Source organism: Flavobacterium terrigena, assembly GCF_900108955.1.
GTDB lineage: Bacteria > Bacteroidota > Bacteroidia > Flavobacteriales > Flavobacteriaceae > Flavobacterium > Flavobacterium terrigena.
Map to the genome: position 1 here is coordinate 288,358 of NZ_FNYA01000002.1, position 115,343 is coordinate 403,700.

The following is a 115,343-nucleotide window of genomic DNA, read 5'->3' on the forward strand; positions in this document are numbered from 1 at the left end:
GCTTCAATAATGTTCTTACTTCTTTCTTCAGCTGCTAAACGTTCAACTGGATCTGCAATAGTATCAGGATGATCTTCCTTCATACTATTTCTATATATTGTTTTTAATTCTTTTAATGTTGCTTCTCTGGTAACATTAAGTAACTTTCTGTACCCAATAATTTTCTGTGTAGTCATATGATTTTCAAAATAAAAGTGCAAAAGTAGTGATTTATTCTTTAATTAAGCAAGAAAAAAAGAAACAAAAATAAAACTTAATCATTTGTTAATGAATTAATTGCGGAAAAATCAATCTTTTTTCGATGCTTGTTATGGCATAATATATATCTTATTTCTTCAGCATACTTATTTTTTTAAACAAAAAACCAGCCTGATTAGGCTGGTTTTTGTTTTATGGATTGTTACTCAAAAGGATTTTTATGGGAGTAGAGGAATGATTGTAAATTTATCCTATCAGACGTAGGCTAGTGTCTTTTAAAATTACTGTCTTTTAAGAAATTTTTTGCAAAAGAACCAATTTCATTTAAGTCATCTTCACTAAATTCATTACAAATCTTATTAAATCCTCCAATATCTTTAACGTCCATATAAAATCCATATAAAGCACTAAACGCCCTCTCTCTATTTTTCGAACTTTTGCTTTTTTTTAAAATATTATACAATTCATTAATTAATGTGTTTCTATTTTTTGAATTCTCTACAATTACTTCACAACAGATACTACATCCATGCCATACTAACGAATCATTAGAATGCGTCAATAATTTTAAAATATCATTTGAATCTCTACCTGACCTAAACTCATCATATAAATTATTTAACTTTCTTCCTAAAATATTTTCAGTTCTTGAATTTTCAATTATTTCAATTATTTCATCTATAATCATAATCAATTATTTACTTGGTTTAAGCTGTTTTTGCAATGATCTTAAATAGTTTTCTTCTAAAGTAATTCTTTTTGCGTGACCAGATAACTCTCTCTTAGTTCCTTTACCTCTGCTACTAAAATAATTATATTCAGCTTTTCTATTTTTAATACTTTCCTTAAACATATCAATTGTATCTTCTAAAGTATCTTGAGACATTCTTTTTATTTTTGAAAAATCTAATGTAGGATTTGCAATTTTTGCTCCAAAATCAGAAGATTTTAATTTGAAGTCACAATTATTATGCACTAACACTCCAAGTTCTGAAACGTAGTAATTATGATTTTCAGCAACTTCAAAATTATAAACTATTACCGTTTTATAAAGTTTTTGTACATTAGAAATTATGACAAAATTACCATTTTTTAAAGTAAGTTTGTCGTTTACCTTTAAATATCTTGCCTCAATCCAAACATTACCTACATAAAACGGATGTTCTGGGGTGCAAACAATTTTTTCATTTCCAATAGAAAACTCAATTAATTCTTCAGAAGTATTTTGTAATAGTGAAACAACTTCTTTAATTTCTATTTTGCCAGTTAGCTCATTAAATGACCAAACTTTATCTCCAACTTCTATTTCTTCTATTTTCTTTAAACCATTAGATGTAACTACTAAAGTACCAGCAACAAAACACATCTTTTTCATTTGAGTAACTGCTTGTTTAGCCGTATTTTTAACACCTTGACTTTTTAAAGTTTTAAACAATTTTACCAAACCACCTCCTGTTAGTAGTCCGCCCAATGTATTTCCAATATCATTTCCTACATCATACCTCTCTTGTTCAGTCCCTCCACCATTTAACACCTTAGTCCAAGCGTCAACTTTTTTATCAAACATTTTTTGAACCGAACCACTTGGATCATCAACAAACTTCATGATCCCTTCTTTTAAAGCACTTAACACCTCAGGTTTAGTTATGATATCCTTAACAAAAGCGATCACACCAATTGGAGAAGCATCAACAAGACCATCTGCAATTCCATTAGCAAAAGAATTGCCAAATCCATAATCACCCAACCAAGTATCATCTAAATATTTAGACTTAACTTGTTTCCCGTTGGGGTCAAGTAAAATAATTGGATTTTGATAACAATAACTATATGTAGCATGATTGAATGAATTTGAAACACCACCATTGTGTTCGAAATCAAAGTAATGTTCTTCTTCAAAAATTGGGTTAAAACCACTAAGAGGGTCAGTAGATGACCATATAGAAATTCTTGGATCGTAATACCTAGCGCCATAATAATATAGTCCACTTTCTTCATCTAACTCTTTTCCATTGAACTTATACGGTGCGTTATGTGAATTTTTATGCTCTTCAATGAACGTTTCTCCAAATGCAAAGTATTCCATGTGTTGAGACACTTCACCACTAAAATTAGTAACATAATTAGAACTTCCCAAATGATCTGGATGAAACCAGTAGGCTTCAGTTTCAGTCCCAGTCTCAGTAAAGCTCGAAACAGGTAAAAATGCAGTATTACTACTGAACGTTGGCATTGGTGTTATCGCAAATTTTGTATACACTTTTGTCACTCCTGTTTCAGCAGTTGTCAATTGATCATGACTTGTGCTTACCAAGTTGATTGGCGCTCCACCAGAACTATTTTCAATAAGTGTCCAATCCTGTAAAAATTTACCTAAATTAGTTGTTGTACCAATTTTTGATGATACTCTTTGTGTACCCGCAAAATAATGTTTGGTATAACTTAATGCACCTGTACCATCGGCTGCCGGTCTTGCAACCAACATTCCACTAGGATACAGCATAAAATCGTTTTTAATAGCTGTTCCAACTTGTAAGGCATTTTCATAAACCGCAACACTAGTTGCGCTTTGTTTGACAATACGATCACCTCCATCGTCATACGTATATATGGCTATTGGGTGTACTGTATTTGCCTCTGGATTTAAGTCAATGGCACGTAAATGATTTTCTTCGTCCCAAAGATTTTCTCTTAAAATATCTGCTTCAGGAGCCGTACATATTTTTTGAGTTATCTTAGTTTGGTTTCCGTTCGCATCATAATCAAACGTTTTTGTTTTCACTCTCACGTCTGTAGCCGCATCACAACAACCTGGTAAATTAGGCTGGTCCACTATTTTACGTGGTGCATGAGGTTGCGAGTAATTATAACCGGCCACATTATAATCTGCCGTATTATAATCCTGATAGTTTAAGTTATATGAAGTTTGTTCTACTTGTGTCCAAGTACCTGCCACTGAAGAAGCACTTGTACTAACTGCAGTTTCATGATTTTGTAACTTGCTAGTAATGTTGTGCTGGCTATCATAACTCATAGCCAATGTGTATTTACTATGATTAAAACCTACACCATTATCATTACGTCCTACAAAATTACCTGACGCTGTAGTTACTCTATTTAAATCATCATACGTATATTCTTGCCAACTTCTTCCTCCGATTTGCGTTGTAGTTGGCATAGCAACTGTATTATTTTGAATAGACAATATATTGCTCAATACGTCATAATTGTATTTATTGTTTACAAATTGTCTATTAGGTGGTATTGAACCTGGTGTCGATACAACATAGGCACTGTTAAAACCTACTTTCATTCTATCTAAACGCCTGCGTTCTGCTTGGTACTCATAAGTAGTTTCTGTTCCATTACCATAACGTAAATAGGCACGTTGCCCAAACTTATTATACCCCAATTGACTAATGATGTCTTTATTTGGCGTTCCATTTTTCTCACTAGTCATGGCATGTAACTCACCACCTTTGTTATACTTGTACGTAACCAATTCCTCATCAGGGTATTTAATAGTTTTTACCCTGTTCCAAGTATCGAATGTCCATTCCGTTTGAAACCAATATACTCTATCACCTGGCACTGCAACAGAACGACGATTAAGGGTCAATTCTCCGAGTTTTCCGTATTTCATATATTGAGTACCTGTAGCATCTACATGGTACCACAATCTTCCCACCGCATTATCATTAGCTGCATCAGAATTACCCGCCGTTCCATAATAATAATGTACATTATTCTCTGGGTTTTGTGGATATTTAATTTCGTCTAAACGATTATAAGTGTATTTGTATTCTATCTTTTGACCTGCCAATAATAAATTAGCCGTTTTGCGTTCAATCACATTACTTGCTTGATCATATTTTAATTGAGTAATACCATTATCAGGATGACGAAATTCAATTCTTCTACCTGCTAAATCATAACTACTAGAGGTTTCATTATTGGCGACATCGGTGACTTTTAATAATTCTCCAATGTTATTGTATTCAAATGCAACTGTAATATTGCCAGAAACCGACTCTTGTAGGGTTAATAAGGTTTTATCACGAACATCTGTAAATGTCTTTTGTATTTGACCTAATTCATTAGTTACTGTAGTTACAAATTGATTATTTTCAATTGCAAAAGACATACTCTTTTGTTCAGTCTCTCCAGCTAACTTAGTTGTTAAACTTCTATCTAACACATCATATGTTGCGATTGTTGGCTCAATAGCATCAGCCGTATTGTCGTATACATACGCATTGGTTGGCACAAAGCTAACATTAGATGATAATCCTGAAAAATTATCAGTTTGTGTAGTTGGATAATAACTTTCAATCGCTCTACCAAAAGCATCTTGTTTTGCTTTTCCTGCTAATAACCATTCTAATTTGTTATTCGTATCATTTGGAGTGTTTCCGCCTGGTGCCGTATCGGCAGCTAAATGACGCGCAAACATTTTTTTAACCTGAACAGGTTTACCATAACCATCTATTAGCGTACTCGTTAAAATTTGGTTAGTTGTTAAAACGCTATCATCTGCATTACGATACTCTGGATCAAAATGACGGGTTAACGCATGATGTAACTTATTAGTTGGATCATTAGTATCTATATTATCAGGCACAATGGCTTGAAAATTACCAGCCGCATTATAGATTTTCGTGTAATTGTCATCATCGATACTTGTTCCACTAACTTTTGTAGCAACTGGTGTTTCGTCTTGGTATTCAAAACGAATAGTCCAACCTATTTCACTACCACCTGTTATACCTTCAACAAATAATTCATGAGGACCCGTAATTTCTATAGGTCTTCCACGATCGTCTATACGTGTACGCATAGGTTGCATGTTCATATCTGTAGTATAAACTGGAATTCCAAATAAATAATTGTACATACTACTTGACGTATACCCAAAAGCATCCTTTACATTAATAGGAAAGGCATGTAAAACATCATCATAAGTATATTCTGTGAAGAATTGGCTACCAGAAGAATCCACACTGTTTTCATGTGTTACTTTAGAAAGATTTCCATATATAGGATCATATTCCATTTTAACCGATGCTTCTTCTGTAGCATTTAGTTTAGTAAATACTCTTTCTAAATCACCATTTGCATTATATTGAGCTCTACGCTCTCTTTTAAGAGTAGTCCCATCTTCATCAAAAACTTGAATTTTTGTAGCAAAACCAAAATACGGCTCACCATCTATAGTAACTTGATTGTATTCCATTTTTGATACGTATACATCCGCACCTTGTTCTCCATAATCGCGAAATTGTGTTACATTTCCATGCGCATCAATACCTTCCATTATAGTAACCTCATATTTGTTATTACTTCCTAAAGTTTGCCCTTCCGTGAACGTTTTAACAGACACTAAAGGCGTTACAAATAATCGAGAGTTATCTAAATGAGTACAAACAAAGCCAACATTATCAACAGACACATGTATAACACCAGAGCCATAAATAATAGCATCAACATCAACAGCTGTTGAATAGCTATCATTATCAAATCCTGAAGGACGAGTTTCAGTTTCTGACAATGCAGTTTCAGGCTTATAAATACCATAAGTGGTTTTGCTTTCTGTCCAGGCAACATGGTTAGCATCAAAAAGAGTTTCTTTTTTCACAGCCCCTTTAAGATAGTAATTTTTATTATGGAATTCTTGTACACTATATCTATATACAGCTGGTAAAGTAACACTAGCTGCCTGAATGTCAACATCTGTATTAAAGCCTCCATGTTGGTTCACTTTAACTTTATCAAATCCAAAAAACTCACGGTCTCTACGGTCATAATATGGATTTCCGTATTCAATAGATGTAATATTTCTATCGCTTGACCAGTTGTTGTCCGCAGTAAAAGCATCAAATACTTTCACTTTACTAAGCACATATTTACTTTGAGCAAACTCGAAAGTATTTCCTACTCTTTCATAAGCTACTTCCCATGAACCACCTGTTGGTGTATTTACTTTTCTTAGTAAGTTAGTTTTTCCAATTTTTGATAAACGTGCTTTTAGAAAGCCATCGTTTGTACTTCCATTACCTCCATTTAGAATATCCATAAATCCATCACCGTTAATGTCATCTAATGAATTTTCAGTTCTATTTATGGTTTGTTCTCCCCCAAAACTTGGATTGATAATTATTTGAAAACAAAAAGCTGGAGGTATTCCGATAGTAATTGGTATTGAAAAAGCAAGATTTAAACCTTCTGCTGTACTTCTATTAAAACTAATATATCCACTATTAAAATAAGTATTCCCATCAAAACCATTACCTGTGTTTATTCTATAGCTTAAATTAGCACTATCATTATTTAATATCAAATCAGGTAATCCATCACCATTAATATCTGCGAGATTACTTTGTGTATAAGCTCTTGAAGCAGAAAGAGAAACACCGCCTCCCCAAGCATAATCACCATAAGTATAACCTGCACCACCTGAAAAATTAGTTTGTGTTCCACTTAATTCATTAGTACCATTAACCCAAATTTTTTCTGCATCTAATCCATAACCTAAATTTAATGATACTTTAATACCACCATCCATATTAATTCTGTCTGACAATCCATCCCCATTCATATCAGCCCATAGTAATTCTTCTGTATTACCACCTGTTCCAACATTAGCGTTAATACCTACTGATGCTTTAACTTTAGGCGCAGTAATTGGGATAATAATAGGTCCAATTCCTCCAAAAATTGGTAAATTGAATGCCAAGTAAGTTCCTGGAGTTGTGGCTACAGTGAATGAACCTGAAGCTCCAGCCCCACTTGATGTCGTTTCCCCAGTAGAAACACGACCAAAACCAAGGTTTCTAGTTTCAGATAAAGCCCCTATTGAATTAGTAAATTGAACATTGTCTTTAGTTAAAATATCTGGATATCTATCACCATTCAAGTCCATATAATTTAGCTCCGCCCAATTAAAACTTGTACTCGTATTCAAACTACCACCAACACCACCTACTGATCCACCAATAGAAACAGAATCACCCTCTCCCTTATTGATTAAAGATATTCCATTAATAGCAGGAAAATCACAATTAGAGGCTGATATTGAGCCACCTGTAGGTAACTCAACATAAATAGTATTAATATTTTTCACACCCATTCTTGAAGTAGAAAAATGATTTTCATCTACGCTCACTTCTTTAGAAGAACCTAACCAAATATTGAATTCTTCGTTAGGAGTAAGGCTAATAAACCTCGTACTTGTCGCAGTTTGATTATTGTTTGTTTGTAAACAATCAATTAATGCTTGACCAGAAAGACCATTACATGAACCCATTGGATTAGATGTATTTGTTATAAGAACATTTTCATCTATTGGAATTATTGCGTTAGTTACTAGATCTATTCCATAATTATAAATGATGATAGGTTGTCCACCAGGAGTTAACACTACTGCTCTTTTTTCTTGTTCTGTAGTAACAAGACCATCACCATTTAAATCTTTTCCTCTTTGAATTACAATACCTCCATGATAAGCAAAATGCCCCCAATTTCTATAATTTGGACCGAATTCATTATTACCAACTTTACAATAAATATCTTTTAAAGTACTATGTAAAGAAGCTACGTTGATTTTAAAATCTCTAACTGACCCATTAGAATTACTTTCAAAGTTACCAAAGTTATATGCTACAGCTCCTCCCCCTCGAACTCTTACATTAATTTCTCCTTCTACTGCAGTTGCAGGGACAACCACATTAATAGTATGTGATGCTAAACCGCTTGAACCATAAACTTCACCTGCTTCAGCAACTCCGTTTTTATTCCAATCAAACCATGCTCCCGCATTCGAAATTAAATTTAAATTAATTTGTAAAGGATATGTTGTATTTCTTACTACACTTCTTATAGGTGTAGCTATTTGTTGATAATAAGGAGTACAAGTATTACCTGTAGATGTAAGTCCATTAAATAAAATTCCTGCAATCCATCTTGTAGAACATGTACCAGTCGGAACTGATAATGCTGTAACCGGAGTGGTATTTGTAGATTGATAGATTTGTACTGTAATTGGGTTTGAAGCTAGTGCTCCAATATTTGCTGCCTCTATACTAGAAGTGAAATATTCTGCATAAATAGTACTTGTAATATCATTTTCTACAACGATATCATTTAAACCAGTAAAAGTTACAATTGGAATATTTCCAGAATCTACAGTAACAATAATATTTTGCGAGGCTAATACCTTTTTATTATTATTTTTTACAACCAATTGAAATTTATAATCATTATCAGGTAAAGAGGTAAAAGCACCAGCTATAAAAACTGGTCTGACTACAATTGACGAAGAATTTAAACCATTTACTTTAGAAAGTACTTCATTTATTTTCTTATTATAAATCCCATATTCTACTACAGGGTAACTGATTATATTATTTCCTCCAGCTGAAGGTGTTAAAATTACTCTAGGTTCCCATTTTATATCTTTCCAGTTTACATTTGATTTTGAAGATACAGAAAATCTAAACCCATTATTAGTTACTACATTTAGCGGAATAGGATTTCCAGAAACATCTTCAAAACTAGATAATGCTAAATTATTGTTTATTGATTGTTTGACATCTGCGTAATATGTATTTGTCGTACTAAAAATTCCTGTTGTAGCATCAATATTTCCTTTTTCAATGGCAAAAATTAAATCGTCACTAAAAGTGTAAGCTGGAATATTACTTAATGAGGTATTCCAATCCATTGATATTGTCCCATTTTGAGAAATTGTAACAACATCCTTAGCTGATAATATAAAACCTTCACTAGCCGCAGAAGAATAATAAGATATTCCATCAACGTTAGTTTCGTTAGTATCTGAATAGGTAATTATTGGATTCCATTTTACTCTATCAAAAGTACCTTCTTCTTTTGCTTGTACTCTAAAATATAAACGATCACCTTTAGCAACTGTTAAAGAAGAATAATCCATATCTACTGGAGTAACGTTTACTGTTGCACTTCCACTAAATGTTGGAGAGATAGCTCCTTCTTTAATTATTATACCTGAATTATTAAAAGTTGGAGTAATATTTTGTTGAATAGACAATCTTACACCATCATAATCATTAAAATACTGATCTGTACTACTGCTAGGAAAAACACCACTTGGTGATGGAACTATTGGATCTAAAACAACATCATCTCCAGTTATAGAAATAGTTCCCGCTTTTGGTGCAGTCCATATTTTTACAATATCATGCTGCGGATTTTCATCTCTTAATTGATCTTTTGTTTCAACCGTTACATTATTAGTAATAATTGTGCTAATTGCACCCGAACCAACTGGATTATGTGTTTGACTATTATCAGGAGAAAAACTAGCCAAATTCAAATAACTTGAGTTTAAAGTATGATTAAATTTAACACTTCCGTTGTCTACTAAATCAACTAAACCATCCCCATTTACATCAGAGAAATAAGTTTTAGTTACACTTTTTGAAGTATTGTAAGTATAGCCAGCAAAAACTCCAAAACTTGCCTGAAAACCAACACTTTTTGAGTCAGAAGTTGTTTCAGACAACTGATTTATTCCTGTAATATCCTGTGGCGACCCAAATCCAACAGTAGAACCCGGTAAACCTAAATTAGGTCTAAACTTTATTTGTCCATCTTTTCTGTATATTTTATCAGGTAAACCATCACCATTAACGTCCATAAAAGAAATTAAACCTTTACTTTCTGAATAGCTATATCCACCATTAACACCTGCAGTAAATAAATTACTTCCAGAACAAGGTATACCGAAACCAACATATAAACCTCCATTTAATCCCCAACCTTTGGTTGAACCTAAAGCACTTCCTTTATTAGTAAACTCATTTGATATACCTGCGGCTAAGCTTCCTAATAATAAATCTCCTTTAATATCATCATCATTATGATTCCACATTGTAGATTCATTTGAATCCATAAAATTGGTTTCATTAATTGCATTACCACTTTCATCTTTGTTATGATATTCCATCGTGTTAGAATAAAACAACTCTCCATTGGCATCATACTCGGCAATTTTAACTAATTGCGATTTAACAAAAGTATGTTGTTCATAGTCAAAACGGTAAGTTCTAATAGTTTGAGAATTACCCGATTGTTCAAAACTTACTTTAATTTCTTTTAATAAATCTTTTGTAACTTGAACAACACCGTTTCTAGCGTTAACTTGTATATCTGCTCTTTGAGAAGAAATATTAGGCGTTCCAACATTGTAATTATTAGATTTATTAAAGGAAACTTTATAATAATTATTTTGAGCACTATTGTGAAGTGTGTATTTAATTTCTTTGATAAAAAACTCATTACCGTTATCACCAGGTTGACCAGGAAGTGATACTGATTGATTTTCATAAATATACTCTACATAGTTACCATTAGTGTCTTCCGTTCTATAAAGACCCCAGTAAGCAATATTTCCAGCGTTAGTTTTAACAACTGAATTATTCACTACAGCACCAGCATAACCTCCATAAAAACTTTTGTTACCTGTTTTATCTGTTACTTCCCACCAATAATTGCTAGGACTATCTCCATGACGAATGACTTTAGCATAACTGCCTTCTATACGAGGATAGAATTGTCTTTCTTTAAAAACCCCATCATTATCTAGATCTTGATATTGTCTAGAAATATCACTTTTTCTATGTGGGTTGGTATAATCAGCTCCGTCTTTTAAAGTTAACATTCCGCCTCCCATTGAGTAGATTTCTGTTTCTTTTGAAGCATCATATCGTGGTGCTCCCCAACGAGTATCTAAAGAAACACCTGGAATAGATAAATCCCATCCTAATCCCATCCAGCCGTTACCAGCTTCTGAACTATAGCTTACAGAAAGTTCTGGCTCCATACCACTACGACCTGCTGGAAGTTTAATAGGGAAACTTGTATTCATTGTTCCCATATTATTTGGACTTGGAGGAGCAATACTTACTACACCCACAGTTGGATCAGCCGCTTTGATATCTTTAATAGAAGTTGGCGTATAACTTCCTGTTTCAGGAGATTCAGGAACTTTGATAATTCCATTAATGAAATCAGTAAAATGAGATGTTTTTGAAACAATTTCTTGAGTCGTTGATAATAAAGTATCTTTATCTAAAGCCAACCATTTTCTCTGTTCGTTATCAAAATAAAAGGTTTTAATGTCTTTAGCTGTATAACCTGTAGGTAACTTTTTCTCGTCGTATTTTAAATGAATTTTTGCCGGTTTCGCTGTAAAATGTTCGCCATGTGGTAACATTCTATACCCATGAAAATCAGCCGTAACATTCACCATTTCTGGAGAAAGTGTTGGCACATCTGTGTAACGTAGTCCGGCAATAGAAAAAGTTGTATTATTTGCTAAACTTAAATCTTCTACTTCTAATTTTGCTCCAGCTAGAGTTAACGTGTTTTTTACATTTTTCTCAAATGATTTATTTGTTTGAGTGAAATTTGTTTTATTACTATTAACTACATCTGGTTGCTCAATTAATTGCTTAATTTTAATATTGTTTTCTTTTCTATTCCCTTTATTATCTAGATAAGAAACGGTTAAAAAAGCATTAGGTTCTTTTTCTTGAACCAAAACTTCAAAGACACCATTGATAACTGGATATTCTGTACCTAAAACTGAAACTTTAGTAACCGTTTTATCTGGAACAAATCCGCTAAAGGCAATTTTTCCATTATAAGAATTAGTACTTGACTGATTGAAAACAATAGGTTCATTTATAGTTTTATCTTCATAAACCATTTTTAAATTACGAACCATATATTGGTAGTTCGCATTTTCTAATGTGGTAAATTTGACAAAGTTTTTTCCTTTTTGAATACTTTCTGGATTAAGCTTTTCTCTAACTTTTGACCAAGCTTTATTTATCTTAATTATACTTCCACCCGTTGCTAATTGATCATTAACACTTTTCGTTGTTTGACTCGCATCTTCTAATCCGAAAATTTCATATTCTAAATAGGCATCTTTATTTTGTTTGAAATCTTCTTTCAATTCAAAACTAAAAATATTGTCTGTAAGCTCATCAATTGGTAAGTTTTCACTCTTTCCAATAATACCTTGTTTTTCAAATGCCAGTATTGTATTGACATCTTTCAATACCTCAACGCTTTTATTCTCAATAACTTGAATCTTACTATTATTTTGAGATTGATGTTCTACCAAACCATTACTTTCATTATTTTGAGTAGTCTGATTTGAATAACCAACAATAGTTCTGAAATTATTTGGAATAACTTGTTTAGAAACTCGATTATTTAAAGCATAGCTTAAAGGCTGAGAGAAAACCATCATGTTTGCCATTATTGCAATAAATAATTGCAATGAAAATTGACGTTTTCTTATCCAAGAAAATATGTTAGTGTGCATTATATGTTTTGGGTTTTAGTTTATTATGATTTTGTGAGTAGTTGAGAATTCTGAAGATTCTACTTTTATAAAGTACATTCCTACTGTGTTTAAAACGAAGGTTTGATCGTAATTTTTATCACCTTCAAAAGTCGTTACTGATAGTTTTTTTCCAGATACATCACTTATTGAAATTGTAACTGGTGTAACTTCTTGTAAATTAACCACTACATGAAATTCACTAGATATTTTCGCAGGATTAGGGTAAACACTACTATAACTTCCTTTACCTTTATCTAAAGGTTGTACAACTGTAATATTAACTGAATCTTCTACAGTACATCCCGAATTTGTATCCGTAATTACACATTGGTAATTTCCTGATTCAGTTACTGAAATACTAGGTGTAGTATCAATTGCGCTTCCGTCTTTATACCATTGGTATGTAGCATTAGATGATGTTACTTGTGAAGAAGCATCTAAGACAACAGTATCTCCAGTAAGTAAAAGTTGATCAGGACCTAATTCTAAATTTATTCCAGGAGTTGCTGAAACTTCAAAAAGTGCTGTTTGAGTATAGCCCGTTGCATCTGTAACTGTTACTTGATAATTACCTGTATTTAATGATAGTGCTAAATCAAATGTTGGTTGATTTAATTGTAAATTGTAGCTATTATCAGTTCCGTGAACATTAATTGTAAAAACTGGTTGGCCTCCTTTTATTGCAATATTCACTGTACCTTGTGATGCACTACAAGCTAATGGATCTACAGTAGGAAAAATCAGCATTCGTGGCCCAACTCCAAAAGTAAATTGATTGTAAGTTGTGGTGTCACTTGCCCATTTTAAATTATTATAAACAGCGTATCCATCTGAATCAAAATTAGTAACTGGATAGATACTAATATTTGAACCATTAAAATTTGAAGTAGTTGTATTATTTGTATTCTTATCTGTTAATAGCCAAAACGCTTCATTTGGTTGTAAAACAATACTTGGATCTGGTTTGTATTTAAGATTTGTATTTACAGTATGAGCTGACAAACCAAACTTTTCAACAAGCCATGTTCTGTCAATTTTCTTTATACCATTATCTAATACAGTATTTGGAATTTCAGTATTACTATTATCACCAATTGTTAAAAAATTTTGGTCTTCAATATGTCCAATATTTAAATTATTATCTGTTTGAAGAGTACCTGTCCAAAATATCATTCTTTTCAAAATTGAAGGGTCATGAATAGAAGTAGATTGTTTTTGATTTAAAGCTGAATTCGAATCTTTTCCTAAACCAAATATTCTATTTTTAAAGATTGCATTGTTTTCTTTATGCCAAAAAATTTCGTTTTTAGATGTGTAATAATTTACCTCAGGTTGAAGCGTAATCCCATACTTTAATGCCAAATAACTTTCGACTCTTAATTTTTCCTTATCATTTAAGGCTTTTCTGTAAACAATAAATTCTGGAATCTGACCAATAAAATTGACAGTTCCAGTAAATGCTTTTCCAACCAAAATATTACTTTCTCCAGTTGAACCAAATGAATTAACTATTTTTTTAGTATTGAAATTATGCCAAAGCAACGTGTTAATTCTTCCATTTGGTCTAACAGATGATCCAGAAGGATAAGTTAATGAAACAGCATCTCTTTCAAAAGTTGATGTACTAAATTGAAAAGATTGCCCATTTATATCTCCCGAAGAAACAGCAACATTCCAATCTGTATTCATTAATCCATACTTTATCGTAGGATCTGATTGTGCTGTTGGCAAGTTGACAATAAATATTGTCGCTTCTTTTAAACTTTCCAGCTTACTCAAATAAGATACATAATCCGTATTGTCGTAAGAAAAAGAATAGTTATAATTAAAAAAACTAGGAACCAATACCGTACCAGCTCCGCTTGTGATAGCTTTATTTCTAGAGCTAAAATCCTTATATACAAAAGTAGTACCAGTTGGAGTTACTTTGTTGACTTTACTCCAAATTTCGCTACCTGACACTCCGCCTGGACTTTGTCCAAAAAGAATTGCAACATTGAAAATAAAGATTAATGAAATAATGTTTTTCATATTTATTGTTTAATAAACTTTAATTGATGATTTTCATTTCCAGTCTTAACTAACAAAATATAAGTACCCGATGATAATTTTTGCAAATCAATACTTTTTTTGTTTGTTCCTTTATCATAACTTTTTCCGCTATTATCTTGGAAAACTAATTTACCTGTTAAATCATAAACTGAAATTTCAATTGTTGAACTTTCAATTAGTGAAAATTGAATATGCAGGATGTCGTTAATTAATGGATTTGGATAAATAACTATTTCTCCTTTTTCAACTTGAATAGTTTCGTCAATAGTTTCGTCATTTAAAACATTTGCAATTTCTGTTTCATTGAAAGAAATTCTTTGATTATAATCTTCATCAGAACAACCAATATGTGCTAAAAAGTCCGAACCAAATTCTGCAGTAAAACCTTCATCTCCTGCTCCTCCATTTACCGATTGTGGTAAAAGCTCTATAAAATCAGCCGCTTTGTATTCAACAAAATCAGCATTTACTGGTAAAAAAGTAGGGATAAATTTAATTATATTACTTGCTTTAATCGTATTCGCTAAAACTTTAGTTCCAGTAAAATCAGTAAGTTCATTATCTTGATGTTGTAAAAAGACCAAATTATCTTGACAAAAACTAACTCCAGAAACTATTAAACTAAAAGGTTGACCTACTTGACAAGAGTCAACTAAAATTCTCTTATGAGTTATTTGCAATTGAAACATTCCACCAGTTGTAGGAATTAAATTTTTATACACCTCAATTTTTTCAACATTGTCTCGGTCGTTAATTCCTCTTTGTGCTTTCTGTGATAAAGTAGAAGTAGTATTTCCTTGTATTTTTTGTTTTAATAACCAAGGGTATAAGACATTATTAGAATTTGCGTTTAAAGATAAAGGTGTATCCAAACTTGGAGTTGGTAAATTAGGATCAACTAACGTCAAATCATCATTCCCGTTACTGTCCTTTCTAATTAATTTAATATCTAAATCATTGATTAATTTTGCAGCAGTTTCATTTATAGATGCATTTGGATTGTTGATATCTATTGGCACAACATTTCCAGCAGGATCTGTCCAAGCAAGTGTCACTTTTAAATCTTCTTGTCCAGTGGCTGCCAAATTTATTTTAATGATTTCACCATTCTGTAAAACATCTTCTCTGATGATTACATTTTTACCTCTTTGTTTAATTGTATTTGCAGATTTTTCTAAATTAACAACTCCCCATCCATTTCTATAATCTGGACCTCTTTGATCAATTTCCTCAACATTGTGAATCAATAAAGCTCTAACAGTTGAAGACCACATCGTATTCGTAAATTTCGAATTCCAATAATTATGAAGTAAGGCAATACCTCCTGTAACTCCAGCTGCTGCTTGTGAAGTACCACTATATATTCCATAAGTATTATTTTGTGTTTCAATACTTGAGAAAATAGCATTTCCGTGAGTTACAAAATCAGGCTTTATTCTTCCGTCATCTGTAGCTCCCCAACTGCTGTAAAGTTCACCAATAGAATTCCCATTATAGCTGCCATTTGTTTGTGATGCATTGGATAAATTTACTGAACCAACAACTAGTACGTTTTTTGCCACACCAGCTCCTTCTAATAAATCATAACCTCCTAAGGTATTTACCTGAGGATATTGAGGGAATCCAGTTGTATTTAAATCGTCTCTGGCATTACCAACTGATTTTACAATTTGAAATTCTGGACTACTACACATTACACCATCCCATTGCTGAGCAATTTCACTATACCTTCCAAATTCAGAAGCGTGCATATAAATCGGATTCAAACCAAAACTAGTATTAGCTATTTTGATGTTATCTGTTGTACTTGCTGTCAACATTTCTGTTGGAACATTAAGCCAATCCCATGCTTTAATCGTCCCTTTATAGGCTACTCCTCTTACTAAATTATTTGATGGAGAGCTCGTACTTGGCGCATATTGATTTCCAATTATTGTACCTGCAATATGAGTTGCATGTCTTTGTAAAGTTGCATTTTGTCCTGCAACATATTCTATTCTACTTAGAAGTGTTGCTGGAGGAATTGATGTTCGGAACATTTCATGAGCTCGTCTTGGTTGCCCATTTTCCCATAATCCAATTTTGATTCCTTCTCCTTCTAAATTTAAACCATCAAATCCAGAATGCAAAACATTAGCATGTAATCCATTAACTAAATTAGAGTTATGCGTAATAAAATATTGCGGTTTTCCAAAGTTATTTTCACCAACAAGCTCACTATATTCACCTTCTTTGGTTTCAACAATCTTTTTGTAACCTTGTTTTAATAATTTCTCAATAGCAATTTCTTGCTTTTTATTATAATCATTAACTCTTTTTTCTAAAACAATTTTAGAATCTCGATTTTTCAGGTTACTTAACGTGTCCGTCTGACTATAAGAATTGAATGTCGCAAAACATAAAAAACCTGTTAAGTAAAGTGAATACTTATTATTATAAAAATTACATTTCATTTTCATCTTCTGTAATTTTTACAATTATTGTTTATTGTTTTTTTCTAATTTTTCTAATCTAGAAATTAAATCATCAATAACTTTTTGTTGTGATTCATTCTTTTTGTTAAGATCAATAGTATATAAAGTAAGTTCTTCCACTTTTTCTAAAAGTTTAGAATTCATCTCACCTAAATCAACACCATGTTTTACTACTTCTTCTGAAGTAGGAATATTTGGCAAATGACCATTTGTTTTGATGTATTGATCAAGTTCTTTTAAAGACATTAACTTGTAATCATCTTCGAAAACATAATCTGCCCAGTTTTTCACACTAGCAATATCAACACGAACTTTCTCTGTTCTTATACCTTTTTTTACAATTAATTGATAATCTGCATTGGTAATAAATGATTGAGGTAAATCGTTAAAACTTCCAATTGCAATTTGTCCACTTTTACCAAAAATCCAGTTTCCGATGTTTAACTCATTAGAAGCGACTGTATTCATTGTATTAGTATTTGCTCCAATAAGAACATTGTTTGTTCCGTCTGTTAAACTAAATCCTGCAAATGATCCTATTGCTGTATTAAACGAACCTAATTGTTTATTTTCGAAAACTTGATTACCAAGTGCAGTATTATTACCTCCTGAAATATTTGAATACATGGTATTATGACCAACACTTACATTTGAAGAACCATCAACATTTTTAAACATACTATTTATTCCCACAGAACAGTTAAGACTTCCTACAGTATTTTCAACTAGTGAATTAAATCCTAATGCCGTATTTGAACTACCTGTTGTATTAAGTGACAAACTTCCTAATCCAACTGCTAAATTTGCATTTATCCCAGCTACTTGAAAATTTTCATTACCACCACCAATATAAAGGTTTGCAGTATAATTAGATCCATCAATATTGCGTACTTTAAATCTTCCAGTTTGTGTTATTCTTAGCATTTCATTTGAGTTCACTCCAAAAACTAAATCTTTAGCATCAATAGTTCCTACAAAATTCTGACCTGCTCCAGTACCTGGATTTGTTGCTAAATTTCCGTTTAACAACCAAGCATCTGAACTAGCTCCAGTTCCAAACATACTTGGATCATAGTTAAAAACATTACCATCAACATCAGTCCCAAGTATCGCATTTGGTGCTTTTTCATTTAATGGAAGATTTTCAAAACGAACAGATTCTATAGTATGTAATTGTGCAGTAGCACTTTGAACCCCAATACCAACATATCCTCCTAATGGATTTAAGTGTAATTTACTGATTGCATTACCACAATTATTATCTCTGTAGTTAGTAAAATGTGATGAAGATTGCATCCAAGAATTGTCAGATGCGATTCCGAAATTTAATTGGGTTCCAGATGCACCATTTCTACCACTTTGATTGGCTCTTAATTTGAAATAACCTTTATTATAGTTTGGCGCTATCAGAGATTCACCGTAAGAACTTTCCGCATGTATAGTACTAAAACTTTCACCAGAACCTTTTGGGCAAAATCCTGAATCCAAGTTAGGATTAAAAATTTGACTAAACATATCTCCATAAAAATTCAAAATTTTTCGATCTAGTCCCAAATATCTGTTATCTGTTAAACTACCATTTGAGTTATAGATATTGTTTGAATTCAGATTAAAGCTATTTATATCTCTCTTTAATACATTACCATCACTATCAACAGTTAATAGTTCATTATTTTCAGTAGTATCTCCTAAGCCTTCAAATCTTAATGTTCCTTTCGTGTGAAGAACTGCTGTTGGACTTGTTGATGTTCCAAGCGGACTTGAAACATCTAAACCTAAACCAACATTACCTCCTAATGGATTAATAATTAAAGGGTAAGTACTTGAAACATTATTTGGATTACGACTTGATTGAAGCCATGAAGCAGTATCATTAATACCTTGAGTTAAATATCTTTCTGCTTTTTCTTGATGTAATTTAAAAAAACCATTCCCAAGTAAGTTTGGTTTCATAGGAACGTTTCCAGTATAAACTTCCACTACACTTTTATTATTTGTATCGTATGGTCTTGGATTAAATCTAGTTCCACATCCTGCACCATCAAAAATTAATCTTTTATCATTAAGACTTAATTGTCTATTACCGGTTAAAACCCCATCAATATTATAGATATTATTACCTGAACCAATAAGACTAGGATTAAAATTATACACATTTCCAACACCATCCGTTCCTAAAATATTAGTTGGAATAGTTGAAGAATACGGCATGTTTTGTAACCTAACTGTACCATTTGTATGGAAATTCGCTTGAGGGTCTGAAATAATACCTAAACCAATTTTAGTATTACCTGCAGTTCCCGTACCATGTATTTTATTACCAATATTTAAGTAGTCATCAACATTATTTGTCAAAGGTTGAATATTGTTACCTATAAATATATTATTGTTTCCGTTATTTAAATTATAACCACTATTATTTCCTAAGGCAACGTTATTATTACCATTTGAAAGAGTTCCTAATGAAGAAAACCCGTAAGCAGCATTACCATTACCAGTTGACAAACCTGCCAAAGAATGGTCTCCAGATGCATTATTATTATTCCCTGAAATATTATTTGCTAATGAATTAAATCCAGAAGCATTATTATTGTTTCCAGAAACGTTACTATATAGAGCATTTGTTCCTAAGGCTACGTTTCGATCACCAATAGTATTTGAGGCTAAAGCCGTATGTCCAACCCCACTATTTAATGTTCCTGTAGTATTTTTTGACAAAACCTGATCTCCGAATGCCACATTAGAGCTACCTGTTGTATTAGCCTGTAAAGCAAAATTACCAACAGCAGTATTCGTATTTCCATTAATATTTTTATTCAAAGCGCTATACCCAATTCCAATATTTTGGTAACCAATTGTATTACTTGATAATGAATTAGTACCTACGGCAATATTAGAATGTCCTGAAGTATTACTTTGTAAATTGTTACTTCCAATAGCTACGTTATTGTTTCCAGATAATGGAGCTGTTAAATTATTAACTCCGAAAGCTGTATTAAAATCATAGTTTGGAGCTAAATTTGTTAATGAATTAAAACCCATTGAAGTATTATTTTGACCTAATCTTCCTGAAAAAGTATTTGCTCTTTTAAATATTACATCATGATTTGATGTGGTCCCAATGAATTCATTTCCTGTTGTAAGAGAATTTCCATTAAGAGACCAAAAACCATCGAAAAGATTAGGGCTAAATTTAAATACATTTCCATTACTATCTGTTCCCAAAATTGAATTCGGATTACTACTAGTAGCTAAATTTTCAAATCTCAAAGTTCCATTAGTATGTAATCTAGCTTGCGGATTTGGAACACCTATCCCAATAAAAGCACTTCCAGACACACCACTACCATAAATCTTATTCGCTATATTTAATTGATCACTTCCCGTTGTACTAATATTTGGATTTGCATAATCACCTATAAATACATTATTATTACCAGCCGTCAAAGTATGACCAGCCCAAAAACCAAGAAATATATTTCTATTTCCTGTTGAAGAAAAACCAGATCCAGAACCTAAAAAAACATTTTCATTTCCAATTACGTTTCCACTTCCAGCAGAATATCCAAGAGCAGTATTATTATTACCAGTAGTATTATTCACAAGCGTTCTATACCCAATTCCATGATTACCAGTTCCTGTAGTGTTCACTGTTAACGCCTGATCCCCAATTGCTGTATTAGCACCTCCTGTTGTGATATTTGTTAATACTTGTGGACCAAATCCTATATTCCATTGACCGCTCGAAGTTTCATTTCCAGCATTTTGACCAAAATACAAACATGTATTTCCTCCAAATGCAGATGTATTACTAACATGAAACCTACCAGTATTTGTAATTTGTAATCTTTCAAAATTATTTACTCTGAATTTTAAAGGCAAAGAATTAATTGTACCAATAAATTCATTTCCTGTTGCAAGGGTATTTCCTGTAAGCGACCAAAATTCACTTGAATCAAGAAACGATGAGTTTACTGTTCCAATTCCACCAGTTTGAACAAAACCTTTAGGTTTTAATTCTGTAGGAGTAATACTATCTACAACTACGACACCTTTTGCATCAATTGGACTACTATTTTCTGAAGAAGTTCTAGTTTGACTATAACCATTGAATCCACAAAGAATCAATAAAAGAAGATAATTTATTTTTTTGAACAACATAATAAGTATTTTTTTACAAAAATAATTATTTAACAAAAATTAACAAGATTTTAGCCAATAATAATTTTATTTTTACAAAATACATAATTTTTTATGGTATTTATCTTACATATTAATGACGAAAATTATAAAAAAAACAATATTATGCAATAATGTTATATAAATATTAATAATATGATATTCCTAAAATAACTAACATATAAACTGTAATATTTTAGGAATAAGTCTTAAAATTCAATTAAAAATCTAATTTTATTAAACTCAAGTATTAAAAATCAAAATTAGCTCTGCACGAGTTTGTGCTGACAAATTTGACAGCACTCCTTTTAATTTAAAAATAAAATTTGATGGATTATATTAAGACAAAAAATATCCCAATAAGATATATGGGATAATTATATTTAACAGACTTATTTTATAATCTTAACTATTTATAGATATCGACACTTTTAGTATAAACAATCAAGCAGAGGTTTTTTTTTAATATGAATCGTTAATAACTTCTAAAGCACCGAGAATTTTACGCACAAAAAAACCCTCTCATTTCTGAAAGGGTTCTTAGTAGCGGGAACAGGACTCGAACCTGTGACACTTCTTAGCTTATAATCAGAGAGTTATAAAAACTTCTTTTTTATGTGTGCCTAAAAGTATGCCTTGACCAAAATTTCAATACCTCTAAACTTTTGCTTTAATTATGGTGCAGAACTAAAAAACATTTTTTAATAAATCTAATTTTTCCATAAATTATTGTAATATTTTTAGTTTTAGAGTCATAATTAATCTCAATTAAATTATTAGATATTAAAAAAGATAAGTAATTATTATGGTAATTTATTTTTTTCTTTTTGTATTTCTCTACAACTTTAATTAGTTCATAATAAAATTTAATATTTCTATTAGTAAAACTTAACACTACTACTTCTAAAATATCTAGACTGAAAATTAATTTGGTTTTATCTGTAGAATAATTCAGAAACTTATTAAACTTTTCCCCAATATAAATATCACAACCTACTACTCTATCATTTACAATCTCTAAATCAAACTCCCAATTATCATATAGCATACCTAATTTGAAAGGTATATTTAATTGTTTCATAACTTTTTGGGTTAAAAAACCACCTTATTATTGTGGCTAAGTTTTAATTATTTGTATTCAGAATGTTCAATTTTAAAATCTAATATTGAGACACCATTTTTATCTCCTAGCTTGTATACAAAACTTACTTTTGCTTTTACAAATGAAACATTATTAGGATTATTATTGATTGTTTTCAAAACATTACCTTTCCATTCTGTTTTATAACTTGAAATTTCTTCCTCAGTCAAATCATCAATTGATTTATCTAATGTTTGATAATTATAAATAACTTCTTTTTTATTTTTTAAAAATTCAACTTTATTTAATTGCATCCCTCCACCTGTATCAATTGGAGTTTTTTCATTCATAGTTTTGATTGTACTTTCAACATCAGAAATTGAATTTTCTTTTTCAAAAATTTCTTTACTATCTTCTTTTATTTTGCTATCTAAACTTTTAGTAAGTAACTTATTAAATGAATAAATAGCTAAATAAATTAAAATAATTATTCCTACTATTTTTAATATTTGTTTCATTTGATTTCTTATTAAATGATTAATTTTTATTAGAGTTTTTATTTAACTCATCTCTTAATTGATATTCTTTTGAGCAATATATTTCAAATACTACATCATCAAATTTCAATGCAGTTTCAAATTCTTTTGTATCTAGCTGAAAAGTTATTTCTTCACCAGATTCATTTTTAATTTTTGTATTTATTTCTAGACCTATAAAATCATTAATTCCAAAATATTTTTCTACCCAATTATAAACTGCATCGTGATTATTTTTGATTTGTTCATATTCAGCTAGTACCTCTGTAACATAATCTTGTTTTTTATAAGCTTCAATTAGTCTAAACATATTATAATAAACTTCAATTAGCCTACAGTCTTCTGTTCTATCTGAACACAAAAAAGGTGGTAGTATCTTTGATTTATTCTTCAACCATTTTCTCCAAATATTACAACTAGTTTCATTAATTAAAAAGTTGAAATGAGTTTCATTTTTAACTAACCAAGTTTTAATAGATTTAACTTTTAGAGGTTTGTAATTTTGAAGTTCTTGCATTAATTCATAATCCATAGATTCTCTTATGCTTGTGTTACTTTTTATCATTTGACTTTCCTGTTAAAAAGATAATTATCAATGCTAGTAAAATTGTGATGTACCAATATTCTTTTAGTACTCCAACTACAGCCCTTATTATCTCTAAACCAAGTTTTCCTAACAGAGCAAGAACACCAAAAAAGATAATAAAAATTAGAATTAATGGTATGTATCCTAAAATTGAAGTAACGAACTTTTTAATCACTCTTAGCATTTTTAAAAATATTAAAACTTGCCATATATGGCATTTACTTACAAACATAATAATCTTTCCTTGACTTGCCAAATATGTCAACAAATGGATAAGCAAGAATTATTAAAAAGTGTAGGTAAAAAAATCCAAAATTTAAGAGTTAGTAAAGGCTTAACTCAAGTAGATTTGGTTGGTAAAATTGATGGAAACATTGACACAACAAATATTTCAAGAATAGAATCAGGCAGAACTAATCCAACTATTTATATGCTTTTCAGAATAAGTAAAGCTTTAGATGTAACTTTGCATGAATTATTAAATTTTGAAACCAATGAAAAGTAACAAATGGTTTAAAACTTTAGATTATTTTTTAAATAAGGGTTATGTCAATAATGGATTAACTATTCCTTTTTTAGTAGGTCTTTATACTAAAAATGAGATTTGTATCAGAGAATTAATAACTAGTATGTCTGAAACAAACAATATTTCTATCCAGAAGTGTGATAGAATTGATGAATTTGTTTTTGGAATATTTATTAATGAATCAAATAATGAAATCAAATTATATAAAAACATTAGCGGATTGATTATATTAGACAACTCGCTTGGTAAAATCAACTCACTTGATGAATTAATAGCTTTATTCGAAAACTTATATTTTGAAAATATTCAACAAGAATTGTTTTCTAAAAACAAAGGCATTTGGGGCTCCTACAATGAAGAAGAAATAAAAAAATTAACTGAGTTAATTTAATAAAAAAGCTATATTATTATATCTTATTATTTTTAAACTAATCAACAATACCCCAAAAAACACCCTTCTTGACACACCTATTCGCATGCATCATCACTAGAGCTCCAAAAGATTTGTATTAAAAACTTTATCCTTATCAAAACTATAAAAACCATCTCTAGATATTATCAAATGATCCAGCAATTCTATATCTAGAATACTACAAGCCTCTTTCAATCTTTTAGTAATAGCTTTATCAGGTTCACTTGGAACTAACCTACCACTTGGATGATTATGCACTAAGATAATACTAGAAGAATTACATTTTAAAGCTACACTAAGAATAATCCTAATATCTACAACTGTGCCTGAAATACCACCTTTAGACATTTCATATATACCTAACAATATGTTTGCTCTATTAAACAACATTACTTTGACTTCTTCTTGAAACTCAAGAATGTTTAAATCCCAATGTTTCAAAATCACATCATAAGCAATTTGGCTATTAGTGACTTTCACTTTCTCAGAATTAGTATTTGAATAAGAAACTTTAATTTCAGCTACTTCCATAAATTAAAAAAATAAAAAACCCGTCCAAAAATGACTATACCCTATATAGAGTTATATCAAAAGTGGACGAGTTAAGATTTTACATTACAAACTCTTCTTTGTGATGTCCATTAGTTGAAAATGTATTTTCCTCTGCAAGAAGTTTTTGAATAGATTTATCTTCATTAGAGATAACTTCTTCTTGAGCATAAACATATCTGAAGTTCAATAACATAATTTCTCCAGAGTCTTTATTCACATACTCATAAGATTCACAATCTTGCTTCACAACATTACCTTGCATTTCAGTACCAATAAGAGCTTTACAAGTTTGCTCATCAAAAGTTGATGAAATAAATGCTTTTTTAGCTGTAGCATAAAACTGATTTGAGGTTTGACTTTTAATCATTTCAATACCTCCAGAAATTTCTAGCACAAAGAATTCTCTACCATCCTCTGCTTGTCTTTTTAAGTAATTTACAATTCTTACCATTTTTTTTGAGTTTTTGAGTTGAACTTTGCTTAATCTAAATACACAAGTACACTTAATAAATTAACAGCTATCAACTTGAATTTATTAAAATGCAGAATTATGAAATAGAAATAAACACAGACTTTACAGACTGCACCAATAAGTGAGGGTATTTAGTGAGGTGGGATTTTAAAAATAAAGAAGTGTTTGCTATTTAGATTTATAATTTCTCTAGCTAAAGTTATCTTTAAACAAAATTAAAAACTACAAAACTATCAGAACTACAACTAAAAAAGTTAAACAAAGTAGCCATACCAAAATTAAGAACAACATTCCTGAAAGCTCTCAAAGCATAACAAAGCAATTGTTTTAAACCAAGATGATTTATCTAGGCACAAAAAAACAAAACACTATATAATTGGCAGGGGGAGTTTCCTTTTTCAAAGAGAGGCACGGGCTGTTTGTGAGGAGGATTACATGTGTGTAAAATTGTTCCTATTATTTTTTTTTTAAAAAATCTACGCAAAATAATTGCGTAATAAGTATTCTATTTTGCATTTATAATTTATAAATTTGATAAAATAACATTTTATGATAGATATAAACTTTTTTACTTTTAAAGATTTAGATAAAAAGAAAAAATCAATACTTGAAAGATTCCCGGATTTAATAAAATGTGACCATGACAATTTCTATTCTTTAAGTGAGTATATTTATGATTCTCCAAGCAAATTCTACAACAGAGATATCCATCAAGTTATGGATAGTTTTCTTGAAGATATATTTACTTCAAAAAAGGATATTACTGACTTTTTTAAAATATTAAATGAGAGTTCTTATGAATTTAATCATGCTATAAAAACTTTAAATACAATTAATAAAAAAGATATTCATACAGAATTATTGCCAAATAATGATGCAGAATTAATGTATTTTTTTAGTGATAAAATCATTTATGAATACTTAAAATTAAATGATGTTGTATTGCTTGGAATTTTGAAACCTATTGCATTTTATTTAAGAGTAAAGAACAATAAAGGGACTGAAAAACTTGACATATACAATTGTATTGAAACTCTTAAAACAGTTAAAGATTTTAATAATCTAACAAAAAACTACAATAATACTTTAAGAAATTCTATAGCACATGGCGGTGTTACATTTGAATCATCTAGAATTAAATTTAAAGATAAAAAAGAGACTCAAGAGTATTACTCTTGGGATTTTATAAATAAATTTGATGATTTGGTTGATATTTCAAATGCTATTGTTCTAGCATATAAAAAGATATTATTTCAATATTTAGATGTTTTAAATGGTTATAACATTTCCATTCCATCCTCAATAATGGAAATTGAATTAAGATTTAAAACAAGTCATTATGGATGGGAAATTATCCATAGTTATGATAATACTATTTCAAAAGGAAATCAATATAATATTTTAATAAAGACAACTTTAAATAGTAGAAAATTCATGAACTTTTCTGCTGCTTATACAGCTATAACTCTGGAAAAATTACTTCCAAAAAAGTATAACAATGTGTTTTTTCAAATAAAAACTAAATACAAAATGCCTTGTTGGCAAAGTGTTGATTTAGAAAAATTAAGAGAATTCTATAAAGGTGAAAAAGTAAATATTACTGAGGGAACTATGTTTTTTGATGAAAAGATTTTGGGAGAAAAGAGGGACTATTTAAGAATTAACAAAAGTTTTATTTTTGGGAATTTAAAAAATGAAAATAAAACAATAAACTTACGTTATATAAAACATCATAGTAAATCTAATTACAATGTTATTGAAAAAGCTGGAATATATTTAGATTATGAAAGTACCAACAAAGAAAAAATAGAAGAATTTATTAGAAACAACACAAAGAAGATAATTTCTTATGTGAAAAAGGAAAAGAGAAAAAAGCATTCATCTAATTTAAAACAAATAATTTTAAGTGATAAATATCTTCAAATTTACATCTACAATAAAGATTATAGAAAAAGAACATTTTATAATAAACAAAAAGATGAAAATTTCATAGGAATGTTACATGTAAATCTTACTAATAAAATAAGTAACATAGTTCCAATGTTTGGGACAAAAGAAAACAATAAAAATTGCTTAATAATTTGGAATAAAAAAAGTGATATTTATGAATAAATTAATATTTCCTTTTGCAATTGAAAAAGACATAAATATTTAAAAACTCTCAACTTTAATTTTTGCTTCATTAAATTCTAGAGGTTTTGATTTAAAATTCACAAAACTGTCAACAGAATTCTCAATTAACATATTTATATAGAATAATTCTGCATTTTTCTTCTTTGTCTTTTTTTGTATTTTTTTAAGTATACTTTGAATTCTCTTAAAAATATCATCATTTTTACTAGACATATTATTCAGATAATGCCTAAAAAATTCCCTAGCATCATGATGTTTAAAAACATCTTTGTTATCATTTTGTCCATATAAAAGATAATAAAATCTTTCTATTAATTCTAAACCAGCATCATTATTATAACCTAAATAATATTCTAATTTTATTGACTCCCCAATTTCTCCTTTTATAAAATTAAAAAACATTCCTATTGATTCTGGAAGATTATATTTAAATAAAATTCCAAGTGCTTCCATTCTATAATTTTTCTCATTAAGATTTAAATATTCTTTTGATTTTTCAATTACAAACTCTTTTTCTAAATCATTTTTTACAAGTATTTTTATTGCTTCCCAACACAAAATAGAAGTGATATCAACACAACATTTCTTTAGAAATTCAGAACCTTTAGTCTTTTCAAAAAATCTTTCGAGAATATTGTCTTGATAATATAGGTACTCATCATTTAATAAAGTCTCTTTTATTTTTTCAAAAGAATCAATTAAATTATTCTCAATTGCATAAAAAACATGATTTCTACGTGAATTAAAATGTAAACTTTCTATATTATTTATATTATCAATAATTATAGCATCTGAAACAGGTTTACAATTAATTTTTTCAATTAAATAATTAAACTGATATTCTTCATTACCCAAAGTTTCAAAATCAGAATATTTTAATAGCGATCTATAAAATTTTTGGGGTAATGTATAGCCAAATTTCTTTTGAAAGAAATAAATATTTTTAGAAATATAATAGTTTGAGGTAAGTGAGTATCTATTATTTTTTATTAATATTATTTCATTATAATTAATTTTTTCAACTGATTTTAAGCACCAATCATATATAGCTTTTTCATGAGATGAATCTATATTAAATCTAATCTTTTTGTTAAAATATCTTCTTATTTCTGTCATTAAAACATCTTCATTTTGAATTAAATTAACAACTTCATTGAATGATAAAATTCCATTTTCTCTAATTAAATTTATTAATAATGTTAATGAAGAATCAATTTCTGAAGAGTGATTATTTTTAGTGTACCATTGGCTTTGATACTTACAGATTAATTTCCACGTAATTTTTTCTATATTAATTTCATTAAAAATTTTTTTAATTTCTAATTCAATCTTTTTAACATCAAAAAGAATATCAAAATTATCTTGTTTTTTTATTTCTCTTTTTTTATTAATTTCTTCAATCTCTTCATCACTAATATATTCTTTATCAAAAACATAACCATTATCATTCATTACTTTTTCAAAAGATTTTGCTAATTTTATTGAATTAGTATTTCCGATAATATTTCTAAAAACTTCTACTTCATTAGTAGGAAAATCCTCTTTTATAAATTTATCAATCATTAAATGAATATTATCATCTGAAAGTAATCTTGCAACTAAATGTCTACTTTCTTTTAAAGAAATTTCATTACTTAAAACCTTATCTATTAATTTAGTACTTGAGTTAGTTGATACAAAAAAGGCAGCAAGTTCATTTTCTCTCTCAAACCAATGTTTTCTTTCTTTTAATAATTCAATTTTTTTATCAATAAAAAAGACATCAAAAGATGCTATAATTCTAGATTTTTCAAAAATTTGTAAAATAAAACTATCATCGAAGTTTATACTAAAATTACTTTCATTACTAATGATATATTTTAATATTTTTATAAAGTTATCAGAGTCATTTATTCTCAAAATTAAATCTTGAATTACTAACTTACTATGTAAATATTCGTCTTCTTCAGTTCTATTAATAATTTTGAATATTCTTAAAAATTCAGCAAGAATAAACTCAAAATACTTATCAATATCATTATCTAAACTATTAATTAAATGAAGTAAACTACTATTGATTTCTTTATTGTCTTCATCCTTAAAAAAGTCCAGAATATCAGTTAGATACACAGTGCTTTCTTTGTGAAATTTAAATTTTTTAATATAAGTTATTACATATGATTTAATTTTTAAATCATTCTCTTTTGAATTTGTTGAGTCAATATTTCTGCTTCTTAATTTTAAAAGTAAAAAGTCTTGAACTTTCTGATTTTGAGAAGTAGGCAGAGTCATATATGATAATAATTCTATTGCAGATATTATAACTCTAAAATGATTATTTGTGTTCTCAACAATAGAAACTAGATAATTAAAATTATCTTCACAATCACCAAATTTAGCAATTGTTTCAGGGTTAAAACTTTTATTATGAGATATCCAAAAAGTATTTTCAATACATACTTTTTTAAAATAATTTTGAAAGACAATTTTCTTAACATCCAAATTTATTCTATCAGAATCAGCTGTAAATAATATTTCTGGTTCATTTTTTTCTAACCATTTAATAACTTGTTGACTTTTATTGTCATCAAGTATATTTATAAGGAAAGTAATAGTGTTAAAAAGTGAAGGGTGTGTTTTATTAATTGAGTTTTTTTCAGAACAAGAAATCCAATTTATAAATCTTTCAAGTGCATTCTTTCTTTTTTTCTTTTCAGAAATACTAATAAAATCAATAATATTTTCATATGATAATTCTGAAAGATACTTTGATGCAAAAAATTCTTGAATATTTCTATGTTCAAAATTCCAACTATCATTATTTAAATCTTTTTCAATTAATGGGTTCTTTAAATATTCATTTGTTTGTTCAGAAATTAATTCAAATATTTCAGTTTCTTTTATTGAATTAGTTTTCATTAATTCTGATATTAATGAGATTTTCCTAGAAAAGTTTACTATTAAAGGGATATTTATTTTTAATTTTAAGAGTTTATTTTTATTGTCAAATTCTAATCTTTTATTGATATAATTTCCCCAAAGTTGAATTGAGTTATTTGGTAAATTATTATTTCTATTAATATATTCTGATAAAATTTCTATTAGAAAGGGGTTTTTAAGAAAGTCAAAGTGAATTCTTTGAAAAGGTAGTTTTTCTATCAAGCTACTGTCAATTAATTGCTTCTTTAATAGTTTAAAAGCCTCATCATTTGATAAGTTGTTCAAATAAAAAACTTTAAAATCACTTATATTCTTAACAATACTTTCATAGATATTAGTTCTACAACTAAGTAGAAATTTAATTGATTTAAGTTTATTATTATCACAAGCTTCAATGAATACTTCAAGTTTTGAAATAAAATCTTGGGAATCTTTTATTTCATCTAATCCATCAAAAATTATATAGCAATTTGTGATTTCATCGAAGTTATTTGGTAAAAAGTCCTCAATCTTATTATTGGCTGTAAAATTTTTGAGATTTCTAAAAATTGGGATAAAAGTAATTTGTTCACCTAATTTCCATTTTGAAAGAGCAAACTCTTTTAATTCTGTAGACTTGCCTAGACCAGGATTGCCAAGAAGTAATACTTTATTCTCAACTTGTAAAATATCATCTAAAGATTGTAAATTATTGCTTAATCTATTGAATAAATAAAGATCTTCACTATTTAAACTAGTGCTCAAAAATCTAGGAAGATAATTAGTATTAGAATTTATTACCCCAATAAAATCAGTTTTATTTTTTTCAGTTAAAAATATTTTTTTGAATGGTTTTCTAGAAAATATAATAGCTTTAAATCTTTCTATTTCCTTTGCTCTATCTAAAGGGAAATTAACATCCTTATTATATATATCTCTATAAAATTCATCATTTAAAGCAAACAATTCATTTATATAATTTGACTTATCAAGTAGATAAGTCTTAAATGAAAATTTATCATTTATGACTGGACTAGTTTTTTCAGAGTTGTCTGCATTTTTGAAATTTGCCCTAGGTGATATTGCGATAAATAAATCATTCTCAGTTAGGTCATAATTTTTTTCTAAATCTATTAGTTTTTTAAATATATTCCCTACATCTAAATCATTTTTGTAGTCCTTGCACTCAATATGAATTTGTCTCTCAAAATTATTAAAAGTTGCTATTATGTGAATATCAAAGCCATCTTGAGTTCCTGAAAACTGCAACCTATCTTTTGCTACAGTAAACCCTATTTCTTCAAATAACCAAACAAAAAAATCATTTGCATTTTTCTCAAATTTTGCTCCTTTTTCTTGGCTAGTCATATCTTATAAGTTTTAACGAATATACAATACAATATAGAAAATAAATTCGAATCAAATAATTATCTATAATTTAAAGTAATAACTTACATTTTTTTACTTTTTCGTAGATTAATTGTAAATATTTTCATAATATTATTATAATTTTAAAACACTTATAAGTAGTAATGAAGAATCCTTTCAATCCCAAAAAACAAACTCTTGAGTGTGGAAACATTCTTTATACTATTGATATAGATACTTTAGATAGTAGTTTAATAAAATATTTTGATGAAAAACTATCAAAAATTTGTGAAGGCTCTAGAAATATAGATCTAAAAGATGTCAAAACGAAACTATCTAGTTTTTTTCATTCTAAAAAAGACTCTGACCTAGAAATGGGAGCAATTGCTGAACTTATAATTCATCTTTTCATAAGTACTAAAAAATTCAAGGCTGAATTTTTATTTACTAATCTTGAAGAGAATTCATTAAAAAAGGGATTTGATGGTTATTATTCTAAAAAAAATGAAGAATGGATTTTAGAGAGTAAATCTGGAAATATAACTACAATTGATATTTCTCATAAAAGTAAAATTGCTGAAGCTTATTCAGGTTTGAAAAATAAAGTTGAAGGAAAAGACAAAGACAACAATCCATGGGAAAATGCTTATAAACACGCGAATCTAAGTGATACAAAAACTAAAAAAACTATTAAAGATAAGTTGAATGACTTATCAATAAATTATATAAGAGGCAATTACTTTGATATTAAAGATTTTAATATTATACCATGTTCTACTATATTTATGGATGCTGCTTGGGAAAATATTAATAAAAAAGAATTAAAGCTAGCAATTGAAAAATATCTTAAAAAGAAGAACTATAAAAAGATTATGGTCATTTGTATAAATAAAAGAGCTATCAAGAATGTCCTTGATTATTTAAATTCATAATATTCTATATATGCTAACAGAAGAAAAAAGAGTACTGACTGAAATAATTAAAAAAAATTCTGCATTTAAGGATGTAATTACTAAACTCACAATAGATGAAGATTTAAATGAGAATGAAAAGACCTATGTGCTTAGCTGTGCATTAATGTTTTTAAAAGAATATGCTAATGATAAGAAATATAAGAGTTATGCTGAAATATCATATTTTTTGATACTAAAATATTCTATAAAATATTCAGACTATAAGCCTTTATATGACTTCTCAACAATCTTTGGGTTTTATCCAATTTCTAACACAATATTAGAGAATAATTTACTTTCAAATAATAGCCTTGATAATTTTTTCACAACAATTCAATTACAAAAATTTCAAAAAGAAATTGATATAAATAAATTCTACATTGAAACCTATGAGCAACATAAGGAAAGAAATAGTTTTCTAAATGATGATTCTAATGAGAAAGGTTTTTTAGCCCCAACATCTTATGGGAAGAGTTCAGTTATAATTGACTATATAGAAAAGCTTCAAAACAATTCTAAGATTGTAATAATTGTACCAACAAAATCACTTTTAATGCAAACTTATAAAATGATAAGGGATGCTGATTTAGATTATAAAATTTTGATTCACGAGGAAATGTATTCAAATGAAACTAAATTTATTGCTGTTTTTACCCAAGAAAGAGCTTTAAGGCTCTTGAAAAGGAAAAAAGACATATTTTTTGATGTTTTAATAATTGATGAAGCTCATAATATTTTAAAAAAAGTTAAAAGTGGAGATAATAGAAGTTTGTTGTTAACCAGACTTTTAAGACTAAATAAAAACTTAAATGAAAATCAAAAAGTTGCATATTTATCTCCATTAATAAATGAAATTAAAAACATAAAAATTGAGGATAATCAGATTATACATTCTCACACCATTGAGTTTAACATTAAAGCTCCTGAAATTTACGAGTATAAGATTGACAATACAGTAGTTAAGCACAATAAATATTTTATAAATAAATTAAATACAGGATTTGAGATAGGTAGTTATAAAAACTTTATTGAATATTTAATCACCAATTCAGGTAAAAAAAACTTCCTTTATTATAATTCACCTAAAGTTATTGAAAAATTAGCTATTGAACTGGCTAAAAACATTGAGAAGTCTACTGACTTAAATGATAAAATCATAGAGACTATTAATAATCTAAAAGAAGAAGTGCATGATAGCTTTTATGGTGTAGATTTATTAAAACATGGCATCATATATCTTCATGGTAAACTGCCTGACTTAATTAAAGAATATCTAGAAACAAAATTTAAAGAACTGCCAGAACTAAATTATATAATAGCCAATTCTGTAATATTAGAGGGTATAAATTTGCCTATTGACACTTTGTTCATACTCAACACATATGGATTACATGGAAAAGAGCTAACAAATTTAATAGGAAGAGTTAATAGATTAAATGACATTTTCAAAAATGGAAATAATTTAAATAAGCTACTCCCTAAAGTACATTTTATAAACAATGAATTTGATGATAAATCAAATACTAATATGTTTACAAAAATACAGGAATTAAGAAGCAGGGTTTTTGATGATAAAATTGAAAATCCTACTTTAGAAAACTATGATATTAAAAAAGAAAAAGCAGACCCTAAAGTGATTGCTAAATTAGTAAATGATGAAGAATTTTTGGTTACAACTCCAGTAGATGAGCTTCAAAAATTAAAGCAGTATCTAATAGAAAATGGAATTAATCTATTTTATTCTGATACAGATAAACTAGCCAAACTGTTAAGTAAAAAACTCAATTCAAATAAATTTAAAAGTTCAGATTGGAACGATGTTAAACTATTGGATAAAATTTATAAAGTTTTTATTGAAGATTTTACTAAAGAAGAGAAATTTTTAGTTGATTTTGAATTTGGGAGACTTGAACAACAGATAGCAAGAGATTTTTATGAAAAATATATTGAAAATAGAAAATATTCATTAAGAGAAAATGTTAATCACCTTTTTAAATATTTAAAAGGAAGAAAAGAATCTACAGATAAAAAACATCATATATATTATATTGGAACAACTTATGGAGAAATTCCATATAAATCTGATAAATATTTTAAAGATATACATAATAAAAATGTTGCAATAGATTTAACTAAATTAACAGACAAGCAATTAATTAATTACGCTATTGTTAAATTGAAAATTGAAGATGATTTTATTAGTTTTAAACTAAATAAGTTTATAGTGTTTTTGTATGATTATAACCTAATATCAGAAGATATATACCATCAATATGTATATGGTACAAATGATAAGAAAATAATTAGTTTTACAAAATTTGGTTTAAATATAAGTCTAATTAATAGAATAAAAGCTAAAAATCAGTTGCAAAACCTAAGTTTTGATGCTAACAACAATCTTAAGGCTAATGCATCATTCAAAACATATCTCAAAACACTGAATGATTTTAAAAGATTTGAAATAGAAAGATTCATAAGTTAATTAGTAATGTCTATAGAGTACATTTTAAAAAGAGAATTTCACTAATATAAACCCAGCTTCAATTAAGAAGCTGGATTCTTCTCAACTCAAAAACCAATGATAGTTAGAACTACCATTTAGTGTTTTTAACAAGCTATTTGAAAAATTAAAAGCATTTACATTTCTATCCAGAAATGTGTCAATATAGCTTGATTTATTAGCTTGAGTAAAGAGATTATATACATTCCATAGATTTATATCTCCATTTTCATTTCTACTGAAACTAGTATCTTCATAATAATCTTTAGCTATAGAATTAAGTTGCCCATCATTAAAACTTAAAAATGGAACATCCACTTTATCCTTTTTAGGTAAGTGTTGATATAATCTAGTTCTGCCTAGTAAAGTTGCAAATTGATGTTCAGTTAGAGAATACTCTGAAAGTTGTTTCATTTGTGCAAGTTGCTTTTCTGCATTGAAATTTTGTAAAACTTCTAAAATCTTACTTTCTAATTCTTGATAAGAACTTACACGCATTTCTTCTACAAATCCATCTGAACTTACAGCTAGATTACAACATACTTTAACTTGAAAACCAATAAAAAACTTAAATTTTTCTATAGTCTTCTTATTATATAAGTTTTCCAAATTATAGCTTCTTACTCCACCTAAACATAATGCAATTTCATTACCATTGATAGTTTCTACAATACTTGGGATTCTAATAATAAATGCCATTCTTTCAAAATATTGTGTTCTCTCGTGGTCTAACAAATCTTTTACATTCTTTTGTATTGCATCAGGTGTCCTACCTTTAATTTGATGACTCACTCTAATTTCTGGAGCATCAAAACTATGATGTGGAAACACTTTTAAAGCTGATTCTAACGCAATATCAATAAATTCTTGATGAGCTATAGTTCTTTCATTATCCTTGCTAAAAACAGGGATTACACACTCATTCTTTAGTGTATGCAAACCTATTTCAGAAGTATTAGCTTCAATAAATGGTTTTGGTATAAATAAAGGTTTAGAAACAACTTCATTTGGAATCATACCATTAATTTTACTAGGTAATATTATTTCATTAATAACATTATCATTACTAGGGCAATTAACTCTTTGTAATACCAATGTAGATTCTTCATTACTACCATTATTCTCTATTATGGTAGTAGATTCATTAGTGAGTTGTAGTGTGTCCATTTGAAGAAAATGATTTAGGATTTAACAATAATTCTTTTGTATTGATAGTGTCTTTCTGAAGTTTGAAATCATACTCCAATAACTCTCTCCATCCACTATACTGATTATAAAGAACCTTTAACTCATCAATAGTTTTAGTAGCTTTTATTTTCTCTCTAGCATCTTGTAAATTAGTTCCAGAATTACACCATTCAAGTATTTTACTACCTGTAGCAGAATTAATAACAAATTCGGGTTTATTCATAAATAAACCTGTTCTATCTTTACTTGCTCTAGCTAAATGATTATCATTGATTAATTCAAAATTGACAGTTAATTCATATTCAAATCCTTCTCTAGTTATTTCTTTAGTTCCAAACTTTTGAACTTTCAACCTACCATTAACATCCTTATCAATATCATACTCAATTTTTCTTCTCGCAGTAGTTATGATATGACAACTAGACTGTAGAATTTTATCAATAAAAGCTTGATGTCTTGGTGTAACAATTGCCCAATCTTGGAATCTACCACCTAACTTTTCGTGAATATCTAAGCATCCACCTGAACCATTCCATTCATGTGTTATTGAATCTACAATAACTACTAAAATACCTGATTTTTCACATAATGTAATTGCTTCAATATACCTTTCTGGTGAATAGGGTGCTGAAATATCAATTACATTGAAGCTACCTAAATCTGAGTATAATGATGCAGAGGAATTTTCAGAATCTATAACTGCTATCTTACTCCAATCATTAGTCATACCAAAGGCTAATAATAATGCTGACTTGGTTTTACCAAAGCCAGAAGCTCCGCTTATTCCTAAACGTAACTTAACTTGTTTTCTTTCTGATTGTTTTAATTGCATAATTTTTAAACTTTAATGGTTAATAATTAGATAAAAAAATAGCCAAAATTACTTTTGGCTATTAGCTATAAAATGTTTTTGAAATAGGGTTTTTACTTGAAAAAGTGATAGAAATTTAGTAGCTTTGTGCATACTCAAACCCACAACAGAGTAGTCCTCCTCTTTTTTCGTGCGTTGAAAAATCAATTAATTTTTTCAGGATGGGAAGATTTTAAAAGAAACCCTATGCGTAATAATATTTTGAAATTTTCAGGGAATATATCTATAAGTCTCCAGTGATAGGGGAATTTTAACACGTCCACTTTTGACACATCTGTATATAGGACTATATCAAAAATGGACGAGTTAAAATTATATTGGAGTATGGATTAATTTTCCATCTACAATTTCATAACTATTATATTCCAAATATTCATCAGAAAAGAGAATATCTGCTGGACTTACAAAGTCTAATACCTCTTCTTGATTTGGTAGTTCATGAATTGAATTAATCACTTTTACAACTCTTCTTGGTGGAGTAGATTTTTTATAATTTTCAGTTTCAAAAAAATCTTCAATCAGTTTAGTATAAAAAGATTTTACTTTTTGTTTAAATGTATGAGTAGGTTTAAATCTTTGTTTAAATTCAAAAATATTATTCTTGGTTAATCTATCTTGTGTAACAAAATAGTCAATCATACTTTCAAATCTAATTTTTTCATGTTCATTAACAAAACCACTTGGTGGTGTAGCAAAAACATATCTATAATCACCTCTAGTTAAGGAAGAACTTGTTTGAATTCCTTGAATCATTTTATTTCTAAAATAATTTAAAGTTCTAAATGCATTTATTCTTTTAGAGGTATACTCATCAGAAGTAAATTCATCTAAATCTAATCTTTCAGCATGTGCAATACTAAATAAAAAGTAATCTTTTCTTGAAAATTCATAATCCCTAAACCCTCTTGAAGATGCAGAAAAAGAATAATTTGGATATAAAATTCTTTGAATAAATCCTATTAATTGAACTTCAAAATTTCTGTTTTTATATTCTTTTATTGTATCATATTTATCATCATTCACATTCAGCTTTAATCTGTAGTTTTTAAATAAATTGTTTCTAAATTCAAAATAAAAACCTAAGTCAGAATTATTTCTATAGAGCATTTGATAAGTATCTGCATCCATATACATTTTATAAAAATGCTGTAATCTCTTTTGAATTTTATTTTCTTTAAATACAATAATAGGTTTATAGGTAACCCCTTTTAAATTACAATTAATAAACTGATTGGTAATAGCACAATAAGTAATATATGCAGATAAATCCTTTCCAAAAAACTTGAAATTATTAGCAAGATAATCCTCTCCATAGTCTAATTGAAATAATTTGAACTCTGGAAAAATTAATCTAACCAAATTATTTCTTTCAGAATTTTCAACTTCTTCTATTTCATTAAGAAGATTTCCTTTGTATTCCTCTTCATAAAATTCTTTAAGGATTTCATTTTGATTGTTCAAAGGTATATACTTAACTAATTCTTTTGTTACAGAATGGTCTTTAATTATTTCATAGAATTTAGCAAACTCTAGTTTTAGTTCGTCATTAAATGGTAATGTTAAATAATCAAAACTTTCTGGGGGTGGTAATATAATGTGTATTTCACCACCTTTTTTTCTTTGTCTAGCTAGAGCTTGAATTACAGATATTATACCATTACTAAATATTCCATTTAGATTTTTAAATGGCATTCCTTCTCCTCTTTGGGGCATAATAATAATGAAAGCATGATTAGATTTTGTTATGCTTACACCGGTTTTAAAATTTGTACCAACATTACAATCTGTTTTGCTAAACCTATTTGCAACATCTAACTTCCCAATTCTTTGATTTGAATTTAAATCAGAAGTACAATTTTGAATTTTGGTATAGTATTTATAAAGTTCTCTACCAATACCATCATTTTTTGGGTTTACAATGTCATCAGCTAAATTTTTTGAATATGACAAAATATCAACTTGTTTACCTCTTTCTAAAACATCCTCTACAACAGCCCTTATTTGTTCATTATCATGCCTGAAGTATTTAGCAGGGTTATAATGCAAATACAATGCGCTTTGATTTTTAGGAATTCTATTTCTTTTGGATTCAATAATTTGTATTTTTTTATCTGTCAACTCAGCTAAATACTCAATTACAATTTTTGAAGCTTCATTGAATGTAGCACTAATTATAAAATTTTTGTGTATTACAGATTTCCATTTCCATAAATTAAAAATAAATTCTTCCTTAAAATTATGAATTGCATCATGAATTTCATCATAAATAAATACAACTTTTTTATTTTTATCATTACAATGTTTAGCTAAATCATTAAGGTATTTTCTTTTAGCTTGAGAATTAATAAAAGCATCTTCTCCTGGATTACCCAATAACCCATTTACAGTTATTATATGAATCTTTTTATCAATATAACTTATGCTTTCTTGACCTATAGATTCATATCTGTAAATTTTTTCTTTTGGTATTTGTTCACAAACAATATCATTACAATACTGCTCAACTAAACTTACAAATGGAGAAGCAATAAAAACTAAATACTCTTGGCTTCTATCCAAGTAGTATCTTTTTGCAATTTCAATAATTGAATAAGTTTTACCTTGACCTACAGCAGCATTTATAACTACAGTGTTTTTATCTCCTAATTTTATATTGGATTGAAGTTGTTTATCAATATACCCTCTATTATCAGGTTCAATAATAGTTTTTTCATCTACTTGAAAAAATGGAAAATCCTCAGGATTTATTTCTTTAAACTCAATGGGAAAATCTTGAAAATGCGAATTTGGTAAAGCCATAAAATATAAATAACTGTGTTGTAAATATACTACAACACAATTATTTTTCAAATCTATTTACTTAATTTATTACTTAAACTAGAGACTTGTTCACTAACTTTCCTTTGCACAACTTTAGCATAATGATCTTGCGTTGTAGATATTTTAGAATGCCCCAACAACTCTGATACAACCTCAATAGGTACATCATTATACAAAAGTATGGTTGTTGCGAATGTTTTTCTTGCAATATGATGAGTGAGTTTCTTTTCAATACCAATTATCTCAGCTACTTCCTTTATATAAGAATTAAACTTCTGATTGGATATTATAGGTAGCAACATCTTATCATTTTTGTATTTATCTAAAATCTCTATAGCTTTAGGAAGTAATGGCAACGAGAATTGTTTTTTAGTCTTTTGTCTAAACATATCAATCCAAAGTTTATCATCAAATTTCTTTACAATATGTTTAGATTCTAAACTTGCCATTTCTTGATAAGGTAAACCTGTATAACAACAAAACACAAACATATCTCTAACTTGCTCTAGCCTCTTTTGAGAAAAAACATGACTCTCTAAGCTGTATAGCTCTTCTGGAGTAAGATAAGTGATGTTATTAATTACTTTCTTGGGTTTATACAATAGAAATGGATTTGTAACTAAAAATCCTTCAGCAATAGCTAGTTTAATGATTTTAGATAATCTTTGAATACTTTTATTGATAGTAATCTGTTTAAAGTTATTTTGTGTCTTTAGGTAAAAATCAAAATCTTGTAAAAACTTTAGACTCAAATCATCTAACTTAATGTTTCGTTTTTTTGTAGTGTGATAAAGAAATTCTTCTGTATGCAGTTTGGCTTCAATGAATTTTGAATGTGTAGATTTAGTATACTCTTTACCTATTAGCATTTTCATTCTGGAGTTATGCAATTCAAATACTTCCATTAATGATTTAGCTGGTTTTATATCTTCACCCTTGTATTTAAGGTAAATATCATCAACATCAAACTCATTTTTTTGAACTTGTAAAAATAAAAAAGCCTGATTAATTTCTTGTTTAATCAGACTTAGTTTAGTATTTATTTGTGTATGCTCTATATCAATTGGAATGGCTTCTTGTAATGCATTATTCCAATTATTAGGATTAATAAATAATCCTGTTGCAAAAGGCTTCCTTTTTCTTAAATATGTGATTCTGCAAACTAATGGAACTAATCCCTTTTTATTTATTCTTATAGCAGAAATCACAAACAATATTTTAATTGATTGTGTTGTCATTAGATAGTTTATTAGTTATTAATAAGATTTTTTAGAGTCGATGAATGCAGTTATTTTGACTTTTAGGCATAAAAAAACCCAGCAATAGCTGGGTCTAAGTTTGTATGTTTTTAAAACATAAGGATTTCTACAGAACGGGCTACTGTTTTTATGCAGTTCTTTTAGAATTAGTCCTATATTTATTTCCACTTATTAAACCAATATAAAATTGCTCATTTAAGAAAGTCAATATGTCTTTGCAAGATTTTTTGTCCGTGGGAAATACAATTCTTCCTGTACCATCTAGTTCTATTTTTAAATTGAATCTATTAGCAGAAGTCTTTATTTTTTTAGTATTTGCTGTACTTAAAACATTACTTTTTTGTAGTAGAGTTATATGCTTTCTAATTAATGTATTTGAATTATCAATTAACCATTGTTGATCAACTGAAACTTTATCATTACCAACGAATGCAATTATCTCATCATTTGTGGCTTCTTCAAAATATTCAATTAATGAAAAAATTTTGTTAGCATTTGCATATGAACGAAAGTAAAAATTACCATTTTCATATATTGCATTAACGATATTATCAACAACAAAAGCATCACTTTCTAATTTTGAATAAGTATTATTACTATAAAACAATACATTTTTATTAGAGAGTAATTTTCTTGAATCAAAATTTTGAAAATAATATTTATCCCCTTCAAACCAAAATAGAGTTTTTATATTATCAATCTCTAAATTTAGATTAGGAATTCCAATGGAATTTGTTGCAACATCATTTAATGATTCTGGTAAATCCATTTTAATGAATAAGATTTCTTCATCATCAAGTTTATAATTCCCAGTAAATTCAATTTGCTCTGTATCATCATTTAATAAATAAATACCATAATTAATGAATACTGTTCGAATAGTAGGTGTTAGAACCTGTGTCAAAAGTATTTTTCTAACTGTACCATCAGTAAGAATTGCAAAAAAGTTATTTGTCATTTAGATTTTTATTAGAAACATTGACTATCATATAATCTGAAACTTGTATATATTCTGTTACTTGATTAACATTGATTAGAGTCTCCTTAGATAATAAAAGGTAGCTCATCTCTTTCTTTGTCTGAACTTCATAGTTTTTGTAACCTAGAAGTCTTAAAATTAGATTATAATGATATGAATTTTTTCCTATATAAGTATATAAAAGATAGACAAAACTAAATCCAATTACAAAAATTAAATCTTCATTATCTTTAAAAAAAAATTTTGACCAAGGTAAAATATAACTAAACAGTATTGGGTTAAAATTTATATCTACAGATTTAATTGATTTTAATACAATAGATCCTTTTGATAAATTTTTAAGACCTTGTAAAAATAAAAATCTACACAATATGAATATTAAAATGAAAAGAAAAAGAAAATAATGGTTGATTATTATATTCTTCAAGCCTTCAACTATATTTTGCCATGAATCTATTGTTATATAAACATTAAGATTCTTGAAATTCTGTAAAGTCTTTACAATCCAATATGATAACAATATCGGGGACAAACCAGTAAAAGATAAAACAAATTTAATGAAATTAGAATACATAAATGTTCTGTCTTACTTGAAGTTTAAAAAAATCCCTTACTTATTAGCTATATACTAAATCTAAGTATTAATTCTCAAATATATTAAAAAATACTAAATTCTTACAACTTTTCTTGCAATTTCTTAATCTTATCATTGAATTTTGCTATTAAGAACAATTATCACATGAGAAGATTATGATTAAGCTTCAGCAAAATCATTATTAACAGAATCCTTGTTAAGGAATTACATTAAAAAACCTTTGTTTGGATTGTTCTATTTCAATATCCTTTTTATATTCAGACTTTGTTCTAACAAAATACCATCCATCTGTTTTCAAGGTAATAACTTTGTTATCACATTCTGGACAGTAAATATTTTCTTCTTTACTTTCTTCAGAAAAAAACAAATTATTTTCTGTAATTATTATCTCTTCGTTGCAATTTTCACATTCAGTTTCTTGTTTCATTACGCTTTTTACATTTTATGTTATAAAAATATTTTTTTTAAATCAGATACATGAACTTCATTTAAATAGTTTTCTCTACACCAACAATTTGAGCAAATTCTAGTAGTAAATTTACCTTTTAGAGTATGTTTGTCACCAACAACTGATTTAATCTTATTAACAGCTTCATTATGCAAATGTATGTCTCCATTTGTAATTATAACTCTAGGGTCATCAACTATAACTCTTCTAACTTTATCAAAAAGTATTGGTGTTGAATTATTTCTTATAGTTATCATCTTTTTTTGTCTAGCATAATTATCCCATGTCTCTCTTAATTCTTGAACTGACAGAAAATATTTTTGATGATCAGTAAAGTTTGAGTCCCAATAAATTGGATTGTCTTTTGTTATCCAAATCTCATAATTTTCGTCTTGAATTAAATTTACATCAAATTCAAACAATATTGGACCATAGTGATTTTGTCTTGAAAAAAATGCATGTAAATCTGTTGAATCTAAAAAAACATCATTCCAAACATCTAATATTTTATCTGCTTCATCAGAAGATTGTGGTGTTTGATTTAGACCAAGATTTTCAACAGCCCCTCTTGATAAAAGACCATTCTGTTGAAAATAAGTCACACTAGTACTGACTGTATTTGCATGATATAAAACTAAAATGTTTTTTTCTATGAAGAACTCATACAATTCGTTATTATTTAATCTCATAGTCTCAAGTATTATGTTAACCCATAAATAGAGAGACCTGTTTATGCAGTTGATTAGTTATTATTGTCTACAGCTTCAAATATAACAAAAAGCCTACAATTAACAGACTTTTCATTTTAATAAAACATAGCACTATACTAAACTTTATTAGTTATTCCAACCACTTATTTTGTATTTAGTTGACACTTGTAATTCTTAGCATAAACATCTCCAGCACTATATATGTTTGATATACCTTTGTTCTTTCTTACAAGTAATTTTTACTTGATTTTATTTAAAAAAAGATGTATGCCTATATAAAAAGTTGTATGCCTAATTGTATGCCTATTTTTTATAAAAATTGAAGAGTAATAGAAATGTAGAAAATGTAGAAGTATTGATTTTACTGACATTTTTGCGCATAAAAAAAACCCTCTCATTTCTGAAAGGGTTCTTAGTAGCGGGAACAGGACTCGAACCTGTGACCTTCGGGTTATGAGTTTAAAAACTTAACTTTTTAAAAACATAAACACTTATATATCAACTAATTAAAAATAGCATTTCAAAATGAGAAAGCAAAAAACGTTTACTGTTTCGTTTACTTTTTGTTGGGTACAAATGTATAAAATTTATTATAATGTAAAACATTTTTAACGAAATTTTTTTCTTTTAAAAAATCTGTTTTTTCTTTTTAAAGAAGAAAATTAGAAAATTTACATAGAAAACAAACATTTAAAAGCAAGTCAAAAAAGAATCTGATAATAGTATTAGATATTTTTTTAACATTATTAACCGACTAAAAGAGATAACTTTAAAATTAAGAAGAAAATAATCACAGAGTCTTCCAGACAAAGACGAAACTTAACCACTATTTAAAACCACAGTTTTGAGAAGGCCTTCTTTCTTTTTTTAGTTATTTTGGTATTTGGATTTTCTGTGACTCTTTTACAGTATTAATTTCTGTTTGGGTTTTCATATTTAGAAATAAAGCAATTGCAGCTATAAGAAAAGACAAAACAGGTAAAATTAATTGTGCCCAAAATTTAATATCTTCTCTTTGTCTTTCCATATCGGCTCTCAAATATTTTTTATTTGCATAAGCGGTTACCCCGCTAGACTGAGCATATAAGACCGGCTGGTCAAAATAATTGTCAACTTCCAAATATTTAATTTCATCTTTTGCCAACAATTCCTGAATCATGAAAACGAAATCATCATAATTAATATCTAATTTTTTAAGGATTGTCGGAACTGTTACAACCACATCTAAAATAGTTCCCTCTTGATGATATCCGTCCGCATATTCTTTAGACAAAATGCCTAATAATCTGTGTCTTGTTTTATTCATATTGTTTTCTAAGATGAAAGTTATGGCTGGTCATTTCTCAAATCATCCCAGCCGATTTAAATAGCGTGTGGATTCACCACTGACATTCACAAATGTACCTAAAAGTTTGAAAGAAAAACTTGAATATTTATACATGAACTGCAAAAACCAGTTTTTTTAATACAAAATCAATCCCAAATTTTACAAAATCAATTTTAACTGTAGTGTTTTTCTATTTCTTTTCTATCAAATGTAGGCATTACAATAAATTCATAACTTACATTGGGATAAAATTGCCCAGGAATCAAATCTCCAGTAAAGCCATTCGGAATATTTTTGATTAAATTATATTTTGTTATAAGTTTTTTATTTGTGGATTCAACTGAAAGTTCCCATGATTGCCCCATAATAGTAAGAGAATTGTAAAAAAACAATGCTTGTTCGTGAGTTGTCATTTGTGCTCGTAACGTTTTTATATAAAAATATTTTTCATCATAATTTAAAATATTGGATGGTTGCTCGTCAATAAATTTTACTGTTTGGTATAAATGACGAAAATAATGTCCTAATCGCGATTGATGCCCATCATTTGGTAAATAAGTTCGTTGTAGTTTTGGTTTACCAATATTTTCTTTTTTAATTTTCTCATGTTGATTAATAGCATCCTTCAAGACCATCGGGAAAAATTCTTCTTTATAAAACTTATCATTCGCAACAATATCTTGAATTCTCATCATTAAATCTTGAGTTGAATTATTTGCTAAACCAAAAAACATTATATCATATGCAATTTGCGCTACTTTTCTGTGCCATTCATGTTGAAAATATAGATTTGATTTTTCAAAAGTGTACCATTCTTTGATACTATCGAATAGCTTATTAAACTCATCATACATTGCAATAACAACGCTCTTACCTGAATTACCTTTAGATTTAAATTCGTTTATATTAGCTCGGTGAAGTTTCAATAGTTCGAAAAACCTACTCTCAATTCTATCTCTTATTAACTCTATTTCTTGCTTAGAAGATTCTTTATCTTGTCTTAAGATAGTTTTATTGAACTGAGTTCTCTGTTCAATATTTGCTTTATATTGTATGTAAAACGCAAGGAATGTGAGGATAGCGGCCAATAAAGCAATAAACGGACCAGCTATCCCATTAATAGTATCACCAATTGCCCCAGTATTTTTATAATCTACAACTGAAATAGTTTCTCTAGTAAAAATCCAAGGGATAATAATGACGAAAAAAAGTGTGCAGTAAATTAGTAGTTGTATTCCAGTTTTTAAATATCTTTTTTCATTGATATCTAATTTATTCCATATTTCTTTTAGAGTTTCAATCATACTTCCAAATTTGCAGGATTTTTTTAATATTGTAACGAACTTATTAATATATGAACCTGTTGTTAATATATATAAAAAATTTATCATTTTCTTTTACATTTGAGATATATAGTATCTGTTGCGTTAACGCTTCCTCTCATATTGACATAAGAATTTCAAGCAGAAAATCGACATCTGATTTAAGGTGAATTTATCTATTGTGCCAAATGTTATTAACAGCAGTTATCTATATACCGGTTATATCAATAATTCTTAGGTTGTATTTTTTTATATCTTTCACACACTGCAAAACCGAATATTTTGCAATATTTGAACGACTTTGTAATATTCTTTGCTCTAAAGTCAAGTGTTTTCTTTTTGTTCGGAACGCCATAACAAATACAATTTCTTTCTTACTTTTAAATTTATTAAGTAAAAAGTCCGGAGCAATTGGAACTGTTGCTTTTTTATTAAATTCATCAGTAACTTTGTTTATGAAGTTTGATTTTTTAAAGTTATTTAAATCGTGCCAAAGACGGTCGGCCGAAATCGTAACTTGATTAGCCAAATCTCTCATCTTTGCATCAAAACCATCTTTTACATGAACAAGATATATTTTATCATTATCTTCAAACATAATATCACATAATTCAATATTTTCACCAAGAGATTTATCAAAAACTAAATAACCAGGTTCATTCAAATATAACTTGTTGTATGTGTCTTCATCAGGAATTGTTGAATCCCACTTTTTTGTCAAAACGTTAGCAATAAGATTTTTTTCTACATTTTCTAAACATAAACTATTTATCTGGTCAATGAAAGTATCATCAACTCTATACCAACCATTGTCTATTTTGAAAATTGGTCTAGCTTGATAATCAATTTCTGTTGTAAGATGATTAAAAAACATCGCTTGCGTTTTTTCAATTCCGTTGCGATAGCCAATAATTCTAATTCCTCTGGCAAAATTTTTAAACTTTACCAAATCGGTTATGTCATCGACATTTTTATAAATATGCTCTAAACATTCATCATAAATTTTATTTCGATCTGAAACTACTGAAAAAGGCTTTTTACTTCCTCGTGACTTCATTTCAAATTTATCACATTCATAAAATTCCTGAAGTCTTGTTGGGTGGACAAAATCAATATCTACTTTGTAAGGATTCGCACCTCTTGAAGCCGAAAACCTGTCATTTACTTCTTTTCTAATATTTTCAAACAGTATATCTTCGAAATTTGTTTCAATAAGATTGACATCTTTAATTTTTACAAATGAAGTTAATGAAACTGGAACAGAAGTCTGTTGAATGTCCTCAAGAGTCGTTAAAATTTCATGTAAATTTTCAAAGTCTATTTTAATTTTCAAAAAAAAATACGAACCAATTTCAAGATAGTTTAAGTCCTTTTTAAATACTAGATAAGGAAACAACGTATCTTTTAAATGAGTACCTAAAATCACAACTATTTTAGTTGGTATTTCTGTTAAATCTAAAACATCTAATAGTGTTTGTTCTTTTCGGTAAATTTCTTTTTGTTCGGTTAAATTTCCAGTTATACCTCTAACTGTCAAAGAAATAACAATATCTTCACTTTTTATCGCCATGTATTCATACATTTCAATGCCAAAGCGATCATTGATAAATCTTTTTATAACACGTATTCCAGTTCCACCAACAACTGCATATACATTTTTTCCAATTGAAGCAAATAAAACAAATGAGAGTTGTTGAATGTCAAAATCTCCTTGAGCTATTTGTTTTGGAAGAAATCTTCTCCAATACGAATCCTTTATTGATTCGTTATAAGTATAAGTTTGATAAACTGCGTCACCTTTACTTAAACTTGGTAATGCTTTACCTCGGTCTGCATATTTCTCAACTTTTACTCGATGTGCATCAACTATATAATCAATAACATTTTTATTAGATTTACCGCGTAACTCATATTGAGATTTATCTATTTGAAATATTTTAATCTCGGAAAATACTTTTTCTTCCATAAATTGGTTTTATATAAAGTTGGTTTGGAAATAATTACAGAAACGTTCCACGACTTGGTACAATAGCGGCAGCCTGAACGATTATTTTTTTTTTAATATACGATTTTCCAACGGAAAATCGGAATGTGATTTAAGGTATTTTAAACATTGTTGGACATAGTTATAATTAAAAAGGCAAATCCTCATATCTTTCAATATTGTCTAACCTTTGCCAAAGATTATTCAAAATTACTTTGCGTTTATCTTCTGAAGACAACTTAAGTAATTTTACGAAACTATTTAAAACAGTAATCTTAAATGCTTTTTTTCTATAAATACGAAAAGGTCCTTTTAAGAATATCTTAGATAATTTTGAATTATCTTGAAGCACATCTTCTAACATAGAGTTTTTATAAAGTTCTTCAAGTTTTTTGACAATTAAATCAACATCGTCGTCGTAATCTGTACTAGATTCTATTGTGTCAATCAATGGCAAAAAAGCATCTGCAAAAGTTTGGTATACCTTTATTTCTCGGGGTAAAAAATTTAAATCCGATGAGGAACTACTTATAATTTCACGATAAACATCAAAAAAAGAATTTATTCTATTATGATATTCAGAAATTATCATTTTATCTAATGTTGGCTTAAATCTAAAATTGATATTACCAATTGAATTAATTATGTCATCAAACAACTTTCCAACAAAATACAAGTCAGTTTTATGGTCATACTTTTCTTCATTGAATTCATTTGGTGTTGAATAACGCCAGTTAAGCGTAATACTTTTCTCTCCATCATCGAAGTTAATCTTTTTTCCAAAACCAAAGTCAATAATTTTCACAACACCATCGTTTGTTACTATTATATTTTCCGGTCTGATATCACGATGCAAAATATGCTTCTCCTCCAAATATCTAAATCCTGTTATTACCTGCAAAAAAACAACTACTAATTTGTCAGGATTTTGTTGAAGATACTTATCAATTGCAATTCCATCAATAAACTCCATTAAAATGTAACCCGTAACATCTTCAGAATACAAATAGTAATTAAAGACACGAACAATATTCCTGTGATTTATTAAAAAAAGTAGCTTAATTTCATTCTTAAAGTTATCAAAATATAAATCCTTATCATTTTCATAGAACGGTGAATATTTTTTACAAACAAAAATTTCTTCGATATTTTCATCTTTCATTAAAATAGTTCTTCCAGTTCCTCCTTGTCCAAGTTCTCTAATAAACTTAAAATCTTTGGACTGTAAAAATATGATAGGATCATTTTCTTTCATAAATTGTATCTCTTAAAAATTACTTCAAACATCCAACCAGCTGTGAGCTGTGAGGATTTTTTATTACTTATTTATTTTGTTACTCAGTCAAACACACAAAAAGCTAGTCCTATTATAAGCCGAAACCTCACTTGCTCAAAATTGTTGTGAGCAACTGTATTTATATCATTTAAGTAAAAATTGCTATAGGAATTAATTGAATTACTGGACCTTCAATTTTTGTTTCAATAAGTTGATTTTGTAATCCAAATTCTTCCAATTGAGCAAAACCTGAGAACATTTGGTCTATCATATCTTGATTTAGTTTACTAAGGCTTGTTTTCCTTAATAAATTTACATCACCTTCATCCTTAGTTTTAATTATTCTTGTAATCTTTCCAAGAACTGAAAAATGACCATCTGCAATATCTGCCAAAGAAAGTTCTCCCATAAAACCTTTATCAAGTGTTAAAACTACTTGTAAATTTTCATCGGAAGTATAAACTCCAACTAAATCTAAACTACCTTCATCTTTTAATTGATTCAGTAATGAATCAATTTGGTTTAGTATTTTTTGATTAGGACTTTCTTCTATTTTACCATGATTTTTATTGACTGGTGTTGTTTTCTTTTCCTCGAACGAAATTGCAATTTTCATTAATGAATGAAATCCTTCTAATACGTCAATTATAGGATTTTTTCTTAGAGATAATTGTATCTCTATAAATTTTCCTGTTTCCGCATTTAGAAAATCTTCTTTAACAATCATATTTTCTGAATGAAGAAAAGTTCTCATTTTTGAAAATAATGAATTAGGTGTATGAATTTTTTCTTTTGAAGTTTCATGGTTTGAGTTATTAGTGTTTTCTAAACTGGTATCTGCAGAAAGACCAAACTTTAAAAATGCAAACACATTACTTATTCCAATTTCTCCCTTTAGATTATCTTTGTCTGAATTAATTTCAGATTGTCCAGTTTTTATTGTTTCAACTTGACTAAAACCATCTTCAATTATTGCTAGTAAATCAAATACATATTTTTGATTTAAGTATATTGGTAACGTATATTTATCCATGTTTTTTTTTTGTATTGTTGCTAAAGTTTCGTGACCTGGTGCAATAGCGACTGCGTGAAATATTATATTCTTGTTAATAAAGATTTTCCATCGGGAAATATAATGTGATTTTTTTATGAAATTGTAGCTATTGTGGTAAACTGATGTTAAGGCAGAATGTTAAACAAATGATGAAATGAACTTTTCTATAAAAACAATCACTTTTCCAAAATTGTACACTTGTTCGGCTCTTGATTTTACAGTTTTTATAGTTTTTACAGAGTCAATTTCATTTTTTATAAGTGTAAAAATCTCTGGATAGTTTTGCTTGTTTTCCGTAGCTATTTGCTTAATTACAGAGACATTTTTTTGTACTAAGTTTTCAATTTCAAGAAATGCTTTTTCAGTTGTTCTTTCTGTTAAAGAACAAAAAAAGAAATCAATTATTTCTTTATTTTTTATTTGAAAAAACAAAATCGCTGGCGTTGAAATTGTTTCTTCAAGTTTGAATTCTTGAATTAGAAAATCATTCATTTCTCTTGTCATGTCTCTTACCAACCGTTCCTCTCCAAGAAATTTAACTCTCTTGTTTTTTTCAGGAGTAAGATGAAGATAAAAAATTGTTAGATTGTTACCTGATATTTCGTCTAAAGCATTGAAATAATTTCTGTCTTCAAGTACTTTTGTAATTTCAGGATTTGTAAAATCATGAATTATAAATACAAATGAACTTGCGTTTCCATTTTTCTGATGTTCAGTGCAAATTTCTTTAAATGTTTTCACAAAACTTTCTACGGAAATTCCTTCACCTGTTCTGAGTCTGTCAATGTAGATTGGAAACATATCTTAATTATTGAATGTTATATTAAAACTATAGTTGTGTCATATTATCGCAAACGTTCAGCGGCTTTGCGCAGTATCAGCTGCGCGAACGATTTATTTCTTATTTTCTTTGATTAAACCGCTCTCAGAAAATGTAAATGTTCGTTCATTAAAAATTGATTTCATAATTAACCAAACTTCGTCAACTAGTGTGATTTTTAAGTTTTTACTGTTATCAATTTCTCTTAATTGTCCAGTGAAAGTTATTCCATTTATTTTTAAAGATTCCTTAGTCTCTCTATTATATAAAATTCCGTTTGGAATTTCATAATATTTAGTAAGCTTTTCAGTTTTTTTGTTTTCTGGGTTTTCTTCCTTTCGGAATTCCGTCATATAAGTAATCAAAGGCTTATAACTTTCATCTTCTCTAATTACTAAGAAATTGAAAAGTTCGAATTCACTTTTAAAATCTATCTTTCGATTGTTACCAATGTCAATATTTAAGATTTCAGTTCGCCGAATTGACGACTTAACATGAAGTTCCATATCTCCAAGATCTATTATTTTAGGATTCTCATTTAGGTCTTTTTCTTCTATTTCTCTTAGTTCAACTAATTCAATATGTTTATGTTTCGCATACTCAATTCCGTCTTGTGTAAATCCATTTTTACAAACAATAATTCCTTTATTGATGCCACTGTCTTGAATAATTTCCGCCAGCTTCATTACAATGTCTTTGTTTACTTTTTGTTTCCAATACTTACATTCGATAGCGGTTAAGTAAGTATGAACTCCATCAGAAAGTGAAGTTAAAACATCAATTTGATGTTCAACTCCTGATTTACCAACAACTTTACAAGTGACGCCATGACCTTTTATTTTTACTCCAAACTCTTTTCCTAAAGTTTCATAGATATACTTTGTAATTGATTCGTAGGTTTTCCAATCTAAAATTTTTTCTTGCGACATCTGACTTTATTTTTAGTGGAATGTTGATAATATCGTAGGAACGTTCCGGCGCTTGGCGAGGTTGCGAACTTCGGAACTAGTTGTTTTCTTTTAAAGATAAAATTCCTTGCGAAATGTAAACGTGAATTCACTACAAAATTCGCAATCTCGCCAAACGCCTGTTAGGCGATGTTTTTATTCTGTTTGTATTTTACCCGCATAAGTTCCATATGGCTTTCCTGAATAATCTCCCGTTTTAAAGAAATCACACAATAATTTTATTACATTGTCTATATCTTCGGGTTTTTCAAACTGTATTTTTCCATCTTTTACGTTGATTGGAGCTTTCTTTTTTATTCCTAATTTTTCCAATTGTTTTAATTTTTTTGGATTAAGAGAAGAAAGATTTCCAAGTTTCTCTAGTTTCATTAGTTTTTTATGTATTTCAGCTTTATTTTCTATTTTTACTTTAAGTTGTGTTATATCTCCAAAACATTCGTGGTTAGACATTGTGGTTGCTATTTCTTCCGCTCTTTTCTTATATTCTTCTTGTAATCCAACAAGTTGCTCAAAAAAGTACTTTTTTAGAACATAAAAAGTTTCTTCATAAAAAATACAATCAATTTGTTTATCAAGATAAACAGTGTCACTTTTTAGTAATGACAAAGTATTAGTATTTGTATCAAAATAAGTTCTAATTTGTTGACTAATACTTTTTTTATTTCCATCATTTTCTTTGTCAATTCCAACTTTTCCAGGTGAAATTTTTCTAAAAGTATAAAATGACTTTTCACTATCAATTTCAAATTCAACAGAGTAAGCCCATAATGTTTCATCTTGTAATATATCATTCAAGTCAGTTATTTTTTGCGGACTATGATTTAATTGATTGTAAACTACATCAGAAAATGAACCAACCTTATTTTCCATTTGATATGTAAACAAATGTTCAGTTTCATCTGCAATTACATCATAATCCATAAAATGGAGTTCTTCATTTTCTTCTATTTTAGTAAATTGTTTTAGCGATAAGTTATATAGATATTTTCTAACTTCGTTAGTAATTTCGATTTCATAAACTTTAAAATCAAATTTTTCAAGTACTCTTGCATTAGATTTTATTCCTTCCTTTAAAATTCTTGTAATAAAATACATTTTAAGATTTTCTTCACTCGCCTTGTTTATTATGTCAATAAGTATTGTTTTATCCATAATATATGTTTTTCGTTATTAGATTAATTTTTATTTCTTGATCTATTTCAACATCTTCATTTTGAGTGATAAATAGTCCTTTTTTGCTTTGTCCTTTTTTGCTAAAATCAATTTGATACAATGTATGAGTTATTGTTAAAATAGGATTAATAACAATCATATTTGATTTAGTATAAATGAAGAAAATTATTATTAGAACAATAAATATTGATAAAATATCAAATAAATTATTTGTATCTTGAAAGATGAATGGCACAATATACGTTGAAATATAACTTATACTTTCACTATTTTTATTTTCAATTCCAGTAATTTTTACTAGTTCTCCATTATTTTTTTTACTGTCAAGATTTTTTAAAAGCATTTTTAAGCCAAAAAAACCAAAAATTGAGATTATAATAAAGAAATAACTTAAACCAAATTTTTCTAATGCAGTTAATATATTTGGACTATTTATTTTACTAAAATTTAAATACTCGAAATTCTGTTTTATTTGTCTAATTACAAGTAAACCAAATAATGGAATGTATGATGTAATAAACATCACAAACATTGTAAGATTATTTAGTGTTACTTTTTTCATTATCAATTTTTTTGTGGATTTTCGGTAAAATGTTGTCTAACTTGCATATACTCACCACTCAAAGATAACAATTCTAATTACCTCAAAAAAACACCCTTAGGGAGTGGTTTGAAAATTAATCTTTTGATATTATATTACCATTCCCATCCTTTGTTAAATAATATTTTCTTGCTCTTCCAAAATCAAATACTGATATTTCTGTTGGATTTCCTTCTGAATCAAATACTGTCGTAATTAAACCCGGTTGTTCTCCAAATTGACTATGTTTAGTTCTAATAAAACAAATCCAGCCATTTTTTTCTTTGCGAATATCAAATGTTCTATCTTCGATTATATCTTTTTTCAACTTTGGAAAGGTATCTAATAACACTTCCATTGTCGCTTTTATCTCTTCTTTCGTTATCATGATTATTTAATTTTAATACCTATTTTTTCTAATTCTATTTCAAATTTCCAAGTTTCTAACTCTTTCAAAGTTACATCACCTAATCTTGGATTAAAATCTTTTCTAATTTGATTAATATTTTCTAAATCACTTAATAAATCTTCTCTTTTCCAATTTTTGGTTTTAAGTAACCTATTCAATACATATTGCTCATGTATATAAGTAGGAATTTCTCCCCAATATTTCATGTAGTTAGGCGTTTTATTTTTTAAATACATGTACATTTCTACATGAAACAGTTCGTGTTGGATAGTGTATCTTGTAAAACTAATATCTCTAATTTTTCCTAAATCATCAAACACTCTACCTGCAAACATATAAATTTGTGGGCCTTCACCTTTTAAACCTTTGTATAAAGGTATTCCAAATTCACCTGATGTTGGTTTAAAAAATCCATAACCACCACCTTTTTGCCATTGTTCAAAAAGTTTTTGATATTTTTCATTATTTCGATCGATTAAATTAATATCGAAATTTTTCAATCCCGTACTTTCTCTAACTTGCTTTACAAGGCTTTTAATGTAACTTTCTGAGATATCATCATTGTTATTAATAATAAAGTTACCTAATCTTCTTTCAACTTCAGCCACCTCACCTAAATGTCTTACCACCTCATCAGCATCTGCTTTAGTGAGTTTTCCTTCTTCTAGTAATTCATCTAAATATGTTTGGAGTTTTGCAAACTCTTCTTCATTGGCTACAATTTTTGTTGCAGTTCTTTTAAGTCCGTTTCTTAATGCATTTGTTAACTCGCCACTCAAAGATAACAATTCTAACCAAAATAAATATTCTAAAATTAAAGCACCAAATGCCGTGTCTTTCACACCTGTTAGCTTAAACAAAGCACTTACAGTTCCACTTGTTATTTCTACTGCTGCTGCAGTACCAGTAACTACTTTCCTTAGCTTACCTGCGCCAGAAACAACTTTACTTAAATATCTAAATTTAGCTAAATTACCAACTCCAGAAAATGTTGTAATTACGTCCAAAGCATATTCTGTTCCAGTAATAATATTGCTCCAAAACACTTTTTCTTCGTTAGCAAAAAGTAAAAATGCAGGAACAATGTTGTTTAGCTTTAAAGGAGCATCTTTAGAACTTATATTTTTTAAAAAAACTGGTTGAAAAGGATGATAAATAAAACTTTCTGTAACTTCTTCTAATCTTTGTCCTTCCTTAATATCAGAAGTTACATAATCATATTCCCCAGTTCCAATCTTAACATTAAGCTTGCTGTTTAAATAATTAATTTCAGCATTTGTGAAATAAAACCCAACAGTTTTTTCCGATTCGTATGGTAAAAATAATGGACCATCATATTTATCATAAATCTCATTATCAAAGTTTATGTAATTAGTTTTTAACCAAATATTGTTAAGTATTTCACAGAAGCTATTATAATTTTCTCCATCAATTGCATTAATTAGGAAACGTAAAATAGGCTCTTTCTTTCTATCTAATAAAAATTTATTTAAAAACGATTGATAATCTTGTAACGTTACTAACGATTTTTCAATAGTTTGCAATAAAAATATGAAGGCATCTTCAATCTTTGTGTCTTGAAAATTATATAATTGTCCATCTTGTATAATCCAATCGAAAAAGGCATATAATATATTTTTAGTAAGTATATTTTGTTGTAAGAACTGCTCTGGCAAACAATACATCAAAGATAACCCATCCCTTTTTTTATCAAAATCCTTGCTTTTTAAGTTTGTTTCAATTTTCCCTACAAATAGTTCTTTGTATTGCTCTAATAATTGGTTTATAGATTCGTTACCATAATCACCAGTTAAATCAAATTCGTAATAATTAAAAATTGATTCGTTTAAAAATTGCATTATGGCTTCGGCAACTTTAAATTCTATTTGTAATGCAATTTCTGGTTGTTCATTTACATTTCTATCTTTAACAGATTGTTTGTAATAGTATGTTAATTTATAATTTGAATTATATGTAATCTTTGGTACTAATACAATATTACCTTTACGTTTTCCTTTTTGTGTTATTTTAATTTTCTTGTCAGACTTGAAAATTTTATACAAAATACTCAACAAAGAAACAGAAACTGGAAGCAACGTATTAAAGCTTGAAAATAAATTATAAGAATTGTTTATTAGACTTTCAAAATCAAATTCATAGTTTTCATTATGTTGTATAGCAAGTTCATCTGGATCAAATTTTGTTGTAAAATCTTGGATAAGTGACGTTCCTATCGGCTCTCCTGAAGTACTATATAATGTATTAGTTTGGTTGTTGAAATAAAAAATTTCACCGTTATTTTTAGTGTATATTTTTAATTGTAGTACTTCTTGCACTGTTAACCATTGTGGTTCTTGAATAAAAACATTATACCATCTTAACTGATTGTCAATTTCAGTTTTTACAAAATAACTGTATGTGTTGTTATTCTTTAATATGTAAATAAAATTAGCTTCTTGAAAATAGGTGTCATAATTACTTTCCCAATGAATATTATTTAGTTGCTCTTTAGTTATTGATAATGATGTGTCATTTGTATCGCCATCAATAAGAATTATACTTAATTCTTTGGCTTTCTCATTTTCTGCCTCAGTAAATTGATGGAATTTTAAGAAGTAAAGCAATTCTTTTATTTCGTTGTCCATTTTATAGAAATTTATTAAAACTGCCTCTTATAAGAGGCAGTTTTTTTTTTAATAATTAGTTGCTTTTAATTTGCTAGACACCATGGACCTCAAGATTTACCTCAAGAGTTTGATTTTCTTCAAGTTCTAAAGTAATTGCTTTAGCTCCATCAATAATTTCATATTGATCACTTCGCAAATTATTATCAGCATCTAATAAAAGTTCATAATTACCCGGCTCTAAATTTAAAAGTTCATACTTTCCAGTACTATCTTTATAATCAATTGCTTTAATTTCACCATTAAATTGTTTAAGAACTATTTTACAAGGAACATTATCTGCACCAAGAATTCTTCCAACAATACTTGCTGATTTTTCTACAGAAGCACCACCTAATTGTGAATTTGAAATATTGAAATTTTCTGGACGTGGCACATCATCTGGGTTTTCAAAATCTGAATAATCTTCATTTTCAGGTAATGCTTTTTCTACTTCTAAACCAATAGATTGAGCTTGCAAAATTGTTAAGGAAGTTGGCACAATATTCCACCAAGCTTTACCATCTTTTGTTGCTTTAGTATTTCTTAGTTCGTCTGCAATTGACACAAATAATTCATTGTCAATTATTGGTACTTCTCCTCCGTTCCAAATTTGTCCGGTTTGCATATAATAATTTACTGCAGCTTCAAATCCTGGACGAACTGTTACTACAACTCTAGCCATTCCGCTTTGCATAAAGCTTCTGAATAACGGGTCATTAGTTTCATTATATTGATAAGTACTTGCCCAGTCACTTCTGTTACCCCAATAAAATGGATAAAAATGATAAGACATAATGTCCCATTCAAATGCTTGCTCAATAAATTTTACGAAAGCAGCATATTCATCTAAACTCTTATTAACGTTTACCTCATAAGCCCCAAAACTACCTCCTCTAGTTAAGTCATTTTTCCCATATGTATTTTTAGCCGTTGGAGATTGGTCAATAATATAAGAAATACAATTTTTACGTAATACCATGTTTTCTATTTGACGATAAAATCCAGGGTTAGTACCTTTAATTTGTACTGCTTTCGCATTTTCCTCTGCAACTTTTTGGTTATAGTCAGTAAGCGCATCTTCATAGGCATCAATTATAGCTTTAAAAGTTTTTTGCTGCCATTTTTGTTTTGTTTCAGATGACAAACGACATACTAACTCTACTGAAGCAATAGATGAATGTAATGCCGTTGCATAGTATGAAATTGGGAATTTTTTTGTGTAGTTTAAAGCAGGGTACGAAACCGTATTTGGATTTGGGCCATGAGCATATTTACTATTAGAACCTCCTAATACCGCATGAACTCCAACACCATAACCATTCCCAGGTCCATATGTAAGAGATAATGCTAAGTGGAACTTAACGCTAAATGATGAATAACCGTCAGGTATTTCTATATCATCTGTTTTAGATTCTGTAAAAGCTTCTCTTGTGTTTTTGTTTTGAGAAAAAGACTTACCAATTACAATTTCATTATCAGGCAATGTCTCAAATTCTACATTAAATTTACTTGTCCAATATTTTAATTTCACATCATCTAATTGTGAAAAATCTTCTAATTTATAATTTGTTACTTTTCTTGGGTCTTCAGGCTTAATTAATAAGTTGTTTTGGTTTGCCATTGCTACCATACCCAAAGTATGCAATTTGGCAGGTTGTGGAATCATAAATTCATACATTAATCTTTTACCATAATTGTAAATTTGATTTTTGTATAATTTGTCTACCCATCGATATACTCCAACTACATGTTTGTCTCCTTTAGTATTGTCAAAACCATGCTTATTGGTTTCTTCAAATTCTTCAATTATTTTTTCAATACGCTCTTGCTTTACCTTTGTAACAACTCTTTCAAGGGCTCTTTCTGTAATTTCTTTTGCTTGAGTTACAGCTTGAAGTGTACTTTCCTCTTTTGAATTATGTGTGGCAAAATTTGCACCAGCATCAAGTTTCAACGATGTACCTGTTGGCTGATAAGAAACATTTGCATATCCGCTTAAATCTTTAGTTTGTTGTAAAACTTTTGCTATTTCCGATTGCATTTCAAATCGTGAAGTAGAAGTAGTGTCGGTCAATTGTTCATGCTCGCTTTCAGTAGAGCTGGTTTCAGTAATTTCACTTCTTCTTAATCTACGAGTTGCTTTCTCTCGATATTCTTTAGCCATTACGTTTTCAATATGTGCTACTTCTCCTTCAATATATGACTGAACGGTTTGTTCTACCTTTTTGTAGTCAGCAATACCAATTTGTTTCATACCAAAACCTGATGGAATAAACGGTTTTTCTGGGTTTATAGTCGTATTGTTTGGAATTTCATCATCCACATATTCTGGCAAACATTCACCAATTAAAAATCCCGAAAAAGATTGATGTAAATTAAATGCTTCTATACTGAACGTCTTTTTACAACCATTTGTAAAAGTAATTTCTCCATTAATTTCTTCAATATTTGGTTCATCTGCTAAAACTGCTCCTCCTAAAGATATATTTCTTAAGGTGATAAGATCGTTTGTACGTGTTTTTGTAAAAGTAAAATTACTCACGCTATTAATAGTTTTAACTATATTATAAGTTATTGCAAGTACATCCCAAGTAGAATTAGGCACTTTTAATAATATATCAGCATTATAAACTCCAGTCGGTAATCTTCTTGGGGCTAAATGATATTGAAAATCTTGCAATAATGTAGTGTTATCCACAGGTATTAATATGCCTCCAACACTAACAACTATATCATTTCCAGAATCTAAATTCCCAATAATTATATCATTTCCTGTACCAATAGAATCATCAATTAACACATGTAAATCATCAAAAGAATCATAAAACCCTATACCTGAATCGTCTGCAATTTTTGCATTTTCATTTGTTTCATTTGAAGTCAATAATGACAAGTAAGTAAATGATTCTTCAGATAGATTAGTTCTTAAATATGCAGCATCAATTGGTTTTGGATGTGTAAATTCAAATTCTGGCAATATAGGTTCCGTTATTTTTGGAGGCTGATTACATGGGTCCTCTGAATTATAAGGTTGTTCATTATTTCTAACACTACACCAATCTTGTTTTGCTGCATCTAAATCGGCATTATATTGTTGTAATATTGGATCAATTGTTAGTTTATAATCTTTCTGAGCTGCTTCATATGCCACCGAGTATTCTTTACTATGTGTTAACTCAACTCTTTTTAATTCTTTTTTTAGTTTTAATAATCCAGTATTTTGTTCCTCTGCGTTTGCAATAACTTGTTGTTTTTGTAATTGTAATGGTGGAACTGGCATTACTATTACTGGAGGACTTGTTTCACCTCCACCTGAGTTTACCTCTACATCAATACCGTCAGTAAAAAGTAATTTTGGCAATACTATTTTTGATAAAAGTATTTGCTTATTTAATTCATTATTATCATAACCTCCTTTATTAATATAATTGTTAGCAATAATCAATTGCATGATAACTTCTTTTATATAAAAGTCTTTTTGGGTAACTACATGATAAATTAAATTATCCCATAACAACAATTCATCACTAGAGGATAATGCATTTACTTTATCTATTTGGATTAATAAATCCGCTTCACTATAATAATTTTTATTTTTAGCTACCCAAATAGAAAAATTATACAAATTTGCGTTAAGCTCTTTTATTTCTTCTGCATTTAATGAGTCAAATCCAATAGCCGCAGTTTTTAATTTTTGCCATTTTACTGCGGTAGTATCTTCAGAAGTTATATTAGCAGCAAAAATAGTTCCATTAGCTTCTTCTGGGCAATAAATAAATTTGTTATAAAGTTCGTTGTCATTCGTTAATTCAGGTGCTCTGAATGATGTGAATCTAAAGAGTGTGTTTTTAATTTCTGCTGGCATAATTTTATGGGTTAGTTAAATGATTTAATAAAAAAATTAAACTTAAAAATTGTAATCAAACGAAACAATACGTATTTATACTTAATTTGTTATGTGTTTTTCAAATCAAATTTGTAAAAAATTAAAAAAAGAAATTATATACAAGATGTTTTTATCAATATTGGTTGAACTTGGTAGTCAAAAATTTTCTTGGATTTTCATTAGCTATTAGTTGAAATAAAGTATCTCCAAGATAACCTCTCAAATTAAGGTGCAAATCTTTTTCAGTATCTTTCTGACTAACAACATAATAATCGGAGCCAAAAAGAACTTTATTTTTAACTTTATCATCTTCAAGAATAAATTTTAGCAAAGGAAATAAACTCTCATCATGAAGTATAAAACTAATATCAGCATAAACATTCTCATACTCAATCATTAAATCATAAATTACAGATAACCAACTAGCATCCCACCAAATTGTTCTAGGATTACCATGATTCAAAGTGTTTTTCCTTTTACTATAATCTGTTTTACTATCATGCGAAATATTTTTATTGTAATTATTCCAACAATCATTAAGATACTTCTTCCATTCATCCTCTCCACCAAAATGTGCCAAACAAATTTTTAATTTACTTAAATCAATTGCTTTATCAGGAGAATTTCCTAAAAACTCATTTAACAATTCCTTGTTTAATAGACAATGATAATTTAGAGGATGAGTGAAATTAGTCGAATACTGATACCCTTCCCTTTGTGGTAAAGGTATAGATTCATAAACCCCTTCTTTCTTATGATATTTAAGTACAGGATGTTGATTCCATTCCTGTTGTTTTTTGCCTCTATAAAAAACAGTTCCTGCAATACAATGAGTAATAATTGGAATTTCATTCTCTTGTGCAAAAAGATACATTTCAATCAAATTCTTATCAAAAGGATAATAACCTAAAGCAGGATATAGCTTAATACCATCAAATTGTTGAGATTGCAACAAATGTTTAGCATAATTCTCATAATTTTTCTGTTTTGGTGCATGTTTAGTTGCTGCAATTCTTCTTGGGTCTAAAAACAAGAAAGGAAGTAAACGCTCTTTTTTACGAATTTTCAAACAACGTAACTCCTCTAGTTGTTGTAAATAAGGTCTAGTAGGCTGCCCAGCTTCCATATAATCCATATCCATAGAAAGGACAACAAACCGAGTATCTGTATCATAACTTTTTGACAATAAATCAAAAATTTTAGATTGATCCTGATACAACGAATATCTCCCTAATGTCAAAAACCTATTTACTGTCTCTCTTGTTGATTTACTAAAAATAACTTCTACTCTAAAAAAATAGATTATAATTTTAAAAAACCAATTAATAAAGAAAAAAATAATTGAAAGTAATAAGTGTAAAATTATAGTCTTTCTAAAAAAATCTTTGATGGTATATTTAAGAGAGTTTAATCTATTTTTAAACACTTTAAATTTATGATTACCTCTTGATGTAAAATTTTTATAATACCATTTCACAAAACGCATGGTTATGACATGATGCAAACCTAATGGCATCAATCTTTTTCCAAACTTATTTGGCACATGATCTATGGTAAAAATATGAGTGTGAGTATTAAATATTTTATGCTTTTCCATGTAATTCACTCTTTTGAATTTGCTTTATTACTCTGTTTAATTCTAAAAAAGTCAAATTTTGATTTATAAATTTTAAAACTTTCGTCTTTTTTGTAGGATCTATAGACACATTGGATTTATCAAACGAAGTTAAGATGGAGTGATTCAACAAAATTGTATTTAACTCATTAATATCTACAGAATGCAAAATATTTTTAGGTAAATTACTTATGCTAATGTTATCAACCAACCTACCTCCCTTCAAAAAAGTTCTGAAGTACTTTCTTAAAAACCCTAATACATCATCACCACCCGATTGAGCAAGTTTCAATGCAGCGTATAGAGAATTATCACTTAATGTAATATAATCATCAAAATTATCTTTTGAGGCAGAACACTTTTTTATATCAAAATCACTATGTTGTATGTTACTAATCTTACAAGTATTATCAAAAAAAGTGTCTTCATTAAATGAACAATTTAAAAAACCAGAAAAACCTTCAATAACTGAATTTGTCAAATACATATTTCGAAAGTCGATTTCTATTTTTAAACTTGATGGAATTTCAATTAAATATAAATTATTTATAGAAATAATTGATTCACGATTAAATTCTTCGTCTGAAAATAATTTTAAAATAATATCTGTTGCAGAATAATCTTTACTTTTAATTTCATTTAAAAAAATAATAATATTACTTATTGCTTTTTGCTTGATGTACTCATAACCTTGATTTGGTTTTTTATCATTATATGTTTTGATTTCAATTATCAAATCCTTAAACTTTAATAATAGAATTTCAAAACTATGCTCTGAGTCTTTAATTTTATTCTTTAGTCCTTCAAACAATAATGAATTGTATTTTAATTCTTTTGAAATTACTGTTATAAAAGTATCTGTCAAATCGAAAGAATTATTTGAAATTAATTTTGAATAAAGTACATTATTCTTAAAAAACAGCTTATAAAAATCAAACCTAAAATGATAATTTTTATCTTTTAAATAAAAAAAAGGATTATCTCTCAAGCTATTTTTTACACGTTCAGAACTCAAATCAATATTCAATTTTTTTAACAAATAACAAAAATCATCATCATTGAAAATACCATTCTTCTCAACAGCTATTAATCCTAATAACCTAACATAATCATCTACATCAATAGTAAAACCGTGATTCTCTTTTTTTGCAATTTCTCTTTTACAAATTTTATAAATTAAATAATCATTGCTGTTTTTTTTCACTAGTATATTAGAATCAAAACATACTTCAATTTCATCGTAATCAAAATTATTTTCAACAATGTTAGAAATAATTTCTAATAGAAAAGGAGAATAAATAAATTCTTCACCGTTAATATCCTCGTAAAAATAATCTAACAACTTTATTGAATCATTTAATTTTTTTACATCATTATTAAAATACTTTTTAAAATATTTCCTTACTAAATCTCTATTGAATTTTAAAAGATTAAAAATTTTATGTTTCTTTTGAAACTCACTATCAGCTAATAACAATTCATTAATATAAATATCTCTACAATTAATAATTAACTTTCCTTTACCTATTGTTTCCTCAAGAGTTGTAAAATCAGCTAAAAAATCAGCCAAACTAAAATTGGGTAATGTGGAAATTATTTCGTCAATACCATCAATGATTACAGTTATATTTCCAAATGCAAAGTTGGATTTAAAAGTATTAATATCTAAATTACCAACTTCAGTATTAGATATTTCAAATACAGTTTGCAAATCAAAACGCCAATTATCTACTCTATCTCTTTGCTTAATTTGTTCAATATAAGATTGAGCATCTAAAAAAATAACGATATTATTATCGAAATCATTAATAATAACATCATGAATCTTTTGACATACAGTTGTTTTACCATCTCCTCCAGGTCCAATAATAAATGCTACAGATGTCTCGTCGTTTTTTAACCATTCAAAAATATCTTCTAATTTCTCAAAATCATTATCAATTTTAAAATATGGTGAAATAAAAACCTCGTTTGTAAAAAATGAATCCTGTCTAATGTTTTTTAAACTTTCTTCATATAAAAACTCATCCAAAAAATGAACTTCATTGCGATTCTTAAACTTATCTTTAATATATTTTAAACGTAAATTAGTTGGTTGATTATAATCCTTTGGAACTAAAATTGTTAAGTTTGAAGAATATCCCTTTAAATATTTTTCATCAAATTGCTTTAAAACTTCACTTCTCTTGTATTCATGGCTAAATATTAAAAAATTTATCACTGAATTCTTATAAGACAGATTACAAATGCAAAAATACTTTTCATCTTCATTAGTAATTGCACGAAAACTATGAGCTGGAAATAAAGATTGTAGAACCTTCTTAATAAGCTCAAAATTATACTTGAGTACAGAAACTGGTTTTAAATATTCTTTAATTAGATGTTCTATTTTATTAAGATTAGTGGAAGTAACTAATCTTGGGGTTTTATAATTCTTATTTGCTATTGAATTAATAAATTCATCAAATAATAAAAGTAATGGCCTTAATCCCTTTTCGTCAAAATAGCTGAAAATTTTGGATTTTGGATCTGAACTATCAATAGTGAATTCAATATGCGAATTTGATGCTATTAAAATAAATTTCTTGAAATTATCTCTTACAATACTTGGATTAAAAATAACAATCGAAGATATAAATTCAGAATTCATCTCAATTAATTTTTGATGCAATTCATTAGAATCAACTACAACTTTATGCCCCAAATTGATAATAATTTGTGACAAATAACTTGCATTAACAATTTCTTCTTCATCAAATGAGATTCCAATCAAATCTGAATTATCGTTAAAATTAACATCTAGAAAAACACTCTCTAACAATTCATTTACTTCATTGATTTTATGATAATTATTTTCATTTGTAAGTAAACGATATACATCACTAATTCCAATAAAACCATTTTCAAAATCTAAAATAAATTTATTATTAATGAGTTTTTGCAGCCTTTCTTTTGATTCCTTTTTAATAGTTCCTTTATCTTTTAAAAAAACAAAAATTAATCTATCGTATGACTCATAATATGATTTTTCAATGATTTTCTTAATTGTACTCTCAATCTTTTCTAAACTAGTTGTAGAAGTAACTTGTATCATTAATTTATTTTCATCATCAATCCCATCTATTCCCGGAAAATTGGTTTTTCGCTTATTAGTATTTGAACAATTGTATCCAAATATTAAATTCAATATTTCTAAAAATGTAGTTTCAAGTAACAGGTTCAAACTCAAATTATTTGACGCATTCTCTATTTCAATTTTATTTTTTAAAATACTTAAATTAGTACTTAATCTGTCATTTAATGCTCTACTATTCATTCTTAATAATTTCTAATTCAACCATTTTATCCAATATTATTCTAATACAACTCTGACCATTGGTTTCCATATCCCAATAAAGTTTATGCATTCGTATTCCATCCATAGTTATAAAATTGAAAAAATTTTGTGACTTATCTGGTGAGACTTCATAATTAAGATTAATTGGCTTTAATGAGGAATCACGAATTCCATTTAAAGCTTCTCCTCTAGTAGAATTCTTTCTAAAATTTGAAGATAATGCATCGGAAATAGAATAAACATTAATCCACTTTAGCTTTTGTTCCATAACTAAATTTCTGTTCTTAAAATAAGAACTATAGTATGAATTAATAAATTCGTATGGATTACCAATTGTTATCAAGAGTTCTGTTAATAATTTAGCATTTTTAGAAGGCATTGTTCCTAATGGAAATAAATAATCTGTTGCTATTAAACATCCAAAACTATAACAATGAAAATGAATTTTCGATTCATGTTCATGCTCCGAAATATACTCAACTAGTAAATCTAAATTCCCTGAAATTAATTGACTTTGCATTCCATCATTCAAATATTGATCAGCACATGCAAATTCAGTTGCAATTGATGTGACTATAGTTTTTGACTCAGGAATTACAAGTAGTATAAAAGTTGTTAATGGAACTGTCCATTTGTAAGTTTGCTTTAGATATGCGGGAAAATCACCCGTTAAACCTTCTATGAAAGTTAATATTTTTTTTGCCACTTGAAAATCATTTACCATATCAATCGAAGCAGGTATTAAAAACAATACCGCTAATGATACTAGAACCAAAATAAAGAAAGCATAAAATGTTAAATAAGGTCGATTATAATTATCATGAATAAAAACACGCTTTAAAAGCTGAGGTAATTTTTTTAATACTAACAAAAAAAGAAGTGAATTTTTTAATAACATATTTCGCTTCTTGAAGCGTTCTGTCAATAATTCATGATACTCAAATTCATAAAAGGTATATACTACTTCTTCATTTTCTTGGCCCAACTTCACAACCTTCACAACCTTTGAAGTGTTTTTTCCTGAATAAGTAATTATCTCACTCCTCAAATCATAGGAAGTGCCTTTTTCTATAAATAATAATTCATTTTTAAAACGTTCAGCATACTTTAATACATTCTCTTGATGAAATGACTGACCTAAACCGGATATGTAAATCCCTATATTTTTCTTCATATGTTCATTAAAAATTCAAAAACTTAGCACTAACCCATTTTTCCTCCATACCAATTCTACACCAGCCATTCTTTTCTTCAAACAAAAAAACGATTTCTCCTTTTTGAATACTATAAGATTTACTGAATTTTACATCTGGTCCAGTTCTAACATTCAAAGTATCCGCGTTAACTTCTGCTCTTTTAACTTGTTTTGTGAATTTAGAAGATATCCAATGAGATTGTGATGACGATATTTTGTACCATCCGTCTTTTTCTTCATATATCCTTAATATAGCTCCCATAACCAAACTAGGTCGATCAGTAACTTTTGAGCTATTTGCAGTTGGCAAACTACGTATGTTTAAAGTTGATGATGTAACGCAAACGAAATAAAGCACAGCATTTAAGTTCGTCTTTACATCACCTTTCAACCGCTCAATTACTAAGGGTTTAAAGTTTTTATCAAAGTCAACAACTTTGTTTCCACCAAAAAAGGCCGTCCCTGGACAAGACTTCGTATTAACACCACCATTTGTTCGCAACCCATTATCTAATCGAAACCAATGATGGTAAACTATAGAATTAGAATCTACTTGCAAATTAAAACGTTTACATAACGCAGCAGTTACGGTCAAAATACTTTCCCTTTGTTCTACTGTCATTTCATCACCATTAATGTCAAAATTTCCAAAATTCTCTATGCAAATTGAATGAACATTTTGATTCGTAATACAAGCAGGTGACTTTTCTAAACTTCTTCCGGTAACAATACTACCATCTGGAAAAATTGTAAAATGCTGTCCTATATCTTGCCAACCATTCTGTACTGTATGATATTGTTTCATCGCTAACTGACGTTCAAAATGATTAGAACCATTGAAATGAACATAACTTGGTATGAAGGTATGATGTTGTTGTATTTTTAATATAGTTCTCCCTAATCGAATATTAGACAACCATAATTCGAACTCTTTTGGAGAAAGTTTTGTAAAACCATTCTTTGTTTCCATAAACTAAAATTTAGAAAATAAAAGTAATGGAGTAGATCTTCTCTATCAATACGTGAAAACACGTAATTATTGTAAAGAAAAAAAACACTTTAAATTAATTTTACAAATACTAAAAGTTTTATACCTGTCAGAAGAATGAGTACAGATATCAAACTTTATTTATAGTAGAATAAAGGAAATCTTGTCAATTATAATATTGACATTTATAAAAAGACACAACTAAAAATTGGGATTCTAAAAAGGAAAAACTGGTTTAGTATTAGGTAATTAAATATTACTCAAACTAATAGCATTAGTTTTCAGAGCATATAAAACAACTCCAATAAAATTCTTAGAATTTGTTTTTTCCATGATACGCTTTCTATGTTTTTCCACAGTTCTTGTACTTATACATAGTTTGTCCCCAATTTCTTTACTACTCAACTCCTTACAAGCCATTCTAATGATCTCTAATTCTCTAGAAGTCAAAGTAACTAACACTGTCAAATCTGTGTTATAATGTACTTTTTTATCCCATAAAATAGCTTCTCTAATAACAGCTCCTAACTCAACATCAAAATAATAATCACGTTCCATAACTTTTCGCATAGCGCTTTCTAAAAGTTCTGGAGAAGAATTCTTGGTAAAAAATCCATTGGCACCACATTCCATAATTTGATGTATTGCCTCTCTAGAAGTAAGTTGAGAAATAATTAATATTTTAACATCTGGATTTATTAACTTCAACCGTTTACATACTTCGAAACCATCTAATATTGGCATCTGAATATCTAATAGTAAAACATCAATAACTTCTGATTCAGCATACTTCAAAAATGCTAAACCATCATTAGTATCATAAATTACATCTACACCTTCAAACGAAGACAATAACATAGATAAACTTTTTCTAAAAAGTTGATGGTCATCAACCAGGGCTACTTTGATCATATTTTTGGGGTAAATAAATAATAAAATGGTTTCCACTCATAACTTCTCTTTGAACAAGTTTTGAGTTTATACTATTCAAACGAGACTGTATATTATAAAGTCCGGAACCTTTGGATTGGGCATAACATGATTTAAAATCAAAAGCAACCCCATCATCAACAATTTCTAAAGTAACTCCATCATTATTTTTGTCTAAAGATAATATGCATTTGGTTATATTCCCATATTTAAGCATATTAGAAGTAAACTCTTGCACCACTCTAAATAATTCATAACCAATCTCAATTGGTACAACTAATTCAGATAAATTTTGTTGAAAAGTAAATTTCTTGTCAGATGATTTACTTAAAGTCTCAAAGTAATCTTCAACAGCCACTGCTAACCCTCTAGTTTCCAATAAAGGAGGTATTAACTTAAATGAAATCAATCTAGTATTCTCAATAGTTTGTTCTAAAGCGTTTTTGGTTTCTTCAAGTAATTCCCGATTTTGATCATCATGAATTTTTCGAGATAATAACAATAAGTAATTTCTTATTGCGTTCAAATCACCTTGCACACTATCATGTAAATCTTTAGCTATTCTTTGACGCTCTTTCTTTTCACTTTCCAAAGATGTTTTCAAAAGTAATTCAATTTCTTTTTGTTTCATCTTGGCAAAATGTCGTTGGTAAAACAATACCATGAATATAAGTCCAAAAGCTAAAAATAGCATCACAGAAGTCCCAATCCAAAAAACTAATTTTATCTCACTCGAGCCTTCCATATTCCTACAATTAATAATGTGCGTAAAACTAAGTTTAAAACAACATTTAATAACCAATAATACTGAAACAAATTACTGTCATTTTTGTATATTAATTCAGTCATTAAAAAAAGGAAAAAGTTTCCAAAATAATATAAAATCAATCCTGAAACAACATAAAAATAAGGAATATCCCACAAACTTTCATATTCTAATTCTCTAAAAATTTTTCTAAACCAGATTATTGAAAAGATAAAAATAAAAACTGTAATGTATGTATCAATATTATAACAAATTTTCAAAAAATCTTGTACATCAAATCGATAAAACAAATAAAATAATATAATAAGAAAAAAGATAAAGCTAGTAATTTTTAGCTTGCTTTTTGCATTACTTAATATTTCCTTGTAAAAATAGAATAACGTCAAAAAAGAAACAACACAATAAGTAAGGTACCAATTACCAACATCCCATCTCAGCAAAACTGTAAAAACAAATTCATAAATAGCAGAAAAGAAAACTAACAGTACAAATGGAAGAATTGCATTTGCATTATTAGCAATTTTGTTTCTATTAAATAAAAAAACTAAGAAAGGAAATAAACCATATAAAATGGTAAGTGATATTATATAAATCATCTAAGCATTTAATTAACAAAACCCACTCAACAAGTAGGTTTTGTTTTCAAATGTATCAAATTTATTTCACATATAAACCTTCAGTTGGACATAGTGGAGGACAAGTTGCAATCCTATCATAAATAATTCCATCATTTAACATATCTTTTTCATCACCATCTACCCCAACTAAAACTAAGCTAATCTTTTCATTTTCATCATCATACCCATTATATATTCTTAATCCAATACAATTTTCTTGAGCTAAGATATTCTCAATGTTATTAGCTCCAATAAATGATGATGTTATTTCACCTGGAAACTTAGTTTCAAATGATTGAATTAATGCTTTTGCCTCTAATTCTGTAATAATACTGCCAATGTTTGCATCTAGTGCCATAAATATTTTATTAAGGTTAAGGGACCAAAAGTATCGGCTAGAATGACGCTCTAAAATACGTGTTTTTACTATTTTTTATTACGTATTTACACCTACAAACACACTAAAACATTTAAAAATAGAGTTCATTTAAAAAAATAAAGAGATTAATAATTACAAAATAAGTGTTTTTACGTACTAAAACTTCGCAAAAACGAATTCAAGAAACAAGTCAATGATTTTAATGAATAATATTCACAATCAAAAGTTTTAATCTAATTACAAATGAGGTATAAATACGTATTTCACATCAAAATCATTAAACCTAATTTTACAAAAACCTAAAATATTTTTTATGAAAACATTTAATGTTACTAATAGTGATTCTCATCTTTTTATTCAACTTAAAGTTGATACAATAAAGAAGGCTTTTTCAAAAGTTTACTATATAGTTAGAGACGAAAGAGTCAAACCTCACCTAGCAGTTTCAGAAGAATATGAAAATGGCTCTATTGATTTGGACTCAAATAATAATATCAAGTGGAAGCATATTGATATTGCTGGTAAATTCATTGGTCACGAATTGGAATTTATAACTTTTATTGAAAATCTTCCATCTGATTGCAATTCAAATGAAAAAGCAAAAAAATATATCTTAGAAAACGTTAATATCAAATACAGAATAAATGACGGTGATAATGCAAACGAGTATGATTTAGACGAAGATGACAGAATAGAATTATTTATTGAAAGAACAGGTATAATCTATAAAAAAATAAAAATAAAATGAAAAATTACATAAAAATATTGACCCTGTTTTTTTTATTTACTGCTAATTATACATTTGCACAAAGTGATGTAACTATTAAAAATTTAGAAATTCCGACTGCTCCTGCGTTATCAATATTAGACGAAACAGCAACAATAATTGAAACACCTAAAAACATAAAAGCATTAACTACAAGTTTATCAAATGGAATTGGAAATAATGTAGCTGTTGAATTTTCACCATATTTACTCTTCAGTACAAACAAAAATTTTTATGACTATAATGGTTTTAAAGTAAAAAACAAAAAAATTACTGAAAAGGGCATTCTAGGGCAAGCCTCAACAAACTTATCCGTCTCAATTGCGTCTGTCAGAAAAGACACCATTAGCAATATTGCTTTAGGATTTAGAACTAATTTATTGACTGTTCAAAATCCAAAAAGAAAAATTATTTTCATGGAAGCTGATAGTATATACGAAAAGGAAATGAGAATTTTAATGATAAAAGTGGATCCTGATTCTTTAAGAACAAATCGCGAATACATAAGACTAAATAGGCAGTTCAACAAATTATTAGATAGTGTAGCAAGTTTAAACACAAAACCCTTATTCTCAGTAGATGTTGCTGGTGCTTATACACAATTTTATAGTAATAATAATTATAACTCAGGAAACAAAGGAAAAGTTGCTTCTTGGATAACTCTTAGTTATAACAAAGAACTTAGCACCAAAGCAGATGGTAATTCTTCATATTTAAGTTTTTATAGTATTGGGAGATATATTCAAGATAATAGATTTTTTGATGAAATAAACAATCAAATAATAACAAGGAATTTTATTGATTTTGGAGGAAAAATTGAAATTGATTTCGGAAAATTATTATTTGGTTATGAATATGTTAGTAGGATAAATGAAAATGACAACTACAGATCTGTAGGAACTATTAAATACAAACTAAATAAAGACATCATATTAAATGGGGGCTTTGGGAAAAACTTTGAAAATAATGAAAACCTTGTAAGCTTTCTGGGAATTAACTGGGGATTTGATTTAGAAAAAAACACATTTTCAAAATAAATAATCTTAAACATCAAATTCAATAAAATATGGGAACATTTATTAATGGAGTTAATTGTGATATTTATATAGGTAAAGGAGCAGGGAAAAAACTACTTGATGATATTAAAAATGCCAAACACTCCATAAAAATTACTTCACCATATTTATCTCCATCTTTAGTAAAACATTTAATTGAATTAAATTCAGAAAAAAAAAACATTCATTTAATAACTACAGATACAATTGAAGATTATGAAAACTCATATAGAAAGAATATACATGAGCTAATTAAACAGCATCAAATAAAAGATGAAGCGGCTGAAAAAATTAGAAATAAATGGATAGACTCGACAAAATTTATTTTATTTGGGATTATAGGTTTTTCACTAACACTTTTACTTACTACCTACTTTTATAGAGAACTGAAACTATTGTATGGAATTATCCCTATAATCTTAGCAATCTTAGTATTTAAGTTTTACCAAAATAAAATAAAACAGAAAAGAATTTATAACTACCACTACTCTCAATTGTTTCCTTTTAAGGTTTTTATATCTCCAAGAAATAATAATGCTTATAAAAATCGATTTATCCATGGGAAAATTTACATTATAGATGATGAAATTGTTTATATGGGTTCTTTAAACTTTACAAAAAGTGGAACTGAAGACAATTATGAAACCCGTATAAGAACAACCGACCCAGCAGCTATAACAACAATTTTAAATGAATTCAATAATTTATTTCATCATTCTGGATTACCTGAGAGAGACATTCAACAATGGGGAAAAATACTATATACTGAAACAATTAATTGATTGATTTGATGCTTATTAATCCAAAACAAGCTATTAAAAAAAGACAGCTAAACTATTAACATTCTTCATTTATAAACAAAAATTAAATTTATAAACATTATGGAAAAAATAAAAATTCACGATTTAGTTAAGTTTAGAAGAAAAAACTCAGCAGTTAGAAAGAAAAACTATGCTCTAAATTTAAAAACAAGAAAACCAAAAGAGAGCAAAGAAAAGAAAGGAAAAGGAGGAGGTGACTACTGGTCTATTAGCACGAAGTGCATCAACAAGGTCTTTAAATTAGAGAATAATGAATTGCTTGATTTGAAAATAAATGAATTTCAAGAAAAACTAAAAAACAAAGATCTTAAAAGCAATACAATTGGAATGTACAAAAAGAATATTGACATTATGTCCAACTTCAAAGAATTTGATTTTAAAGATATTAGACCCGAAAAAATAAAAAATTTCGAAAGTATAACCAAAGAAGACAAAATACTTAAAATAGATAATTTCCCATTATATATAACTCCAACAACAATTTTTACTTTTAAAAGAAAAGATAAAATAGAAATTGGTGCAGTTTGGCTAGTTGCACAAATAGATGGATTTGAAAAATCAGAATTGGGACTTTTCTGTGAAATATTATATAGATTCTTAATTAAAAATTATGCCGATGAATATCAAATAGCTCCAGAATATTGCATTGCTATTGATACATTTAATGCACAAAAATTAAGTTACAATGAATTATTAAAAGGAGAAATACCTTTTCTGATTGATTTAACTCTTAAAGAAATAAAAGAACTTTAATCAAGAAAACATGTCAACAAAAAGCCTAATTATTATACTAATCTTTTGTTCTAAACTATTATTTGCACAAACTCCAATTGACGTAACAGAACAAACCATTAAAATCAGTGGTTTAAATGAAATCGAACTCTATTTTGGTTTTGCAACTGGAGACAAAATCATCTTCAATTTCAAAGAAGTGAATAGTAAAGAAGTAAAAGAAATTGAAATTTTAGAATATCCAAATAATTCAAAATTTTCTGATTACAAATCAACACAAATAGATAATAAAATTATTAATGTAACCAAACAAGGAGTTTATGTATTCCGTTTCAAAAACACAGCAATTGGTGGTCGAATTGCAAAAATAAAAATTCAACGAATTCCAGTATCTAATGAAACCATAAATTTCAATTCAACGGTAACTTGGGCTACAAAACAAGAAACTACTTACAACTCATATACAAAAGATGTTTTAGTAGGCTATGATACAACTTACACCCAAAAAACAAAAAAGATTTTAATAAAAACGGAACTAAAAGAAGAACTAATTTGTGATAAAACACAACGCGTACATTCTACTACGAATGACAATGGAAATAAAACATCAATTTTCTTTACTTTACCAGAAAATCTAACGACACCATACAAAACGACAAAAGTAATTTCTTGGGCATATTGGACAGGAGTTGGAAATGAAGCTAATATAGCTTGGAAACAAAACTCACAAACAATAAGTAATTTAGCAAAAGGTGTAGCCTCATTCTACACTACTCCACTAGGAGCATTAGCCGTTGGAGCTGTAACTGACTTAATGATTCCGAAAACTGGTGAAGATGTTTTTTATGCTATATCAGACCAGATTAATAGAGATTTGTTTCTAACTGGAAAGCAATACAAAATTTTTGACCAAGGTAAAGGAGTCGCAGGTTATAGAAAGTTTATTAATGAGAGTATTTGTCAAGGAACTTATTTTGTTTTACTATCCAATGACAATATAATGCAAGGCATTGATACAACAGTCAAAGTAGTTGCAATTGTTGAAACAAACATCTATAATGACCAACAATTTACAGAAACAAATTTATCTCCAAGATATGAAAAGAAAACCTTTTCAGAACCAGTAATAACAACAATTAAATATCCAGTGATTAGCAAATAAAAACATAGCTCAAACATACAAAGCAAAATGACGGACTAATCCATAATCCAATACCAAAAAAAACCAAGCATAACATAATTCACAAAAAAATAAGAGAAATATGAAAATAACAGCATACACGAACAATCCATCTGCACTTAAAGATGCAATTGATAAAAAAATAAGAGACAAAGAACTTAAAACATGGGAAATTTTACAAAATAACCAAAATGAAGTTTTATATAGTCATACTCCCGAACAATGGAAAGAAAAAGCAATGCCAAAACCTGAAATTTCAAAAGATAAAATTGAGTTTGAAATAAGATGGTGGAATGATGATGAACCAAACGAAGAAACAAAAGGGTATATTTCAGGGAGATTCGTAGAAATTTTAATGGTTCACTTTAGAGATAAATTTACAAATTTAAAGGTCGAATAAAAATGAAAACAATACTTACAATTTGGAATACAAGCAATAAAGGAAAATCTTCAACAATTTTAGAATTGGCAAATTTATTATTGAGAACATTTCCAAAGCATACAATAATTTATACTTCAAAAGATATTTTCAAATTATCTGTTGACTTTAGGTTAATTATTGAAATAAATGGAAAAATAATTGCTTTAGAAAGTCAAGGTGATCCAGGAACTGGTTTGGAAAAAAGATTAAATAATATTATTACTTTACACAAGCCGTATCTTATTATTACCTCATCAAGAACAAGAGGTGAAACAATTTGGGCAATCAATAATGTGGCTGATTTACATAAATATGACAAAATTTGGACTTCCACCTATGAAACTTCACATTCTCATAAACTAGCAAATGAATTAAAAGCGGAACATCTCTTAGATTTAATTAAAAAATTAGGATTAATTTAAAACCAATAATTTTATGGAAGAACATTTATTGCTTAATGAAAATGCTTATTTATATGAAAAACCAAAAAAATTCAAATTAAATAAAGTTATTATATCTAAACTTTTTAGTCAAATTTCAAAGAAAACAGAAAAAGAAGGTCGGTTTTTAATTGATATAAGGCATTCTTCAAAAATTGTAAACAATATTCCCATTAATTATTCCATTTGCGTTTTTAAATTCAAATCTAAGCCAAGTTTTGTAGATCAAGCTTTTGAAGAATGGATGGAAACAAAAATAGCTTATTTTGTATTAGTTGAGTTTGAAAATTATGTAGTGATTACTAAAAAAAATATTTCTGGCTTAAATGAATTTACGAAAAATCTTGATACAATAGATTATGAAGTTCTATCAACATTGTTTATTGACATTAGTACTCAATATGAAAAACTAGGTTTAAAAAACATGAGTTTATCAGACAAAGCCATCAGAAGTAAAACAATGGAATCTAATGATTTACAAGAAAATTTTTCAACAGTTGGGTCTAGCAATTATATAGTAGATAATTTAAGATTAAGCACAGATGGCTCAAAGATTGCCTTGTCTCTAAATACATCAAGAGTAAATAAATTTGGCACAAAAGACAATTTAGAGTCATTCTTTAATTGGGCACAAAATGTAGTTCAAAAATTAGAAACTTATTCACCGAATAATACTTTTTTAAATGTTTTTGCTCAACCAGTAAAATATGAAACTCAAAAAAATGATTTAATACCAGTAGCAATTTTATTTTTATTTAATAAAATTTACGACGATTTTGAAAATAATATCCTAACTGATTGTGTTATTGAATCAGATAATGGAATAAAAAAAATAAATTTATTTAATTATTTAGACCAATTTCAGAGATTGCTACAGATTGAAAGTCAAACAATTGACGGTGAAATAGTTCAGTATTTTGCTAGAACCACTTTAACAGATGACTTACAAATACGTATAAATGAAAAATCAATAACCATTCATTCAAATAAACTAAATAAAGTAAAATTAATTACTAATAGTGGATATTCAAGAAGCATAACCGAATATATTAATAGTTCAAATCAGTTCATTATAAATTTTGACAGATTAGAATTGGTTTATACAAATAAAAAATTATTCCGTGATAACAGGTTATTAGGCAATATAAATTATTTTTTAAATGCATTCTTACCTTTTGAAGAACTTTCAAATGTAAATAGCGAAAAAGGAATATTTACAACAGCTTCAATAAGTTTTAGCGTAAATAGTTGCTTTAATTTTGTTGAGTCTAAATTTATTGGAAGGCATGATTTCTTTGTTTGTGATGATTTAAATAAAGAATGGGCAGATCATATTGGTATTTCAACAGACACTATTTCGTTTTATCATTCTAAATATAAAAATGTTGGTTTTTCAGCTTCTGCTTTTCAAGATATTGTCGGGCAAGGCTTAAAAAATATTTCAAATTTAAGTCCTAGAGATTATCAACTTGATTCAAAACAAAATATTTGGTCAAATTTTTATAACCCTCCTGGAACCACAACTAATATTTCTAGATTACGAAATGGGTCTAATATAGATGATTTATTGGAAACTTATAAGAACACAATTAAAAACCCAAACTTCAATAGAGAAATTTATTTAGTTGTTAATTTCATATCCAAAGAAGGATTACGTGATCGATTAGAAAAACTCAGAGATGGTGAAGCATTTTCTGAACGAAATGAAGTCATACAGATTTTGTGGTTTCTGTCATCTTTTCTTTCTGTTTGTGCAGAACAAGGAATTAAAGGTTATATCTGCTGTAAACCATAATAAATAAATGTTTATTTACTAAATCCCGATTAAAATCTAAATTCTTACGCAGCTACTAAACATAATGTTTAGTAGCTGCTTTTTTATTTAAATAAACACTAAAAATTACGTGTTTATACGTAATGCATAGAAAAACAAAAGTAAATATATTTGATACTTCAAAATTGTTATAAAAAAACGAAATTAACTAGTTGATTGTTATATAAAATTACTAATTAATATTTAATAAATCCGAATAATATTTACTTCCAAAAAATATTAAGTAGTATCAATCCATTAAAATATTTAACCTAAGAATAAAATCAAATACAATAATTAATACTAAATTATGTCAACAAGTAACAGTCCACAAACATTATTTAGATTTGTAAGTTTAAGAAACCCAAATCTAGCTGAAAACAGCGAAAAAAACTTTAAATTTATTTTTAGACCTTTATCAATTACTGGTTTTTTTGACCAAGTAACTTCTAACTCTTCAGATGCTAAATTTAAAGCTTTAATTAATCTTGCAAATTCATTTTCAGCAAATGCTATAAAAACAGTAGACGAATTAGATAAAGAAGAATTTTCAGCATTACTAAAAATAGGAAAATCGCTATATTCAAACAATAAATTATCTAGTACAGAATTAAAATTAGCAAAAGATTTTCATACTAAACTTAAGTCTAATAACGAAGCTTTAAAAAAACTTTGGGACAATCTTATTTACCAATACATTACTCAAAATAATTTTTATATTAAAGAAGCAATTGCACATATTTTAAAAGCTTATCATATTGGTTTTGTGCAAACACAAACTTCTAATGAAGAATTAAGTAGAATTAATGGAGAGAATTATTTAACACCTGCATATAACTCAAAAATTGTTTTACCACAATTTTTATTTCAAGAAAATAATATTCTAATTTCTAAAAGAGCTTCATCTACTAAAGAGTTAAGTGAAAGTGACAATCAGTTATTGCAAATAAATTTAGAAAAACAAGAAAGTTTATACAGTAGAGAACTTGATAATCAAAACTTAAAAGTTTTAAAAGAAGAGTTAAAAAACATAGAAAATAGCGAGGGCAGAATTTCTGACAAACTATATAATCAATCATACTCAAAATATCAAAAAGAAAATGGTGGAAAAATTGCTAAGTATCAAAATCAATTAGAAATTATCCAAGAATTAGAGGAAAACAAAGCATCTGATGAAGAAATTAAAAAAGCTTATGAATTATTAAAAACTTATGAATATCCAACATTTGAATTTGAAAATAAAAAACCTCTAAATTGGGATGATTTGTATTCAAATCTAACTGAAGAATCATTTGCTTTATTTTTAGAAAATTTTACAAATGCAAAAACAGTAATTAAAGAACCTATTGATTTTTCAAATGCCGAAATTTCAATTGTATCAAATGATGAGATTAGTATTGATGATTCTATTATATCTATAAATTATGATGATTTTTCTGAAATTCATAATGAAATTGATACTATGACACAAGCATTAAACACAAGTGTGTTGTCAGATAGTGTATTATCACAAGATGAATTTATTAACATTGGAAATGTATTAATACCTGTTTCAAGTGACCCAATAATAACCTCTTTTACACATCTATCATATATATTAAGAGCAACAAATACTAGAACCCTTTTTATAACTAATAGAGGTTTTGTTACGTTTCAAATTCAATTAGAAAATTCATCATGGAATATTAGTCATGCAACTATTTCAGCACAGACTAACTTAGGTGCTCAAAATGAAACATTCAGCAATCTAAATGTAGTAAACAACACCTTAACTTTTCCACAATTTTTAATTAATAAGTTTAGAACAATTAGTAATTTATCAATTCAAATTTTCTTTGCGAATGGTAGAGAGTCTGTTTTACAACTTAATAATATAGTTGTAAATCAAGACATCAAAGGTATTTTAACTTTAAAACCAATTAAAGAAGAATTACCTATTGACACGAATCCAACAGAACCAAATCCAGTTTCTGGAAAACATTTTGGACTTAAAAGATTAGGGGTTGCTGAGTACATGAAAGTGGTACAAACAGTACATGCATATGTACCAGGAGAAGTTTCAAATATTGAAAATGTTATGGCGAGTGAATTACGTCATAAATCGATTAATGAACTAACTCGCATAGAAGATACTACAACAACTTCTAAATCTCAAGAAGTAGAAAAAATTTCAGACACAACTAAAACTAATCGTGCAGAAATGCAAACAGAAGTTGCAAGAGAACTAGAGAAACAACAAAGTTTTCAAGCTCATGCAAATTTCACTTATGATGCAAAAGCATACAAACTAGATATTGGAACCGCATTTGCTACAAATAATTCTCAATTTATAAGCAATAGACAAGCAGTAACCAAAGCTCAAGAAGTTACAGAAAGAGCTATGGAAAGAGTTCAGTCAAAAATTACAGAAGAAAGAATTTTAAAAATTATTCAAGAAGTTTCTCTAACCAATGTACACGAATTTGATAATAGAGGAGGCTTGTCAGAAACAAGACCTCAACATATCACAGGAGTTTATCGTTGGGTTGATAAAAAAATGAAAAATCAAATTTTCAACTATGGTAAACGTACTATGTTTGAATTTATGATTCCAGAACCTGCAAAACTACACAGACTAGCATATGCAAATGTTGATACTCTAAAAGCTCCAGTTGACCCAAGAAAGGCTCCAGCACCTCATACAATGCCGAATTCAAATAGTTCTACAAAAGCATTATTAGAATATTGGGCAAATGTTTATGGTGTTTCTTTAACAGAGGAACCTCAAAATAAAGAACAAATATTAAAAGCAAATGGTTCACCTCATAGTGAAGGAGGTGGAGTATTTTATGATTCTAATTTAGAAATTTTAGAAAACTATGAAGCAAAATCAGCTGTATTAAATTGGTATTTCACAAAACAAAGAAATCGTTCAGGTTGGTTTGAAGGAAATTATACTTTAACAGCTCATTTCAATATATCAAACTTAAAAGGACAATATATTTACTATAATACTCAAGGTTCTTCAAGAAGTGGTAGTAACACCATAGCTGGATTAAATTTATCTGAAACTTTTAACTATAAGGTACACGGACAAAATATTGGTGATTTTAGTGTGGAAATCAAACTACAATGTCAACCAAAAGTATCTTTTTTTAATGCTTGGAAACTTGAAAACTTCAATGCAATTATTGCAGCTTATAAAGTTGAACTTGAAGAATACAAAGCAGAAAAAGCAAGAATAGATGCAGAAAGAAAAGCTAACGAAGAAAATCAAAAAGAAGCACAAGCCAATTTTTACAGAATTATAGAAAATGATGTTTTAAAACATAACTGTATAGCTTATCTATTACAAAATTATCTAATAACTCTAGGACAATCATTTACTGAAGGTGATAAAATGCTAAACTTCAAAGTAAACTTAAGTGATGATTTAGATAAATATACTGCAACAGCCAAGTTTTTAGAACAAGCATTTGAATGGTCTATTATGGATTACACATTCTATCCATACTACTGGGCAGACCGTAAAATGTGGCAAGAAATGTATTTAACTGAGAATATCGACACTCTTTTCAGGGGCTTCTTACAAGCTGGTTTAGCTCGAGTTATTGTTACTGTAAAACCTGGATTTGAAGAAGCAGTTCAATACTTCTTAACTACTGGAAAAGTTTGGATGGGTGGTGAAACTCCTATTATTGGTGACCCATTATATGTAAGTATCATGCAAGAAATGCAAGATCCAACTGGTATTCCCCAAGGAAATTATTGGATAACTAGAATCCCAACAACATTGACAATCTTACAAGCTAAATCAACAGGTTTAGAAGTAGATCAACCATTACCAATTTTCCCTGAAAGCGAACCTGAAAAATGTGAAAATCCAACGGAATTAGAAACACAAACAGCATTTATTGCAGATGATGTTCAAATGGTTGGGAGTGAAAGATCTACAACATTATACCCATCTAATTAATATCCAATTTGGTGGTGGTGATTGACACCACCACCAAATATTTAAATTAAATATAAAATTATTATGCAAAAAATAAATCCTTCAGAAAAATTACATACTGTAAACAGATTGGGTTTGGGCAATGACAAAGAAATAGATAAAATAGATCACGAAACAAAAAACAAAACAAAAGTTGATTTTATTATTGGAGTATTTTTTGATGGAACTGGAAATAATCGCTTTAATTCTGATTTAGTTTATTACAAGCACTTAGACAAAAATAATAATGTAATAGAAAATCAATACAAAAAAACTAAAGTAAAAGGTAAAAAAAAGGATTTTATGGTTGATACTGACTCTAGCTATTGGAATCCATATAGTAATATAGTATTATTACATGATTTATACAAAATAGGTCTTGATGAAACTAAAAATAGTAATACAAAAAAAACTTATTATATCAGGCAATATGTTCAGGGTATAGGAACTTTAGAAGAAGAGGAAGATGACACTTTAGGGTCTGGATTTGGAGTTCATAACAGAGGAGTTATTGGTAAAGTGCAAGAGGCTTGTGAAAAAATTTCAAATCAATTATCCGATATTTTTAATACAAATAAAAATTATACTATAGGCAGTCTTACTTTTGACGTTTATGGATTTAGCAGAGGTGCGGCATCGGCTAGACATTTTTGTAATGAAGTAATTGGCATAGATTCAAAAATAACAAATTTTGGTAATCAAAAAGACTCTAATTCAATAAAAAAAATCGTAAAAATTGATAACACTAGAGTTAGTTTAAAAAATAATAAACTTCCAATTTCTCAAACTTATACTTTGGGAATGCTTGGTGATGAATTTAAAAAGAAAAAGATTTATTATAAATACACAGATAGTTTTTCATCATCAGAGGATAATGAAAAAGTCAAAATCCGATTTTTAGGATTGTTTGATACGGTTGTATCTCAATTTATAAGCAAATATTATGGTGATTTTAACTTAGATAAATTAAAAGAATATAATGAATTGGTTAAAGTTAAAAATCTACAAAAAGCAAATGTTGACATTTCTAAACTAGACATAAAAAGAGTTTTACACCTAACTGCAGATGATGAATGGAGAGAAAACTTCCCATCTACCTCTGCTAATAAAGGGATAACAATAAGGGTTCTTGGAGCACATTCAGATATTGGAGGCGGTTATGCAGCTTTACAAAAAGAAAATACTAAAATACATTTATTTAAAGTTGAAACTGGAACTAATGAAGATGAGATTAATAACCCTAAAATTGGTAAAAAAGAAATAGAGCTTCAAAAATTTTTTATTAAAAATGGTTTCTGCAAACAAAATGAAATTAAATTTAAAAAAATTGGAGAAATTACAAAAAAAGTTAAAATTAATAATTTAGAAACAAGTGTAGTTAATGGAGTTGTTTTACGATTAGAATCTGAAAAAATCATAAAACCTAGATATTCAACTGTTCCTCTATCAATTATGAAAGAAATCAGTCAAAAAGCTGGAGTTCCATTTGTAAAAGATATAGGTGAAATTAAAAATAAAGAATCTGAAACTAAGCCTAAGCCATTTGAGTATGAAGTCCCAAAAGATTTAAAAAATTACTTAAAAATTGTTTCTGAAAATGCTAATGAAGATTATGAAAAATTATACAATAAAAAGATTATAAAAGCTAAAAGCAAATTAACAACAGAAATAGTTCATAAAATTCGACATGAGTTTGTACATTTATCTTCAAATTTTAACAAACCGGCATTTAAATTACCTGTTATAGTAAAAAAATATAATTATGAGGTAGTTTACAATCCAAATGAAGAGGAATTTATAAACAAAATGGCTTACATCAACCATCCTAGAATGTCTAACAAAATATCTAAACCTTATGAAAGGGAAATATTATCTCCTTAATGTTTTATTCTTAACAATATTTTTTTTTAGTTGTGAAGATAAAAACCAAAAAAAAATCAATCGAGAAATTGATATAGGTATTTGTCTTGGTGCGCCTAAATTTTTTACTGCTCATTATCCAATTGTTACAGCCTGTAAAAATGGTGGTATTATTGGTGGTATTTCAGATAGTAATGTTGGAGATAATGAAGGTTGGACATCATGTGATTCATTTCAAACTATTGAAAGTGATGGTGATTATCCAGACAGTTTACATTTGGAATGGACAGATAAATTGAACTGTAAAAGGTTTGAAAAAGGTGTAAAACTTCCTTCGTCCATTATAAACAGCATAATAAATAAAGAACTTAAAAAAAATCTAAGTTATTATAATTTTGGTTTTAAAGTGAACTTTGCGCCTGGAGGTAATTTTTGTGTTTTTTTAAATGATATTGAAATAAAAAGAGGTGTTGCAAATTTTACTGAAATTGACTCTAATTGTGTTGCACAAGATGGTATAAGTAAAATTTCAACAGAGTATTATAATAAAGTTGGTTTAGATTTCAAAAATTGGGAAAAATCAGATCCACGATATGATTTAGGATTAGGATATTATACTGTGGACACTAACATGGTTTTCGGTTGGGCACATCTTATATCAAAAGAAGGTATTTTAACTAGAAATGATAATTTATACAAATCTAAAGAAGACGAAATTTATGGTGGTAAAATAATCACTTATGGAAATAGCTATTTGACCATACAAGATTTGGATTCTAAATCTAATAAATTTCAACTCCCCGTTTTGATCCAAACTTATTGGTATAAAGAAATTGGAAAAAGTCAAATATATAAATATACTAATGTTCCATTACCAAAGAATTTTGTAAAACTTTATACCACCCCATACATTAATCCTAAAAACAATAAACTCACTAATTATAACCATTTAATCTTTGGTGTAGAAAAGGATGGTGTACATTGTATAATTTGGTTAGATGGTCCTGGCAAAAGAGAAAAATTAATGCGTTTTGAAGCTACTGATGCTATTATGTCTAAAGATAATAATGTTTACCCAGGAGGTTATGCAAAAAATATTATATATTACTAGTTGTTATTTAACGGCTAAAGATTTAGAAATAATATGATTGGGCAAGAAAAAAGTTTGGCTTGTGTTGTTACTTGTATTGAACAATTAAATTAACTCATTTCTTCAATATATCTTCCAACTATTTTTAAATATTCAACTTTAATATCCTCATCTTTATTAAAATCAAGGTGAGGATAATTTTCTTGATTTTCAATCGGGTCATTTTTATCTATAAGCTCTAAGATATTTCCAATATGAAAAACATCGCAGTTCTCCTCTACCCAACTTTCTATCATTGCATTATAATTCTCATTTCCTTCAAGGATTGAATAAATTAAATTAATCATTTCAGATTTGTAATTGAAAACGACATAGCTATAAAATGAATTCTTTTCATCTAATGATAAACTTTCTTTTCTACTTATATATTCGTTAAATAAATCTCCTATAAAAGTTTCATTAATCTCTAAATCTGGCCTAAATTTTCTAAACCATTCCTTTACTTCGTTTTTCTCTGTTTTCATAAATGTCTTGAATTAAAAGTTGGCTTTTTTGGATTACATAAAACAGCTATTAAATTATCATATTGCTCTTTGGAAATTACTTTATTATCTGAAAAATCATAACCAAAGACATCTTCAATTTGATATTTTATAAAATAACAAAAATAAAAACCAATTTTACCTTCAATCAAAAAAGTATTAAGTTCAATATAAAAATCTTCCGTTGGACTTATTTTGCTGTTATCTATATTTAAAATATTATTTAACATTAACATACTTGATACAAAGTCACTATCCATAACTATTTCGCTTAAAACTGCACGTTTTTTTCTATCTAAATCTTTTAAAAAGTCATTGATACACTTTTCAAAATATGTTTCATCTTCTGAATCTATATTTTTAAAGTAGTGGTTGGCCTCAATAAATTTGATACTTAAATTCCCAATTTCAGTATCAAATTGGGGATTTTCAGCTCTATTAAATAATAATAGATTAACTAATGGAATAAATGCTTTGTACTTAACTCTCTGGTTTGCTTTCTTGTTTTTCATAAGTGTCAAAAAAAAATGCGTGAAGCAATAGCCAACCGAAATAGAGGTACTAGGAGACCCAAAAACCAGAAGACTACGCCCACGCAAGTATTTTGCACAGGCGTAAGTCTATTAATTTTGGTTTTTAAGAAGCTTCCTAGTTTTCTATTTCCAAATTAATAGCTTACGCGATTAATAATATTTTACTAGATGTAAAATTAAAATATTCTTTTTAAATATTCTTATTGTTTTATTAAAATAAAAGTTTATTTTCTAGGAGTATTTTTTTAATTTTCTTAGCAGATATTCGGTTGCTTCTGCATCTGAAAGTAGTGATTTCTTCTTAGTTGAAGTCTTAGTTTTATTGTTTAATGCAGATTGCACACCAAGCATAGTGTATAAGCGAGATTTTTCTTTCTCGTTTAACGCTTCTATTACTTGATATGCAGTTTCTGCTAACATTCTGTTTATTGTCTAAATTTTGGTTTGTTTGTTATTTTATTAATCTGTCTATCTTCTTGTCTAATATCACTTGAGTGTCTGTTATAATCTTGTGCGATTTCAATAGTAGATTTTTCAACTCCAGTTGATCTTTTCTCATTTGCTCTATTTCCAGTAGTAACTTCTGGAACAATAGAATGGTCTCTGATTTGTTCATAATTATTAAGTTTGATTTTTATGTTATTCCATGATAATTTTTTGTGCACATCACTACCTTTATAATTGATAGCTTTAAATTCAAAGGAAATTCCAGATATATACCCTGTACTACTTTGATTTAGTTTTACTTGAACACCTTTTCCTTTTAATTTCTTAACGAAATCTTTGAGATTGACATTCTGATTTAAAATCTCAAAAATGATATTTTGAAATTCTAATCTTTCAGGAACATTTCCTGTTCGTAAACATTTTTCTATTTCGCCTTTACTTAATACATTACTTTCTTGCTTTGGTATAAGTTGGGTTAAATTGAATTTTTCCTCTAATTTTCTAACTAATGCTTCACTTCTTTTATAGTCTTGGCTATCAGATACCACATCACCAGAAAATTTAACACGATTGGCAACTAAATGAATGTGAGCATGATCTTGATCTGTATGCCTGTAAACAACGTATTGATTATCGTCAAATCCCATACCTTCTAAATAGTCTCTTGCTAAATTTGAAAATTCTTCGTCTGATAGTTTATCGGAATAAGGTAAATTCAGAGAGGTATGATAAACAGCCTTTGAAAGATTTGGTTTCAGCTGTCTAACCAAATTGAATTCTTTAGTTTGTTGAATAACTGTTCCCATATTAATATTTGTATCTATTATAGTACCAACGCCAGCATTTATCTTCTTTTCATTATACATCAATACTCCATAAAAATCCTTTCCTTTTATCTGCTTGCTAATCATAATAAGAAAGCTATTTTAATTTCGTTTAATTTCGTATTCAAATCCAATAATTCGACATATAATCCTTTTACATCTGAATGGTTCTGATTTGCTTTTTTGGTTAGTTGATTCAAATTATTTCCAATACGACTTAACTCAATAAAAAGCTCCCTGTTGATACTTGGCATCGAATGTTTTGGTAATTGTTTTTTTAAAGATCTAATTCTTATAAATTGAGTTACTGACAAACCAAAACATTTTGAATACTCTTCAATTTGAAGTTGTTCTTCAAGTGTCACTCTTATATTTATTTGTAACATTTTTAAATCTTGAATTTGCTTCCTTGGTCGTGTCATCTTTTCCAAATTTTTGAATAAATAAAAACCTTATTTATTCGTTTATCTGATGACAAATTTATTAGGGTTATTGCTAGCAAAAAAGCTTTGCCGTATGCAAAAAATGATACGGCAAATTTTGCAATAATCTATTTTCTATAAACAGGTGGATTAAAAAAATTAAGTAACTTAAAAATCTCAGACTTAAATAAATTTCAAAACTTTAATCAAATAAAATTCAAACAAAAATTTGGCTCTGCCAGCTAATCAATCTCAAACGGGGTGTGGGGTGAAACCCTGCCAAGCCATTCGACCAAAGGGAGGTTTTTGCTATCAAAAACATGGCTTGCTTCATGACAACCACATATTTTTAAGTTTACTCTTAAGGGGAAAAAATAAGCATAAAAAAACCTTCACAATTGGTGAAGGTTTAACATTAAAAGTTATAAAATTAGCAATCATTGTCTTCCATTTTTTTTCTTGTAGCTCTTAAAGTTTCAATAGCTTTTTCTACTTCAAAAAAATAAAATGGTGTATCTAATATTCCATTTAATGCTTTTTTGTATTGATGTTTCTTAAGACTCATTCCCTCTTTGTTAAAATATATACAAGGATTTTTTGGATGCACTTTTTCTGGTGTATCTAAATCCCTTTTTTCTTTATTTGTTAACTCAAAACGTTGAGAAGCTAAATATTCATACTTATTCAAATTCGTAAAATTATAAGATATTTTATCCCAATAATCTTCTTCCAAAAGAACTATCAAAGCTTTTCTTCTTGATAAAAAACATCTAATTTCTACTTCAATATAATTAAGCATTTCTTTGTTTTTAGCAACCAAATCATATAATACTTTTAATTGTTTTACATTAAATAATTCTCCACTAACTGTTATCTTCTCTTTTGAAATATCATTACGTTTTAATTCATTAAATACGTTTTTTAGATTAGTTTTTATCATATTCTTTTTCCTTTATTTTTCTTTAAATTCTGGTCTAATGAAATAATCTGTTTAACAGCTTGATTTAAATTTTGCTCCCTTTTAAAAATAAAAGGCATTTTTTGACAAGCAATACTTCCCAAGAGAAAATAGTCTCGCATGTTTAAATCTTGTTTTTCAATGTGATTTTTAATATAATAAGCCAATAAAACAGCTTCGTAATTATCTATTGGCTCTTTTATTTTATCCATTTTTTGATACATGATGTCCCAAAAATTCTCTTGACTTTGAAGCGATTTTATAGACTGATTCAATAAGGTTTTATCCATGATATGAGAAAATGATTCTAAAAAGCATTTACCATATTCCCACCTTCTCACATTCATTTGATCAATTAAGGCTTCATTTATAAACTCAAAGACATCAGAATTTGATGAACTATTATTCTTTATGAATGCTTTAGAATGTAATTTATCAAACCAATCTCTATTGAAATCCATTAAATTATCCAATAAGATTAAACCGAAATCAATAGAAATTTTAAAGTAAATGTTTGAATCTAAAATAAAGTTCTTTCTATCTGATTCTGATAATTTCTGAGAATCAGAACTATGTAACACCATAGCAAAAGACCTAGCCATTAAAGACTTTAATTCTTGTTCAGTAAAGAAAATAGACTCACTATTTAAATGCTTTTTCTGAAGATTTTCATATAAAATATATGTTGTTTTTTTTGGAGATAGTATCTCAAATTTCACTAACGGCATAATGTTAATTTTTTAAATTTCATGCAAACAAAAGCTGAATTTATAAAAATAAAAAATTTAATATTCAAAAATATTTACGTATTTTAAGAATTATGTAATTTTCCTATATTTTGGATAGTGATATTGAATTACTCTATAATTTGAATTATAATATTATATATATTAATACAAAAATATATTTGTGTATTTAGATTTTAATTCATAAAATGAAAACTTTAATTTCTGATGCCGAGGCTACGGAATAACTTTTAAAAAAAAGAGGGGAAATACATTTAACTTATTAAGTATAATTACCAACAAATTAAGATGTTTTTATTTAATAAGTTTGAATTAAAAGTTTTAACATAGTAAGTATTAAAACCAATACAAATTTTACATGATAATATTGACAAGTAGATAATCGCTTGGTATCGATTTTACAAAACAGAAGAAGCTTAACCCTTACTACTGGATTAGTTATAGCATCAAAGTAGATTAAAAAAGGCATTTAGCGGGAAGCTGATTTAATAGAGATAGAATTATAATATCAAACTATTATTGATAAATTAAATCTGATAATGCAGATACAAAGTATATTTAATATACACCATCTTTTATTAGTGAAGTTATGATACCGAAAGCCCTATTACTTTTATCATTTCATTTATACTTGCGAATAATCAAACTGATATTCTCTTAAATGTGATGTCGGGAGCAAACCTGAAGGATTATGTCTATTAATATTTCTGCCAGTTTCAGATATTATATGAAGGTGTTTTCTAGCTCTCGAAGCCAATACATAAAGCATTTTTTTTGAATTTACTAAACCGTTAAGGTCTTGAAAATGTGGTACCCAACTTTGTATTAATCCAAATCCAATCACAGTATCATATTCAGTTCCCTTTACTCCATGAATTGTAGAGATTTTAATTCCTTCCCTTTGCTTAAAAACCTTCTTGAAATTGGAGATAGTATTAACTGAATCATTGCCTGCATCAATCAATTTTTTCATCCTTTTTGCTGAACTTTCAAAAAAAGAATCATAATGTTCTTGAAGTGAAGGATAATATGAAATTTTTAATTTTAAAAATTCCATTATTTTATTGAAAGCTTTTACCAAATACGTTACTCCCTCATTTTCTTGAATTTCAAGTGAGTTACAAAATTTTAGGAATTCCTTTTGTGTAATTTCATCTACGTTGACACCAGCCGCTGATAGGTCATGTAGAATTTCTTTTGCCCATCGTAGTCGGCGAATATACATATTTGGCGAAGGTTCGGTGAGCACAATTCTTGATAGTTTAAACCAAAAATTATCTATATCTCTTGCAAACGGAGCCATACCCGGTCCATCAAAACTATAGTCTGGCAATCTTACCATTAGTTTTCTTGTAAGGCTGGCTAACGGAATCCACTGTGGAGCAGCAATACATATTTCATTTGGCGAAATCCCTTTTTCTGTAATATTGTAAAGTATTAATCGGGTAATTTCATCTACAATAAGAGTGTGATTAACTACATCGTTAAAAGTAATAACACTAGCAAAATCTGATAATTTTCCTTTTGCTACTATTTTATTGGGAAAAGTTTTATAGTGATCAAAGTATGCTATAATTATCGCAGATGATCTATAATTATTTTCTAGATGGTACTCTGCGAAAGGTAGAGTTGTTAGCTGTTCCATTTTGACTTTTGGCATTGAATATCCACCTAAAGTATCAAAAATGGATTGGTTTGGATCACCAACTATAAAAAGTTTGCTATGCCCTTTACCCGCCTTTATAATAGAAAATATAATGTGGTACTGAATATCTTTAGTGTCCTGAAATTCATCTACTAATAGGAAAGGGAAAATATTTGATAAAATTTTACAAATTGCAGGCTGTTCCTTTAAAATTAGATAGGAATAGTAAAGTATTTGCTCATAATCAATCTGATGGTTTTGTTTTAATTTCGTTAAATACTTGCTTAAAACATTTCCTATGGATCGGTGCTTTTCCGTTTCCAAACTCGCAATCTTATATTCTGTAGTTGTTGCTATAAATTGACAGTCATAGTAGGTAATTCTTGGATTTGTTTCAGCTTGACATAATTCTGTAATCAATTCTTCAGCATCGTGAGAATTCAAAATTTTAAACCCATTTTTTAATTCGTCTATATGAAGTGAATATGGTCTCAATATCCACTCAGTACAGAAAGCATGAATTGTACCTATCCATAAACGTGATGTATCAACACCTAATAGTTCTACTCGATCCTTAATTTCGTCTGCCGCAGCATTTGTGTATGTAATTGCTATTATATATTCTTTTTCAGATTTTAAACGAGATAATTCGTAGGCAATTTTATAAGTTAACGTACGAGTTTTACCGCTGCCTGGACAGGCAATAAGTAAGGTATTATTATCCTTTTCGTAAATAGCATTTTCTTGCTCTGTATTAAGCTCGTCTTTTTCCCAAATAAACATATTACATATAGTCTAAGAAGTCCATAATCTGATCATCAGGAATGATAGCAGCTATGAGTACCATCATTCTATCTATTTCTATTTTTCCGTCAACATAATCACGTAGCTCTTTCCTCGTTTCAGCAAAATCTGCTACAGGAATTGATTCAGAATTTGCTTTTATACGGTATTCTACCACAGTTGCAATTAGTGATCTTGAAAATGATTGTTTGGCAAATATTATGGCATCAAGAATATAATCAGGAATTATAGTTTGATCAGTGATATATCCACCGAGCATAATTGCAAACCATCCTTTGCCTTCATTATTAGCCATTGTTAAAATTCTCTTGCCATACAATGCTATATCCTCAGAAGCTAAATCTGCACTGGCTTGAGTACGCTTTGCGGCTTGCGAATATATAATATTTACAAGATTGTCAACTTCAGGTGAGTTACCTGCGGTTACAAAATCGACTTCGAACGTATTTTCAGCATAAAAAACTGAAATCCAATCATTCTCATCAACAAATTCATCCAAGATTACTTTTCTATTTGCGCCAGATACTTGGGAGTTTTTAGCTTTAGTTTTAAATTGCTTTAGTTTATCTCCGTCTCCGTCTAAAATTGTAGTATCGATAAAAGCTTTATCTAAATCGGTTATGATACTGCATTTTCGTCTGATTCTCGAATCATGGAAAAGTTGAGCTACATTTGTAAATCCAGTACTTCCTATATTTATAAGACTAATTCCCAGTTCATCCAAACTTAGGCCTAAAACTTTTTTTACTAATAGAGGAATAAGTATTTCTTCAGCATCACCTTCCACAAGTATTACCCCTTTAGCGAAAAGTAAATTGCTTCTAACTGCATCAAGATAACGTTGTATTTGTGTGATTTTCTTTGTTGAAAGACCTGTAGAGGGTTGATAAACTTCCGCGAAATTTCTCTTTTTGGCTAAAATATTGATACTTGAAACGTCGCTAACCTCGGATATGTAGGTTGAATGAGTCGAATAAATTATTTGCGTATCACTATAGTCGAGCTTATCAAATAAAGTTTTTTGAATGTGAGTGTGAATGTGAGCCTCCGGTTCTTCTATAATCAGAAAATTTGCAAATGTTCCTTTTGTCTTACGATATCTATACTCCAATAATTTCAAAGTTAAAAAAATTAGGTTAGCGCCACCAAGACTTAATTCATGTATTCCACCTTCATAATCTTCTTCGGGTTCACCGACAAATAACTTTAATGATTGTAATAGCTTATCGGCTTCTTCCGACAGATTAGATTTAATGGATAATTTTGATGGTGAATAAGTTTCTCCTACGGCATCGCGGATAGTACTTTTTATATCATCCCTAATAATTTCAACATCTTTAAGAGTTTCTATACCATTATTTAGATCCTTAACCATTTTACTTATCGGCTCAAATTCACTTTCTTCAATATCCCCACTTTTACTTTTGAGCAGTGCTAGTAATGGATTTGTTCTATTATTGTGAAAATCACTTACAACATCACGTAGTGCTTGAATGAATGTAAAAGATATTTCTTTTGCCACGGATAATTGATTAGGAACTCTTACGCCATATAAAGATGAATCAAATATTGAAGGAAACTTAACGTTATCAAAGTCGCCAACTAAGTTTTTATATACTTCAGGATCACTAAAGTCAACTGTACTTTTCCCGAAAAAAACTGTTTCATAATTTTCGCGAATATCAATACTGTCTAATAAAGTTTGTAAACCACTTGCATCACCTTCGGCAAGTTCAGCAAGTCTAAGTCTAATGTCAGCTTTAGGACGAAAGTATAAATTATATGTTGCTTTACTATCTTCTTCTCCTTCTTCCAAAACAGCTGTACCATGAGCAAATAGAGCTTGTATAGCTTCATCTTTCGAGATTTCTTCAAATTCAATAGAAATTATAATCCAATGTCCTTTCCATGATTGCAAACTTCTATTAAAATCGCCTTCATCAAGTTTATAAGCAGAAGAATAAATACTATCATCAAGTAATAATCTTATTGCTCTGAAAAGATTAGTTTTTCCTGAGCCATTTTCACCTATTATAGTATTAATACCTTTTTTAAAATAAAAATTAGATTTTGCGAAATTTCGATAATTAACGAGGGTTACTTTTGATATATGCACGTCAGAAAATTTTTGTAAAAATCAAAAGTAACATTATTTGTTAAATAACATCAACATATTTGATATAAAGATTACAAGTAAACAATTTAATCAATGAAAAGCATAATATAAAAAAGCCTCAATTGGAGGCTTTTTTTTGTATTTTTAAAGCAGGTTTAATTGACGGGTTCTTATCTTCTGTCGAGTGCATTCTAAAAAAGTGTCATTATTGTAATCTTTGTTATTCTTTCCATAAATAAAGTTGTTTTAAACGTACGATATTGTTTGATTTTTTCTTGACATCATTTTATCAAAACACTATAATCTTCTGGTAACTCCGCATCAATATCCCTTAAATACTTTTCTAAAGCAACCATTGTATCATGACCTGTAATTAGCATTAGCTTACTTTTCGTTTCGAATGGAGATAATGTTTTTCGCATTTCACGATAAATCTTCGTAATAAAAGTATGTCGGAAAGAATAAATACCATATTCCTTTCCTAAAACAAAATAGGCTTTATCGCCATCTTTTACTTTTTTATTAAAAAAGTCTTTTAAAGCTTTAAATCTCTTTGTAAAGTAATCTCTTCTATTATCATCAGTTGCTTCCCAATCTGAGGGTCCTCCTTTTGGTGTAAAAATAAAATCGGCTGGATTATAATTTGCTAAAAAAGACAATTCTTCCATTAAGATATTTGGAATGATTTTAACTTTTACTAATTTATTTTTAGCTTTAACATTTAATGTTTGTTCTTTGAAATTTATATCTTCAACTTTTAAACGACAAACTTCAATAGGACGCAAGAAATTATAAGATACAAATTTGACAAACAACAATAAATTCGGATCATTATTTTTAAGATATTCATAAATGAATTCTAACTTCTCTTCAGAATAACTTTTATTTCTTTTTGGAGGAGCTTTTAATAGTTTTAATTTAGAAACAAAATTTGAAGGAATAATATCATTATCTTCAAAAAGTTGAAACATAGTTCGAATATCTGTTCTGGTATTATTTCTATTTCTCGGACTAGAAGTATCTAAGACTTGATTTAAATAATCTATTACTACCTTTTTATCAACTGAAGTTATAAACCTATGAGTAAAACCTTTACTTTCTAAATAAACTTCAAAACGTTTAATTCTAGATTTAAATCTAATAAACGAATTATCATTCATCATATTCTTTTTTAAATCCAATCCAAAAGCAAATGCGTCTTTTACAGACATAATCTCTGATTTGACATCTTCTGAGTCGTAAGGATTATAACCATCCTTTAAAATCCTTGATAAATTTCTTTTGTAGGTTTCTAAAATCTCTAATCGTTCTTCTTTGGTTTTATAATGATTAACGCCACCTTTTATAAAAGATTGTTTTTCTAATAAATCTGTTTTAGGGTTACGATAAGAAAAATAAACAAACCATTGTTTCTTTAACGCTTTTTCTTTTTGATCATTAGAATATTTAGACCATTTTGACACATCAATGCCACCAGTATAAATTTTAGGTTCGGTATATTTTCTTTTAGGCTTCAATTCAAAAACGTTTACTGTTTCGTTTACTGATGCCAAGATATGAAGAATTTTGGACATAAAAAAAAGGCTTTGAAAGTATTCAAAACCTTTTGTTTTCTAGCTTTACAAGCTTTTCTAATTTAGTAGCGGGAACAGGACTCGAACCTGTGACCTTCGGGTTATGAGCCCGACGAGCTGCCTACTGCTCTATCCCGCGATATATGGTAAAATCAATTTTTCAATTTTTCAGAACTAATAAAGAAAACTCCTTCTTAATTCGAGTGCAAATATACAACCTATTTTGATTCTGACAAGTAAAACATGAAAAAATATTTAATTATTTTGTATTCGTATTATCTTCAACAATTTACAAATCTACAAACAAGAGATTATCTTACAAATAAAATAGCACAAGTATGATTCTAAATTTGAATTAATCAAATTTTAAGTCTTACTTTTATATCATAAAATTTTAAAAATGCATTTCAAATATAAAATTATTTTCGGATTGACTTTTATGCTATCAACAGTATTTGCACAAAAAACAATTCATGGTCAAGCAGTTTGGGTGGCTTATACAGGACAATATAAATTAACAGAGAAGTTCGGCGCGCATTTAGAAGTACAATGGCGTGGCGACGCTAATTTTGAGCAAAACAGACAAAACTTATTCCGAATTGGCGGGATGTATTATTTAAACAACCAAACTACACTAAGTGCTGGCTACGGATTGATCAAAACCTACAAATCTTCTTTAAATGAATTTTTTACAGAAAACCGAGCTTGGGAACAAATTCAATACAATCACAATTGGAATGAAAACAAAAATACAATGACACATCGTTTTCGTTTAGAACAGCGTTTTGTAGATAATATTGTTTTAAATAGTGATGATATAGTGATAATTGAAGCAACCAATTATCAAAACCGATTGAGATATTTGAACCGAAATTTACTTCATTTATTCAATTTTAATGATGATAGAAATAAAGCGTATGCGATTTTACAAGACGAGCTATTTTTTAATTTAGGAGACAATAAAGTGAATGCGAATTTCTTCGATCAAAATAGATTTTTCCTTGGTTTCGGAATTAATTATGAAAACACCATTCGATTAGAGATTGGTTATTTAAACCATTTAGTAACTCCAAGAACAGGAAATGACATTATGAATCATAATGTTTCTATGAGTATTACACATAATTTAAATTATACGAATAAAAAGTAATTGAAGTTATAAAAAACAAAAATCCGTCAAGAAACATTTTCAAGACGGATTTTATATTTATTTGCTTTTGCCTTCGAGAGCCTCAGGCAACGCGATTACATCATTCCTGGCATTCCTCCGCCCATTGGGCTTGGACCTGCATCTTCTTTAATCTCAATTAAGGCACATTCTGTAGTTAAAATCATTCCTGCAACAGAAGCTGCATTTTCTAAAGCTACACGAGTTACTTTTTTCGGATCGATAATTCCAGCCGCTAACATTTGAACATATTCACCTGTTTTAGCATTAAATCCGAAATCACCTTTACCATCCATTACTTTTGCAATTACTACAGAACCTTCTCCGCCAGCATTTTCAACAATTGTACGTAATGGAGATTCGATTGCTTTGTTTATAATTTGAATTCCAGTTGCTTCATCAGCATTATCTGCTTTTAAATTTTCTAAAGCATTTTTAGCTCTCACTAAAGCCACTCCACCACCAGCAACAATTCCTTCTTCAACAGCTGCACGAGTCGCGTGTAACGCATCGTCTACTCTGTCTTTTTTCTCTTTCATTTCTACTTCAGATGCAGCACCAACATACAATACAGCTACTCCACCAGCTAATTTAGCCAAACGTTCTTGTAACTTTTCTTTGTCGTAATCTGAAGTTGAAGTTTCCATTTGTGCTTTAATTTGGTTCACACGACCTTTAATTAAGTCGGCTTCACCAGCACCATTTACAATAGTTGTATTATCTTTATCAATAGAAATTGTTTCAGCAGTACCTAACATCTCTAAAGTTGTATTTTCTAATGAATAACCACTTTCTTCTGCAATTACAGTTCCACCAGTTAAAATAGCGATGTCTTCTAACATTGCTTTTCTTCTGTCTCCAAATCCTGGGGCTTTCACAGCAGCAATTTTTAATCCACCACGTAATTTATTAACCACTAAAGTTGCCAAAGCTTGTCCATCAACATCTTCCGCGATAATTAACAACGGACGACTAGATTGCGCTACTGGTTCTAAAATTGGTAATAACTCTTGTAAGTTTGAGATTTTTTTATCGTATAATAAAACATAAGGGTTACTTAATTCAGCAACCATTTTATCCGCATCAGTCACAAAATAAGGAGATAAATAACCTCTGTCAAATTGCATTCCTTCAACAACGTCAACGTAAGTATCTGTTCCTTTCGCTTCTTCTACAGTAATCACACCTTCTTTTCCAACTTTCGTGAAAGCTTTAGCGATTAAATCACCAATAGTTTCATCGTTATTTGCAGAAATCGAAGCTACTTGTTTGATTTTCTCAGAAGAATCTCCAACAGATTGAGTTTGTTTCGCTAAATCGGCAACAATTGCTTCCACCGCTTTATCAATTCCACGTTTTAAGTCCATTGGATTTGCTCCAGCAGCTACGTTTTTCAAACCTTCTTTTACGATAGCTTGTGCTAAAACAGTTGCAGTTGTAGTTCCATCTCCAGCTAAATCGTTTGTTTTTGAAGCAACTTCTTTTACCATTTGCGCACCCATATTTTCTAATGGATCTGCTAATTCAATTTCTTTCGCTACAGAAACTCCGTCTTTAGTTACTGTTGGTCCACCAAATGATTTTGAAATAATTACATTTCTACCTTTTGGTCCTAATGTTACTTTTACTGCGTTTGCTAATGCATCCACACCACGTTTTAATCCGTCACGTGCTTCTATATCAAATTTTATATCTTTTGCCATTGTAATTTTTTGTTTTAATTTTTAAACTTTATACTTAATTCTTTTTTCTACTTACAGATTAAAGAATCGCATAAATTTCGTCTTCGCGCATAATTAGGTAATCTTTACCTTCGTATTTTAATTCGGTTCCTGCATATTTACCATATAAAACAGTATCGCCAACTTTTACAGTCATTGTATAATCAGCTTTGCCAGACCCAACGGCAACAACAGTTCCTTTTTGAGGTTTTTCTTTAGCTGTATCTGGAATAATAATTCCTGATGCAGTAGTTGTTTCTGCAGCAGAAGGTTCAATGACAACTCTGTCTGCAATAGGTTTAATATTTAATGCCATAATTATTATGAATTATTAGTTTATTTTTCGCTTTTGTTGCTGTCAGAAATTATGCCAAACGCCATTTTTGACAAATTTACTTAAATAAAAATGCCAGCACTGACAGGCTGGCATTTTATGATATAAATAGCAAAATATTATTTTGCAGAATCTACTGGTTTTGCAGCAGGAGTTTTTGCTGGTGCTGGAACAGCTGATTTCTCAGTTGCAGGAGTAGCATTCTCATCTACTAATTTAGAACCACCTGTACTTCCGTTGAAACTTAAACTAGATAATAAGATTAACAAGATTAATGAACCTCCTAAAACCCAAGTTGTTTTTTCTAAAAAGTCGGTTGTGTTTTTCACACCTCCCATTTGACCACCACCACCAAAAGATGAAGATAAACCTCCACTCTTAGGATTCTGAACCATAATAGTTAAGATTAATAAGAAACATACGATGATGATTAATGCTAAAAAAATTGTAAATGACATAACTTCTGTATTAATTATTTTGTTGTAAAATTTTTATATTTTTTATTCGGTCTGCAAAGAAACTACTTTTTTCTGGATATTTCAAAATTAAAATATCATAAGCTTGTATGGCTTTGGTATATTTTTTTTGTTCAAGATAAATCTGAGCCAAAGTTTCCGTCATAATCGACGAAGGCATTTCGTTGCTTTTGGCAATATTTGCTGGTATTGACGTACTATCTTTAGCTTGAGGTATTTTCGGATTTAATTCAATAAATTTTTCAATTAAATCGAATTTTTTTTCTAACTCTGACGATACTTCAGGCTTCTTTTCTTCTTCATCACGGACAATTGGTGAAATTTTAGACAATTGTAACCATTCTGAAAAGGAATGTGTTTCATTTTTTTCGAATTGTAATGGCTTTCCAATTTGTAATTCAGCTTCCACCATTTCATTTTGAGATTTTGGTTCTGTACTTGGAACAAATTCTGAACGAATTGTTTTTCCAACAGTAGAAATTGAATTTAAATCGACATCCAAGCCTTCTACCTGAACCAATTCAAAATCGGCAACAATTATATTCTGAATTTCAGCTTGGTATTTATCATACACTTCTTGTTGAAAAATTTTAAAATCGTCGGAAGTAATGAAATCGAACAACACACCTCTATCTGTTGTATGCGCAGCCGTTTTCTTTAATTCGTAATTGTATCTAAAACTTTCCTGATTATACAATCCTTTTAAGTACAAAGCGCGAGCACTTTGATAAAAAGGAAATTCTTGCACAATAGTCTCTAACACTAACGTTTGTTTGTCGTTAATAGCTTTAGAATTATTGAGTAAATTGATATAATCGTTTGTATTCATTTTTTATTTAGTGATTGGTGAATAGTAATTTGCAAATAGTTTCTTTACTAATTACTAGTCTACCATTTTGCTAAAGATTCATTAAAAATATCTTGAGTAATACGTTCGTAAATCACATCTAATGCAGCACTTAAAACGGAAGATGGCAACTGATTAGCCGGGTAATCGTAATAAAATGAGAAACGTCTTTCAAAATTATCATCTTCCGTATTTTTACTGGAATATCTTACATTAATAGTAATTGTCATTCTATTTTGCGAAGATTCTTGAGCCGCATTGGCCGACATTGGCGTGATACGATATTCAACAATTTCACCTTCGTATAACAAATCGCCACCAGATGTCACCAAATCTAAATTTGTTTGATTTAATATGGTGTTTTGTAATTTTTGTGTAAAAGTTCTTTCAATTCCAACTTCCACAATTTCGGCATTATTTGTAAAATAATTTACCTGAAAGGTTTTGGCGTTAATTTTACCAGTTCCTGTAAAGTTATATTTCACATTACAACTTACAAGCGTAAACAAGGCTAAAATTGCAATAATTTTTATGTTTAATTTCTTCATTTATCTTACAAATCAAATTGTTTAATTTTTCTGTATAAAGTTCTTTCAGAAATTCCTAATTCGTCAGCCGCAGCTTTTCTTTTTCCTTTATTTTTTTCTAACGATTTTTTAATTAATTCTATTTCTTTCGCTTCTAAACTTAACGTTTCCGTTTCGTCTATTGTTTCAGCATACAAGTAATTATTATTGAAATCGTCATCGTCATCATCAAATTCTTCTTGTTCTATTTCCTCTTCTTCAGGTAAAACCTTAATTTTCGATTCTTGTTCAAAAATAGTATTTTTTTCTTCAGAACCTCCATAAATTTTCTGAATCAGCGATTTATTATTTTCTTGAACTTTTGCGTTTCCATTTTGCATTAGTTCTAACGTTAATTTTTTCAAATCGGTTAAATCGCTTTTCATATCGAACAAAACTTTATACAAAATTTCGCGTTCGTTACTAAAATCGGAAGTGCCTTTTTTCTCACCAACTACTTGTAACGAATTACTATCAGAACTTGGTAAATACGATTTTAAAGCAGCGAGAGAAATATCTCTATTTGCTTCTAAAACCGAAATTTGTTCCGCCGAATTTCTCAATTGTCGGATATTTCCGCTCCAGCGATAATGCATTAAATAATTTACTGCATCATCCGACAATTTAATCGGAGGCATTTTGTATTTGTGTGCGAAATCGGCCGCGAATTTTCGAAACAACAAATGAATATCTTCTTTTCTTTCGCGTAAAGCAGGTAAATTAATTTCGACAGTGCTTAATCGGTAATACAAATCTTCACGGAATTTTCCTTTTTCAATGGCTTCTAACATATTTACATTAGTGGCCGCTACAATACGAACATTCGTTTTTTGTACTTGTGATGAACCTACTTTTATAAATTCGCCATTTTCTAAAACACGTAGTAGACGAACTTGTGTCGTTAGAGGTAATTCTCCAACTTCATCTAAGAAAATTGTTCCACCATCAGCCACTTCAAAATACCCTTCACGAGTTCCTGTTGCACCAGTAAACGAACCTTTTTCATGCCCGAAAAGTTCCGAATCAATTGTCCCTTCCGGAATCGCACCACAGTTTACTGCAATGTATTTCCCGTGTTTTCTGTGTGATAACGAATGAATGATTTTAGGAATACTTTCTTTTCCCACACCACTTTCACCAGTTACCAATACAGAAATATCTGTAGGAGCAACCTGAATGGCTTTTTCTACCGCACGATTGAGTTTTGGATCGTTTCCAATAATCTCAAAGCGTTGTTTTATATTTTGAACTGATTCCATATATATTGTTTCAGGTTTCAAGTTTCAGTTTTAAAAATTAAACTTGAAACAAAAAATTTAATTCATAATTTCAGAATATCCAACTGCTTCACCAATTAAGGTTCCACTTGTACAATCAGATATTTTAACCATTACGAAATCTCCTGGTTTATAATTTTCTTTTGGAAAAACCACCACCGTACTTTGTGAGTTTCTTCCACTCCATTGTTTATCTGAACGTTTAGAATCTTTTTCTACTAATACTTCAACAGTTTGACCAATAAAACGTTTTGTACGTTCTAAAGCGATGCGTTGTTGTACCTCAATAATTTCGTTTAAACGACGTTTTTTCACTTCTTCAGGAACATCATCTTCCATTTTTCTGGCAGCTAAAGTTCCTGGTCTTTCCGAATAAGAGAACATAAATCCGAAATCGTATCGAACATATTCTAATAAGCTTAATGTATCTTGATGATCTTCTTCTGTTTCTGTTGGAAAACCAGCAATAATATCTTGCGATAAAGTAATATCTGGAATAATTCTGTAAATATTATCAACCAACGTCATGTATTCTTCACGAGTATGTTGGCGATTCATTTCTTTAAGAATTCTGGTACTTCCACTTTGAACTGGTAAGTGAATATAATTACAAATGTTATGGTGTTTTGCCATGACTTCAATCACTTCAATATGCATATCTTGTGGATTTGAAGTGGAGAAACGAAAACGCATTTTTGGAAATTGCGTCGCACATCTGTCTAATAATTGAGCAAAATCTACTGAAGTTGCTTTTTGCATTTCACTAGCTTTTTCGAAATCTTTTTTCAATCCGCCACCATACCAAAGGTAACTGTCTACATTCTGACCTAATAAAGTAACTTCTTTAAAACCTTTACTCCATAAATCTGCAATTTCTTCTACGATACTTTCTGGTTCACGACTACGCTCACGACCACGAGTAAAAGGCACTACGCAAAACGTACACATATTATCGCAACCACGAGTTATCGATACAAATGCTGTAATTCCGTTGCTACTTAAACGTACTGGAGAAATATCTGCATACGTTTCTTCACGAGAAAGAATTACGTTTATCGCATCACGACCATCTTCAACTTCTTTCAATAAATTCGGAATATCTTTGTAAGCATCTGGTCCTACAACCATATCTACAATTTTTTCTTCGTCTAAAAATTTTTCTTTTAAACGTTCTGCCATACAACCTAAAACGCCAACCTTCATTTTCGGGTTAATATCACGTTTTACGGCATTATACATTTGTAATCGCTTACGAACGGTTACTTCTGCTTTATCTCTAATTGAACAAGTATTAACCAAAACCAAATCTGCTTCTTCTAAAACTTGAGTAGTATTATATCCTTCATTTGCCAAAATAGAGGCCACAACTTCACTATCCGCAAAGTTCATTTGACAACCATAGCTTTCTATAAATAACTTTTTTTGGTTTTCTTTTTTCGTTTCCAAAACCATTGAAGTTCCTTGTTTGCTTTCTTCTATAACCTTTTCTTCCATAACCAGTATTATAATTTTATTTTCGAAAACTATTCTTTCGAAAATTCAGTCTGCAAAGATAGTACTAAATTTTACTATCTGCCAAATTGTCAGCATCAGTTTAACAAAATATTTTAAAAAATCTTCGCGTATACAAAAAACTAAAAAAATCAAAAAAACTACACCTATATATATTAATCAAAAAAAAAATATACTTTTGCCAAATCAAATAAATGAAAATGGCGAAGAATTTAGTTATCGTGGAGTCACCTGCAAAGGCAAAAACCATAGAAAAATTTTTAGGAACAGATTTCCAAGTGGAATCAAGTTACGGACATATTGCAGATTTACCTTCAAAGGAAATTGGTGTAGATGTGAACGATAACTTCAAACCTAAATATGAGGTTTCTCCGGATAAAAAAGCACTAGTAAAAAAATTAAAAGACTTATCAAAGAAAGCCGACATGGTTTGGCTAGCTTCCGATGAGGACCGCGAGGGAGAAGCAATTTCTTGGCATTTAGCTGAAGAATTAAAATTAGATCCTGCAAAAACAAAACGTATTGTTTTTCACGAGATTACAAAAACTGCCATTTTAAAAGCGATTGAAAATCCGAGAGATATCAATTATAATTTAGTAAATGCACAACAAGCTCGTAGAGTTTTAGACCGTTTAGTAGGTTACGAATTATCACCAGTACTTTGGAAAAAAGTAAAAGGTGGTTTATCTGCTGGTCGTGTACAATCGGTTTCAGTTCGTTTAATTGTAGAACGTGAACGCGAAATTCAAAATTTTAATGCAGTTGCGAGTTATTCTATTAGTGCCGAGTTCACAAACGAAGCTGGAAAAACGGTTAAAGCGAAACTGAGTAAAAATTTCAATACGAAAGAAGAAGCGAAAGCCTTTTTAGAAAAAAATATAAAAGCTGATTTTAAAGTTGCCGATTTAGAAACTAAACCAACTAAAAAATCACCAACAGCGCCATTTACAACTTCTACTTTACAACAAGAAGCTGCTCGTAAATTGTATTTACCTGTTGGAATTACCATGCAAATTGCACAACGTTTGTACGAAGCCGGTTTGATTACTTACATGAGAACGGATAGTGTAAATCTTTCTGAAGAAGCCATGTCAGCGGCACAAGCTGAAATTACTTCTTACTACGGAAAAGAATACAGCAAACCAAGAAACTACAACAACAAATCAAAAGGCGCTCAAGAAGCTCACGAGGCTATTCGTCCGACAGACATGAGTCGTCATACAGTTGATATAGATAGAGACCAAGCACGTTTATACGATTTAATTTGGAAACGAACTTTAGCTTCACAAATGAGTGATGCAGAATTGGAACGTACGAATGTGAAAATTTCTGCAAATACACATAATGAATATTTTTCTGCAACGGGTGAAGTAATCAAGTTTGATGGTTTCCTAAAAGTATATTTAGAAGGTAATGATGACGATGAAGAAGAACAAGAAGGCATGTTACCAGCTTTAAAAGTTAACGAAAAACTTAATAATAAATTCATTGCTGCAACGGAACGTTTTACCAGACCAGCAAGCAGATATACAGAAGCATCTTTAGTAAAGAAATTAGAAGAATTAGGAATTGGTCGTCCATCAACATATGCACCAACTATTTCTACAATTATCAATAGAAACTATGTTGAAAAAGGTAGTTTTGAAGGTGCGGAAAGAAAATACGAACAATTGACTTTAATTGCTAACGAGATCAAATCGCAAACTTTAAAAGAAAATTCTGGTTCAGATAAAGGAAAGTTAGTTCCAACTGATATTGGAGGAATTGTTACCGATTTCTTAGTAAAAAACTTCGAAACCATTTTAGATTATAATTTCACTGCGAAAGTGGAACAAGATTTCGATGAAATTGCAGCTGGAAATGAAGATTGGCATAAAATGATGAGTACTTTTTACAATCATTTTCACCCAATTGTAACTAAAGTGGAAACAACTGCAGAACGCGAATCTGGAGAACGTATTTTAGGTACGGATCCAAAATCTGGAAAACCAGTTTCAGTTCGTTTAGGAAAATATGGTGCGATGGCTCAAATTGGCGCTATTGACGATGAAGTAAAACAATTTGCAAGTTTAAGAGCAGAACAAAATTTAAGTAATATTACTCTAGAAGAAGTTTTAAATTTATTTTTATTACCAAAATCTTTAGGAACATACGAAGGAGAAGAAATTGAAGTGAATAACGGTCGTTTTGGGCCTTATGTAAAGTTTGGTACGCAATTTATTTCTTTAGCAAAAGGTGAAGAGCCATTAGACGTTACAATGGACAGAGCTATCGAATTAATCGAAGAAAAAACAAAAGCAGACGCACCAATTGCAACTTATGATAACTTACCAGTTCAAAAAGGCGTGGGTCGTTTTGGACCTTTCTTAAAATGGAATGGTATTTTTATTAATGTCAATAAAAAATATAATTTCGATAATTTATCTCAAGCTGATATTAACGAATTAATTGAAGACAAGCAACAAAAAGATATCGACAAAGTACTTCATAATTGGACAGAAGAAGGTATCAAAGTTGAAAAAGCACGTTGGGGAAGATCAGTAATTACGAAAGGAAAAATAAAAATCGAATTAAGTAAAGACATTGATGCTACCAAACTAACTTTGGAAGAAGTTAAAGAGATGATTGAAAAGAAATCTCCAGCAAAAAAAACAGCGGCAAAAAAAGCTCCTGCTAAAAAAACTGTAGCTAAAAAGAAATAATATTTTAGTATTTATACATTACTAATCTAATAGAAAGAGAAAATTATGATATTCGAATATTTACAACCTGTATCGGAAGAAATTCAGAAATTTACAGAAAGTTTATCTAATCAAACATTAGGTAAAAAGGTTGTGATGCATACTGAAACCGATTATCCAAATTTAGAAAATATTTCAATAGCCATCATTTGTGCTAATGAAAATAGAGCTGCTGATTTATATAATGAAGATTATGATTTTGACAATTTTAGAAAAACACTATATAGCTTATTTCCAGGAAACTGGAATAAAGGAATAGCCGATTTAGGTGATATTTTAGTTGGAAATGAAACAAGTGACACTTATTTTGTGTTAAAAACCATTTGTGCCGAATTAATTAAACAAAAAATTATACCTTTGGTAATTGGTGGCTCACAAGATTTAACTTATGCGATGTATCGTGCATTTGATAATTTAGATCAAATGGTTAATTTAGTCGCTATCGATAATAAATTCGATTTTGCTAAAGAAGAAAAATTAGAATCTGATTCGTATTTATCAAGAATAATAATTGAAGAGCCTAATAATCTGTATAACTTCAGCAGTGTGGGATATCAAACATACTACACCTCACAAGAAGAAATAGATTTAATAGAGAAATTATATTTTGACACCTACCGATTAGGCGAAATTACTAAGAATCCAGCAATAGTTGAACCTATTTTCAGAGACGCTGACATTATCAGTTTAGATTTGAAATCGGTAAAATCTTCAGATTCTGGAAACACAATTGAATTTTATCCAAACGGATTTGACGGAAGAGAAATTTGCGCTTTAGCAAGATACGCCGGAATTAGCGATAAGGTAAGTGTATTTGGTATATTCAATCAGTTTTATACCAAAAATGAAAACGAATTAATTGCACAAATTGTATGGTATTTTATGGAAGGATATCATCTAAGAAGTTACGAATATCCGTTCGAAGAGAAAACAAATTATAACAGATATATTGTTTTAGCTGAGGACGAAGAGTTGGTTTTTTACAAAAGTAATCGATCAGAAAGATGGTGGATGGAAATAAATTATAATACTATATACAATAAAAGTGTTAAAAAAACGTTATTACCATGCACAAACGATGATTATATAGCGGCATGCAATGCAGAAATACCAGAAAGATGGTGGAAAGCGCATAAAAAAAGCTATTAAAACATCGTTAAAAGTGCAATATTTATCGATAAAAAACATTTTTTTTAGTTTTTTTTAAGATAGCTATTGTATATGTCAAAATAAATAGATAGGTTTGAACCCTAAAATAAAATAAATTTATATAACCCAATTAATATGAAAAAGTTTTTAGTATTATCGGCAGCATTAGCTTTATTTACAAGCTGTGGAAAAGGCGATAAAGGTGAACTGGTAGGAGTTAAAGGCAAGAAGTGGTTTTCTGAAAAGCCATTTGGTATGTCACTTATACCTGGAGGTTCTTTTATAATGGGTAAGTCAGATGATGACGTTGCCAATGTACAAGATGCTCCAACTAAGACTGTTACTGTTCGTTCATTCTACATGGATGAAACAGAAATTACAAATAGTGAATACCGCCAGTTCGTAGAATGGGTGAAAGATTCAACTATTAGAACAAGATTAGCTATCCAAGCTGAAGAATCTGGTGCAAAACCAGCTGAAGGTAAAGGTGGAAAAAATGCTGGAAGCATTGGTGATTTCGCTTTTGCTGATACAGATCCAGAAAAAATGACTGCATATGACAAATATATGTACGAAAACTATTATAGTGTTGGAACTGATAAAGATCCTTATGCTAATAGAAAAACGAATAAAAAAGTAAAATTAATTACTGAAACTGCAAAATATCCAGATGCGGATTATGTTGAAGTAATGGATTCTATGTATTTACCAGAATCAGAATCGTTTAATGGGTTAAAAACGATTGATGTGAGTAAATTAAAATTCAAATACAATCAAGTAGATTTAAATAAAGCTGTAAAGAAAAAAGGTCGTAAAAACTTCTATGAAGATGCACCACCTTTAGAAATATATCCAGATACTGCTGCTTGGATTAAAGATTTTGCATATTCTTACAATGAACCAATGCATAACGATTACTTTTGGCACCAAGCTTACGGAGAATATCCAGTAGTTGGAGTTTCTTGGAAACAAGCAAAAGCATTCTGTGCTTGGAGAACATTATACAAAAACTCTTATGTTAAAAAACAAAAAGGTAGAGATCAAGTAAACTCTTTCCGTTTACCAACTGAAGCAGAATGGGAATATGCTGCAAGAGGTGGAATTGAATCAGGAACTTACCCATGGGGCGGTCCTTATGCTAAAAACGACAGAGGATGTTTCTTAGCTAACTTCAAGCCAAACAGAGGAGATTACGCAGCAGATGGTGCTTTATACACTGTTGAAGCTAAATCTTACGAGCCAAATGATTTCCATTTATACAACATGGCTGGTAACGTTTCTGAATGGACTGAAACATCTTATGATGCTGGAGCTTATGAATTCGTATCTACTATGAATCCAAACGTAGCTGACGCTAAAAATCAAAGAAAAGTGGTTCGTGGAGGATCTTGGAAAGATGTTGCTTTCTTCTTACAAGTATCAACTCGTGATTTCGAATATGCAGATTCTGCAAGAAGTTACATCGGTTTCAGAACAGTACAAGATTACATGGGTACTGATGCAACTGCAACCAGACCAAAATAATAAACAAAAGAAAATTTAAACAAGAATTAACTTAACTAATTAATTATACTTAACTAACTAAAAATTTAAAATTATGGCATTAATCAGCAAAAAAGTAATGGGATTCCTTTACGGAATGGGAGCAGCAGTAGTAATCGTAGGAGCATTATTCAAATTGATGCACTGGCCAGGAGCGGGACCAATGCTTGTTGTAGGTTTATTAACGGAAGCGGCTATTTTCGCATTATCAGCATTTGAACCAGTAGAAAAAGAATTAGATTGGGCATTAGTTTACCCAGAATTAGCAGGTGGTGATGCTAAACCAAAATCATTAAAAAAAGAAGATCCAGCTGAAGCACAAGGTTTATTATCTCAAAAATTAGACAACTTATTAAAAGAAGCTAAAATTGATGGTGAATTAATGGCAAGCTTAGGAAATAGCATTAAAAACTTCGAAGGTGCTGCTAAAGGTATCGCTCCTACAGTTGATGCAATGGCTTCACAAAAGAAATATGCAGAAGAAATGGTTAAAGCATCTAGTTCATTAGAAGCATTAAACAACTTATATACTGCACAAGTTGATGCAGCTCAGAAAAATGCTGAAGCAAACGCACAAATCGCTGAAAATGCAGACAAATTAAAACAACAAATGCAATCTATGACTTCTAACATATCTTCATTAAATGCTGTATATGGCGGAATGTTATCTGCAATGCAAAACAAAGGATAATTAGTTTTATCAAATAAATTACAATTTAATTAACTAAACTAATTATTACGAAATGGCAGGAGGAAAATTAACCCCTAGACAGAAGATGATTAACCTGATGTACTTGGTTTTCATCGCAATGTTGGCATTAAATATGTCAAAAGAAGTATTAACAGCTTTCGGTAATTTTAACGATAAATTTACTGAGTCAAATAAATTAACTGAAGAAGCAAATGGTAATTTATTATCTGCATTAAATACAAAAGCTAGTGATGAACCAGCTAAGTATGCAGAGTCAGCTAAAAAAGCTGTAGAAGTTGCTAAAATTTCAAAAGCGTTTGCTGCTTTTATTGAGACAGTAAAAGCTGAAGTAACAGAAGGAATTGAGCCAGACGAAAATGGTAAATTACCTTTCGAAGCTATGGATAAATCAACAATCGATGAAAAATGGTTTGCTGGTGATGGATATAGCGCAAGAGGAACTGAAATTGTTTCTAAAATTGATAAATATGTTGTAGATATCAAAAAAGTATTAGGTAATGACGTTAAATACATTCCTTTTATCAAAGAAATTGAAAAGAAATTTTCAACTGCTGATATTACAAACAGAGAAAATGTTAAAGTTAAATTTTTAGATTATAAAACTAAAGGTTTTCCTGCTGTATCTACATTAACATTCTTAACTGCTATGCAGAATGATGTTAAAAACACTGAAGCTGGAGCTTACAACTTATTCTTAGGAAATGCATTAAAATCTGCAGCTTCTATGAAAAACTTCCAAGCGATTGTTGTTTTAGATAAAAATGCATATTTCCAAGGAGAGCAAGTTACTGGTAAAGTAGTTTTAGGTCGTTATGACGCAAACACTCAACCAACTTCTTTTAAAGGACCTGGTAAAATTCAAAACGGACAAGCTGTTATATCTATGACTGCTGGTGGTATTGGAGAACAAACAATCTCTGGAGAATTTGGTTTCTTAGAAGATGGAAAACAAATTCCATTAAAATTCGAAGGTACTTATGTAGTTGTTCCTCGTCCAAACTCTGCAACTATTTCTGCAGATAAAATGAACGTTGTATACAGAGGTGTTCCTAACCCAATGACAATATCTTTTGCAGGAGTTTCTAACGACAAAGTAAAAGCTAATGCAGTTGGAATGACTGGATCTAACGGAAAATACGTTTTAAAACCTGGTTCTGGAACTTCTGTAATGATTAATGTAAGTGCAACTTTACCTGATGGAAAAGTAGTTTCTGACAAAAAAGAATTCCGTATTAAAGGTTTACCTTCTCCAACTGGAAAAGTTAGAGGTATGGTAGCTGCTAGTGGACCAGCTTCAAATTTAGAAGTAGTTTCTATTTCAGCTGAAATGGTTGATTTTGATTTCCCAGTTCAAGTTAATGTAACACAATTTAACATTAAAGTTCCTGGACAACCAACAATTGTGGTTTCTGGAAACAAAATGGACGCAAGAGCAAAAGCAGCAATTAAGAAAGCTGGAAGAGGTGATGTAGTTATTATCTCAGAAATTAAAGCTAAATTCGTAGGAATTGATCAAGGAGTAAAATCTATTTCGCCTTGTACATACGAAATAAAATAATTTAAATAAAAATAAAAAAATGAATTGGAGAAATTTTTTATTAGTAGCAGTATTTAGTGTAGGCACGTTTTCGTTTGCTCAATCTAACTTACTAAACGCAAAAACTCCTGCTGAAATCGGTAAAAAAACTGAAGCAGAGTTAAATGCAGATAATGACAAACCATTACCTTACGGTTACGTAGGTGATAGAGATATCCTAATGGGTAAAACAGTATGGGAAATTATTGATGTAAATCAAAGAGTTAACTTCCCAATGTATTATCCTATTGAAGGGGATTTAGGTCCAGATAGAAAACCATTATACGATGTTTTGACTCAAGCAATGAGAGACAAAAAAATCACTGAAGTATATGATTCTGGATACTTTACAGCTAAAAAAACTTTAGAAGATATTGAAAAATCTTTAGTATTTACTGATACTACTGACCAAGGTATTGAAGAGTTAAATTCAGGTGCAAAATCAGTTTCAGAAGAATACATTGTAAAAACTGAAATTAAAGCTATCGATGTTCAAGGATACAAAATCAAAGGATTTTGGTATTTCGACAAACGTCAAGGTGAATTAAAATACAGATTAATGGGAATTTGTCCATTAGTTCCAGATGTTTATACAATGAACACTGAAGCTGGTAAAAACGAAGCTCCAATTGAATTATTCTGGGTTTATTTCCCAGCAGCAAGAGATGTTTTACATGGAGCAAAAGCTTTCAATGAAAAAAACTCAGCTATGCCATTCTCTTTTGACCACTTATTAAATTCTCGTCGTTTTGGCGCAGTAATTTACTTAGAGGAAAATGTTTACGGAGACAGATTAATTAAAGATTACATGAAAGAAAATTCTCAAATGCAATTATTAGAATCTGAAAGAGTAAAAGAAAAAATACGTAATTTCGAATTAGATATGTGGAATTACTAATTAAAATATTTCTCCAATCATAATACTAAAAAAACTCTTACTTCGGTAAGAGTTTTTTTTTGTTTAAATTTGTAGCCAACAAAAAAAAAACATTTTTATGTCATTTCGAACAAAGTGAGAAATCGCATAATCTGAATCTCTTTATGTGATTTCTCACTTTGTTCGAAATGACAATATTGAGAATTTTATTCTTTAAGCTTTATAAAACACAAATGAAAGTCGATTATCTTATTATTGGTTCTGGTTTAGCCGGAATTTCTTTTGCAGAAACCTGTCTGCTAAACCATAAAACAATAATGGTAATCAATGATACTTCTCAAAATTCAACAACCATTGCTGGCGGATTATACAATCCGGTAGTTTTAAAAAGATTCACAAAAATTTGGGAAGCCGAAGCGCAACTTAAAATCTCCATCCCATTTTATAAAACTTTAGAAGAAAAGCTAAACCAAAAATTTCTGTTTGAAATCCCACTACTTAGGAAATTAAATTCTATTGAGGAACAAAATAACTGGTTTACCGCTTCAGACAAACCTACTCTATCCAATTATCTAAATACTACTTTAGAAACTTTACAAAATAAATTTATAACTCAGGAGTATAAATTTGGAAAAGTAAATCATACCGGTTTTTTAGATACTAAAAAATTAAAAGACGCTTACACCAACTTCTTAATTTCAGAAAACAGTTATCTCGAAGACACTTTTGATTATTCGCAATTAGTTATTGAAGACAACTTCATTCATTATCAAAACATCAAAGCCAAACAAATTGTGTTTGCAGAAGGTTTTGGCATACACAATAATCCATATTTCAATAATTTTCCATTAGACGGAACAAAGGGTGAACTTTTAATTATAAAGGCTCAAAACTTAAATTTAGAAGAAATCATAAATTCAAGTATTTGGATTTTACCAATCGGAAATGATTTATATAAAGTTGGTGCCACTTACAATTGGGAAGACAAAACCACAAATAAAACAGAAGCTGGTAAAAATGAATTACTTTCCAATTTAAAAGAATTAATTTCTTGTGAATTTGAAGTAATAGAACATTTAGCCGGAATCAGACCAACTGTAAAAGACCGACGACCACTTTTGGGAAGACATCATTCGCATAAAAATGTATATATTCTAAACGGATTTGGAACAAGAGGTGTGCTTTTCGCACCATATTTATCTGATAAATTATATGATTTTATTGAAAATGGAATCGAGTTAGACAACGAAATTTCTATCAATAGAATTTACAAAAAATTATTTAAGTAATTTATCTTTCCAATTCTTATCGAAATCAATAAAAATATTGATCCAGATATTTCTCGATAAACGCATAATAATGGTATTACATAAAACCAAAGCTACGATTATTGAAATAAAAGAAGTTTTTAAAGTCGCATGAAATCCATAATGTGCAATCAAAAAAGCTATAATTCCAATCCCAACTCCCAAACCATAACTTACAAACATAGCACCGAAAAAGAAAGAAGGTTCAATTTTATACACTTGACCACAATGCGAACATTTTTCATGCATGGCATAAATTTTCATCACGTTAAACGGATTTCCATCTAAATACATACTTTCCTCGTGACATTTTGGACAACAACCAGTTATCATCGCATAAATTTTAGAACCTTTACCAAACATTTCAATAATTTTGATGTAAAGGTAAGATAAGAGTAGTACTTTTGCAGAATATTAGAAAAAAAACATGCTGAATATACATAATCTTTCTGTTTCCTTTGGTGGAACATATTTATTTGAAGAAGTAACTTTTAGAATGGGCGCTGGAGACAGAGTCGGTTTGGTTGGGAAAAATGGTGCTGGAAAATCGACAATGCTAAAAATATTGGCAGGCGATTTCAAACCAGATTCTGGACAAATTGCGACTGAAAAAGAAGTTCGTATTGGATTTTTACGTCAAGATATTGACTTCGAAGGCGGAAGAACTGTTTTAGAAGAAGCGTACCAAGCTTTCAAAGAAATTAAACTTTATGAAGCGAAGATTGAAGAAATCAACCATCAATTAGTTACCAGAACGGATTATGAAAGTGAAGCGTATTCAGAATTAATTCAGCAATTAAGTGATTACCAACACCAATATGAAATTCATGGTGGTTATAATTATGTGGGTGATACCGAAAAAATATTATTAGGTTTAGGTTTTAAACGTGACGTTTTCGAAAATCAGACGGAAACTTTTTCTGGTGGATGGCGTATGCGTATTGAATTAGCAAAACTGTTACTTCAAAACAACGATATTTTACTTCTGGATGAGCCAACCAATCACTTGGATATTGAAAGTATCATTTGGTTAGAAAGTTTTTTACGAAATTATCCTGGAGTTGTGGTGATTGTATCGCACGATAAAATGTTTTTGGATAATGTTACGAATCGTACAATTGAAATTTCTTTAGGAAAAGCGTATGATTTCAACAAACCATATTCTCAATATTTAGAATTACGTCATGAAATTCGTGAGAAACAATTGGCAACACAGAAAAATCAAGCCAAGAAAATTGAAGAAACAGAAAAATTAATTGAGAAATTCCGTGCCAAAGCTTCCAAAGCATCGATGGCACAA

The 115,343-nt window shown here is 28.8% G+C and carries 81 protein-coding genes and 1 tRNA gene (2 of these 82 only partly in view); 25 read left to right on the forward strand and 57 right to left on the reverse strand.

The window, feature by feature from the left end:
- The 9 genes from BMX42_RS04790 to BMX42_RS04830 all read right to left on the reverse strand — a co-directional run.
- Nucleotides 1-176 carry the 5' portion of a KTSC domain-containing protein gene (locus tag BMX42_RS04790; RefSeq protein WP_091309582.1) on the reverse strand. The gene continues 277 nt to the left of window position 1, outside the view, so the window shows 176 of its 453 coding nt (coding positions 1-176); its start codon is at nucleotides 174-176; its stop codon lies off the left edge, out of view.
- 287 nt (nucleotides 177-463) lie between these two features.
- Nucleotides 464-886 carry a hypothetical protein gene (locus BMX42_RS04795; protein ID WP_091309585.1) on the reverse strand — a complete coding sequence of 141 codons (423 nt, stop codon included), beginning with the start codon at nucleotides 884-886 and terminating at the stop codon, nucleotides 464-466.
- 6 nt (nucleotides 887-892) lie between these two features.
- Entirely contained in the window at nucleotides 893-12,571 is an 11,679-nt protein-coding gene (locus BMX42_RS04800) for a SpvB/TcaC N-terminal domain-containing protein (protein WP_091309589.1), read from the reverse strand.
- A gap of 15 nt (nucleotides 12,572-12,586) precedes the next feature.
- Nucleotides 12,587-14,623 carry a DUF8202 domain-containing protein gene (locus BMX42_RS04805; protein WP_091309591.1) on the reverse strand — a complete coding sequence of 679 codons (2,037 nt, stop codon included), beginning with the start codon at nucleotides 14,621-14,623 and terminating at the stop codon, nucleotides 12,587-12,589.
- A gap of 2 nt (nucleotides 14,624-14,625) precedes the next feature.
- Nucleotides 14,626-17,103, reverse strand: a complete 2,478-nt coding sequence (locus BMX42_RS04810; RefSeq protein WP_091309594.1) for a S8/S53 family peptidase — start codon at nucleotides 17,101-17,103, stop codon at nucleotides 14,626-14,628.
- An 18-nt stretch (nucleotides 17,104-17,121) separates the two neighbouring features.
- The gene (locus tag BMX42_RS04815; RefSeq protein WP_091309597.1) at nucleotides 17,122-21,279 is read right to left on the reverse strand and encodes a beta strand repeat-containing protein; all 4,158 of its coding nucleotides are present in this window, start codon (nucleotides 21,277-21,279) and stop codon (nucleotides 17,122-17,124) included.
- A 688-nt stretch (nucleotides 21,280-21,967) separates the two neighbouring features.
- On the reverse strand, nucleotides 21,968-22,378 hold the full coding sequence (locus BMX42_RS04820; RefSeq protein WP_091309601.1) for a hypothetical protein: 411 nt from the start codon (nucleotides 22,376-22,378) through the stop codon (nucleotides 21,968-21,970).
- A gap of 47 nt (nucleotides 22,379-22,425) precedes the next feature.
- A complete protein-coding gene (locus BMX42_RS04825) occupies nucleotides 22,426-22,896 on the reverse strand; it encodes a hypothetical protein (RefSeq protein WP_091309604.1) in 471 nt (156 codons plus the stop codon).
- A 19-nt stretch (nucleotides 22,897-22,915) separates the two neighbouring features.
- Nucleotides 22,916-23,479, reverse strand: a complete 564-nt coding sequence (locus tag BMX42_RS04830; RefSeq protein WP_091309607.1) for a hypothetical protein — start codon at nucleotides 23,477-23,479, stop codon at nucleotides 22,916-22,918.
- A gap of 289 nt (nucleotides 23,480-23,768) precedes the next feature.
- Between BMX42_RS04830 and BMX42_RS04840 the strand changes: the two genes are divergently transcribed.
- Together BMX42_RS04840 and BMX42_RS04845 are read left to right on the forward strand one after the other, a co-directional pair.
- The gene (locus tag BMX42_RS04840) at nucleotides 23,769-24,005 is read left to right on the forward strand and encodes a helix-turn-helix domain-containing protein (protein ID WP_091309614.1); all 237 of its coding nucleotides are present in this window, start codon (nucleotides 23,769-23,771) and stop codon (nucleotides 24,003-24,005) included.
- A complete protein-coding gene (locus tag BMX42_RS04845) occupies nucleotides 23,995-24,417 on the forward strand; it encodes a hypothetical protein (RefSeq protein WP_091309616.1) in 423 nt (140 codons plus the stop codon). The genes BMX42_RS04840 and BMX42_RS04845 overlap by 11 nt, the downstream gene beginning before the upstream one ends.
- Nucleotides 24,418-24,513: 96 nt before the next feature.
- Here the strand turns inward: BMX42_RS04845 and BMX42_RS04850 are convergent, their stop codons facing one another.
- Both BMX42_RS04850 and BMX42_RS04855 read right to left on the reverse strand, forming a co-directional pair.
- Nucleotides 24,514-24,969, reverse strand: coding sequence for a JAB domain-containing protein (locus tag BMX42_RS04850; protein ID WP_091309620.1), 456 nt, complete (start codon nucleotides 24,967-24,969; stop codon nucleotides 24,514-24,516).
- Nucleotides 24,970-25,048: 79 nt separating this feature from the next.
- Nucleotides 25,049-25,441 (reverse strand): hypothetical protein, encoded by a 393-nt coding sequence (locus BMX42_RS04855; RefSeq protein ID WP_091309625.1) that lies wholly within the window; start codon nucleotides 25,439-25,441, stop codon nucleotides 25,049-25,051.
- 570 nt (nucleotides 25,442-26,011) lie between these two features.
- On the opposite strand from BMX42_RS04855, the gene BMX42_RS04860 reads away from it, so the two are divergent.
- Nucleotides 26,012-27,574, forward strand: a complete 1,563-nt coding sequence (locus BMX42_RS04860) for a hypothetical protein (protein WP_091309629.1) — start codon at nucleotides 26,012-26,014, stop codon at nucleotides 27,572-27,574.
- 39 nt (nucleotides 27,575-27,613) lie between these two features.
- Here BMX42_RS04860 and BMX42_RS04865 read toward each other — a convergent pair whose 3' ends face one another.
- Entirely contained in the window at nucleotides 27,614-31,861 is a 4,248-nt protein-coding gene (locus tag BMX42_RS04865) for an NACHT domain-containing protein (RefSeq protein WP_091309632.1), read from the reverse strand.
- A 164-nt stretch (nucleotides 31,862-32,025) separates the two neighbouring features.
- Here BMX42_RS04865 and BMX42_RS04870 point away from each other — a divergent pair, with 164 nt between their 5' ends.
- Both BMX42_RS04870 and BMX42_RS04875 read left to right on the forward strand, forming a co-directional pair.
- Nucleotides 32,026-32,793 carry a hypothetical protein gene (locus tag BMX42_RS04870; RefSeq protein ID WP_091309637.1) on the forward strand — a complete coding sequence of 256 codons (768 nt, stop codon included), beginning with the start codon at nucleotides 32,026-32,028 and terminating at the stop codon, nucleotides 32,791-32,793.
- 10 nt (nucleotides 32,794-32,803) lie between these two features.
- Nucleotides 32,804-35,296 (forward strand): DEAD/DEAH box helicase, encoded by a 2,493-nt coding sequence (locus BMX42_RS04875; protein ID WP_091309641.1) that lies wholly within the window; start codon nucleotides 32,804-32,806, stop codon nucleotides 35,294-35,296.
- A gap of 81 nt (nucleotides 35,297-35,377) precedes the next feature.
- Here the strand turns inward: BMX42_RS04875 and BMX42_RS04880 are convergent, their stop codons facing one another.
- The 26 genes from BMX42_RS04880 to BMX42_RS05015 form a co-directional block, all read right to left on the reverse strand.
- Entirely contained in the window at nucleotides 35,378-36,331 is a 954-nt protein-coding gene (locus BMX42_RS04880; protein ID WP_245748267.1) for a DUF3871 family protein, read from the reverse strand.
- Nucleotides 36,332-36,458: 127 nt separating this feature from the next.
- Complete coding sequence (locus BMX42_RS04885; protein WP_091309650.1) at nucleotides 36,459-37,334, reverse strand: AAA family ATPase; 876 nt, start codon at nucleotides 37,332-37,334, stop codon at nucleotides 36,459-36,461.
- Between the two features lie 351 nt (nucleotides 37,335-37,685).
- Nucleotides 37,686-40,172: a DEAD/DEAH box helicase family protein gene (locus BMX42_RS04890; RefSeq protein ID WP_091309654.1), complete on the reverse strand. Its 2,487-nt coding sequence runs from the start codon at nucleotides 40,170-40,172 to the stop codon at nucleotides 37,686-37,688.
- Nucleotides 40,173-40,225: 53 nt separating this feature from the next.
- The gene (locus tag BMX42_RS04895; RefSeq protein ID WP_091309658.1) at nucleotides 40,226-41,431 is read right to left on the reverse strand and encodes a site-specific integrase; all 1,206 of its coding nucleotides are present in this window, start codon (nucleotides 41,429-41,431) and stop codon (nucleotides 40,226-40,228) included.
- Nucleotides 41,432-41,579: 148 nt separating this feature from the next.
- Nucleotides 41,580-42,410: a Kiwa anti-phage protein KwaB-like domain-containing protein gene (locus BMX42_RS04900; protein ID WP_091309662.1), complete on the reverse strand. Its 831-nt coding sequence runs from the start codon at nucleotides 42,408-42,410 to the stop codon at nucleotides 41,580-41,582.
- Between the two features lie 812 nt (nucleotides 42,411-43,222).
- Entirely contained in the window at nucleotides 43,223-43,453 is a 231-nt protein-coding gene (locus BMX42_RS04910; protein ID WP_091309669.1) for a hypothetical protein, read from the reverse strand.
- A gap of 20 nt (nucleotides 43,454-43,473) precedes the next feature.
- Nucleotides 43,474-44,163, reverse strand: a complete 690-nt coding sequence (locus tag BMX42_RS04915; protein ID WP_091309672.1) for a hypothetical protein — start codon at nucleotides 44,161-44,163, stop codon at nucleotides 43,474-43,476.
- 892 nt (nucleotides 44,164-45,055) lie between these two features.
- Nucleotides 45,056-45,490 carry a hypothetical protein gene (locus tag BMX42_RS04920; protein ID WP_091309675.1) on the reverse strand — a complete coding sequence of 145 codons (435 nt, stop codon included), beginning with the start codon at nucleotides 45,488-45,490 and terminating at the stop codon, nucleotides 45,056-45,058.
- A 194-nt stretch (nucleotides 45,491-45,684) separates the two neighbouring features.
- Nucleotides 45,685-46,815 carry a putative phage abortive infection protein gene (locus tag BMX42_RS04925; protein ID WP_177169119.1) on the reverse strand — a complete coding sequence of 377 codons (1,131 nt, stop codon included), beginning with the start codon at nucleotides 46,813-46,815 and terminating at the stop codon, nucleotides 45,685-45,687.
- Nucleotides 46,816-47,041: 226 nt separating this feature from the next.
- Entirely contained in the window at nucleotides 47,042-48,799 is a 1,758-nt protein-coding gene (locus BMX42_RS04930) for a DUF6119 family protein (protein WP_091309681.1), read from the reverse strand.
- A gap of 166 nt (nucleotides 48,800-48,965) precedes the next feature.
- Nucleotides 48,966-50,072, reverse strand: a complete 1,107-nt coding sequence (locus BMX42_RS04935; protein WP_091309685.1) for a protein kinase family protein — start codon at nucleotides 50,070-50,072, stop codon at nucleotides 48,966-48,968.
- Between the two features lie 169 nt (nucleotides 50,073-50,241).
- A complete protein-coding gene (locus BMX42_RS04940) occupies nucleotides 50,242-51,126 on the reverse strand; it encodes a DUF6414 family protein (protein WP_091309687.1) in 885 nt (294 codons plus the stop codon).
- A 159-nt stretch (nucleotides 51,127-51,285) separates the two neighbouring features.
- Entirely contained in the window at nucleotides 51,286-51,948 is a 663-nt protein-coding gene (locus BMX42_RS04945) for a hypothetical protein (protein ID WP_091309690.1), read from the reverse strand.
- 93 nt (nucleotides 51,949-52,041) lie between these two features.
- Nucleotides 52,042-52,896: a restriction endonuclease gene (locus BMX42_RS04950; protein ID WP_091309694.1), complete on the reverse strand. Its 855-nt coding sequence runs from the start codon at nucleotides 52,894-52,896 to the stop codon at nucleotides 52,042-52,044.
- 174 nt (nucleotides 52,897-53,070) lie between these two features.
- Complete coding sequence (locus BMX42_RS04955; protein ID WP_091309696.1) at nucleotides 53,071-54,087, reverse strand: Kiwa anti-phage protein KwaB-like domain-containing protein; 1,017 nt, start codon at nucleotides 54,085-54,087, stop codon at nucleotides 53,071-53,073.
- Nucleotides 54,080-54,670, reverse strand: coding sequence for a hypothetical protein (locus BMX42_RS04960; RefSeq protein ID WP_091309699.1), 591 nt, complete (start codon nucleotides 54,668-54,670; stop codon nucleotides 54,080-54,082). The genes BMX42_RS04955 and BMX42_RS04960 overlap by 8 nt, the downstream gene beginning before the upstream one ends.
- Nucleotides 54,671-54,785: 115 nt before the next feature.
- A complete protein-coding gene (locus BMX42_RS04965) occupies nucleotides 54,786-55,076 on the reverse strand; it encodes a hypothetical protein (RefSeq protein ID WP_091309703.1) in 291 nt (96 codons plus the stop codon).
- Between the two features lie 2 nt (nucleotides 55,077-55,078).
- Nucleotides 55,079-57,742: a hypothetical protein gene (locus BMX42_RS04970; protein ID WP_091309706.1), complete on the reverse strand. Its 2,664-nt coding sequence runs from the start codon at nucleotides 57,740-57,742 to the stop codon at nucleotides 55,079-55,081.
- Between the two features lie 73 nt (nucleotides 57,743-57,815).
- Nucleotides 57,816-61,628, reverse strand: coding sequence for a hypothetical protein (locus tag BMX42_RS14515; RefSeq protein ID WP_177169120.1), 3,813 nt, complete (start codon nucleotides 61,626-61,628; stop codon nucleotides 57,816-57,818).
- Nucleotides 61,629-61,782: 154 nt separating this feature from the next.
- Nucleotides 61,783-63,246, reverse strand: a complete 1,464-nt coding sequence (locus BMX42_RS04980) for an amidohydrolase family protein (protein WP_091309710.1) — start codon at nucleotides 63,244-63,246, stop codon at nucleotides 61,783-61,785.
- Complete coding sequence (locus tag BMX42_RS04985) at nucleotides 63,233-66,580, reverse strand: SMEK domain-containing protein (protein WP_091309714.1); 3,348 nt, start codon at nucleotides 66,578-66,580, stop codon at nucleotides 63,233-63,235. The genes BMX42_RS04980 and BMX42_RS04985 overlap by 14 nt, the downstream gene beginning before the upstream one ends.
- Entirely contained in the window at nucleotides 66,573-67,775 is a 1,203-nt protein-coding gene (locus BMX42_RS04990) for a hypothetical protein (protein ID WP_091309719.1), read from the reverse strand. Before BMX42_RS04990 ends, BMX42_RS04985 begins: the two co-directional genes overlap by 8 nt.
- Nucleotides 67,776-67,782: 7 nt before the next feature.
- Nucleotides 67,783-68,766, reverse strand: a complete 984-nt coding sequence (locus BMX42_RS04995) for an SH3 domain-containing protein (protein WP_091309727.1) — start codon at nucleotides 68,764-68,766, stop codon at nucleotides 67,783-67,785.
- Between the two features lie 267 nt (nucleotides 68,767-69,033).
- Nucleotides 69,034-69,696, reverse strand: a complete 663-nt coding sequence (locus tag BMX42_RS05000) for a response regulator transcription factor (RefSeq protein ID WP_091309734.1) — start codon at nucleotides 69,694-69,696, stop codon at nucleotides 69,034-69,036.
- Nucleotides 69,674-70,345, reverse strand: a complete 672-nt coding sequence (locus tag BMX42_RS05005; protein WP_177169121.1) for a sensor histidine kinase — start codon at nucleotides 70,343-70,345, stop codon at nucleotides 69,674-69,676. The genes BMX42_RS05000 and BMX42_RS05005 overlap by 23 nt, the downstream gene beginning before the upstream one ends.
- Before the next feature lie 792 nt (nucleotides 70,346-71,137).
- A complete protein-coding gene (locus BMX42_RS05015; RefSeq protein ID WP_091309751.1) occupies nucleotides 71,138-71,455 on the reverse strand; it encodes a hypothetical protein in 318 nt (105 codons plus the stop codon).
- A 334-nt stretch (nucleotides 71,456-71,789) separates the two neighbouring features.
- Between BMX42_RS05015 and BMX42_RS05020 the strand changes: the two genes are divergently transcribed.
- The 11 genes from BMX42_RS05020 to BMX42_RS05070 all read left to right on the forward strand — a co-directional run bounded on the left by BMX42_RS05020 (nucleotide 71,790) and on the right by BMX42_RS05070 (nucleotide 85,648).
- Entirely contained in the window at nucleotides 71,790-72,224 is a 435-nt protein-coding gene (locus BMX42_RS05020; RefSeq protein ID WP_091309755.1) for a hypothetical protein, read from the forward strand.
- Nucleotides 72,221-73,279: a hypothetical protein gene (locus BMX42_RS05025; protein ID WP_091309758.1), complete on the forward strand. Its 1,059-nt coding sequence runs from the start codon at nucleotides 72,221-72,223 to the stop codon at nucleotides 73,277-73,279. Before BMX42_RS05020 ends, BMX42_RS05025 begins: the two co-directional genes overlap by 4 nt.
- 29 nt (nucleotides 73,280-73,308) lie before the next feature.
- Nucleotides 73,309-74,079, forward strand: a complete 771-nt coding sequence (locus BMX42_RS05030; protein WP_091309762.1) for a phospholipase D-like domain-containing protein — start codon at nucleotides 73,309-73,311, stop codon at nucleotides 74,077-74,079.
- 99 nt (nucleotides 74,080-74,178) lie between these two features.
- On the forward strand, nucleotides 74,179-74,871 hold the full coding sequence (locus tag BMX42_RS05035) for a hypothetical protein (RefSeq protein WP_091309765.1): 693 nt from the start codon (nucleotides 74,179-74,181) through the stop codon (nucleotides 74,869-74,871).
- A 10-nt stretch (nucleotides 74,872-74,881) separates the two neighbouring features.
- Complete coding sequence (locus tag BMX42_RS05040) at nucleotides 74,882-76,012, forward strand: hypothetical protein (RefSeq protein ID WP_091309769.1); 1,131 nt, start codon at nucleotides 74,882-74,884, stop codon at nucleotides 76,010-76,012.
- A gap of 100 nt (nucleotides 76,013-76,112) precedes the next feature.
- Nucleotides 76,113-76,430, forward strand: a complete 318-nt coding sequence (locus BMX42_RS05045; RefSeq protein ID WP_091309772.1) for a hypothetical protein — start codon at nucleotides 76,113-76,115, stop codon at nucleotides 76,428-76,430.
- Between the two features lie 2 nt (nucleotides 76,431-76,432).
- Nucleotides 76,433-76,873, forward strand: a complete 441-nt coding sequence (locus BMX42_RS05050) for a hypothetical protein (protein WP_091309775.1) — start codon at nucleotides 76,433-76,435, stop codon at nucleotides 76,871-76,873.
- Between the two features lie 262 nt (nucleotides 76,874-77,135).
- Nucleotides 77,136-78,686, forward strand: coding sequence for a hypothetical protein (locus tag BMX42_RS05055; RefSeq protein WP_177169122.1), 1,551 nt, complete (start codon nucleotides 77,136-77,138; stop codon nucleotides 78,684-78,686).
- 328 nt (nucleotides 78,687-79,014) lie between these two features.
- The gene (locus BMX42_RS05060; RefSeq protein WP_091309782.1) at nucleotides 79,015-82,659 is read left to right on the forward strand and encodes a hypothetical protein; all 3,645 of its coding nucleotides are present in this window, start codon (nucleotides 79,015-79,017) and stop codon (nucleotides 82,657-82,659) included.
- 63 nt (nucleotides 82,660-82,722) lie between these two features.
- Nucleotides 82,723-84,558 carry a phospholipase effector Tle1 domain-containing protein gene (locus BMX42_RS05065; RefSeq protein ID WP_091309785.1) on the forward strand — a complete coding sequence of 612 codons (1,836 nt, stop codon included), beginning with the start codon at nucleotides 82,723-82,725 and terminating at the stop codon, nucleotides 84,556-84,558.
- On the forward strand, nucleotides 84,533-85,648 hold the full coding sequence (locus BMX42_RS05070) for a DUF2931 family protein (RefSeq protein WP_091309788.1): 1,116 nt from the start codon (nucleotides 84,533-84,535) through the stop codon (nucleotides 85,646-85,648). Before BMX42_RS05065 ends, BMX42_RS05070 begins: the two co-directional genes overlap by 26 nt.
- Before the next feature lie 89 nt (nucleotides 85,649-85,737).
- Here BMX42_RS05070 and BMX42_RS05075 read toward each other — a convergent pair whose 3' ends face one another.
- From BMX42_RS05075 to BMX42_RS05125, 11 genes are all read right to left on the reverse strand, one after another.
- Complete coding sequence (locus BMX42_RS05075) at nucleotides 85,738-86,151, reverse strand: hypothetical protein (protein WP_091309791.1); 414 nt, start codon at nucleotides 86,149-86,151, stop codon at nucleotides 85,738-85,740.
- Nucleotides 86,148-86,681 carry a hypothetical protein gene (locus tag BMX42_RS05080; protein ID WP_091309794.1) on the reverse strand — a complete coding sequence of 178 codons (534 nt, stop codon included), beginning with the start codon at nucleotides 86,679-86,681 and terminating at the stop codon, nucleotides 86,148-86,150. The genes BMX42_RS05075 and BMX42_RS05080 overlap by 4 nt, the downstream gene beginning before the upstream one ends.
- Before the next feature lie 252 nt (nucleotides 86,682-86,933).
- Nucleotides 86,934-87,122, reverse strand: coding sequence for a hypothetical protein (locus tag BMX42_RS05085; protein WP_091309797.1), 189 nt, complete (start codon nucleotides 87,120-87,122; stop codon nucleotides 86,934-86,936).
- Nucleotides 87,123-87,127: 5 nt separating this feature from the next.
- Nucleotides 87,128-88,060, reverse strand: a complete 933-nt coding sequence (locus tag BMX42_RS05090) for a relaxase/mobilization nuclease domain-containing protein (protein WP_091309800.1) — start codon at nucleotides 88,058-88,060, stop codon at nucleotides 87,128-87,130.
- Complete coding sequence (locus BMX42_RS05095; RefSeq protein WP_091309803.1) at nucleotides 88,057-88,395, reverse strand: plasmid mobilization protein; 339 nt, start codon at nucleotides 88,393-88,395, stop codon at nucleotides 88,057-88,059. Before BMX42_RS05095 ends, BMX42_RS05090 begins: the two co-directional genes overlap by 4 nt.
- Nucleotides 88,396-88,825: 430 nt before the next feature.
- The gene (locus tag BMX42_RS05100; RefSeq protein WP_091309806.1) at nucleotides 88,826-89,335 is read right to left on the reverse strand and encodes a hypothetical protein; all 510 of its coding nucleotides are present in this window, start codon (nucleotides 89,333-89,335) and stop codon (nucleotides 88,826-88,828) included.
- On the reverse strand, nucleotides 89,332-90,081 hold the full coding sequence (locus tag BMX42_RS05105) for a hypothetical protein (RefSeq protein WP_091309809.1): 750 nt from the start codon (nucleotides 90,079-90,081) through the stop codon (nucleotides 89,332-89,334). The genes BMX42_RS05100 and BMX42_RS05105 overlap by 4 nt, the downstream gene beginning before the upstream one ends.
- A 643-nt stretch (nucleotides 90,082-90,724) precedes the next feature.
- Nucleotides 90,725-92,527, reverse strand: coding sequence for a UvrD-helicase domain-containing protein (locus tag BMX42_RS05110; protein WP_091309812.1), 1,803 nt, complete (start codon nucleotides 92,525-92,527; stop codon nucleotides 90,725-90,727).
- A gap of 1 nt (nucleotide 92,528) precedes the next feature.
- Nucleotides 92,529-94,664: an ATP-dependent nuclease gene (locus BMX42_RS05115; RefSeq protein WP_091309813.1), complete on the reverse strand. Its 2,136-nt coding sequence runs from the start codon at nucleotides 94,662-94,664 to the stop codon at nucleotides 92,529-92,531.
- 281 nt (nucleotides 94,665-94,945) lie between these two features.
- Nucleotides 94,946-96,238 (reverse strand): tyrosine-type recombinase/integrase, encoded by a 1,293-nt coding sequence (locus BMX42_RS05120; protein ID WP_091309816.1) that lies wholly within the window; start codon nucleotides 96,236-96,238, stop codon nucleotides 94,946-94,948.
- A gap of 66 nt (nucleotides 96,239-96,304) precedes the next feature.
- Nucleotides 96,305-96,377: transfer RNA gene (locus BMX42_RS05125), tRNA-Met, on the reverse strand.
- Between the two features lie 261 nt (nucleotides 96,378-96,638).
- On the opposite strand from BMX42_RS05125, the gene BMX42_RS05130 reads away from it, so the two are divergent.
- Entirely contained in the window at nucleotides 96,639-97,388 is a 750-nt protein-coding gene (locus tag BMX42_RS05130; RefSeq protein ID WP_091309819.1) for a DUF2490 domain-containing protein, read from the forward strand.
- Between the two features lie 95 nt (nucleotides 97,389-97,483).
- Here the strand turns inward: BMX42_RS05130 and groL are convergent, their stop codons facing one another.
- The 7 genes from groL to miaB form a co-directional block, all read right to left on the reverse strand.
- Nucleotides 97,484-99,109 carry a chaperonin GroEL gene (gene groL / locus BMX42_RS05135; RefSeq protein WP_091309823.1) on the reverse strand — a complete coding sequence of 542 codons (1,626 nt, stop codon included), beginning with the start codon at nucleotides 99,107-99,109 and terminating at the stop codon, nucleotides 97,484-97,486.
- Nucleotides 99,110-99,167: 58 nt separating this feature from the next.
- Nucleotides 99,168-99,443 (reverse strand): co-chaperone GroES, encoded by a 276-nt coding sequence (locus BMX42_RS05140; RefSeq protein WP_091309826.1) that lies wholly within the window; start codon nucleotides 99,441-99,443, stop codon nucleotides 99,168-99,170.
- Between the two features lie 137 nt (nucleotides 99,444-99,580).
- The gene (gene secG, locus BMX42_RS05145) at nucleotides 99,581-99,919 is read right to left on the reverse strand and encodes a preprotein translocase subunit SecG (RefSeq protein WP_091309830.1); all 339 of its coding nucleotides are present in this window, start codon (nucleotides 99,917-99,919) and stop codon (nucleotides 99,581-99,583) included.
- A gap of 10 nt (nucleotides 99,920-99,929) precedes the next feature.
- Entirely contained in the window at nucleotides 99,930-100,766 is an 837-nt protein-coding gene (locus BMX42_RS05150; protein ID WP_091309833.1) for a tetratricopeptide repeat protein, read from the reverse strand.
- 59 nt (nucleotides 100,767-100,825) lie between these two features.
- On the reverse strand, nucleotides 100,826-101,332 hold the full coding sequence (gene lptE, locus BMX42_RS05155) for an LPS assembly lipoprotein LptE (protein ID WP_091309837.1): 507 nt from the start codon (nucleotides 101,330-101,332) through the stop codon (nucleotides 100,826-100,828).
- A gap of 5 nt (nucleotides 101,333-101,337) precedes the next feature.
- Nucleotides 101,338-102,609, reverse strand: a complete 1,272-nt coding sequence (locus BMX42_RS05160) for a sigma-54 interaction domain-containing protein (protein WP_091309840.1) — start codon at nucleotides 102,607-102,609, stop codon at nucleotides 101,338-101,340.
- A gap of 57 nt (nucleotides 102,610-102,666) precedes the next feature.
- Nucleotides 102,667-104,121: a tRNA (N6-isopentenyl adenosine(37)-C2)-methylthiotransferase MiaB gene (gene miaB / locus BMX42_RS05165; protein WP_091309844.1), complete on the reverse strand. Its 1,455-nt coding sequence runs from the start codon at nucleotides 104,119-104,121 to the stop codon at nucleotides 102,667-102,669.
- A 218-nt stretch (nucleotides 104,122-104,339) separates the two neighbouring features.
- Between miaB and topA the strand changes: the two genes are divergently transcribed.
- The 7 genes from topA to BMX42_RS05200 all read left to right on the forward strand — a co-directional run bounded on the left by topA (nucleotide 104,340) and on the right by BMX42_RS05200 (nucleotide 114,025).
- The gene (topA, locus tag BMX42_RS05170) at nucleotides 104,340-106,841 is read left to right on the forward strand and encodes a type I DNA topoisomerase (protein ID WP_091310898.1); all 2,502 of its coding nucleotides are present in this window, start codon (nucleotides 104,340-104,342) and stop codon (nucleotides 106,839-106,841) included.
- Between the two features lie 45 nt (nucleotides 106,842-106,886).
- Complete coding sequence (locus BMX42_RS05175) at nucleotides 106,887-108,029, forward strand: formimidoylglutamase (protein ID WP_091309847.1); 1,143 nt, start codon at nucleotides 106,887-106,889, stop codon at nucleotides 108,027-108,029.
- A gap of 135 nt (nucleotides 108,030-108,164) precedes the next feature.
- On the forward strand, nucleotides 108,165-109,553 hold the full coding sequence (gene porK / locus BMX42_RS05180) for a T9SS ring complex lipoprotein PorK/GldK (protein ID WP_091309851.1): 1,389 nt from the start codon (nucleotides 108,165-108,167) through the stop codon (nucleotides 109,551-109,553).
- 73 nt (nucleotides 109,554-109,626) lie between these two features.
- On the forward strand, nucleotides 109,627-110,262 hold the full coding sequence (porL, locus tag BMX42_RS05185; RefSeq protein WP_091309854.1) for a type IX secretion system motor protein PorL/GldL: 636 nt from the start codon (nucleotides 109,627-109,629) through the stop codon (nucleotides 110,260-110,262).
- A 52-nt stretch (nucleotides 110,263-110,314) separates the two neighbouring features.
- Complete coding sequence (gene porM / locus BMX42_RS05190) at nucleotides 110,315-111,841, forward strand: type IX secretion system motor protein PorM/GldM (protein WP_091309858.1); 1,527 nt, start codon at nucleotides 110,315-110,317, stop codon at nucleotides 111,839-111,841.
- 19 nt (nucleotides 111,842-111,860) lie between these two features.
- Complete coding sequence (gene porN, locus BMX42_RS05195; RefSeq protein ID WP_091309861.1) at nucleotides 111,861-112,757, forward strand: type IX secretion system ring subunit PorN/GldN; 897 nt, start codon at nucleotides 111,861-111,863, stop codon at nucleotides 112,755-112,757.
- A gap of 212 nt (nucleotides 112,758-112,969) precedes the next feature.
- Nucleotides 112,970-114,025, forward strand: a complete 1,056-nt coding sequence (locus BMX42_RS05200; protein ID WP_091310901.1) for an NAD(P)/FAD-dependent oxidoreductase — start codon at nucleotides 112,970-112,972, stop codon at nucleotides 114,023-114,025.
- Here the strand turns inward: BMX42_RS05200 and BMX42_RS05205 are convergent.
- A complete protein-coding gene (locus BMX42_RS05205; RefSeq protein ID WP_091309865.1) occupies nucleotides 114,014-114,406 on the reverse strand; it encodes a DUF983 domain-containing protein in 393 nt (130 codons plus the stop codon). The genes BMX42_RS05200 and BMX42_RS05205 overlap by 12 nt on opposite strands.
- Nucleotides 114,407-114,470: 64 nt before the next feature.
- Between BMX42_RS05205 and BMX42_RS05210 the strand changes: the two genes are divergently transcribed.
- Nucleotides 114,471-115,343: the 5' end (the start) of an ABC-F family ATP-binding cassette domain-containing protein gene (locus tag BMX42_RS05210; protein ID WP_091309868.1), read on the forward strand. Its footprint extends 1,038 nt past the window's final position; 873 of the gene's 1,911 nt are visible here — the first part of the coding sequence; it begins with the start codon at nucleotides 114,471-114,473; the stop codon falls past the right edge of the window.

Coding starts and splice junctions, on each gene's coding strand:
- BMX42_RS04795 (WP_091309585.1), bottom strand. CDS start 886: ATGATTATAGATGAAATAATTGAAATAATTGAAAATTCAAGAACTGAA.
- BMX42_RS04800 (WP_091309589.1), bottom strand. CDS start 12,571: ATGCACACTAACATATTTTCTTGGATAAGAAAACGTCAATTTTCATTG.
- BMX42_RS04805 (WP_091309591.1), bottom strand. CDS start 14,623: ATGAAAAACATTATTTCATTAATCTTTATTTTCAATGTTGCAATTCTT.
- BMX42_RS04810 (WP_091309594.1), bottom strand. CDS start 17,103: ATGAAAATGAAATGTAATTTTTATAATAATAAGTATTCACTTTACTTA.
- BMX42_RS04815 (WP_091309597.1), bottom strand. CDS start 21,279: ATGTTGTTCAAAAAAATAAATTATCTTCTTTTATTGATTCTTTGTGGA.
- BMX42_RS04820 (WP_091309601.1), bottom strand. CDS start 22,378: ATGAAACAATTAAATATACCTTTCAAATTAGGTATGCTATATGATAAT.
- BMX42_RS04825 (WP_091309604.1), bottom strand. CDS start 22,896: ATGAAACAAATATTAAAAATAGTAGGAATAATTATTTTAATTTATTTA.
- BMX42_RS04830 (WP_091309607.1), bottom strand. CDS start 23,479: ATGATAAAAAGTAACACAAGCATAAGAGAATCTATGGATTATGAATTA.
- BMX42_RS04840 (WP_091309614.1), top strand. CDS start 23,769: ATGGATAAGCAAGAATTATTAAAAAGTGTAGGTAAAAAAATCCAAAAT.
- BMX42_RS04845 (WP_091309616.1), top strand. CDS start 23,995: ATGAAAAGTAACAAATGGTTTAAAACTTTAGATTATTTTTTAAATAAG.
- BMX42_RS04850 (WP_091309620.1), bottom strand. CDS start 24,969: ATGGAAGTAGCTGAAATTAAAGTTTCTTATTCAAATACTAATTCTGAG.
- BMX42_RS04855 (WP_091309625.1), bottom strand. CDS start 25,441: ATGGTAAGAATTGTAAATTACTTAAAAAGACAAGCAGAGGATGGTAGA.
- BMX42_RS04860 (WP_091309629.1), top strand. CDS start 26,012: ATGATAGATATAAACTTTTTTACTTTTAAAGATTTAGATAAAAAGAAA.
- BMX42_RS04865 (WP_091309632.1), bottom strand. CDS start 31,861: ATGACTAGCCAAGAAAAAGGAGCAAAATTTGAGAAAAATGCAAATGAT.
- BMX42_RS04870 (WP_091309637.1), top strand. CDS start 32,026: ATGAAGAATCCTTTCAATCCCAAAAAACAAACTCTTGAGTGTGGAAAC.
- BMX42_RS04875 (WP_091309641.1), top strand. CDS start 32,804: ATGCTAACAGAAGAAAAAAGAGTACTGACTGAAATAATTAAAAAAAAT.
- BMX42_RS04880 (WP_245748267.1), bottom strand. CDS start 36,331: ATGATTCCAAATGAAGTTGTTTCTAAACCTTTATTTATACCAAAACCA.
- BMX42_RS04885 (WP_091309650.1), bottom strand. CDS start 37,334: ATGCAATTAAAACAATCAGAAAGAAAACAAGTTAAGTTACGTTTAGGA.
- BMX42_RS04890 (WP_091309654.1), bottom strand. CDS start 40,172: ATGGCTTTACCAAATTCGCATTTTCAAGATTTTCCCATTGAGTTTAAA.
- BMX42_RS04895 (WP_091309658.1), bottom strand. CDS start 41,431: ATGACAACACAATCAATTAAAATATTGTTTGTGATTTCTGCTATAAGA.
- BMX42_RS04900 (WP_091309662.1), bottom strand. CDS start 42,410: ATGACAAATAACTTTTTTGCAATTCTTACTGATGGTACAGTTAGAAAA.
- BMX42_RS04910 (WP_091309669.1), bottom strand. CDS start 43,453: ATGAAACAAGAAACTGAATGTGAAAATTGCAACGAAGAGATAATAATT.
- BMX42_RS04915 (WP_091309672.1), bottom strand. CDS start 44,163: ATGAGATTAAATAATAACGAATTGTATGAGTTCTTCATAGAAAAAAAC.
- BMX42_RS04920 (WP_091309675.1), bottom strand. CDS start 45,490: ATGAATAAAACAAGACACAGATTATTAGGCATTTTGTCTAAAGAATAT.
- BMX42_RS04925 (WP_177169119.1), bottom strand. CDS start 46,815: ATGATTGAAACTCTAAAAGAAATATGGAATAAATTAGATATCAATGAA.
- BMX42_RS04930 (WP_091309681.1), bottom strand. CDS start 48,799: ATGGAAGAAAAAGTATTTTCCGAGATTAAAATATTTCAAATAGATAAA.
- BMX42_RS04935 (WP_091309685.1), bottom strand. CDS start 50,072: ATGAAAGAAAATGATCCTATCATATTTTTACAGTCCAAAGATTTTAAG.
- BMX42_RS04940 (WP_091309687.1), bottom strand. CDS start 51,126: ATGGATAAATATACGTTACCAATATACTTAAATCAAAAATATGTATTT.
- BMX42_RS04945 (WP_091309690.1), bottom strand. CDS start 51,948: ATGTTTCCAATCTACATTGACAGACTCAGAACAGGTGAAGGAATTTCC.
- BMX42_RS04950 (WP_091309694.1), bottom strand. CDS start 52,896: ATGTCGCAAGAAAAAATTTTAGATTGGAAAACCTACGAATCAATTACA.
- BMX42_RS04955 (WP_091309696.1), bottom strand. CDS start 54,087: ATGGATAAAACAATACTTATTGACATAATAAACAAGGCGAGTGAAGAA.
- BMX42_RS04960 (WP_091309699.1), bottom strand. CDS start 54,670: ATGAAAAAAGTAACACTAAATAATCTTACAATGTTTGTGATGTTTATT.
- BMX42_RS04965 (WP_091309703.1), bottom strand. CDS start 55,076: ATGATAACGAAAGAAGAGATAAAAGCGACAATGGAAGTGTTATTAGAT.
- BMX42_RS04970 (WP_091309706.1), bottom strand. CDS start 57,742: ATGGACAACGAAATAAAAGAATTGCTTTACTTCTTAAAATTCCATCAA.
- BMX42_RS14515 (WP_177169120.1), bottom strand. CDS start 61,628: ATGCCAGCAGAAATTAAAAACACACTCTTTAGATTCACATCATTCAGA.
- BMX42_RS04980 (WP_091309710.1), bottom strand. CDS start 63,246: ATGGAAAAGCATAAAATATTTAATACTCACACTCATATTTTTACCATA.
- BMX42_RS04985 (WP_091309714.1), bottom strand. CDS start 66,580: ATGAATAGTAGAGCATTAAATGACAGATTAAGTACTAATTTAAGTATT.
- BMX42_RS04990 (WP_091309719.1), bottom strand. CDS start 67,775: ATGAAGAAAAATATAGGGATTTACATATCCGGTTTAGGTCAGTCATTT.
- BMX42_RS04995 (WP_091309727.1), bottom strand. CDS start 68,766: ATGGAAACAAAGAATGGTTTTACAAAACTTTCTCCAAAAGAGTTCGAA.
- BMX42_RS05000 (WP_091309734.1), bottom strand. CDS start 69,696: ATGATCAAAGTAGCCCTGGTTGATGACCATCAACTTTTTAGAAAAAGT.
- BMX42_RS05005 (WP_177169121.1), bottom strand. CDS start 70,345: ATGAAACAAAAAGAAATTGAATTACTTTTGAAAACATCTTTGGAAAGT.
- BMX42_RS05015 (WP_091309751.1), bottom strand. CDS start 71,455: ATGGCACTAGATGCAAACATTGGCAGTATTATTACAGAATTAGAGGCA.
- BMX42_RS05020 (WP_091309755.1), top strand. CDS start 71,790: ATGAAAACATTTAATGTTACTAATAGTGATTCTCATCTTTTTATTCAA.
- BMX42_RS05025 (WP_091309758.1), top strand. CDS start 72,221: ATGAAAAATTACATAAAAATATTGACCCTGTTTTTTTTATTTACTGCT.
- BMX42_RS05030 (WP_091309762.1), top strand. CDS start 73,309: ATGGGAACATTTATTAATGGAGTTAATTGTGATATTTATATAGGTAAA.
- BMX42_RS05035 (WP_091309765.1), top strand. CDS start 74,179: ATGGAAAAAATAAAAATTCACGATTTAGTTAAGTTTAGAAGAAAAAAC.
- BMX42_RS05040 (WP_091309769.1), top strand. CDS start 74,882: ATGTCAACAAAAAGCCTAATTATTATACTAATCTTTTGTTCTAAACTA.
- BMX42_RS05045 (WP_091309772.1), top strand. CDS start 76,113: ATGAAAATAACAGCATACACGAACAATCCATCTGCACTTAAAGATGCA.
- BMX42_RS05050 (WP_091309775.1), top strand. CDS start 76,433: ATGAAAACAATACTTACAATTTGGAATACAAGCAATAAAGGAAAATCT.
- BMX42_RS05055 (WP_177169122.1), top strand. CDS start 77,136: ATGGAAACAAAAATAGCTTATTTTGTATTAGTTGAGTTTGAAAATTAT.
- BMX42_RS05060 (WP_091309782.1), top strand. CDS start 79,015: ATGTCAACAAGTAACAGTCCACAAACATTATTTAGATTTGTAAGTTTA.
- BMX42_RS05065 (WP_091309785.1), top strand. CDS start 82,723: ATGCAAAAAATAAATCCTTCAGAAAAATTACATACTGTAAACAGATTG.
- BMX42_RS05070 (WP_091309788.1), top strand. CDS start 84,533: ATGAAAGGGAAATATTATCTCCTTAATGTTTTATTCTTAACAATATTT.
- BMX42_RS05075 (WP_091309791.1), bottom strand. CDS start 86,151: ATGAAAACAGAGAAAAACGAAGTAAAGGAATGGTTTAGAAAATTTAGG.
- BMX42_RS05080 (WP_091309794.1), bottom strand. CDS start 86,681: ATGAAAAACAAGAAAGCAAACCAGAGAGTTAAGTACAAAGCATTTATT.
- BMX42_RS05085 (WP_091309797.1), bottom strand. CDS start 87,122: ATGTTAGCAGAAACTGCATATCAAGTAATAGAAGCGTTAAACGAGAAA.
- BMX42_RS05090 (WP_091309800.1), bottom strand. CDS start 88,060: ATGATTAGCAAGCAGATAAAAGGAAAGGATTTTTATGGAGTATTGATG.
- BMX42_RS05095 (WP_091309803.1), bottom strand. CDS start 88,395: ATGACACGACCAAGGAAGCAAATTCAAGATTTAAAAATGTTACAAATA.
- BMX42_RS05100 (WP_091309806.1), bottom strand. CDS start 89,335: ATGATAAAAACTAATCTAAAAAACGTATTTAATGAATTAAAACGTAAT.
- BMX42_RS05105 (WP_091309809.1), bottom strand. CDS start 90,081: ATGCCGTTAGTGAAATTTGAGATACTATCTCCAAAAAAAACAACATAT.
- BMX42_RS05110 (WP_091309812.1), bottom strand. CDS start 92,527: ATGTTTATTTGGGAAAAAGACGAGCTTAATACAGAGCAAGAAAATGCT.
- BMX42_RS05120 (WP_091309816.1), bottom strand. CDS start 96,238: ATGTCCAAAATTCTTCATATCTTGGCATCAGTAAACGAAACAGTAAAC.
- BMX42_RS05130 (WP_091309819.1), top strand. CDS start 96,639: ATGCATTTCAAATATAAAATTATTTTCGGATTGACTTTTATGCTATCA.
- groL (WP_091309823.1), bottom strand. CDS start 99,109: ATGGCAAAAGATATAAAATTTGATATAGAAGCACGTGACGGATTAAAA.
- BMX42_RS05140 (WP_091309826.1), bottom strand. CDS start 99,443: ATGGCATTAAATATTAAACCTATTGCAGACAGAGTTGTCATTGAACCT.
- secG (WP_091309830.1), bottom strand. CDS start 99,919: ATGTCATTTACAATTTTTTTAGCATTAATCATCATCGTATGTTTCTTA.
- BMX42_RS05150 (WP_091309833.1), bottom strand. CDS start 100,766: ATGAATACAAACGATTATATCAATTTACTCAATAATTCTAAAGCTATT.
- lptE (WP_091309837.1), bottom strand. CDS start 101,332: ATGAAGAAATTAAACATAAAAATTATTGCAATTTTAGCCTTGTTTACG.
- BMX42_RS05160 (WP_091309840.1), bottom strand. CDS start 102,609: ATGGAATCAGTTCAAAATATAAAACAACGCTTTGAGATTATTGGAAAC.
- miaB (WP_091309844.1), bottom strand. CDS start 104,121: ATGGAAGAAAAGGTTATAGAAGAAAGCAAACAAGGAACTTCAATGGTT.
- topA (WP_091310898.1), top strand. CDS start 104,340: ATGGCGAAGAATTTAGTTATCGTGGAGTCACCTGCAAAGGCAAAAACC.
- BMX42_RS05175 (WP_091309847.1), top strand. CDS start 106,887: ATGATATTCGAATATTTACAACCTGTATCGGAAGAAATTCAGAAATTT.
- porK (WP_091309851.1), top strand. CDS start 108,165: ATGAAAAAGTTTTTAGTATTATCGGCAGCATTAGCTTTATTTACAAGC.
- porL (WP_091309854.1), top strand. CDS start 109,627: ATGGCATTAATCAGCAAAAAAGTAATGGGATTCCTTTACGGAATGGGA.
- porM (WP_091309858.1), top strand. CDS start 110,315: ATGGCAGGAGGAAAATTAACCCCTAGACAGAAGATGATTAACCTGATG.
- porN (WP_091309861.1), top strand. CDS start 111,861: ATGAATTGGAGAAATTTTTTATTAGTAGCAGTATTTAGTGTAGGCACG.
- BMX42_RS05200 (WP_091310901.1), top strand. CDS start 112,970: ATGAAAGTCGATTATCTTATTATTGGTTCTGGTTTAGCCGGAATTTCT.
- BMX42_RS05205 (WP_091309865.1), bottom strand. CDS start 114,406: ATGTTTGGTAAAGGTTCTAAAATTTATGCGATGATAACTGGTTGTTGT.